This window comes from Frigidibacter sp. SD6-1, assembly GCF_030143255.1.
Classification (GTDB): Bacteria; Pseudomonadota; Alphaproteobacteria; order Rhodobacterales; family Rhodobacteraceae; genus TMP-24.
In genome coordinates, this window is record NZ_JARJNR010000006.1 from 228,046 (window position 1) to 312,653 (window position 84,608).

Below are 84,608 nucleotides of genomic sequence, written 5' to 3' on the forward strand. Positions count from 1 at the left end.
CGCTGGCTTTGGCCCTTGGCGCTGGCGCTTTTCGTCCTTCTGTGCCTTGCCGGCGCCGCGGCCCTGCCCTGGGCCTTCGACTATCCCAAGGGACTGCGCATCCCGGCCCAGCGCTGGATCGGTTCCTTCGTCAAATGGCTGACGAACGAGGCCGCGATCGGCCCGGTCAGGTTTTCCGACGTCACCCGGTTCATCGCCGCCGTGATCGATGTTCCCTACCGCGCGGCGCTCAGCCTTCTGTCCACCGGCTTCCTGAGGGGCGAGGGCAGTCAGGCGATCCAGCTTCTGCCACCGATCCCATGGCCCGCCGTCATCCTGCTTTTCGGCCTGGTCGGCTATTGGGTGCGGGGTCGGGCGACGGCCCTTCTCGCGATGGGGTGCTTTCTTTTCATTGCGATCTTCGGCCAGTGGCAAAGCGCAATGGTCACGCTCGCCTCGATCCTCGTGGCTGTCCCCATCGGCGTGATCGGCGGGTTGCTCATTGGCATCGCGGCCTTCCGCCACCCGTGGCTCGACCGGGCGATGAAACCTGTTCTCGACCTGATGCAGACGATGCCGGTCTTCGCCTATCTGGTGCCGATCCTTATTCTGTTCGGCTTCGGCCCGACCGCCGCCGTGGTCGCGACGCTGATCTACGCCATGCCGCCGATGACGCGGTTGACGACCCTGTCGCTGCGCCGGGTCCCGTCCGAGATCGACGACCTCGGCCGCATGGTCGGCTGCACGAGGCGACAGATGACCTGGCGGGTACTGGTTCCGGCGGCACAGGACGCGCTGATGGTCGGGGTCAACCAGGTGATCATGCTGTCGCTCAACATGGTGATCATCGCCTCGATGATCGGTGCGGGGGGCCTCGGGTTCGATGTGCTTGCCGCACTCCGCCGCCTCGACTTCGGCGCGGGGCTCGAGGCGGGCTTCGCCATCGTCGCCATGGCCGTGGCGCTCGACCGGCTGAGCCAGGCCGCGGCAGTCAGGCAACGCGCCGCCCCCGTCGCCGGCCCCTGGCATCGCCGGCATCCCTGCATCGCCGCTGCGGCCCTGATCATCGTGGCGGGCTATGTTGCGGGTCAGTTCCTGCCAGCGGTCCGGCAATACCCCGAAGCATGGGAGCTTTCGACCTCCGCCTTCTGGGCGGCGGCGGTGCAGTGGCTGAATGTCAATTTCTTCGACTATTTCGAGGCGATCAAGAACGCGATCCTTCTCAACCTTCTCGTCCCGTTCAAGCGGCTGATGGTCGGCCTGCCCTGGGCGGGTGTCACCGCCTTTCTTGCCTTCGCGGGCTGGCGCATGGGCGGCTGGCGGCTGGGGCTTCTGACCGGGGCGCTCGCCTTCCTCATCGCCGCCACGGGACAGTGGGAAAAGGCGATGATCACGCTTTACCTCTGCGGCATCTCGACCGCGATCGCCATGGCCATCGGCGTGCCCGTGGGCATCGCGGTGGCCACGCGCGACCGGCTCTGGCGCGCGGTGCAGCTGATCATCGACACGCTGCAGACCCTGCCCTCGTTCGTTTATCTGATGCCGGTGGTCATGCTCTTCCGCGTCGGTGACTTCACCGCGATGATCGCCGTGGTGGCTTACGCCATCGTGCCCGCGATCCGCTATACGGTCCTCGGCCTCCGGGGCGTCGATCCGCGCCTGATCGAGGCGGGCCGGGCGATGGGCTGCACGCCCTTGCAGATCCTCTTCCGGGTCCGCCTGCGCCTCGCCGCGCCCGAAATTCTCCTCGGTCTCAACCAGACGATCATGTTCGCGCTCTCCATGCTCGTCATCACCGCGCTCGTCGGCACCCGCGACCTCGGGCAGGAGGTCTATATAGCGCTCACCAAGGCCGATCCGGGCCGGGGCCTCGTTGCCGGTCTCGCCGTCGCCTTCATCGCCATCATCACCGACCGCCTCATCAATGCCGCCGCCGCCCGCACCCGCGAGCGGCTGGGCCTGACGACACACTGACACGCCCAAACGCGCCCCCCAGCGGGCAAAGACCAAGGACCAGACATGACGCTTCCCTCCCATGCCCAGATCGTCGTCATCGGCGGCGGCATCATCGGCGCATCGACCGCCTATCACCTCGCGCGCGACCACAAGGCCGATGTGATGCTTCTGGAACAGGGCAAGCTGACCTCAGGCTCGACCTGGCATGCGGCGGGGCTGGTGGGGCAGCTCCGCTCCTCCGCGTCGATCACGCGCGTGCTGAAATATTCGGTCGACCTTTACAAAGGGCTCGCCGCCGAGACGGGGCTTGAGACCGGCTGGAAGATGACCGGCTGCCTGCGCCTTGCGACGAATGCGGATCGCTGGACGGAATACAAGCGTCTGGCAACCACGGCGAAAAGCTTCGGGATGGAAATGCATCTGATCTCGCCCGAAGAGGTGAAGCGCATGTGGCCGCTGATGGACGTCTCCGACCTTGTCGGCGCGAGCTGGCTGCCGACCGACGGGCAGGCATCGCCATCAGACATCACCCAGTCGCTTGCGAAGGGCGCGCGGATGCACGGGGCGAATATCCATGAAGGGGTTAGCGTCACAGGCTTCCGCATGGACGGCGCGCGGATCACCCATGTCGAGACCGACAAGGGCGTGATCGCCTGCGAAAAGGTCGTCAATTGCGCGGGCCAGTGGGCGCGGCAGGTGGGCGCGATGGCGGGGATAAACGTGCCGCTGCAGGCGGTGCGCCACCAGTATATCGTGACTGAAAAAGTGCCCGGGCTGTCAGGGGACGCGCCGACGCTGCGCGACCCCGACCGGCGCACCTATTTCAAGGAAGAGGTCGGCGGCCTCGTCATGGGAGGCTACGAGCCGAACCCCCAGCCGCTCGACACTGGCGATATTCCGAACGACTGGCAGTTCCACCTGTTCGAGGATGATTACGACCATTTCGAACAGCATCTGGTACAGGCCATCGCCCGGGTTCCGGCTCTGGAACAGGTCGGCGTCAAGCAGATGATCAACGGGCCCGAAAGCTTTACACCGGACGGCAATTTCATCCTCGGGCCAGCGCCAGAATGCGTGAACATGTTCGTCGGCGCCGGTTTCAACGCGTTCGGCATCGCATCGGGGGGTGGAGCTGGCTGGGTGCTGGCCGACTGGGTGATGAAGGGCGAGGCGCCGCTCGACCTCTGGGTGGTCGATATACGCCGTTTCTCGGACATGCACCGCGACCGGCAATGGGTTTCCGATCGCACCTGCGAAGCCTACGGCAAGCACTACACGATCGGCTTCCCGCATGAGGAATACACATCCGGCCGCCCCCGCATCACTTCTCCGCTCTACGAACGGCTGAAGGGGCATCGCGCGGTCTTCGGCTCGAAGCTCGGCTGGGAACGGCCGAACTGGTTCGCCCCTGAGGGCGTAGAGGCGAGGGATATCTATTCCATGGGTCGCCAGAACTGGTTTTCCCATGTGGGCGAGGAGCACCGGCACGTTCGCGAGGCGGTGGGCATCTTCGACCAATCCTCCTTCGCCAAGTACGAGGTGACTGGCCGCGATGCCGCCCGCGCGCTCGACTATGTCTGCGCCAACGACGTCACCAAGGCACCGGGGCGGCTGACCTATACCCAGCTTCTGAACTCGCGCGGCGGGATCGAGGCCGATCTGACCGTGGCGCGGCTGGCCGAGGACAGGTTCTACCTCGTCACCGGCACCGGCTTCCGCACCCATGACCTTGCCTGGATTTCCGAGCACCTGCCCGACGCCGATGTGGCCATCCGCGACATCACCGAAGACTGGGGCACGCTTTCGCTGATGGGACCGAAGGCGCGCGGTGTTCTGGCGCGGGTGACCGGGGCGGATGTTTCGAACGCCGCCTTCCCTTTCGGCCATGTGCGCGAAATCGAGATTGCCGGGGCGACGGTCAGGGCGCTTCGCATCACCTATGTGGGCGAACTGGGGTGGGAACTGCACGTCCCCCTCGCGGCTACGGGCGCGGTGTTCGACGCGCTGATGGCTGCCGGGGCGAGCGAGGGCATCCGCCCCGTCGGCTACCGCGCGATTGAATCCCTCAGGCTCGAAAAGGGCTATCGCGCCTGGTCTTCCGACATCACGCCGAACGACACGCCGTTCGAAGCAGGCCTCGGCTGGGCGGTGAAAATGCGTCGCAACGCCGATTTCATCGGGCGAGCGGCACTTGAGGCGGTCGCGGGCCAACCGCTGAAGAAGCGCCTCGCGGCGTTCACGCTCGACGCGCCCGAGGCGGTCCTTGTCGGACGCGAGACGATCCTTCGAAATGGCGAGACGGTAGGATACCTCACGTCCGGCGGCTATGGCTATACGGTCGGCAAGTCCATCGGCTACGGCTATGTGCGCAAGGCGGATGGCGTCAGCGACGGGTACCTGACCTCGGGTCGATATGAGCTTGTCGTCGCGAACGAACGTTTCCCGGCGCAGGTCACGCTCGAGCCGCTTTACGACCCCGGCACCCTGCGTATCCGCGCCTGAGGTCAGTGGCGGCGAAGCGCAAGTGCGATGCTGGGGACCGTGCCGGTTTCGCCGGGCATCGAGACGTAGGGCTCGGTCCGTTCGACGATCGTCACCTTTGGTGCAAGGGCGGTCACATGATCCGCGAACCCGGCGGACCACAGGCTGGTCTTGACCGTCAAGACGATCACGCCGCCGAGGCGGCAGATGCGCACAAGCTCATCGAGCCCTTCCGGCCCGACATGGCCGGTGGTGAAGACGCCGGCCGAGACAATCCCGGCATAGGCCCCGTCCGCGAACGGCAACGGCCCGCCAAGAGCGAGCCGGTGAAGCTGCCGGTAGACGCCCTTGCGCGCCGCGACGGCAAGCATCCCTTCGGACAGGTCGAGCGCGTCCGTCTCGGGAAAGCCCACGATCCGCAGCCATTCGCCCACGAGGCCCGTCCCCGCCCCGGCATCCAGCAGGGGCGCCGCCCCGCGCGGCAGATGGCGCGCCAGAAGCGCAAGGCAGATGCTCGGATGCCGATAGCCCGCCTGCGCCATCTCTGCCTCGTAGGTCTGGGCCCAGCCGTCATAAAGCGCCGCGATCTCGTCCGGCGACCCCGCCTGATAGACAGCGCCCAATTGCCCGCCGTGTCCGTTCTCTGCCATCGCACTCTCCTGCCGTCACGGCCGATGATAGCCAGCGCCGCGAAAATGTGAAATCGTTCCGGCAGAGGACAGACGGGGAATGAACGCAATGACCGACGATCCGGAGCTTCTTTCCACACTGGCCGCGATCCCCGGGGCGTCCGGCACGCCCGAGCGGCTGGGCGGGCTGACGAACCGCGTCTACCGGATCGGCGATACCTGCCTGCGTCTGCCCGGCAAGGGCACCGAGGAATATATCGACCGCCGCAACGAGGCGGTGGCGGCACGCGAGGCGGCGCGGGCGGGCGTCAGTCCGGAAGTCATACACATGGACGACGCGACCGGCGTCATGGCCACGCGCTTCATCGAGGGCGCGGTGACGATGAGCCCGGAAAGCTTCCGCGCGCGGCCCGGATCGCCCGGACGGGCGGGCGCGGCCTTCCGCAAGCTGCACACGTCGGGCGCGGTCTTTCCCTTCCGGTTCGAGCTTTTTGCGATGATCGACGATTATCTCTCGATCCTCGCGACAAAGGATGTGGCATTGCCCGATGGCTATCACGATGTGGTGGCCGAGGCCGGTGCGGTGCGCGAAGCTTTGGCGGCCCATCCCCTGCCGCTCGCCCCATGCCATTGCGACCCCCTGTGCGAGAATTTCCTCGATACGGGCGCGCGGATGTGGATCGTCGATTGGGAATATTCCGGCATGAACGATCCGATGTGGGATCTGGGCGACCTGTCGGTCGAAGGCGGCTTTGACGCGGATCAGGACGAAGAGATGCTCATGGCCTATTTCGGGGGCGCACCCGGTGCCGCCGACAGGGGGCGGATGGTGATCTACAAGGCGATGTGCGACCTTCTCTGGACGCTCTGGGGCCTGATCCAGCTGGCCAACGAGAACCCCGCCGACGATTTTCGCGCCTATGCCGACGGGCGCTTCGCCCGCTGTCGGGCGCTGATGGCGACCGCCGATTTTGGCAGGCATCTCGACGCCGTCCGCCACGGCTGAACGCCCGGCCTCACGACAGGCTTGATTTCCCAACTCCGATACCCCGATCTCCTGTCTGGGTATGCGGCGTTACGCTCAAACATTGTCAGACAAAGATTGAACTATGTCTGACAATGTGTATGATCTGATTCCATGGCGGGAGGGGAAATGGCACTTCAGGCGAAACCGACGACCGAGAAGGCGGGAACGGAGGAACGCTCCGTGCTCGACCGCCTCGTCGCGCTGATCGAGGAAGAAGGGATCGATGTCGGCGACCGGCTGCCGCCGGAGCTTGACCTTGCCCAGCGCCTCGGCGTCGGCCGGTCCACTATCCGGGAAGTGCTGAAAAGCTGGCAAAGCATGGGGATCGTCACCCGCAACAAGGGTGCGGGCACGACGCTTGCCGCCGAAGTCTCGCGCCGCTCGATCCATGTGCCGCTGACGCTGCGCCTCGAAGCCGAAAGCCTGATCCGTACGCACGCCGTCCGCCGCCCCTTGGAGATTGAGGCGGTACGCCTTGCGACCCGCAACGCCAGCGACAAGCAGCGCAAGGTCATCCTCGCGCGCATGGCCGAACTGATGGCGATCTTCGAGGCGGGCGAGGAAGACTGGCGCCCCGCCGACCACCGTTTTCACGCCGCGATCCACGAGGCGACCGGCAACCCCCTGTTCCTGCAGATCATCTGGCAGATCCACCATGCGTTTCACGACGTCTATCAGACACCTTTCGGTCAACCGAAGCTCGGCGAGGCGACCATCCCGATGCACCGACCGCTCGCCGAGGCGATCGCGGCAGGCAACGAGGAGGAAGCCGCCCGCATCACCGCCCGGATTCTCGACCGTGTCGAAACCGAGGTTCGCGAGATCATGGAGCGTGGCGAATGACTGACCTGCCCCATGCCGATCTCGCCACCCTGCTCGCCCAGCCCTACGATGGCGAGGGCGGCGCAATCACCCCGCCGATCGTCCAGACCTCGCTTTTCGCCTTCGCCGATTATCAGGCGTTCGAGGACCGGATGGCGGGCCGCAGCGACGATCCGATCTACACACGGGTGCAGAACCCGACCGTCGCCGCGTTCGAAGCGATGATGGCTCGCGCCGAAGGGGCGGAGGCTGGCGTCGGCTTTGCCTCCGGCATGGCGGCGATTTCCTCGACCCTGCTCGCCTTCCTGAAGCCCGGAGACCGGGTGGCCTGCGTCGAGCATGTCTATCCCGACGCCTACCGGCTGTTCGAGCGGCTCTTGCGGCCTTTCGGCATCGAGATCACCTATCACGCCCCCTCGGCATTCGAGGATGATCCCGACCTGCTGAAAGGCGTCCGGATCGCCTATCTGGAAAGCCCCTCCTCGCTGGTGTTCCAGCCTTTGAACCTCGCAAAGGTTGCGAACCACGCCCGCCGCCACGGCGCGCTGACGGTGGTCGACAATTCCTGGGCCACCCCCGTATTTCAGCGTCCCGCCGAAAGCGGCATCGACATCGTGCTGCATTCGGCCTCGAAATATATCTCGGGCCATTCAGACACGGTGGCGGGCATCGTCACCGGATCATCGGACCATATCGGCCGGATCCGCGACCTGACACTGCCGCTTCTCGGCGCGAAGCTGGCGCCGTTCGAGGCCTTTCTGCTGCTGCGCGGTCTGCGCACGCTCGACGTGCGCATGAAGCGCCATCAGGACACGGCGAGCCTTTTCGTCGACCGGCTGGCGCGGCTGCCGCAGGTCACGCGCATCCATTCGCCGGGAGCAAACAGCGTGCCCGGCCTGACCGGGCGCAGCGGCCTTCTGTCGTTCGAACTTGCGCCCTCGGTCGACATCGCCCGCTTTGCCGATGGTCTTGAGCACTTCCGCCTCGGCGTCAGCTGGGGCGGCTTCGAAAGCCTTGTCCTTCCCACCCAGGTCACGCTTCGGCAGGCGGGCGAACAGAATGCGCCGCAGCGCTTCGGCGTGTCGGACCGTCTTGTCCGGCTGAGCCTCGGGCTCGAAAGCGCGGACGATCTCTGGGCCGACTTCATGCGGGCCCTTACCAAAAGCACCGGCTAACGGTGCGCTGACCAACCGGAGGAAGAAATGAGGATCGCTGGACTTGCAATAACCGCCTTGGCGGGCCTGTTGTCTACTGCCTGCTACGCCGACACGACGCTGAAACTCGTCGAGGTCATCACCAGCCCCGAACGGACCGAAGTGCTGAAGGGCATCGTCTCGGAATACGAGGCCGCCAACCCCGGCGTGACGGTCGAGATCACCTCGCTCCCGTGGGGCGAGGCCTTCGAGAAACTCGCCACGATGGTCTCGGGCGGCGACGTGCCCGACGTGGTCGAGATGCCCGATACCTGGCTCGCGCTCTATGCGGGCGGCGACCAGCTTGTCGACCTCGACAGCCATATCGCCGGATGGGAGCATAGTGGTACCCTGACCGACAAGACGCTTGCCATGGGCCGCCAGTCGGGCGGCAAGGCCTATATGATCCCCTACGGCTTCTACCTGCGCGCCATGTTCTACAACAAGAAACTCTTGGCCGAGGCAGGCGTCGCCGAGCCACCGAAGACCATGGACGAATTCATGGCGGCGTCCGAAGCGGTCTCGAAACTGCCCGGCAAGTACGGCTACTGCCTGCGTGGCGGTCCGGGCGGCGCGAACGGCTGGGTGATGATGGCCGCGACCATGAACGGATCGAACGAGTTCTTCACCGAAGACGGCAAGAGCCGGATCAACGAACCCGGCTCGGTCGCGGGCATCCAGTTCCTGATGGACATGTACCAGAAGGGCTATGCACCGAAGGACTCGGTCAACTGGGGCTTCAACGAGATTGTCGCGGGCTTCTATTCCGGTACCTGCGCCTTCCTCGATCAGGACCCCGACGCGCTGATCGCCATCGCGGAACGCATGCCCGCCGAGGATTTCGCCGTCATGCCGATGCCGGTCGGCCCTGCCGGCAAGGCCTTCCCCACCATCGGTTTCGCCGGCTGGTCGATCTTCAAGACCACGCAGCATGAGGACGACGCCTGGAACCTCGTCGCGGCGCTCTCCTCGCCCGAGGCGAACGCCACCTGGTCCAAGCGCGTCGGCGTGATCCCGATCCACAAGGGCGCCGATCAGGACCCCTATTTCAAGACCGATCAGTTCAAGGGCTGGTTCGAGGAACTCAATGGCGATGCCTGGGTGCCGACGATCATGCCGACCTATCTGGAACAATGGGGTTACTTCACCTCGAACGTCCTGAAGGACTCGGCGCAGGAAGCGCTTCTGGGCACCAAGACCGCCCAGGAAGTGGCCGATGAATGGGCGGTCTTCCTGACCGACGAATATTCCAAGTGGAAAGCCAACCAATGACCACCACTCACGCCAAAGCCACGTCCGGGGAAACCCGGGCGTGGCGCTCTGCCTACTGGCGCTGGCTGGTGGAGCCCTATTTCTACATAGGCCCGGCAGTTCTGACGATCGTCCTTGTCATGCTGGTGCCGCTGACGATCGGCATTTCCTATTCCTTCCAGTCGATCTCTCTGCTGAAGCCCTTCGCGACAAGCTGGGTCGGGTTCGAGAATTACGCCGCCCTGTGGTCGGACGCGAAATTCTGGCGCGCGCTCGGCAACACCTTGCGCTGGACGCTGGGGTCTCTGGTCTTCCAGTTCTCGCTCGGGCTCGGGCTGGCGCTGCTTCTCAACACCACCTTCCCGATGAAGCGGCTCTATCAGGCGCTGGTGTTCCTGCCCTGGGCGGTGCCCACCTTCCTGTCGGCACTGACTTGGGCCTGGCTCTTCAACCCGGTGATCGGCCCGCTGCCGCACTGGATGGCCGCTCTTGGCCTTCTGTCGGAGCCCTACAATATCCTCGGCGATCCTGCGCTTGCCATGTGGGGGCCGATCGCCGCCAATGTCTGGTTCGGCGTGCCCTTCTTCGCGATCACGCTTCTGGCCGCGCTGCAGTCGATTCCGGCCGAACTTTATGAGGCGGCCGAGATCGACGGCGCCTCCGCCTGGCAGCGGTTCACCAAGATCACGCTCCCGTTCCTTGCACCGATGATCGCAATCACCGTGATGCTGCGCACGATCTGGATCGCCAATTTCGCCGACCTGATCTTCGTGATGACCGGCGGCGGCCCGGCGGCCTCGACCGAGATCCTGTCCACCTACGTCTTCAACACCGCCTTCCGCAAACTCGACTTCGGCTATGCCTCGGCGATTGCGGTGGCACTTCTCCTTCTCCTCCTCGCCTATGCCGTCGTCCTTCTGTGGGCGCGGCGGCGGTTCGTGAAACTGTGAAAGGCTGAGCCATGGCCGCGATCCGCCAGACCCATCCGCTACTGAGGGCCGCCAAGGGTGCTGCGCTTTTCTTCTATCTCGCCTTCGCGCTCTTCCCGCTTTACTGGCTATTGAAGATCTCGGTCACGCCCGACCGGCTGATCTATTCCGAGGGCACCGCGCTCTGGCCCAAAACGACAACGCTCGACAATTTCCGCTCCATCCTCTTCCAGTCGGACTTCCTGTCCTACTTCGCCAATTCGGTGACTGTCTCGCTCGGCACCGCCGCCGCGACGACATTGATCGCGGCGGGCGCGGGCTATGCCTTCTCGCGCTTCGATTTCCGGGGCAAGCGCATCGTCATCGCACTCATGCTGGTGACGCAGATGTTCCCGCTTCTGATGATCATCGCGCCGATCTACAAGATCGTGGCGGCTGTCGGGCTTCTGAACTCGCTGACGAGCCTCATCATCACCTACACCGCCTTCAACGTGCCCTTCGCGACCTTCCTGATGCAGTCCTTCTTCGACGGCATCCCGAAGGATCTGGAGGAGGCGGCGATGATGGACGGCTGCACCCGCTTTCAGGCGCTGAGGAAGGTGATCCTGCCGCTGACCCTGCCCGGCCTTGGCGCGACACTGGGCTTTGTCTTCACCGCCGCCTGGTCGGAACTCCTTTTCGCGCTCATGCTCATCTCGAAGAACGATGCGATGACCTTCCCGGTGGGTCTTCTGACCTTCGTTTCGAAATTCTCGGTCGACTGGGGGCAGATGATGGCCGCGGGCGTTCTCGCCCTCATCCCCTCCTGTCTCTTCTTCATCTTCATCCAGCGCTATCTGGTGCAGGGTCTCACCTCCGGCGCGGTCAAGGGTTAGTCAATGGCACGTCTCGAACTGAAGAATATCGCCAAGCGCTATGGTGCCGTCGAGGTTCTGAGCGAGGTCGATCTCGACATCGCGGACGGTGAATTTCTGGTGCTGGTCGGCCCGTCGGGCTGCGGCAAGTCCACTCTTCTGAGGATGATCGCGGGGCTCGAGCCGATCAGCGCGGGCGACTTCCTGATCGACGGGGTACGGATGAACGATGTACCGCCCCGCAACCGCGACATTGCGATGGTCTTCCAGTCCTACGCGCTTTACCCGCATATGGATGTCGCGCGGAACATGGGCTTTTCCATGGAAATACGCGGCGAGGTCCGGGCCGCGCGCGCCGAGAAGGTGGCGGCGGCGGCGAAGACGCTTGGCCTCGCGGCGCTGACCGAGCGTCTGCCGCGCGCCCTGTCGGGCGGCCAGCGCCAGCGGGTCGCCATGGGCCGCGCCATCGTCCGCGACCCGCGCGCTTTCCTCTTCGACGAACCGCTGTCGAACCTCGACGCGGCGCTCCGCGTCGAGATGCGGCTGGAAATCGCGCGCCTGCACCAGCGCCTCGGCGCCACGATGATCTATGTGACCCACGACCAGGTCGAGGCGATGACGCTCGCCGACCGGATCGTCGTTCTGAATGGTGGCAAGGTGCAGCAGGTCGGCACGCCACTTGATCTTTACGAACGCCCCGCCAACCGGTTCGTCGCGCAGTTCATCGGCTCGCCCACGATGAATGTCGTTCCCGTCGATGCCGACGCCGACGGGTTGGTGCTGGGCGGCGGCGCGCGCCTTGCGCTCACCGGCGCCGGTGCGGCGACCACGCTTGGCGTCCGTCCCGAGCATATCGAGGTAGCGGCGCCGGGCGAGGGGCTGATCGACGGCACGGCCGATGTGGTCGAGCGGCTGGGATCGGACACCAATCTTTATGTGAATGCCGGAGACCTCGGCATGCTGACCGTTCGCCGGGCGGGCAACCTCCCTGTGCGGCCCGGCGAACGGATCGGCCTTCACCTTCGCCCCGAAAACCTGCATCTCTTCGACGAGGCGGGCCTCGCGCTGGCCCGCCCCGCCTGAGCCCGAGGACAAGCACATGAAACGTTCCGAGATCAACCAGATCCTCACGGAGGCCGATGCCTTCATCCGCTCGTTCGGCTATGTGATGCCGCCCTTCGCCTACTGGTCCCCCGAGGAGATGCGCGCCGCGATCGCGGGCGGCGCCGATCACGCGGCACGCGGGCTTGGCTGGGACATCACCGATTACGGCCAGGGGCGGTTCGACGCGCTGGGGCTGTTCCTTTTCACCGTAAGGAACGGCCATGCCGCCGACCTGACGCGCGGGCGCGGGATGCTCTATGCCGAGAAGATCATGATCTCGCGCAAGGATCAGCTGAGCCCGATGCACCGCCACAACATCAAGGCCGAGGATATCATCAACCGGGGCGGCGGGACGCTGGTGCTGGAGCTTTTCGCGCCCGACGCCGCGGGCGCGATCGACCCCGACGCGCAGGTCGAGGTGCCGGTCGACGGCATGCTGCGGCGCCTGCCTGCGGGCGGGCATCTGAAGCTCGCGCCCGGGGAAAGCGTGACGCTTCTGCCGGGTGTCTGGCACGCTTTCTGGGCCGAAGGGGCCGATGTGCTGATCGGCGAGGTCTCGACCGTGAACGACGACCGGACCGACAATGTCTTTCGCGAAAAGATCGGCCGGTTCCCGAAGGTCGAGGAGGATGTGGCGCCGCTTCATCTTCTGGTGTCGGACTACTGAGCCGGTCTGATCCGGCGGCGGCGCCTTGCGGCGCCAAGATATCTCTCGCGTCCCGCGCGATGCGCGGGACACTCGGGCGCCTCCGGCGGGAGTATTTCGGGCAAAGAAGAAGATTACTTCGGTGCCATGCGGAGCGCGCCGTCGAGGCGGATCACCTCGCCGTTCAGCATGCGGTTCTCGAGGATATGGCGGACGAGCGCGGCAAATTCCTGCGGATCGCCGAGGCGGGCGGGGAAGGGCACGCTCTGGCCGAGCGAGGCCTGCACGTCGTCAGGCAGGCCCGCCATCATCGGGGTCTGGAAGGTGCCGGGCGCGATGGTCATCACCCTTATGCCGTGACGCGCCAGTTCGCGCGCCATCGGCAGAGTGAGACTCGCCACCCCGCCCTTCGAGGCAGCGTAGGCCGCCTGGCCGATCTGACCATCGAAGGCGGCGATGGAGGCGGTGTTGACGATCACGCCGCGCTCGCCGTCCGGTCCGGGCGCGCGTCTGGCGATCGCCTCGGCGGCAAGGCGGGCCATGTTGAACGTGCCGATGAGGTTGATGGTGATGGCGCGAGCGAAGCTGTCCAACCGGTGCGGGCCTTCACGGCCGAGCACCTTTTCGCCCGGCGCCCAGCCCGCGCAGTTCACAAGGCCGGAGAGGCCGCCGAAGGCCTCTTCGGCGAGCGCGACTGCGGCCTTGCCGTCCGCCTCGCTCGTCACGTCGGTGCGGGCGAAGCGGGCGGCGGGCCCGAGTTCGGCGACCATCGCGCGGCCGGCCTCTTCGTTCAGATCAGCGATGACGATCTTTGCGCCCGCCCGGGCGAGCGCGCACGCGGTGGCGGCGCCAAGGCCCGAGGCGCCGCCGGTGACGAGGATGGTCGAGCCTGAGATCTCCATGGTTCTGCCCTCAGACCAGCGCCCTGTCGGGCGCGGCGCCGGTCAGCATCTCGAAAACCGCCGAGAAATCACGCCCGCCGAGGCCCAGCGCCTCCATCCGTTCGTAGATCGCAGTGGCCGCCTGTCCGAGCGGCGTTTCGGCGCCTGCGTCCCCTGCCGCCGCCTGCGAGAGCCGCAGGTCCTTCAGCATCAGCGCGGCGGCGAAGCCGGGCTTGTAGCCATTGTTGGCGGGCGAGGCGGGCACCGGGCCGGGCACCGGGCAATAGGAGGTGAGCGACCAGCACTGGCCGGAGGATTTCGAGGCGACGTCGAAGAGCGCCTGCCGCGACAGGCCGAGCCGGTCGGCGAGCCCGAAGGCCTCGCTGACGGCGATCATCGAGATGCCGAGGATCATGTTGTTGCATATCTTCGCCGCCTGCCCCGCGCCCGCATCCCCGCAGTGGGTCAGGTTCTTGCCCATTGCGGCGAGGCAGGGCTGCGCGCGGGCGAAGGCCTGCACCGAGCCGCCTGCCATGAAAGTCAGCGTTCCGGCCGTCGCGCCCCCCACCCCGCCCGAGACCGGCGCGTCGAGCGCCATGAGCCCGCGCCCGGCCGCGAGCGCATGGGCGGCACGGCAGCTTTCGATATCGACGGTCGAACAATCGACGATCAGGGCGCCTGGCGGGATCAGCGGCACGATCTCGCGCCACACCGTCATGACGATCGGCCCGGAGGGCAGCATGGTGATGACCGTATCCGCGCCCCTGACCACCTCGGCGGCGCTGTCGGCGAGCGTCACGCCCCCCTCGGCGGCGGCGGCACGGGCGGCGGGCACCATGTCGAAGCCCCGCACGGTGAAGCCCGCCTTGACCAGATTGCGCGCCATCGGGCCGCCCATATTGCCGAGGCCGATGAAGCCCACCACGTCCGTCATGTCACTCTCCTGTCAGTGCGGGGGCGGGAAAGACCCGGTCCCCGGTCGGTTCCAGCCAGCGCGCCACATCGGCCTCGCTGACCTCGGCCAGCGTCGCGGGCCGCCATTTCGGCGTGCGGTCCTTGTCGATGATCGCGGCCCGGATGCCTTCGTAGAAATCCGGCCCTACGACCAGCGCGCGGGCGGCGGCGAAGTCGCGTTCGAGCGCGGCTTCAAGGCCCGGCGCCGTGCGCGCGGCGCGCAGGAGCGCGAGCGCGAGCTTCAGCGCGGTGGGCGACTTTGTGGCGATTTCGGCGGCTGCGTCGCGCGCGAAGGGGGAGCCGTCCTCCTCCAGCGCCGCAAGGATATCTTCAACCCGGTTGGCCGCGAAGGCCCGGTCGATCAGGTCGCGATGCGCGCCGACAGGCGCCGGGCCGGGCGGAACCGCGAGGCTTTGCAGGAGCGCATTCACCTCCGCACCGCCCGCGTCATCGGGCAAGCCGGCCAGCGCCGCCATCAGATCGGGCAGCCGCGCCACCGGCAGGCAAAGGTCGGCCATGCCGACCAATATCGCCTCGGCCGCGTTCATCATCCGGCCGGTCAGGGCGAAATAGGTGCCGATCTCCTCCGGTGCCTGCGTCAGGATCGCGGCGCCGCCGACATCCGGTACGAAGCCGATACCGACCTCGGGCATGGCGATCCGGCTTCTCTCCGTCACCACACGAAAGCGCGCATGCGCCGAGATGCCGACGCCGCCGCCCATCACCAGCCCGTCCATCACCGCGACGAATGGCTTGCCGAACCGGGCGATGCGGGCATCCAGCCGGTATTCGTCGCGCCAGAAATCCATCGACGGGCCGTCGGGCGTGCGCGGCGCGTCGTAAAGGCTGCGGATATCGCCGCCCGCGCAGAGCCCACGTTCACCCTCGCCGGTCAGAAGCACGACCCGAACGCCCGGATCGGCGGCGAACCTGTCGAGCGCGCGGTCGATATCGTGCACCATGGCGTGGGTCAGCGCATTGATCGCCTGCGGCCGGTTCAGCCGGATGCGGCCAAGGGCGCCCGTGGCCTCGATGAGGACATCGCCGGGCATCAGCGTGCCTCGGTCACGGCGCGGGCGATGATCAGCCGCATGATCTCGTTCGTGCCTTCGAGGATCTGGTGGACGCGCAGGTCGCGCACCAGCTTCTCGACCCCATAATCGGCCAGATAGCCGTAGCCGCCGTGCATCTGCAGCGCGCGGTTGGCCACGGCGAAGCCCATGTCGGTGACATGGCGCTTGGCCATGGCGCAGAGCTTCGTCGCCTCGGGGCTCCTGGCGTCAAGTGCCCTCGCCGCACGCCAGAGGAAGGTGCGCCCGACCTCGAGATCGGTCGCCATGTCGGCCAACCGGAACTGCAGCGCCTGAAACTCGTTGATCTTCCTGCCGAAAGCCTTGCGTTCGCCCGTATAGGCCAGCGCCTTGTCGAAGGCCGCCTGCGCGCCGCCGAGCGAGCAGGCCGAGATCGAAAGCCGCCCGCCGTCGAGCGCCGCCATGGCAAACTTGAACCCCTCGCCCTCCCCGCCCAGCCGGTTTTCGGCGCGCACGCGCACCCCGTCCATCTGGACGGTGCGGGTCGGTTGGGCGTTCCATCCCATCTTCCTTTCATTCGCACCGAAGGAAAGCCCCGCCATCCCCTTTTCAAGGATGAAGGCGGTTATGCCCTTGGGTCCCGGACCGCCGGTGCGCGCCATCACCACATAAAGATCGGTCGCCCCGGCGCCCGAGATGAACTGTTTCTGCCCGGTCAGCACATAGCTGTCGCCATCGCGTTCGGCGCGGGTCGATAGCGCGGCGGCGTCGGAGCCAGAGCCGGGCTCGGTCAGGCAGTAGCTCGCGAGCTTCTCCATTGCGCAAAGGCCGGGGAGCAGACGTGCGCGCTGATCGGCGCTGCCGTAACGGTCGATCATGGTCGCGACCATGTTGTGGATCGAGAGATAGGCCGAAACTGCCGGGCAACCGGTGGCCAGCGCCTCGTAGATCAGCACACTTTCCATCCGGCCAAGGCCCGAACCGCCCTGATCCTCGCCCACCATGATCCCGCCGAGGCCAAGGCCCGCGAGGTCCCTCAGGACGTCGACGGGGAAATGCTTGCGCTCATCCCAGTCCGACGCGTTCGGCGCGATCCGCTCTTCCGCAAAGCGCGCCGCCATGTCGCGGATGGTTTGCTGTTCCTCGGTCAGATCAAGGCTCATCCTGTCCCTCAATGCAGAAGTTCCACCGCGACCGCCGTCGCCTCGCCGCCGCCGATGCAGAGGCTCGCCATGCCGCGCCTTTGCCCGTGGGTTTTCAAAGCGGCAAGCAGCGTCACCAGAATGCGCGCGCCCGAGGCCCCGATCGGATGGCCGAGCGCGCAGGCGCCGCCATGGATGTTCACCTTGTCGGCGGGAAGGCCAAGGTCGCGCATAGCCGCCATGGCGACGACCGCGAAGGCTTCGTTGATCTCGTAAAGGTCGGGCGTGCCCGCGTCCCAGCCCAGCCGGTCGATGAGTTTCTGCATCGCACCGATGGGCGCGGTCGGGAAAAGGCTCGGGCGGTCGGCATGGCTTGCATGGCCGAGGATACGGGCAAGGGGCGTGAGCCCCGCCTTTTCGGCATCCGACTGGCGCATCAGCACAAGCGCGGCCGCCCCGTCGGAGATTGACGAAGAATTGGCCGCCGTCACCGTGCCGCCGGGCCGGAAGGCGGGTTTAAGCAAGGGGATCTTGTCGGGCCGCGCCTTGCCGGGCTGTTCGTCGATGACGACCTCGACCGCGCCTGCCTTGCCTCTCACCGCAACCGGCGTGACCTCGGCCGCGAAGCGGCCCTCGGCGATAGCGGCCTGGGCGCGCGCGAGCGAGCGGAGCGCATAGTCATCCTGCGCCTCGCGGGTGAACTGATAGGCCCCGGCGCAATCCTCGGCGAAGGTGCCCATCAGGCGGCCCCCACCCTGCGGACCCCTGTCGTAGGCATCTTCAAGGCCGTCGAGGAACATGTGATCGACGACCCTGCCATGGCCCATGCGGTAGCCGCCGCGCGCCTTTTCAAGCAGGTAGGGTGCGTTCGACATGCTTTCCATCCCGCCCGCAACGACGATGCCCGCCTGTCCGGCCAGAAGCGCGTCATGCGCCATCATCACCGTCTTCATGCCGGAACCGCACATCTTGTTCACGGTCGTCGCAGGGACCGAAACCGGCAGCCCCGCACCCAGCACCGCCTGCCGCGCCGGGGCCTGACCCTGACCGGCAGGCAGGACGCAGCCCATCAGCGCCTCGTCCACCCTGTCACGCGATATCCCGGCCCGGTCGAGCGCCGCGCCGATCGCCGCCGCGCCCAGCTCGGCCGCCGTCAGGGGCGACAGGTCGCCCTGAAAGCCGCCCATCGGTGTGCGGGCCGCGCCCACGATGACGATACTGTCTGCCATTCGATCCTCCCTCGCGCTGCCGCGAAGTATAGGTCATGATTTCTGACCTACAAATGATTCTCCCACCGCCGCGCGAAGCCCCGCCTCACTCGTAGCTGCGCTTGTCCTCGATCACCTTGCCGTCGTTCGGCAGGCTGCCGGGCGGCACCAGTTCGACCCGTCCGCGCATCTTGAGCGTTGCAAGGATGCTGCCCTCGTACAGCGCTGGATTGGTGGCGCGGGTCTCGACCTGTACGGTCATCGCATCCATCTCGCCCTCGCGGGTGGCAATGACGCGGGCGCGGCCGACCTCCTCGTGGCGGGCAACGAAGGCTGCAACCTGTTCGGGGCGGACGAACATGCCCTTGATCTTCGTCGTCTGGTCGGCGCGGCCCATCCAGCCCCTGATGCGCCGCCCGGTCCGTCCGCAGGGGCTTTGCCCGGGCAGGATCGCCGACAGGTCGCCGGTCGCGAAGCGGGTCAGCGGATAGTCGGGGTTGAGCGTTGTCACGACCACTTCCCCCACCTCGCCGTCCGGCGCCGGATCGCCGGTGCCCGGGCGCACGATTTCCACGATCACGCCCTCGTCGAGGATCATCCCCTCCATCGCCGGGCTTTCGTAGGCGACATTTCCGAGGTCGGCGGTCGCGTAACATTGCAGGCAGAGGATGCCGCGATCGCGATATTCCTGCCTGAGGCTCGGGAAGAGCGCCCCGCCCGAGACGGCGGCACGGCTGATCTTCAGCCGCTCGCCCATCTCGTCGGCCTTGTCGAGGATCACCTTCAGATAGTCCGGCGTGCCGGCATAGGCCGTGGTGCCGATATCGGCTGCCGCCCGCACCTGAAGGTCGGTCTGCCCGGTGCCCGCCGGCAGGACCGAGGCACCAACGGCGCGTGCGCCGTTTTCGAAGATCATGCCCGCGGGCGTCAGGTGATAGCCGAAACAGTTCTGGACAATATCACCGGCGCCTATGCCCAGAGCATGCAGAAAGCGCCCCATTCGCCACCAGTCATGGCTGACGCCCCCCGGTTCGTAGATTGGCCCGGGCGATTGAAAATAATGGACCGCACCACCGGACACGAGGCCGCCGAACGGCGGCTTCGCCCGCTGCATCTCGACCAGCGCCGCTTTCCTGAGGACCGGCAGCTGCGCGAGGTCCGCGAGGTCGCCGAGCGGCGTCTCGCCCGTACGGGCGCGCAGCGCATTCAGCGCCTGAAGCTGGGCGCTTGCGCGGGCATCCGCGCTGCGGGTCTCAAGCGCGTCATAGTGGCCCGCCGGCGTTTCTGCCTCGACCGGTCTTGCATGCGGTACGGTCATGACAGCCACCTCTTGCGCCGCCGGTAGGACCTGACATCGCGGAAGGAATTGCGCCCCTTGTCGGACATGCCGAGATAGAATTCCTTCACGTCCGGGTTTTCGCGCAACCCTTCCGCCGGGCCGTCCATCACCACCCGGCCACTTTCCAGGATATAGCCGTAATGGGCGTAGCGCAGCGCCACGTTGGTGTTCTGTTCGGCCAGAAGGAAGGTCACGCCCTCCTTCTCGTTCACGGCTTTCACAATCTCGAAAATCTGTTCGACCAGTTGCGGTGCGAGGCCCATCGAGGGCTCGTCGAGAAGGATCATCTCGGGCCGCGACATCAGCGCGCGGCCGATGGCGCACATCTGCTGCTCGCCGCCCGATGTATAGCCAGCCTGGCTGCGGCGGCGTTCCTTCAGGCGCGGGAAATAGCGGTAGACCATCTCGAGATCGGCAGCGATCGCGCCCTTGCCGTCGGTACGCGTATAGGCGCCGGTCAGGAGGTTTTCCTCGACGGTGAGATGGCCGAAGCAATGGCGGCCCTCCATCACCTGGATGACGCCGCGCTTGACCAGGTCCGCAGGACTGAGGTCCTGCACGCGCTGGCCGCGATAAGTGATCGTGCCCTTGGTGACCTCGCCGCGTTCGGACTGCAGAAGGTTCGAGATCGCCTTCAATGTCGTCGTCTTGCCCGCGCCGTTGCCACCCAGAAGCGCGGTGATCCCGCCTTCGGGCACCTTGAGCGATACGCCTTTCAGGACCAGCACGACGTGATTGTAGATCACCTCGATATTGTTGACCTCGAGAAGCGTCCCGGTATTTCCGGCGTCGAGCATGAGCCTCGCCCTTTCCATCCGCTTTCACCCGCCCCGGACCTGATCCGGGGCCTCGTTGCGGGGTCGGCCCGAAGGCCGAACCCCTTCTTGAAACGTCCGGGAACGCGCCGGGCAGAGATCCCGGATCACGTCCGGGATGACCGGCTGGCGCCGGTCAGTTGCAGCGCTCGGCGATGTTGTTCTCGGCCGCGAAGGCGGCGCTGTCGGCATCGACGAGCGGCTGGATCACCTCGTCATCAGGGGCGATGAAGGGCGTGATCAGGTTCCATTTCTTCGCCGCCGCATCCCATTGCTGGATCATCGCCTGCCCCGGACCGCCGTGATCGGCGCAAGAGGCTGCGAAGGGCTGACCGAAGTTCGGCAGGCCAAGCTCGGCCATCCGCGCCTCGGTGATTTCCAGGGCCTCGAACCCGTCGCGCAGCTCGACCGCCGTGATCGCCGCATGGCCGGTCATCTCCTGCGTCTTGCGGATCGCCTCGGAAATCACCATCGCCGCATACATGCCGCGCGAATAGAGCACGGTTCCGACCTGATCGCCTGCGCCTGAAGCTTTACCCGCTTCGACGACGTACTTCTGCAGGTCGGCATAGACCGGGTAATCGCTGCCCGAGCCGTGCATCGCCAGCGACTTGTAGCCGTTCGCCGCATCGCCAGCGGGCAGCACGTCATTTTCCGAGCCCGACCACCAGACACCGATGAAATTCTCCATCGGATAGTTGATGTTGGCCGCTTCCTGGATCGCCACGGCATTCATCACGCCCCAGCCCCACATCAGCACATAATCGGGCTTGTCGCGGCGGATCTGCAGCCACTGGCTCTTCTGTTCCTGGCCGGGGCTGTCGACGGGAATTTCGATCAGCTCGAACCCGTGCTTTTCCTTCAGCGCGGTCAGGGTCGGGATCGGCTCCTTGCCATAGGCCGAGTTGTGATAGACGAGCGCAATCTTCTTGCCCTTCAGATCACCGCCATTCTCGGTCAGGAGATAGTTCACGATGTCGGAGGCGCCGTCCCAGTAGTTGGCGGGATAGTTGAAGACCCATTCAAATATCTTGCCGTTCGCCGCCGAGGTCCGGCCATAGCCGGGCGTGTAGAGCGGGATCTTGTCGACCGAGACCTTGGGAATGAGCTGGTAGGTGATGCCGGTCGAAAGCGGGTTATAGACCAGCGCGCCATTGCCCTTCGTGGCCTCGTAGCACTCAACCCCCTTCTCGGTGTTGTAGGCCGTCTCGCATTCGGTCACCACGACCTTCTCGCCGCCGATGCCGCCGTCGCGCTCGTTCAGAAGGGTGAAATAGTCGTTGAACCCGTCGGCATAGGGGATGCCGCCCGCCGCGAACGGGCCGGTGCGGTAGCTGAGGTTGGGAATGTTCAGATCGGCAAGGGCCGGTGTCGCGCAGGTCAGCGCGAGCGCGGCGAGGGCTGTCAGTCTTTTCTTCATCGGTTTCCTCCCGGATGGATGTTGGACAGTCGGTTTCGGATCAGGTGCCGGTCTTTTCGCCGGTCTTGTGGTTGGGCGGCCCTCAATGCGGGAAGGGCCAGAGCCGGAGTTTTTCCTTCGCCACGCGCCAGAGTTGGGCGAGCCCGTGCGGCTCGACGATCAGGAAAAGCACGATGAGGCCGCCGACGATCATCAGCTCGATATGGGCAGCAAGGTCGGTGGGCCAGCCGAGCGTGCCCACGAGCAGATTCTTTAGAAGGACCGGCATCAGCACAAGGAAGGCCGCCCCGGCGAACGAACCGAAGATCGAACCCAGACCACCGATGATCACCATGAAGAGAACGAGGAACGACTTCTGGATGCCGAAAGCCTCGCCCACTTCCGCCGCGCCGAGATAGACGGCGAAGAACAGGGCCCCCGCGACCCCGATGTAGAAGGACGAGACCGCGAAGGCCGAAAGCTTGGTCGTCAGCGGATTGACCCCGATGATCTCGGCCGCGATGTCCATGTCGCGGATCGCCATCCACTTGCGCCCGATGGTGCCGCGCGTGAGGTTCCGCGCCAGCCAGGCAAGCGAGAAGAGGATGACGAGGCAGAAGAGATATTTCGCCGCCGGTGTCGTCGCCGCCCCGGTGACCGCCTGGCCAAAGATCGTGCGTTCGGGTGCGTTGATCTGGCCCGAGGCCGAGTAATTGTAAAACCACGGCACCTTGTTGAAGAGCCAGACGAGGAAGAACTGCGCGGCAAGCGTCGCGACCGCGAGGTAGAAGCCCTTGATGCGCAGGGACGGCAGCCCGAAAAGCACGCCGACAAGCGCGGTGATCCCGCCCGCGAGAAGGACATGGATCAGGATCGAAACCTCGGGGAAGGCGGTCATCAGCTTGTAGCAGGCATAGGCGCCCACCGCCATGAACCCCCCGGTGCCAAGCGAGACCTGCCCGCAGTAGCCCGTCAGGATATTCAGCCCGATCGCGGCGATGGCGTAGATGAGGAAGGGCACGAAGACGGCGTTCGCCCAGTAGTCGTTGATCAGGAAAGGAACGACGCCGAAGGCCACCGCCAGCACGGCGTAATAGCGCCAGCGGTCGAACCGGATCGGGAAGGTCTGGCTGTCATCGACATAGCGCGTCTTGAAATCGCCTGCCTCGCGGTAGAACATCAGCCCCTCCTCCCGCTGTCGGTCCCGTTGCCCCGACGCCGGAGGCTGCCTGCCCCCGGACCCCCGGGGATATTTGCACCAGAGTGAAAGGGCGGGAGGACCTTGCCCGAGGCGGTCGGAAGCATGTTCACACCCTCTCGATGATGCGCTCGCCAAAGAGGCCCTGCGGCCTGAAGACGAGGAAGAGAAGCGCCAGCACATAGGCGAACCAGTTCTCAGTCGCGCCGCCGATCATCGGGCCGACGAAGAACTCGAAAAGTTTCTCGCCCATGCCGATGATGAGGCCACCGACGATGGCGCCGGGGATCGAGGTGAAACCGCCCAGCATGAGGACCGGCAGCGCCTTCAAGGCGATCAGCGAGAGCGAGAATTGCACGCCCGATTTCGCCCCCCACATCACGCCCGCGACCAGCGCCACGATCCCCGCGATCGACCAGACCATCACCCAGATGAAGCGAAGCGAGATGCCGACCGAGAGCGCCGCCTGATGGTCGTCGGCCACCGCGCGCAGCGCCCGGCCGTATTTGGTGAATTGCGAGAAGAGGGTGAGCGACAGGACAAGGAGCGCGGCCACCACCGTCGCCACGATATCCAGCCGGTCGATGAAGAAACCGTAGCCGAAGAGACTGTCGGTCACGCTCTCGACCGTATCGGAGATGCCCTGTGGCAGACCGACGTCCAGTTTCTTGATGTCGGCGCCCCACATGATGTCGCCGAACCCTTCGAGGAAATAGGCCAGCCCGATCGTCGCCATGAAGAGGATGATCGGCGCCTGGTTCACCAGATGCTTGAGGATCAGCCGCTCGATCAGGATCGCGAGCAGCACCATCACCGCGCCGGTCAGCAGGATCGCGACCACGGCGGGCAGGTGCCAGCCGAATTCGTGGATCTGGGTGCCGAAGATCGCGTTGATCAGATGGGCAAAGGGCACCTGCCCGTTCTGGAAACCGACGAGCGTCAGCGCCGCAAAAAGCGCCAGCACTCCTTGGGCATAGTTGAAGATTCCGCTCGCCTTGAAGATCAGGACGAACCCCAAGGCCACCAGCGCGTAAAGCACCCCGGCCATCAGCCCGTTGAGCCCCGCCTCGGCCGCATAGAGGATCTCGTCAGGCACCGGTCAGGCCTCCTCATGCAGAAAGCGCCGCGCGCCCCGGACCCCGATCCGGGGCCTCCGGCGGCATGGCGCGAGGTCCCGGGTCAAGCCCGGGACGGGGTTGTTCCGCGTCGCGGTTTCCCGCCCCCGGACGGGTCCGAACGGCTCACTCATGGGCGACCCCCAGATAGGCGTTGATCACATCGGGATTGCGGCGCACCGCGTCGGGCGTGCCGTCGCCGATCTTCTTGCCGTAATCCATCACGACCACCCGGTCGGAGAGGTCCATCACCACGCCCATGTCATGTTCGATAAGCGCGATGGTGGTGCCGAATTCGTCATTCACGTCGAGGATGAAGCGGCACATGTCCTCCTTCTCCTCGACATTCATGCCCGCCATCGGCTCGTCGAGCAGCAGAAGCTTCGGCTCGGCCGCCAGCGCGCGCGCCAGTTCGACGCGCTTCTTCAGGCCGTAGGGCAGTCGCCCGACCGGGGTCTTGCGGATGTTCTGGATCTCGAGGAAGTCGATGATCTTCTCGACCTTCTCGCGATGCGCCGTTTCCTCCTTTTCGGCGCTGCCCCACCAGATCGCCTGCGAAAGCAGGCCCGACCGCATCAGTGTCAGCCGTCCGGTCATGATATTGTCGAGAACCGACATGCCGTCGAAGAGCGCGATGTTCTGGAAGGTGCGGGCGATGCCCTGGCGGGCGACCTGATAGGGTTTCATCTGCGGGCGCCTCGCGCCCCGGAACCAGACCTCGCCCTCTTGCGGGACGTAAAAGCCCGAGATCACGTTCAGCATCGAGGATTTGCCCGCGCCGTTTGGTCCGATGATCGCGCGGATCTCGCCCTCGCGGATGTCGAAGGAAATATCGGTGATCGCCTTCACCCCCCCGAAGCGCAGGGTGATGCTCTTCATCTCCATCAGCACGGGGCCGATCTTGCGGCCGTCGGCGGTGACTTCCGGGCTCATCGCGTTCATTCCGCCGCCATCCTTTCCGCGCCGCCCGCGACCGCCGCATCGGCGATGGTCAGCGTCGCCTTGATCGCGCCCTTGCGGCCGTCCTCGTAGGTCACTTCGGTTTCGGTGTAGATCCGGTCCTTGCCGGCATAGAGCGCCTCGATCAGATCGGCGAATTTCTCGGCGATGATATTGCGGCGCACCTTGCGGGTGCGGGTCAGTTCGCCGTCGTCGGCATCCAGTTCCTTGTGCAGGATCAGGAAGCGGTGGATCTGGCAGCCCGACAGCATCGGGTCTTCGGCGACCGAGCGGTTCACTTCCTCGACATGGCCGCGGATCGTCTCGTAGACCTCAGGGTGGGCGGCCAGTTCCTGATAGGAAGAATAGGCGATGTTATTGCGCTCGGCCCAGTTGCCGACGGCGTTGAGGTCGATGTTGATGAAGGCGGTGCAGAAGGACCGCCCGGCGCCGAAGACGACGGCTTCTAGGATGTTGGGATAGAACTTCAGCTTGTTCTCGACGTACTTCGGCGCGAAAAGCCGCCCGTCGGCCATCCTGCCCACGTCCTTCGCCCGGTCGATGATGCGAAGGTGCCCCGTACCTTCCTCGAAGAAACCGGCATCCCCCGTCGCCACCCAGCCCTCGGCATCCTTGGTCGAGGCGGTCGAGGCCTCGTTCTTGTAGTAGGAAACGAAGGTGCCGGGCGAGCGGTAGAAGACCTCGCCCGTTTCGGCGATCCGGACCTCCACCCCCGGCGAGGGCACGCCGACGGTGTCGGAGCGGACCTGCCCGTCGGGCTGCTGGGTGATGAAGACCGAGGCCTCGGTCTGGCCGTAAAGCTGTTTCAGGTTGATCCCGAGTGCCCGGTAGAAATCGAAGATCTCCGGCCCGATCGCCTCGCCCGCGGTATAGCCCACGCGGATGCGCGAAAAGCCGAGCGTGTTTTTCAGCGGCCCGTAGATCAGCAGGTCGCCCAGCGCATAGGACAGCCGGTCGGCCAGCCCCACGGGCTTGCCGTCAAGGATCGCCGGGCCGACACGGCGGGCCACCGCCATATAGCGGTGAAAGAGCCAGCGCTTGAAACGGCCCGCATCCTCCATCCGGATCATGACTTGGGTCAATTGTCCCTCGAAGACGCGCGGCGGCGCGAAGAAATAGGTCGGCCCGATCTCGCGCAGGTCGGTCATCATCGTGGCCGCACTTTCGGGGCAGTTCACGCAAAAGCCCGTCCACATCGCCTGACCGACGGAAAAGATGAAATCGCCGACCCAGGCCATCGGCAGATAGGCCAGAACCTCTTCGGCGCGGGTCAGATGGTCGAAGGTGGCGGAGTTCTTTGCGGTCTCGATGATATTGCGGTTCGACAGCACCACGCCCTTGGGCTTGCCGGTGGTGCCGGAGGTGTAGAGCATCACGCAGGTGTCGTCGTAACCGATCCGGTCGATGCGCGCCTGAAGCTCCGCCTCGAACCGGTGATGGGCGGCGCGCCCCTCGGCCAGCACGTCCTCAAGCGCGTTCAGCCGGGAATGGTCGTATTTGCGCATGCCGCGCTTGTCGACATAGATGACCTGCTCGATATGCTGGAGGCGCTCCTGCACCTCGATGACCTTGTCGACCTGTTCCTGATCGCCGCAGACGACGAAGCGCGCGCCCGCATGGTCGAGCACATAATCCATCTCCTCGGCGACGGCGTCCTGATAAAGCGGCACCGGCACCGCCCCGCACATCTGCGCCGCGACCATCGACCAGTAAAGCGCGGGGCGGTTCCGACCGACGATGGCGACATGATCGCCCGGGTTCAGGCCAAGCGCGAGGAACCCCATGGCGAGCGAGCGCGTCTCCTCATGCGCCTCGGCCCAGGTCCAGCTTTGCCAGATGCCGAATTCCTTTTCGCGGTAGGCAGGCCGCGACGCGTGACGGCGCGCGTTCAGCGCCATCAGCGCCGGAATAGACCGCCCTTCGGCCACCGCGTCGCTTTCGTTCATCCTTCTCCTCCCCGGCGCGCCCGTGGCCCGGGTGCCGTCTGTCCGCGTCAGGGCCGATTTCGACCGATCTCCTGCCGCGTGGCCCCGTTTGTGGGCGCCAATGCTTTCCCCACTATTTCGCGAATCTTACGAATTGTTACCGGCAGGGTTTAGGGCTTTTCGTCACGCCGCGCCGGGTGCTAGCCAAAGGGCGGAGGATCCAGGAATGAAACCGGGCGACGAGACGCTCGCGCAGCTGACGCGGGCCGGGCTCAATCTGATCCAGCAGGCGCTGTCGATCTTCGACCGCGATCTGAGGCTTGTTCTCTGCAATCGCCGCTACCGGGAAATGTTTGACTTTCCAGAGACTTACGTCACGCCCGGCGCGAGCTTCGAAGAGACGATCCGCTATCTGGTCGGCCGCGGCGAATACGGGCCCGTGGCCGACGCGGAAGAAGCGATCAAGGCGCGGGTCGAGGCGGCGCTGGCCTTCGTGCCGCATTATCTGGAACGCGCCCGCCCCGACGGGCGCTGGATTTCCGTCGAGGGCGCGCCGCTCACCCAGGGCGGCTGGGTCACCGTCTATACCGACATCACCGAGATCAAGCTGCAGGAGCAGATGCTGCGCAGCCGGTCCGAAGAGCTTTCCGACCGGCTTCTGGGCCATTCCGAACGGCTCGCCGCCGCCAACCGGGCACTCTCCGCCGCCAACAGCGCGCTTGAGGAGGCCAAGCGCGACCTGACCGAGATGGAGGCGCGGACCCGCCTCACGACCGAGATGATGCCCGCCCACATCGCCCATGTCGGGCCGGACCTGCGCTATACATTCTCCAACCGCAAGCTCAGCAGCGTGATCCCCGGCCGCCCGTCCGACATCATCGGCCTGACCGGACGCGAGGCACTGGGCGAGCAATCCTTCGCCCGGATCGCGCCCTATCTGCACCGGGCGCTCGACGGCGAGGCGAGCGTCTTCGAATTCACCGATGAAGAGTCCGGTCGCCGCATCCGTGCGGCCTTCACTCCCGACCGCACCGGTGACGGGCCGATCCATGGCGTCTATATCCTGTCGATGGACGTGACCGAGGAAACCCAGGCGCGCGCGGCACTCACGCAGACCCGCAAGCGGGAACTGGCGGCCCAGCTGACCTCGGGCCTTGCCCATGATTTCGCCAATCTCCTGACCATCATCCTCGGCCTGCAATCCCGGCTCGACCGGCTCGACCTGCCGCCCGAGGCGCGCGAGATGGTCGCCTCGACCCGCGCCGCCGCCCGGCGCGGCGGCACGCTTCTGGACCGGATCGCGACCATCTCGGGCCGGAGGGAACCGCGCCCCGTGGCGACCGACCTTGCGGCCTTCATGGCCGACCTCGGGGCGCTCGCCCGTCCGGCGCTGCCCGAAAGGATCGCGCTGGAGATCGGCGGCGACGCTTTCGACGGGCCGGTGATGCTCGACGCGGGCGGGCTGCAGGATTCGCTCCTCAATCTCATCCTGAATGCGAAGGACGCAATCGGCGCCGGGACAGGCCGGGTCCTCGTCACCGCGCGCCCGGTCCGTGACACCTGGATCGAGTTCACCGTCGCCGACACCGGCCCCGGCTTTTCCGAAACCGCGCTCGACCGCGCGCTCGATCCGTTCTTCACCACCAAGGGCGGCGAGGGATCGGGGCTTGGCCTTTCCATGGTCTATGACCAGACCTCGCTGTCGGGCGGCACGGTGAGGCTCGAGAACCTCCCCGAGGGCGGCGCCCGCGTCACCCTCAGGCTGCCCTACAGGAAAGGCGCGAAAAGCCCGCGCACCGGCCTCGTCCTTCTGGTCGAGGATAATGAGGATATCCGCACCAATGTGCGCGAGATGCTGCGCGCGATCGGTCACAGCGTGCTGGAAGCAGCGAGCGCCGACGAAGCCGAAACGCTTGTTGCCTTGCCGGGGCTCGACCTGGTGCTGACCGACATCACCCTGCCCGGCAGGCTGACCGGCGTCGATCTTGCCGAACGGATCGGGGCAAGGGACGGCGGTCCGTCGGTCGGCCTGATGACGTCGCTTCCCCCCGCCAACCCGCTCCGCGCCCGCGCCGCCGCGCGCTTTCCGGTGCTGGCCAAACCCTTCGATGCCACGATGCTTGCCACCTTCCTCACCTCGGTGCGGCCATGACCCAGCCCGCCGCTTCACCACCGCTGGTCGCGATCCTCGACGATGAGCCCGACATCCGCCAGATGCTGACCGAGGCGCTGACCGAGGCAGGTTTCCGCACCCAGGCCTTTGGTCGGGCCTCCGCTTTCGAGGCGGCGCTGAAACGCATGACACCCGACGTCTGCCTCGTCGACCTTGGCCTGCCCGACAAGGACGGGCTGGCGCTCGTCCATGGGCTGGCGCTGGAAAGCGGCGCGGCGATCATCATCATCTCGGGCCGCGCGCAGGTGCAGGACCGGGTGACGGGGCTGGAACTCGGCGCAGACGATTATATCGTGAAACCCTTCGACCCGGCCGAGATCGTCGCCCGCGTCCGCGCGCGGCTGCGCCGCCCGAAGGCGGCAAGCGACCGCGCGTCCCAGATCGCCCGCTTCGCAGGCTGGACGGCGGATTTCAACCGCTTCTCGCTGATGTCGGCGAGCGGCACGGAAGTGCCCTTCTCGAACGCCGAGGGCCAGGTGCTGCGCATGTTCCTTGAAAGCCCGAACCGTCTTGTCACGCGAGCCCATATGCAGGAGGTGCTCGGCGGCAGCGCGGGCGAAAGCTTCGACCGGGCGATGGATGTGCGCATCTCGCGGCTGAGAACCAAGCTTGGCGAGGATCCGAAGAACCCCGCCCTGATCAAGACGATCTACGGCGCGGGCTACATCTTTCTCGGCGAGGTGGCCTGGGCGTGACGCCGGGGACGAAAATCCTTCGCGAAGGATTTTCGGCGGCACCGTGAGAACTGTGCCCGGCGCCCGCAAGGCCGCGCACGGAAGGTTGGCCCTTGCCTTTGCATGGCTTTTCGGCCTATAGCGCCCCCGTCGAACAGGCCGGAAGTGCCTGGGGCTCATGAGGACGCGCAGGGTCGGCCAACACCGGCCCTGATTGTTTTCCGGCCCCCATACTTCCGGCGAGACCCATGAAAGACCGGCGGAGACAACCGCATGGCCCGTAACATTGTTGAAAAGGAACTGAAACCGCATGTGCGCTAAGAACGCTATGGAAGAATTCGAAGCCCTTCTTAAGGAGAGCTTCGAGATCGACACGCCCGAAGAGGGTTCTGTCGTCAAGGGCAAGGTCATCGCCATCGAGGCGGGCCAGGCCATCATCGATGTCGGCTACAAGATGGAAGGCCGCATCGACCTCAAGGAATTCGCGAACCCCGGTGAACAGCCCAACATCTCGGTGGGCGACGAGGTCGAGGTCTATCTCGACCGCGTGGAAAACGCGCGTGGCGAGGCTGTCATCAGCCGCGAGAAAGCCCGCCGCGAAGAAGCCTGGGATCGCCTCGAAAAAGCCTATGCCGCGGAAGAGCGCGTCGATGGCGCCATCTTCGGCCGCGTCAAGGGTGGCTTCACCGTCGATCTGGGCGGCGCTGTCGCCTTCCTTCCCGGCTCGCAGGTTGACGTCCGTCCGGTGCGCGATGCGGGCCCGCTCATGGGCATGAAACAGCCGTTCCAGATCCTCAAGATGGACCGCCGCCGGGGCAATATCGTCGTTTCCCGCCGTGCGATCCTCGAAGAAAGCCGCGCCGAACAGCGCGCCGAGGTCATCGGCAACCTCTACGAAGGCCAGACGGTCGACGGCGTGGTCAAGAACATCACCGAATATGGTGCGTTCGTCGATCTCGGCGGCGTTGACGGCCTCCTCCATGTCACCGACATGGCCTGGCGCCGGGTCAACCACCCGTCGGAAATCCTGTCGATCGGCGAGACCGTGAAGGTTCAGGTCATCAAGATCAACAAGGAAACCCACCGCATCTCGCTCGGCATGAAGCAGCTGCAGTCCGATCCTTGGGATTCGGTCGAAAGCCGCTTCCCGCTGGGCTCGGTCCACCACGGCCGCGTCACGAACATCACCGACTACGGTGCGTTCGTCGAACTGGAAGCGGGCGTCGAGGGCCTCGTTCACGTCTCGGAAATGTCCTGGACCAAGAAGAACGTGCACCCTGGCAAGATCGTCTCGACCTCGCAAGAGGTGGATGTCATGGTTCTGGAAATCGACAGCGCCAAGCGCCGCGTGTCGCTGGGTCTCAAGCAGACCATGCGCAACCCGTGGGAGGTTTTCGCCGAAACGCATCCCGCCGGCACCGTCATCGAGGGCGAAGTCAAGAACATCACCGAATTCGGTCTGTTCGTCGGCCTCGAGAACGACATCGACGGCATGGTCCACCTGTCGGACCTGTCGTGGGACCAGCGTGGCGAGGAAGCCATCCAGTCCTACCGCAAGGGCGATGTGGTCAAGGCCGCCGTCACCGAGGTCGATGTCGAGAAGGAGCGTATCTCGCTCTCGATCAAGTCGCTCGGCGCCGACACTTTCTCGGATGCCGTTGACGGCGTGAAGCGCGGCTCGGTCATCACCGTGACCGTGACCGCGGTCGAGGAGGGCGGGATCGAGGTCGAGTACAACGCGATGAAGTCCTTCATCCGTCGTTCCGACCTCGCCCGCGACCGCGCCGACCAGCGCCCCGAGCGCTTCCAGGTCGGCGACCATGTCGATGTCCGCGTCACCAACGTCGATTCGAAGACCCGCAAGCTCGGCGTCTCGATCAAGGCGCGCGAGATCGCCGAAGAGAAGGAAGCCGTGGAACAGTACGGCTCGTCCGACTCGGGCGCCTCACTCGGCGATATCCTGGGCGCAGCGCTCAAGGGCCAGAAGTAAGTCATAGGTCCCCGGACCGCCGAAAACCCCGCCCTACCCGGGCGGGGTTTTTGTTTATGGCGCCGATTCGTCCACAGGCCGCAAATCGTGCTTTCTGCGCAGCGGCATCGGGATGCTGCGCCGCGTCAGGCATGGTACGGGGCGGCAGGAAGCCGAAGATCGCGAAAATCACGCAAAAATCCCCGCCATTACAAAGGCTTTCCTGTTTGTTGCCGGGCGAAATGGCCCTATAGTTCGCGGGACGAAAAAAGCGAGGGCGGGCCGAGTGAACACCGCCACGAGGGGGGATGATGATCCGGTCCGAACTGATTCAGAAACTGTCTGAAGAGAACCCGCACCTGTTCCAGCGCGATGTGGAGCGGATCGTGAACACGATCTTCGATGAGATCATCGAGGCGATGGCCAAGGGCGACCGGGTCGAGCTGCGCGGCTTCGGCGCCTTTTCGGTGAAGCAGCGCGACGCGCGGGCGGGCCGCAATCCGCGCACCGGCGAATCGGTCGCGGTCGATCAGAAACATGTCCCTTTCTTCAAGACCGGCAAACTGCTGCGCGACCGCCTGAACGGCGGCTGATCCCCCATGGTGAAGACCTTTCGCTATCTCTTCCTCGCGCTTCTTGCGATCGTGCTGCTGACCGTCGCGTCGGCAAACCGCGAGGTCGTTGCCCTGCGGCTGCTTCCGACAGAGGTCGATACATTCCTCGGCATCGGCTGGACGATCGAGCTGCCACTTTTCCTGGTGATCTTCGCGGGCATACTCGCAGGCCTTGCCGTGGGCTTCGTCTGGGAATGGCTGCGCGAGGCCCGCATGCGCACCGAGGCGAGCCAGCACCGCCGCCAGGTCGGCCAGCTCGAGCGCGAGGTCACGAAACTGCGCGCAGAGAAGGGCGACAAACCCGACGAGATCCTCGCCCTGCTCGACGGTCGCTGAAGCGGCGCGGAACGGGCGCCTCTTCGTGCGCTTCGCTTCTCATCGGCCCGGCACAAGGAGCGCATGAAATGCGACGACGAGTGCCGGTTCCGCCCGGCGGCGAAATGCGCTAGAGCCCGCACATGGACACACGCGTGAAAATCTGCGGCCTCAGGGAGCTCGCCCATGTCGCTGCCGCGGCCGAGGCGGGTGCCGCCTACGTCGGTTTCAATTTCTTCGCAAGATCGCCGCGCAGCGTCACGATCGCCGACGCGGCGGCGCTTGCCCTCGCCACTCCCCACGGCATCGCCAAGGTCGCCCTGACGGTGAATGCAACGGACGCCGAGCTGGATGCCATCACCTCCGGTGTCGCGCTCGACATGCTGCAGCTTCACGGTGCCGAAAGCCCGGAGCGGGTCAGCGAGGTAAAGGCGCGCTATGGCTTGCCGGTGATGAAGGTGGTCGGCGTCGCCGAACGCGCGGACCTCGCCGCGCTCGACATCTACCAGACCGTCGCCGACCAGATCCTGATCGACGCCAAACCGCCGAAGGATGCCGTTCTGCCCGGCGGCAATGGCCTGACCTTCGACTGGACGCTGCTTCTGGGCCGGGTCTGGCGGCGGCCCTGGATGCTCGCGGGCGGCCTCACGCCGGACAATGTCGCCCAGGCGATCCGCGCGACGAATGCGCGCCAGGTCGACGTGGCCTCGGGCGTCGAAACCGCGCCCGGCTTGAAGGACGAACGCCTGATCCGCGCCTTCATCGCGGCGGCGCGCGCATGATCCGCTTCCGCCCCGCGACGGAACCGGACGTACCTGCGATCATTGCCCTTTTGTCCGACGACATCCTCGGCCGAGCACGCGAGAGGGCCGAGGACGAAGCCTACCTCACCGCCTTCCGCGCGATGCAGGCCGACGGCAACAACCACCTGATCGTGGGCGAAGAGGATGGCCGGATCCTCGCCACCTACCAGATCACCTACATCTCCGGCCTCTCGCTGAAAGCCGCGCGCCGGGCGCAGGTGGAATCGGTCCGCGTCGCCTCGGACCTGCGCGGCAAGGGGATCGGCGCCGCGCTGATGGCCGACGCCGAAGCCCGCGCGCGCCATGCCGGCTGCACGCTGATGCAGCTCACCACCAACAAAGCCCGCACCGATGCCCATCGTTTCTACGGCCGGCTCGGCTTTACCCCATCGCACATTGGCTATAAACGCGATCTGTCTTGAGTGGAGGCGCCAGATGGCCGAGGACCTGATCAACAGCTTCATGACCGGACCGGACGAGGCAGGCCGTTTCGGCCAGTTCGGCGGGCGGTTCGTCTCCGAAACCCTGATGCCGCTCATTCTTGATCTCGAGCAGCGCTACGAGCACGCCAAGACCGACCCGACCTTCTGGGCCGAGATGGACGATCTGTGGAAGCATTACGTCGGCCGCCCCTCGCCGCTTTACCATGCCGCACGCCTGACCGATCATCTGGGCGGCGCCAAGATCTACATGAAGCGCGACGAGCTGAACCATACCGGCGCCCACAAGATCAACAATGTGCTGGGCCAGATCATCCTGGCCCGCCGCATGGGCAAGAGCCGGATCATCGCCGAAACCGGCGCGGGCCAGCATGGGGTGGCCACCGCCACCGTCTGCGCCAAGTTCGGGCTGAAATGCGTGGTCTACATGGGCGCCCATGACGTCGAGCGCCAGGCGCCGAACGTCTTCCGCATGCGGCTTCTGGGCGCCGAGGTCATCCCCGTCACCTCGGGTCGCGGCACCTTGAAGGACGCGATGAACGACGCGCTGCGCGACTGGGTCACGAACGTGCGCGACACGTTCTACTGCATCGGCACCGTCGCGGGCCCCCATCCCTATCCGGCGATGGTCCGCGACTTCCAGTCGATCATCGGCCGCGAAGTCCGATGGCAGCTGGCCGAACAGGAAGGCGAAGGGCGGCTCCCCGACACGGTCATCGCGGCAATCGGCGGCGGGTCGAACGCGATGGGCCTCTTCTATCCGTTCCTCGACGATCCCTCCGTCCGCATCATCGGGGTTGAAGCTGGCGGCAAGGGCGTGGACGAGCGCATGGAACATTGCGCGTCACTTACCGGCGGGCGCCCGGGCGTGCTGCACGGCAACCGCACCTATCTGCTGCAGGACGACGATGGCCAGATCCTGGAAGGTTTCTCGATCTCGGCGGGTCTCGACTATCCGGGCATCGGCCCCGAACATGCCTGGCTGCATGACAGCGGCCGGGCCCAGTATGTCTCGATCACCGACAAGGAGGCGCTGGAGGCCTTCCAGCTCTCCTGCGCGCAGGAGGGAATCATCCCCGCGCTGGAACCGAGCCACGCCCTGGCCCATGTGATGAAGATCGCGCCCACGCTGCCGAGCGACCATATCATCGTGATGAACATGTGCGGTCGCGGCGACAAGGACATCTTCACAGTGGCCAAGCATCTCGGCTTCGACATGAAGGTCTGAGACCGATCCGTCATCATGCCACAAGGCCGGGCCGATCCGCCCGGCCTTTTCCGTTCGTCCGCGCGGCGGCGGATAAACCACAAGTCCCTGCGCCTAAACTCGGGTTTAGGCCGCTTTCGCCCAGGGTTTACAGACGCCGGTCTAAACTTCGGGCAAATTTCCCTTGATGCCGCCAGGCGCTTTTCTGGTCCTGCGTCGGCCACGGCGCGCAAAACCAAGGGAGACCGCACAATGAAACGGACAGTTCTGATTGCAGGTTGCGCCATTGCGCTGGCCGGGACCGCCACCACCGCTTTCGCGGATCGGGGTGAGCCGCTGGTGATGCCGTATGGTGAGTTCCAGGCCGTCGGCCAGATGGCCGACTGGGTCCTGCCGGGCGACCTTCTCGCCCGTCGCGGCCGTGGCGCCGACGATCCGGCGGGCGATGATCGTCGCGGACGCGGGCGTGGGGCGGATGATGGCCCCGGCCATACGTTCGACATGACGCAGCCGGAGTATCTCCAGCTGGCCAAGAACGGCGCCGACGACGGCCCCGACCATGACAGGGGTGACGATCACGGCGGTCGCGGCGGCGATGACGACGACGATGACGATGACGATGACAACGGCTCGGGCTCCGGCCGCGACAAGCCGCGCATTCCGGGCGGATCGGGTTGCGACGATCCGGGCGATGTCGCCGAACATGCCGCGTGCAGGGGCTGATCGCCCCTCACCCGCTGCCGCGCCCCGCAAATGCACGCCGTAAACGCATCCCGGGGCGCGGCAGACAGAAGGCCGGCGGCAATTCCGCCCCGGCCGACACGAAGGGGGCACCGCGCCCCGCGACGGAGAACAGAATGAACCGCATCGCCCTTCTTGCCGCAGCTTTCGCACTCGGCACCGGCATCGCCCTCGCGCAGGATGCACTGGACGGCGCAGTGGCCGATCTGCAGGCCCAGGGCTACACTAGGATCGAGGCCAGGCATGGCCCGACGCAAACCAAGATCGAAGCGATCAAGGGCGACCTGAAGGTCGAGATCGTGATCGACAACACGACCGGCCAGGTCCTGAAGAGCGAGACCGAAACCGTCCGGCCCGGTGAAAACACCGCCCCCGGCGTCTTCATCCGCGACCGTGACAAGGATTTCGTCGACGGCAGCGACGACGATGACGACGACAATTCCGGGTCGGGCGATGATGACGACGATGATGACAATTCCGGGTCGGGCGATGACGGCGACGATGACACTTCCGGCCATGGCGGCGGGGATGACGATCAGGACAATTCCGGCCATGGCAACGGCGACGACGATTGAGCAGCGAGCTTTCCCTTGCGGGCCTGAGCGTTTATCCGGATAGTCCGGGAAGACCGGCCCGCGACCATGGGGGCAACATCATGAGACAGTCCATCTTCGCGATCCTCTTCTCGCTTGCAAGCCTCTCGGCGGGCATGTCCAGGGCCGCCGATTTTGTCGACGTGCTCATGAGTGAACTGCGCGAGCAGGGGTATTATGAAATCGAGGTCAGCCGGACGCTGCTCGGCCGGACCCGCATCGAGGCCGAGAGTGCCGCCTATCACCGCGAGATCATCGTCAATCCCCGCACCGGAGAGATTCTGCGCGATTACTGGGAACTGACCGGATCGGGAGCAAGTACGGCAAGTAGCGGCCCGTTGCCGGGCCCGGTCTCTCCCGGCGCCACCGGCACGTCGAGCGGAAGCGGAAGCAACAGCGGCACCGGCAGCAGCAATTCGGGCAGCAGCAATTCGGGCAGCGGCAGTTCGGGCAGCGGCTCGGGCAGCAACAGCGGCAGCGGCGGTTCCGGAGGTGGGGATGACGACGATGATGATGACAACTCTGGCCACGGCGGCGGTCACGGCGGCAGTGACGATGACGATGACGATGACTGACTGCTGCGCGACCGCCGCGCCGTCGCGTGTCTGACCCTGTGTCGGGCCGAGCTGTCATAATCCTCGTTCTGGCGGCGCAGGCGCTGTGTACGCTGTTCTTCGTCTCCGACATCCTGTTTTCGGTCTTCGGCATCTATGCCCGTCCGATCGCCTGGCAGACGCGCGAACTCCTGGAACTCGGCGCCGCGCTGGGTCTCGTCCTCGGCGTCATCCTCGGCGCGGTCGCCCTCCACCGCATGGCCCGCGACCGCAGACGCGCCGAGGAGAAGCTGCGCCGCGCCTCCGGCGCCTTCATGGACCTTCTGGAGGAGCGGTTCGTGGAATGGGGCCTGACCGCGTCCGAACGCGATGTAGCCCTATTCGCGATCAAGGGGATGACGACCCAGGAAATCGCCGCGCTCCGCAACACCGCCGAAGGCACGGTCAAGGCCCAGACCAATGCCATCTACCGCAAGGCCGGCGTTTCCGGCCGCCCCCAGCTCCTCAGCCTCTTCATCGAGGATCTGATGGAGGAGCGGCCGAGCGACCCCGCGCCGCTGCGCAAGGTCGGCTGATACTCATCAGGTCGCGTAGAGTTGCAGAACCTCCAGCGGCGCTATCTCGGCGGCACGCGCATGCGTCGCCTCCAGCCGCACCTTGGGGGCGCAGCCCTCGTCATGGGCTTGCATGAAACGGGCTGCACAGAGGCACCAGCGGTCGCCGGGCTTAAGGCCGGGAAAGCGGAACTCGGGTCGCGGGGTCGACAGGTCGTTGCCCACATATTTCGAATAGGCGAGGAACTCCGCCGTCATCACCGCGCAGACAGTGTGGCTGCCACTATCCTCGGCGCAGGTGTTGCAATGCCCGTCGCGGAAGAACCCGGTCAGGGGCGCAATCGAACAGAGCTCAAGCGGGCCGCCCAGGACATTGACCGATGGATCCTTCTTCATCGCCTACTCCGCCGCCGCATCGGCAATTGCCTGCAACATCGCCACATTCGCCTCGTCGACACCCGGCTCCTCGAACCCCCGATGGGCGGAATTGACCGCGATGACCACACCGCGACGGGGCGAGACATAGATATACTGCCCGTAGATGCCATGCGCCATGAAATCTCCCGGCCCGTTCACCGGTATCCACCATTGATAACCGTAAAGCGCCCCGCCCGGCGTCGAAGGTCTGGTCGATGCGGCGATCCAGTCGGCGGGCACCAGGTGATCCGCAAGATGCGCTTCATGTGCCCTCCGGTGTTTGGCCGACAGGAAACCCCGCGCACGCGCCTCAGGCAAGAGTGACGCGGCGGCAGGCAAGTCAGGCGGCAGGCAAGTCAGGCGGCAGGCGCCCAGTCGATCCAGCGCCCGTGAAAATCGACCCGCCCCAGCACCATCCTCTCGCCCCCGGGCCAGAGGTCGAGCGTCAGCCCAGCGCCCGGCCCTTCGCCATCTGCCTCCATAGACAGCCGCGCAAGCGGCGCATCCGCGCTGGCTCTAGCCCCGGCGGAAGCCAGGAGCATCTCTCCCCGGGCCTGCGCCTCGGCGGGGAAATACTGCCAGGCGATCGTGTGATAGACGAGATGCAGCGCGCCCTCGAACCGTTGGGCAAGGCGGCGCTCCAGCCAGGCGACCGCATCGCCCGCCTCGACGAGCCGCGGCCCGGCGGCAACGGCGGCCAGTGCCTTGGCCGTACGTTCCAGCCGGTCCGGCTGATCGGGCCAGAGATAGGCGAGCAGCCGGTCGCGCCCCGCGACCGGATCGACCGGCCTGAGGTCGACGCCCGCCCGGGCGAGGACCGGCGGATGCGGAGCACCAGCCGGGGCGAGCCCCCGCCAGTCGGGCGCAAGCGTCAGAAGCGGTTCCGACGGGCCGAGCCACCGGTCCTGCACCGCCAGCCCATAGCGGTCCCAGATCAGGTTCAGCCCCGCACTCGCGCCAAGCTCCGACAGGACCAGCGGCAGCGGCTGACGGGCCTGCAGCCAGTGCGCGGCGGCGATGATCGCCACCGACCGGCGCAGTTCGTTGGTCTGCGGCGGGCTTTCGATGAAATTCCGAATGAAGGCCTCGTCGCGCGCCAGAACCGCCGCGGCAGTTTCCAGAAGCCGCTCGTCGCTCGTTCGGTCCATCGCACCGTAGCAAGCCGCAAGATCAGGTCCCTGCCCCGCCCGGACCAGTGCATGCAGCGCGCCCGCGATGCGCAGGGGCACCGACTGGCCGGAGCTGGACAGATCGCCCTCCCAGCCCTCCAGCCGCGCGGCCAGCGCACCCTCCGGCTGCCAGCCTGTGCCCAGAAGGCGCATGAGCCGTTCCATCAGGGGCGAGCCCAGCGAAGCGCAGCTGCGCGACTGGCTGGCGAAAGCCTCGGACAGGTCGGCGCGCATCCTCACCCGAACCGGTCAAGAAGCCGCTGAAGGGCGGATTTCGGCGCCTCCGGCGCCTTCGAAGCGTCGGGGACGGGCGCTTCTTCCGGTTTCACCTTCGCCGCGCCGGTCGAAGAGCGCGGCGGCGCGGTTCGAAGGGCCACGGCATTCATGAAACGCGCCTCGTCGCCCTCGGCCAGCGCCACGGCCCCGTCCGACAGGCCGCGCATGAGATCATCAAGCCAGTCCTGATCGGCCTTGGCGAAGTCCGACAGCACATAGGGCGCGACCCGGTCCTTGTGGCCGGGATGGCCGATCCCGAGGCGGACCCGCCGATAGCTGTCACCGATATGGGCATGGAGCGAGCGGAGCCCGTTGTGCCCCGCATGCCCGCCACCGGTTTTCAGCCGCATCTTGGCCGGTGCGAGGTCCAGCTCGTCGTGGAACACCACGACATCGGCCGGCTCGATCTTGTAGAACCGCATCGCCTCGCCGACCGACTGGCCCGAAAGGTTCATAAAGGTCTCGGGCTTGAGAAGCGCCACGCGCTCGGTCCCGAGCCGCCCTTCGCTGACCAGCCCCTGGAATTTTGCGCGGAACGGCGGGAAGCCGTGATCGGCGGCGATCCGGTCCACGGCCATGAAGCCGATATTATGGCGGTTGCCCGCATATTTCGCCCCGGGATTGCCGAGACCGACAAAAAGCTTCATCGCGCGCCTTCCTTGCGTGGCCCGCAGGTTAGTGGCGCGAAGCGCCGGTTGCAACGTATGGGGCGGCTCGGGCCGCTCATCGTCGGACTTCGTCCGCTCTTCGCGGTGACAGCTCTTCCGACGGGCGCATGATCCCTGAACCGCAGCGAAGAGCGGACGAAGTCCGACGATGAGCGGCGCCCGGAAAACGAAACGCGGGGCCTTTCGGCCCCGCGCTCAATGCGTCGATCCGATATGGATCAGGCCTCGGCAGCCGCTTCTTCGCTCTCGGCCGAGACAAAGCCCGACGGCGCGCCGATATTGGCGATGACGAAATTGCGGTTGATCGTGGGCTTGGCGCCCGACGGCAGCACGACATCGTTGATGTGGATGACGTCGCCGATCTCGCGGCCCGAAAGGTCGACCGTGATGTGATCGGGAATGTCGCCCGCCATCACTTCCAGCTCGACTTCCGGCCGCACGATGGTCAGCGCGCCGCCCTTCTTCAGGCCCGGTGCCTTGTCGTGGTTCTCGAAGGTCACGTGGATGAAGAGGTTGATGCGGCTTTCGTCGTGGATGCGCATGAAATCGACATGCGTCGGCAGGTCCTTGACCACGTCACGCTGCACGCCGCGGCAGATGACATGGACATCCTCCTGGCCTTCGACCTTCAGGTTGAAGAGACGCTGCTTGAAGCGGCCAGCCTTGAGGAATTTCAGGAGGTAGTAGAATTTCATGTCGATCGCGAGCGGCTCTTTGCCGTCGCCATAGACGATGCCAGGTACGTTCCCGTCACGACGGGATTGACGGGCGGCCCCCTTGCCTGTCCCCGTCCGTACCGTGGCGATGAGATCGGTGATCTTACCAGCCATGGGTCTCTCCATAAGTTAAGGGCATCCTCCAAGGGTGCATGCCCGAGGCGGGTCCTATAGAGCGGAATCGGCGCGAAGGAAAGCCAAAAAGCACGGGACTGGCGCGCGCGGCGGCGCGCCTCTGGCGCAGGGCCCGCGGCCGTGATAGAGCATTCTGACTTCTCAGTCAAAAAGACCTCCATGACCCTTTTCAGACAGATCCGGGTGGCACGGGCGACCGTGGTGGCCTTTGCGGCGATGGGTGCGCTTTGGGGTGCCTATGCGGCGCTCATCCCCGACACCAAGGCGATGCTCGGCGTCGGCGACGCCGCCTTCGGCTCGCTCCTTCTCGCCACGCCGCTCGCCGCGGCGGCCTCGATGCTCATCGCCCCGCGCCTCGCGCCGCTTCTTGGCCGCCATGTGCTGCCGCTCGCCGTCCTTGGCGTGGCGCTGGCCTTTGCCTTGCCCGGCTGGCTCGCCCTGCCCGCGCTTTTCGCGCTGGCGATGGTCTTTGTCGGCGCGACCAACGGTTTTCTGGATGTCACGATGAACGCCCGCGTCAGCGCGCTCGAGGCCGAACGCGGCCTGCATCTGATGAACCTCAATCATGCCGCCTATTCGTTCAGCTACGCGGGTGCCGCCATCCTCACCGGCTTTGCCCGCGACGCGGGCCTCTCGCCGGGGCCGGTCATGACCATGGTCGCGCTCGCTGTCGGCTTGGCTGCCTTCATCGCCATCGAGGCCGGACCGGACGTGAACGGCTTTTCTGCCGCGAAAGGCCCGCGCGGTCGGCTCGGGTCGCTGCCCTTCTGGGGCGGGCTGATCGTGCTTGTGGCGTTCGTGGCCGAAAATGCGTCAGAGAACTGGTCGGCGCTGCATATCGAGCGGACGCTTGGTGGATCGAAACATCAGGGCAGCTTCGGCCCGGCGGTGCTGGCGCTGACCATGGGCTGCGGGCGGCTTGCCGGGCAGATCGTCGCGGCACGCATCTCCGAAAGCACGCTCATCCGGCTTGGCACCGTGATTGCGGCGGCGGGCACGGCGGTGGTCGGTCTCGCGCCCTCGCCACTGGTTGCCTACGCCGGGCTGATAACCGCCGGGCTTGGCACCTCGGTGATCGCGCCCACTGCCTATTCGCTGATCTCGCGGCTCGCCGCGCCGTCGGCGCGGGCGCACGTGATCGCCCGGGCCACCGCGCTTGGCTATATGGGCTATTTCTTCGGTCCGCCCGCCCTTGGCTTCGCCTCGGAACTCCTCGGGCTCGACCGTGCCCTCGTCGCGATGGCGGGCTTCATCCTGACGGTGCTGGTCCTTTACCCGCGGCTGGTCGCCACGGGCACGAAAGCCGAAGGCATCAGCGCGGCGTGACGCCGCGCAGCCGTTCCGACCGCCGCCTGAGCAGCTCGACCGTCGTCAACAGAAGGATGGACACGATCACCAGGATCGTCGCCACGGAAAGGATCGCCGGGCTGATCTGTTCGCGGATGCCGTTGAACATCTGGCGCGGGATCGTCTGCTGCTGCGGTCCGGCGATGAAGAGCACCGCCACCACCTCGTCGAACGAGGTGACGAAGGCAAAGAGCGCGCCCGAAATGACGCCCGGCAGGATCAGGGGCATGATCACCCTAAAGAAGGTGGTGCGCGGGTTTGCGCCAAGGCTCGCCGAAGCCCGGATCAGCGACTGGTCGAACCCGGTCAGCGTCGCCGTCACAGTTATGATCACGAACGGGATACCCAAGGTGGCATGCGCCATGATCACCCCGAGATCGGAGTTCGCAAGGCAGCCCTTGTTCGACAGAACCGGCCCAAGCAGCGTCCCCATGGCCGAACCCGGGGCCAGACAGGCCTTGGCGTAGAAGAACGACATGCCGACCGCTGTGATGATGATCGGCACGATCATCGGCGAAATGAGAATCGCCATGATCGTGCGGCGGAAGGGCATTTCCGGGCGGCTGAGGCCAAGGGCCGCCAGCGTGCCGAGGAAGGTCGCAAGAATAGTCGCCCAGAAGCCGATCCAGAAGGAATTCTTCGCGGCATTGATCCAGGTCGAGGTTTCCCAGGCGGTCGACCACCAGCTGCCGTCCCTCACCCCGTCCGGCGCGGCATGGCCGAAGGTCAGAAGCATGTCGTACCAGCGCGTCGAATAGCCCGCCGGATCGAAATGCAGCATCTTCTCGGTGAAGGTGAAATAGGGCTCGGCGTTGAACGACAGGGGCAGGATCACCAGGATCGGCGCGATCAGGAAGATGAAGATCGCCGCGCAGATCACCAGATAGGCATAGTGCCAGATCCGTTCGAGGGGCGAGGCATGGGTGGGAAGGGCCATATCTGTCGTCCTCTCAGCCGAGTTTCAGCCGGTCGATGCCGATCAGCCGGTCATAGAGCCAGTAAAGCACGATGACCGCGACCAGCAGCATCGCCGCGAGTGCCGCCGCCAGCGACCAGTTGGCCTTGGCCATGTGGAACTGGATCATGTTGGAGAAAAGCTGCCCGTCGGCGCCGCCGACAAGGGCAGGCGTGATGTAGTAACCGACCGCGAGAATGAAGACGAGAAGCGAGCCCGCCGCGATCCCCGGCAGGGTTTGCGGCAGATAGACCCGGCGGAAGGCGGTCCAGCTTGTCGCGCCCAGCGAGCGCGCCGCGCGGACATAGGACGGCGGGATGGTCCGCATCACCGAAAAGAGCGGCAGGATCATGAAGGGCAGGAGCACATGGGTCATCGCGACGATCGTGCCGGTCATGTTGTTGATCATCACAAGCCGACCGCTGTCATCGATCAGCCCCATCGCCACGAGGATCGAATTGACCACGCCCTGCTGCTGCAAAAGCACGATCCACGAAGTTGTCCGCACCAGAAGCGATGTCCAGAACGGCAGCAGGACGAGGATCATCAGAAGCGAGGATTTCGACATCGGCAGGGTCGCCAGAAGATGCGCGACCGGGAAGGCCAGCAGAAGGCAGATGAAGGTGATGACGCCCGACAGATAGAAGGTCTTGAAGAAGAGGTAGAGATAGATCCTCTCCTTGTCGCTGCCGCGCTGGAACGCTCCGTCGTCGGCACGTTTCTGGTCGGCCGCGACCTGGTAGAAATCGGTCGTATAGGGCGAGGCCGCATCGCGCATGGCGGCCCAGAGCTTCGGCTCGCCCCATTCCTTGTCCTCGGCCAGAAGCGCCTCCTTGAACGGGGGCTGCATGTCCTTGGCCTTGCGCGCCGCGCCCTTGAAGAGGCTGATCGTGCCCGGAACCGTATAGTTGATCCGCGTGCCCGCCTGACCGGGCGTCTTGTCCTTCTGCATCTGGGCAAGGTCGGCGACCAGCGCGGCATAGGCCTCTTCGGTGATCTCCGACCCGTCGGGGTTGGCATCGAACCAGGCGGCAAGGTTCGGCGCCGCCGAGGAAAAACCGTCATGTTCGAACGACCGTTTCAGCATATAGCCGATCGGCACCACGAAAGTGATGAGGACGAAGGCCAGAAGCGGCACGACAAGCAGGAAGGCCCGGCGCCGCGCGCGCGCCTGCGCCGTAGCCAGCGCGGCCTTCAGCGGCCGTCCGTCGGCGGTCAGAAGCGGGCCTGAAACGACCTCGGTCATAGATCATCCTCTCCAATCGGCGCGAGTATCGCCTCGATCTGCGCGCGCTCCTCATTGGCCAGCTGCGGCAGGATCACCCGCGTCGTGTAAGACCCGTGCAGCTTGCCGTCCGCTCCCCAATAGGACCAGTCCGACACCTCTGCCGTCGTGAAAGTAACCGGATCGCCGATGGCACCCTCGAACCCGGCGGGCTCGTTCGCCAGCACGCCCGACAGTCTTTCCCCGTCGATCTGCAGCAACGTGACCCAGATATGTTCCGTGTCGGCGGGACCGCCCGAGACCGGCGCGGCGTATTTTACGGTGTAAGCCCCCGACTGAAGATCCCGCCGGGCGGCGAAGGCAAGAAACGCATCCAACCGGCCGCGTGCCGTCGCGATGGCGGCATTCATCTCTGCATCGTCTGTGGCGAAGTTCACCACCCGATCCTGCGCGAAAGCCGCCGGAAGCGAGAGCGGAAGCGCGCAGAGGAAAAGCGCAAGCAGAAGGGCCGGGCGTCTCATATCGTCCTCGAAAGAGGCCGGGCGCGGCAGGCGCGCCCGGCCGTTTCCTGATCAGTTCGACGCCAGCCAGGCGTTGAAGCGCTCGTTCAGTTCTGCGTCATGGTCGACCCAGAATTCGTAGGACGAGGCAAGCGCGTTGCCGAGGTTGGCTTCGGCCGTCGGCATGTAGGGCGCCATCTCGGTCTTGCCGTCCTGATAGAGGCCGACGAGCGGGCCCGAGGACTTGCGCGCCGGGCCGTAGCTGATCCACTTGGCCTGATCGGCCAGCGCCTGGGTCGAGGTCGAGAACTTCACGAACTCCATTGCCTGCTCGAGGTTCGGCGCGCCCTTCGGCACGACGAACAGGTCATATTCATAGACCTGGCCATCCCAGACGGTCTGGAACGGCTTACCCTCGGCCACCGCCGCCGCGAAGATACGGCCGTTGTAGGCAGTGGTCATCGCAACCTCGCCATCGGCCAGAAGCTGCGGCGGCTGGGCGCCCGCTTCCCACCAGATCGTGTCGGCCTTGATCTTGTCGAGCTCGGCAAAGGCCTTGTCGACGCCTTCCGGCGTGCCCAGAACCTCATAGACTTCGGCCGCCGGAACGCCCGCGCCCATCAGCGCCATTTCGAGGTTGGCCTTCGCGCCCTTGCGCATGCCGCGCTTGCCGGGGAATTTCTCCAGGTCGAAGAAATCGGCGATCGTCGACGGCCCCTCGGGGAACTTCGTCGTGTCATAGGCATAGACGGTCGAGAAGACGATGGTCGACACCGCGCAATCGGTCAGCGCGCCGGGCAGGAAGTCGTCCACGGCGGGGGTGCCGTCGGGCGCGGCGGGCAGGGTCGAGGCGTCGATCTCCTCAAGCATACCGTCGTCGCACAGTCGGATCGCGTCGGCATATTCCACGTCGGCAACGTCGACGGTGACGTTGCCCGCCTCGACCATCGCCTTGACCGCCGGGGCCGGGTTGTCGCTGTCCACCGACACGACATTGATGCCGGTCGCGGCAGTGAAGGGCTTGTGATAGGCCTCGACCTGGCTGGTCGTGTAGGCGCCGCCCCAGGACATCACGGTCACGTCGGCCTGCGCCGTAAAGGCGACCGCCGTCAGCGCGGTGGAAAGGGTCAGAAGTTTCTTCATTTCAGTCTCCCTGGTGTGGTTTCTTGTTTCAGTCTCCCCCGGTCTTTTCTGACCGGGTATTACATCGGATCAAGGGCGCGGGCATCCTGCGGATGCCAGCCGACCTTGAGCTTCTGTCCATTCGCAAGCCGGGTCTGGCCCAGCGTATTGCGCATCTTCATCACGAAATCGTCCGCGCCCGCGACCTTCAGGCGGGCGCGCAGAATGTCGCCCATATAGATGACATCCACGACCTCGGCCTCGATCGTATGGGCGCCGGGCGGCATCATCTCGGGCTTGAACTCGACCCGTTCGGGCCGGATCGACACAAGGGTCTTCTGGCCCTTTTGCGTCACGTTCACCGCCGTCGCGTCGATCAGCTCGCCCGTAGACAGCCGCACCAGCGCCTTGTCGCCCGACAATTCCTCGATCGTGCCCGGCAGCTTGTTGTTCTCGCCGATGAACTGGGCGACGAAGCTGTTTTCCGGCCGTTCGTACAGGTCGGCAGGCGGCGCAAGCTGCTGGATGACGCCGTCATTGAAGACCGCGACGCGGTCCGACATGGTCAGCGCCTCACCCTGGTCATGGGTCACATAGACGACGGTGATCCCCAGCCGTTCGTGCAGCGCCTTGATCTCGAACTGCATGTGCTCGCGCAATTGCTTGTCGAGCGCGCCCAGGGGTTCGTCCATCAGCACAAGCTCGGGGTCGAAGCACAAAGCCCGCGCCAGCGCGATCCTTTGCTGCTGGCCACCCGACAATTGCGCGGGGCGGCGGTTGGCGAACTTGCCCATCTGCACCATGTCAAGCGCGCGGGCGATCTTTGCCTCACGGTCGGCCTTGCCCATGCCGCGCACTTCCAGCGGGAAGGAAAGATTCTCGCCCACCGTCATGTGGGGAAACAGCGCATAGTTCTGGAACACCATGCCGATGCCGCGCTTGTGCGGCGGCACCTGGTTGATGTTGCGCCCGTTCAGGCGGATCTCGCCGTTCGTCGCGGTCTCGAACCCCGCAAGCATCATCAGGCAGGTGGTCTTTCCCGACCCCGACGGCCCGAGCATCGTCAGGAACTCGCCCTTCGGCATCGTCAGGTTCAGGTCTTTGACGACAAGCGTCTGCCCGTCATAGCTCTTCTGGACACGGTCGAATTCGACGAAAGCCGCGTCCGCGGCACTGGTGGCAGAGGTCAACTCTCGCTCCCCGTTAGTTTTTTTGGCTCCCCAAGGCCGAGCTAAGCCCATAGCCCGCAGATTTTCAACCGGTTTCTCGGCCCGCTGTGCGAACGTATAGACGACGGTTTGTGCCGCAAGGGAAGGGAAGAAATCGACATGAACCGCCTGATATGCGACATGCGGCCGAAGGGGCGGGTATATCGGCGCGAACAACCGGCGCGCCCGAAAACCGGACTGCAGGGCAGGTTGACGGCACGGCGCCCATCTGGACTGAATAAGGAAATCAAGGGGTTGGAGTGGTGCGGTTGAGAAGACTCGAACTTCCACGGGGGTTAGCCCACAGCGACCTCAACGCTGCGCGTCTACCAATTCCGCCACAACCGCACTCCAAATCGGGCACGCCCGACTGAGGTGGCGTGCTTCTAGCCGAGCGTTTTGAGAAAGGAAAGGGGGTATTTCGATGCGCGGGTCCAATAATTCCCGCCCCCCGTCAGGGCCAATGGCGCAGGGGTAACCGTCCTCGACGGAGGATTCCTGTCCCCGTGGGGCAGGCCCATGACCGACCGTCATTCGTCATCGGCAAACGCGCCTCCCCGGCCGTGGGCGTGACCCCCGTCGAACGCCGCAATCACTTCTGCCTCACAGGCCGATGTCGCGCCGAATGTGCGTGCCGAGATGACCGAGGTCGATTTCCGCCGGACGCTTGCGCCGCCTTGCCCGTCGCGCTTTCCACAAGCGCGCGACGGTCCGCGGAAGGCGCTGCCAGATGCACCGCCCGGCGCCGCGCCGCCAGCCTGTCGCGATAGATGCCATGCCTGCCCTCTTGCCTTTCGCGATTCGGCTTGTAATTTCTTAAGTGAACTTGAGATCAAGGGCTTTCCATGTCCCGTCAGGGCCTGACCATCGGCGACCTCGCCGCCCGCACCGGCCTCGCCGTCTCGGCGATCCGTTTCTATGAGACCCACGGCATCGTTCGTCCCCTGCGCAACCAGGGCGGCCATCGTCGCTATGGCGGGGCGGACCTTCGGCGGCTGTCGTTCGCGATGATCGCCCAACGCCTTGGCTTCCCGCTGGCCGAAATCGCGGGTCACCTCGCCGCGCTGCCCGCCGACCGCGCGCCGACACGCAAGGACTGGGAGCGGATTTCCAAGGGTTTCCGCGCTGGAATCGACGCCCGGATCGCGCAATTGCAGGCGCTCGGCGATACGCTCGACGGCTGTATCGGCTGCGGCTGCCTGTCGCTCGACCGATGCACGCTCTATAATGCCGAGGACCGGGCTGCCCGAAAGGGCCAGGGCCCGCGTTACCTGATGGGCGACGAACCGGAGGCGTGACGGCAACGATGGTGGAATGGATCACAAGCCCCGGGCTTATTGCCTACGAAGACGCGCTTACCTTCATGGAAAAGCGCGTCGCGGCGATCGCCGAAGGGCGCGCGGGCGAATGTATCTGGCTTCTCGAACATCCGCCGCTTTACACTGCGGGCACGTCCGCGCGCGCCGAGGATCTGACCGACCCCGACCGCTTTCCCGTCTACGAGGCGCGGCGCGGCGGGCAATATACCTATCACGGTCCCGGTCAGCGGGTGGCCTATGTGATGCTCGACCTCAACCGGCGCGAAAGGGACGTCCGGCGTTTCGTCGAACGGCTGGAGAACTGGGTCATCGCCGCCCTCGCCGAATTCAATGTCCGTGGCGAGATCAGACCCGGCCGGGTCGGCGTCTGGGTTACGCGGCCCGACAAGGCGCCGGGCGCCGACGGCGCCCCCCGCGAGGACAAGATCGCCGCCATCGGCATCCGTCTGCGCAAATGGGTGAGCTTTCACGGCATCTCGATCAACGTAGAACCCGACCTCGGCCATTTCGACGGGATCGTGCCCTGCGGCATCCGCGACCACGGGGTCACCAGCCTCGTCGATCTCGGCCTGCCGGTGACGATGAGCGATCTGGACACGGCACTCCGCGCGGCGTTTCTGTCGGCTTTCTCACCGGACGGCTGAAGCGGCAAATGGATGACGCGCACTCAGCCGAGCGGTTTTTCCAGCACTGCCCTGACAGATTGAGGTGCCTCGGCGAGGTCACGCCAGGTCGGCTGTCGGCACGCGGCCATGAGCGGCCGGAAGCCCGGTTCGATCGGTCGCAGATAGGCACGACCAAGGCGCCCCATCCCCGGATACTCTCGTCGGCCGAACGAAATGTAACCCGAGAGCGATCCGTCGTAGCCAACGAAATTCGTCGACATGAACAGGTGTGACACCCATTGCGACGGCGGCGGATAGAACAGCAGGATCGTCGCGCCTTCGATCGAATCCATGACGACGCCGCGATACTCGCGCGCATTATAGTTCGGATATTTCGAACGCAGCGACATGGCCAGATCGGCGGGAAAGTAGGCCCGGGGCACAAACCCCCGCACAAGCCGCTCGCCCGCGGTGCTGCGGACCTTGATGATCGACAGGGCAACCATTCCCGGTTGTGACAGGGAATTCTGCCAAAGCTCGTAATTCCCGTCGGCAAGGACCGATTCCTGCGGAAAATAGTCCTGCCAGGGAGCGGCCCATCCAATGGCATTCGCAAGCGGTTCGCTGTGGGCGTACTGGTGCGGGCCGCGATGCGGACGGGGGCTCTTCGACCGCTGCACGATCAGACGCGCCTCTTCCGCATCAAGCGGCTCGGTCAGGATCCGCGCATCCGCGCCAAAGAAATCGCAGATCGAGGCAAGCAGATTCGGTTTGGGGAAGGAACTGCTGTTCAGGTAGCGCTGAAACTGGACCTTTCCGATATCGAGCTGGTTCGCAACATTTGCCTGCGACGAATGCGCGCGGCAGAGGAGCCGCAGGTTGCTCCCGAATACGCGGAGGACGGACATACCAACAGAGCCCCAGGAAAAGACAGTGGCGACCAGGTCACGTCTATTCCCAGACTGTGAAGCAAATTTGCGCAGGTTGTGTCAAACTCCAAATTTCCGTGACACAATTTTTTAGGTGGCGCAACTGCGCGCGAGGCAGTTGCACCATCGCTGATCGCTGCCGGCGGCATCCGCAAGCCATGCGGCAGTGTCGCCGCGCCCACGCGCAAGGAACATCGATTTCCGCGCGGGCATCAAACAGAACGTACAGGCTGCCGAGGACACGGGAAAGGCTGGCGGCCAGGCCACAATACCATTTGGACGGGTGTGAACCAGAATTTCGGTCCCGTAAATTCGAGACTTTCGATCCTGACAGGGCTCAGCTCCCCCTCCTGACAACATTGCAGCATACGCGCCGCCGCGCGTCGGCCTACATCACACGCCGCTCTTCTCCTACACCGTCCCCGGCAACCTGCATGAAGGGATTAAGGTCCAACTTTCCGTAAGGGAAGATTCACATTTGCGCATCTTGGATACAGAAATGTTACCTCGCCTCGGCAGGGGTTCTTTCGCCGTCCGCTCGTGACAAGGCCGGGCGGTGCAGGGCCTTTCCGGCCGGAGGAGGGCCGCCCTGCCGGGAACCGCGCCCGCGCGAACATGATATTTCCGTGCCCGCCCCCCGTTTCTTTCATTGCCCATCGGCGGATCGCCAATTATTACGGGGCCGGACACCCGGTACGGACGAGATTCCGGCCGGTTCTTAAGGAATGGGAGAACAGCATGGCCGACGCAGCCGTTCATGGCCACGACGCGCACGGACACCCGGGTTTCTTCACCCGCTGGTTCATGTCGACGAACCACAAGGATATCGGGATCCTCTACCTCTTCACCGCCGCGATCGTCGGCTTCATATCCGTCATGTTCACCGGCTACATGCGGCTCGAACTGATGGAGCCGGGCGTCCAGTACATGTGCCAGGAAGGCGCGCGGTTCGTCGCATCGGCCGATGTCTGCACGCCGAACGGGCACCTGTGGAACGTGATGATCACCTATCACGGCGTCCTGATGATGTTCTTCGTCGTCATTCCGGCGCTTTTCGGCGGCTTCGGCAACTATTTCATGCCGCTCCATATCGGCGCGCCCGACATGGCCTTCCCGCGGATGAACAACCTTTCCTACTGGCTCTATGTCGCGGGCACCTCGCTCGGCGTGGCCTCGATGCTCGCCCCGGGCGGCAACGGCTCGCTGACCTCGGGTCTCGGTTCGGGGGCGGGTGTGGGCTGGGTTCTCTACCCGCCGCTGACCACCACGGCCGAAGGCGGCTATGCGATGGACCTCGCGATCTTCGCGGTCCACGTCTCGGGCGCCTCCTCGATCCTCGGCGCGATCAACATGATCACCACGTTCCTGAACATGCGCGCGCCCGGCATGACGCTGCACAAGGTGCCGCTCTTCGCCTGGTCGATCTTCGTCACCGCCTGGCTGATCCTTCTGTCGCTGCCGGTCCTCGCCGGCGCCATCACCATGCTCCTGACCGACCGCAACTTCGGGACGACCTTCTTCACCGCCTCGGGCGGCGGCGACCCGATCCTCTACCAGCACATCCTGTGGTTCTTCGGCCATCCGGAAGTCTACATCATCATCGTCCCGGGCTTCGGCATCATCAGCCATGTCATCGCGACCTTCTCGCGCAAGCCGATCTTCGGCTACCTGCCGATGGTCTATGCGATGGTGGCGATCGGTGTCCTCGGCTTCGTCGTCTGGGCGCACCATATGTACACGGTCGGCATGTCGCTGACCCAGCAGAGCTACTTCATGCTGGCCACGATGGTCATCGCGGTGCCGACGGGCGTGAAGGTCTTCAGCTGGATCGCCACGATGTGGGGCGGCTCGATCGAGTTCAAGACGCCGATGCTCTGGGCCTTCGGCTTCCTCTTCCTCTTCACCGTGGGCGGCGTCACCGGCGTGGTGCTCAGCCAGGCGCCGGTCGACCGTGTCTATCACGACACCTATTATGTCGTGGCGCACTTCCACTATGTGATGTCGCTCGGCGCCGTCTTCGCGATCTTCGCGGGCATCTATTACTGGTTCGGCAAGATGTCGGGCCGCCAGTATCCGGAATGGGCGGGCAAGCTGCATTTCTGGATGATGTTCATCGGCGCGAACCTGACCTTCTTCCCGCAGCATTTCCTCGGCCGCCAGGGCATGCCGCGCCGCTACATCGACTATCCCGAGGCCTTCGCCTACTGGAACAAGATCTCCAGCTACGGCGCGTTCCTCTCGATTGCCTCGCTGGTCTTCTTTTTCGGGATCGTCCTCTACACCCTTCTGTGGGGCCGCCGCGTGACCGAGAAAAACTACTGGAACGAATATGCCGACACGCTGGAATGGACCCTGCCCTCGCCGCCGCCCGAACATACGTTCGAAGAGCTGCCGAAGCAGTCGGACTGGGACAAGGGCCACGCCCACTGATCCCCTGAAATGACCCAAGGCCCCGGAGCGATCCGGGGCCTTGTTCATTGCCATTGCAGGATAGACCGATGTCCCGGCGCGCGATCATCCCACCCGGATCCGAGGAAACCTCCCGCGCCCTCGCCCTGTCGCCCGGCATCATCTCCGGCGACCACCTGTTCCTGACGGGCATGACCGGCAGTGCCGCCGACAGCACCATGCCCGCCGACCCCGAGACGCAGTTCCGCAACGCCTTCGACAAGATCGCTTCGGTTCTGGCAGAGGCGGGGCTTGGCACGGACAGTATTGTCGAGATGACGAGCTATCACATCGCGCTCCGCGCCCATTTCGACCTCTTCAACCAGGTGCGCAGCACCTATGTGCGCGACCCCTTCCCGGCATGGACGGCGGTCGAGGTCGCAGGCCTGCGCCGCGAAGGCGCGCTGGTCGAAATTCGCGTGATCGCCAGCATCAAGGGAGACGCATCATGAGCCTTAAGATCTGGGGCCGCACCGATTCCTCCAACGTCCAGGCGCTCATGTGGTGCGTGGGCGAACTGGGCCTGCCCTACGAGCGTATCGACGCGGGCCACCGGTTCGGCGTGAACGACACGCCCGAGTTTCTGGCCATGAACCCCAACGGCGCGGTCCCCGTGCTGCAGGACGGCGACAACCCGCCCCTGTGGGAAACCGGCGCCATCCTGCGCTATCTCGCCAACCGCTATGGCCACGCGCCCTTCTGGCCCGGGGAACTGATCGCCCGGACCGAGGTCGACCGCTGGGCGGAATGGTCGAAGATCAACGTGGCGCTGGGCTTCACCGCGCCGGTCTTCTGGAAAGTCGTCCGCACACCTGCCGCCCGCCGCGACCCCGCCGCCATCGCCGCCGCGGTCACCGCTCTGGAAACCAAACTCCGCATCGCCGAGGACCGGCTCGCCCGTCACGACTACCTCGTCTCGGACGATTTCACGCTCGCCGACATCCAGTTCGGCCATGTCCTTTACCGCTACTATGACATCGCCATTTCCCGCGCCGACCTGCCCGCGCTCCGCGCCTATCACGACCGCCTCAAGCTGCGCCCGGCCTACCGGACGCATGTGATGGTCTCCTATGACGCGCTCAGGGCCTGACCGACGCCCATGCCCTACATATGGACCTCCGGCCCCGACGAGGGCAGCCGCGCACTCACGCTCCGTCCCCACCGGTCGCTGACGCCCCGGGGGTTCGTTCTGTTCATCGGTGCGACCGCTGCTCTCTTTGCCCTGCCGCTCCTGTCGCTCGTCGGCGGCGCGGCGCTCTGGTTCGTCCTCGCCTTCGCGGGCCTCTGCCTCTGGGCCGTCTGGATCGCCATCGCCCGCAACAGCCGCGCGGCGGGCAGGGGCGAGGTCCTGACCCTCACCCGCGACCGGATCACGCTGATCCATGCGCTTGCCGACCCGCCCCGCACCTGGGAGGCCAATCCCTATTGGGTGACCGTCCAGCTCCGCCCCGAAGGCGGGCCGGTGGCGCATTACCTCACCCTCAAGGGCAACGGCCGCGAGGTCGAGCTGGGCGCCTTCCTCTCCCCCGACGAACGCAAGGCGCTGGCGGACGAACTGCGCGCGGCGCTCGCCGAGGTCAGGTGACGGACGTCATCCGGACAGGAGCGAACCGCAAACCGGCCGCCACCTCCTGCCGCCGGTCTGGACCGGCCCCGACGGCCTTGTGCCCCGGGGCCGCCAGCGCCATTTCAACCAGACGCGCCCGTCCGGACCACCGGCCACCCAGAGTGTCGCCGCCCGCGCATCGCGCCCGGATGCGCCCCTCCTCTCCCCGGGGGGCGTATCCTTGATCGTCCCTCAGGCCCCGGGCCGCAACCGCGCCATGAACAAGGCATCGACGAACGCGCCATCGCGCAGCGCATAAGCCCGGCCCAGCCCCTCCCGCTGAAAGCCCTGCCGCTCGTACAGCCGGATCGCCGGGCTGTTGTCGGCCCAGACGGTCAGTTCCAGCCTTGTCAGCGTCAGCCAGCGGTCGGCATGGTCGACGACCGCCGACAAGAGCGCCGTGCCGCAGCCCCGCCCCTGAAAATCGTCATGCACCGCCATGCCGATCGAACCGACATGCGCCCGCCGATTGGCCTCGCGTACCAGGCTGATCGTGCCCACGACCCGCTCGCCCGCCAGCGCGACAAGCTGCAGCTCGGGATGAAAGCCCTCGGCCCGCTTCCGCCGTTCCGCAAGCGAGGTGAAGGGCCGCTGCATCGTGCCCCAGACGACACGCGGCTGGTTAAGAAGATCGGTCAGCGCGGGCATGTCCTCGGGCTCGAAAGCGCGCAGGGTGAAGTCGGTGGGTGCCATGTCTCTCTCCGGTCTTTGGCCCGGGCCCCTGCACGGCTTCCGCCCCCGGGGTCCGTGCCCTGGGCGGGTGGTCGGTCTGTCGCGTGATCTCAGTCCGCCAAGATCCGACCGCCCCCGCCCGACGGGCTGGTCTTTAGGACGGTCACAGGGATCATCGCGAAGCGCATGCACGGACGATGTGGCAAATCGGCCGTTCCGTCAATCCGGCGAAAACGCGGCCAACGCTCAGCCCTGCGCGGCAAGTTCGCTCAGCACACGCCCCAGAACCCTGGCGAACGTTTCCTCATCCGACCGGTTCATGTGCAGCACGACCACCGTATCCAGGTCCGGCACATAGAAACCGGCACTCAGATAACCGTCGAGCCCGCCGGTATGACCCACCACCTTCAGGCCGCTGCGCGACAGCTGGATTTCGGTGCCGAGCCCCTGCAGCTTGCGTTCCCGCACCTCGACCGGCGCCGCCACCATCTCGGCCCCGATGTCGGAGAACCGTCCACCCGGGGCATAGAGTGCACGCAGCCAGCTGACCAGATCGCCCGCGCTCATGAACATGCCGCCATCCGGGCCGGAATTTTCGCGCATCGCGAAGGTATCCTCCCACGGGTCGAAGGGCGAGCCATAGCCATGGATCTGATCGCCCGGCGGCAGGGCGATGTCGTAATAGGTCTGGGTGAGCGCGAGCGGCGCGAGCAGGCGTTCGCGCAGAAGGTCGGCCAGCGGGCGCCCCTCGACCTTCTCCAAAATCAGCGCGATCAGATGGTAGTTGGTGTTCGAATAGGCGAAGGCCGCTCCCGGTGCATTCGTCTCGGGCAGGCCGCGGATCGCATGCAGGACGAGTTCCGTCGTCAAGGGCTGCGACCTGTCCCAATCCTCGGCGTAGAACCGCTCGCTGTAATAGTCCGGAACGCCCGAAGTGTGGTTCAGAAGCTGCCTGACCGTCGGATCGAGCCCTTCGGGCAGCTTCATCAGCGTGGCAGCCCCCAGATAGCGGCTGATCGGCACGTCAAGATCGACCTGCCCCTCGCGCGCCGCCATCACCGCAAGGGCGGCCACATAGGTCTTGCAGATGCTGCCCGCGCGCAGCGTCTGGTCGATGCGGATCGGCGCGCCTGTCTCCCGGTCGGCGACCCCGCGCGCCAGTTCGATCCGCTCGCCGGGCCTGTCAACCAGAAGCAGGATGCCCGGCACGTCCTCGACCGCCACCTCCTCGATCGTCGCGCGCAACCGGTCCTGCAGGCTGGCGCCCGCCATGCGGTCGCTTGTGTCGCGGGTTATGACAAACGCCACAAGCAGCGCCGCCGCGAGGGCCGCGCCCAGGAACGTCAGGTAGAAAGGTCTCATCTGTGCCGTTCTGTCAGTTTGGGTGAATTGCGCCCCGTCCTAGCAAGGCGATGTAACGGAAATGCGCGCCGGGACCGCTCGCCTCTCCTGGCATGGGTTGTGCCATAGGTCGAGGCGGCCCTCCCGCAGGGCCTTACCCCAGCCGCGCCTTGATCAGCGCACCCACGGCGCCGAAATCCATCTGGCCGGTGTAATTGCCCTTCAGGACGCCCATCACCCGGCCCATGTCCTTGATCGACGCCGCGCCCGTTTCGGCGATGGCCGCCGCCACCGCGGCCTCGACCTCCGCCTCTGACAGGGCCTTGGGCAGAAAGTCCTCGATCACCCGGATCTCGGCCAGTTCCTTCTCGGCCAGCTCCGGCCGTCCACCCTCCTGATAGACCTTGGCGCTTTCCTGACGCTGCTTGACCATCTTGCCCATGAGCGCCAGCACATCGCCTTCGCCCAGTTCCGCCCCGGCGGTCCGTTGCGCGATCTCGCGGTCCTTGACGGCCGCCAGGATCATCCGGACCGTCGACAGACGGCCCATGTCCTTCGCCTTCATCGCCTCTTTCTGCGCGCTCTGGATGCGGGTGATCAGGTCCATCTTCGGTCTCCGTTCTTGCGAGCCCGAACCTAACCCGTCAGCCTTTCCGCCGCAACTGGCAGTCCACCCGATTAACCTGTTGAAAAGATATGAATTTCAATTTCCCTCTCCCCCTTGACCGCGCGCCCCCGCCCCCTTAGGTTCCGCCAAATTCTGCACATCGGGAGTCGCGCCATGACCGGGCAAGCCCAGCCAAAGCCCACCGCATGCCTTGCGCTGGCCGATGGAACCGTCTTCTACGGGCAGGGCTTCGGCGCCACGGGCCAGACGGTGGCGGAACTGGTGTTCAACACCGCGATGACCGGCTATCAGGAAATCATGACAGACCCTTCCTACGCGGGCCAGGTCGTGACCTTCACCTTCCCCCATGTCGGCAACGTGGGCGTGACGCCCGAGGATGACGAAAGCGCCGAGCCTGTCGCCGCCGGCATGGTGGTGAAATGGGACCCGACCGAACCCTCGAACTGGCGCGCAGCCGAGGAGCTGACCGGCTGGCTTGCGAAGAAGGGCCGGATCGGCATCGGCGGCATCGACACCCGGCGGCTCACCCGCGCCATCCGCCAGCAGGGCGCGCCGCATGTGGCGCTCGCCCATGATCCCGAAGGCAAGTTCGACCTCGCGGCCCTTGTGAAGAAGGCCCGCGACTGGTCGGGCCTCGTCGGCCTCGACCTGGCGAAGGATGTGACCTGCGCGCAAAGCTATCGCTGGAACGAAACCCGCTGGTCCTGGCCCGAGGGGTACGGCGCGCGCACCGGCGCGGGCTTCAAGGTCGTGGCGATCGACTATGGCGCCAAGCGCAACATCCTGCGCTGCCTTGCCTCGGTCGGCTGCGACGTGACTGTTCTGCCCGCGACGGCGACGGCAGAGGACGTCATGGCGCACAAGCCCGACGGCGTGTTCCTCTCGAACGGCCCCGGCGACCCGGCAGCGACCGGCGCCTATGCGGTGCCGATGATCCGGGGTGTGCTGCAGCACGACGTGCCCTTGTTCGGCATCTGCCTCGGCCACCAGATGCTGGCGCTGGCGCTCGGCGCGAAGACCATCAAGATGAACCACGGCCACCATGGCGCCAACCATCCGGTGAAGGATGTCGAAAGCGGCAAGGTCGAGATCACCTCGATGAACCACGGCTTCGCGGTCGACAGCCAGACCCTGCCCGAAGGCGTCGTGGAAACCCATGTCAGCCTGTTCGACGGGTCGAACTGCGGCATCCGCATGAAGGACCGCCCGGTCTTTTCCGTGCAGTACCACCCCGAGGCCAGCCCCGGGCCGCAGGACAGTTTCTACCTGTTCGAGCGCTTCGCCGCCGCGATGCGCGACCGCCGCGCCGCCTGAGCGATTATTTTCCGCAGAAGACGGGGCCGGATTAACGGCCCGTTAACCATGCGCACGGAAGGCTGGCGGGGCCTTTCGTGAGTGCTGCCGCCATGTCACCCCCACCCGCCGTGTCGCATCTGCGCCTGGTCACCGCCGATTTCGTGCCGGTCGCTGGCCTGCCCGGGCGCGAGCCGCGCCCCGCCGGGCGGCGCGAGAGGCCGCGGCGCAAGCCGCTCGGCCAGATACTGATGGACATGAAGGCGGTCGAACCCGGCGACATGCTGAAGGCGCTCGCCCTGCGCGACCGGCAGGAGGTGCGGCTGGGCGACATCCTGCTTGCGCATGGCTGGGTCAGTGAGCCTGCCCTGATGGCGGCACTTGCGAACCAGTGGGGCGCACGTGTGCTCGACCTTGCGGCGGAACCGCCCGACGCAAGGCTGATCGACGCGCTCGGCCCCGATTTCTGCCTGAAGGAGGGGGTTCTTCCCTGGCGGCGGATCGGCGCGGCAACGGTCATCGCCACCGCGCGGCCCGACGAATTCGCCCGCCTGCGCACCCGCCTGCCCGACGGTTACGGGCCGGTGGTGATGGCGCTGGCGTCCGAGCGCGAGATCCATGCGGCGATGATCGCCTCGCGCCAGACCCGTCTCATACGCCGCGCCGAGACACGGACTGCGGCCGAGGAAAGCTGCCGCACGCTCGACATGGCGCGCGCCGGGGGCTTTGCGGCAATGGGCCTTGCCGTGCTGGCGGGCCTGACTGCTCTGGCACCCGCTGCCGGTTTCCTGACCCTCCTCGGCTGGGCCTGCCTGACGCTCCTCCTCTGCATGAGTCTGAAGGCGGCGGCCTTCCTGTCGGAGCTGACGGCACTTGTTCATGCCCCGCCACGGGCCGAACCGCCCGCCATCGCCCGCCTGCCGACCGTCTCCCTCATGGTGCCGCTCTTCGACGAGGATGACATCGCGCCGCGCCTCATCGAAAGGCTCGGGCGGCTCGACTACCCGAAGGAACTGCTCGACATCCTGCTCGTGGTCGAGGAGGAGGACCGCCGCACGCTGACGGCGCTGGCCCGCCGCCGCCTGCCGCGCTGGATGCGGGTCGTCACCGTGCCGTCAGGCCCGATCCGCACCAAGCCCCGCGCGCTGAACTATGCGCTCGATTTCTGCAAGGGCACGATCGTCGGCGTCTATGACGCCGAGGACGCGCCCGAGCCTGGCCAGATCCGCACCGTCGTCCGCCGCTTTCACGAACGCGGGCCCGAGGTCGCCTGCCTGCAGGGCGTGCTCGATTTCTGCAACTCCCGCCACAACTGGCTGACGCGCTGCTTCACCATCGAATATGCCGCCTGGTTCCGGGTGATGCTGCCCGGCATCGCGCGGCTGGGCTTCGTCGTGCCCCTTGGCGGCACCACGCTATTCTTCCGCCGCGCGGCGCTCGAGGCGCTCGGCGGCTGGGACGCGCATAACGTGACCGAGGATGCCGACCTCGGCGTCCGCCTCGCCCGCCACGGCTACCGGACCGAACTGATCCCGACCGTGACCGAGGAAGAGCCGAACGGCCGGGCGCTGCCCTGGATCAGGCAGCGCTCGCGCTGGCTGAAGGGCTACGCGATGACCTGGGCCGTCCATATGCGCGATCCGGCGCGGCTCTGGCGGCAGCTCGGGCCGAAACGATTCGCGGGTTTCCAGATCATGTTCCTCGGCACGTTGTCGCAATTCGTGCTGGCGCCGGTCCTGTGGTCCTTCTGGGGCCTCGCCTTCGGCCTCGGCCATCCGCTCGCCGCGCAGATGCCGGTCTGGGGCCTTGCCGCGCTCGGCGGTCTCTTCGTCCTTTCCGAAAGCCTCAATATCGCGGTCGGCATGTGGGCGGTGCGGGACCGCACGCACCGCCATCTGATGCCCTGGGTGCCGACGCTCTGCCTCTATTTCCCGCTCGGCGCGCTCGCCTCCTACAAGGCGCTGTGGGAAATAGTGCGCGCACCCTTCTTCTGGGACAAGACCCGCCATGGCGTGCTCGATACGGTCGCGCCGGTGCGCCGCGACCAGGCCCTGCCCGTGCTGGTATTGACCGATCCGCTCACGCCCGAAAGCGTAACCGTCCTGCCGCTTCGCCGCCGCAGGCTCATCTGGTCGCACCCGGCGCCGCGATTCTATGAACCACCCCCCGCACCGCCCGAAGACGCCGCGGCCCTAGCCTTCGCGCTCTCGCCGGGTGGCACCGGCATCGAGTTTCAGCCGCGTTTCGAAGGCTTTTGAAATATGCGCCTTGAGCGCTGCAGCCGCGCCCTCGCCGTCGCCCGAAGCGATCGCGGCAACGATGGCCGCATGTTCGTCCAGCGCGGCCGTTCCCCGGCCCTCGGCCGCAAGCGAGGTCGTCGCCAGAAGCGCCATCGACCGGTGGACGAGGTCGAGCTGGCTGACCAGATGGCGGTTGTGCGAGGCCAGGTGGATCTGCTTGTGGAACCTCTTGTTGGCCCGCGACAGCGCCTCGGGATTGCCAAGGTGCGCGCGGTCCTCCTCGACCATCTCGGTCAGCACCCGCACTTCCTCGGGGCTTGCATGCTTGGCCGCGAGCCGCGCGGCAAGGCCTTCCAGTTCGGCGCGCACCACATAAAGCTCGGCCAGCTGGTTGTGATCAAGCGAGGCGACGATCAGCGAGCGGCCATCGCGCGCCAGCATCGACTGGGTCTCCAGCCGCTGCAAAGCCTCGCGCACCGGCGTCCGCGACACGCCGAACCGTTCGGCCAGGTCGGATTCCACCAGACGGTCGCCGGGCCGGTAATCGCCCTGTTCGATCGCCTCCAGTATCAGCGTGTACGCGTCTTTCTGCATCCATCCCTCCCGCCGGAGCGCGAGCCTAAGGCGCCATCCCTGTCCTTGGCAAGCGGCTCCGTCTTGCGCAGACCCACACCTACGGAACGGAGCCGCTCTTCGGCACTGCCAGGCCTCATCGCTCTGTCCAGCGAAGAGCCCGCGCACGGGGGCGATGAGCGGCCCGGCCCGCAGGCGAGGGACCGCAGGCGAGGGTCTGCACCGCGTTGCCGATGCGCGCTGAGCGCGATAGGGTCCGCCCCATGCCGCGCGCCCATTTCCAGCATGTCACCACCTGGGTCTTCGACCTCGACAATACGCTTTATCCGCCCGAAGTACGGCTCTTCGACCAGATCGAGGTCCGGATGACCGATTATGTGATGCGCACCATCGGCGTCGACCGGGCAGAGGCTGACCGGCTGCGAGGCCATTACTGGGCGACCTATGGCACCACACTCGCCGGGCTGATGCGCGAACATGGCGCCGATCCCGGCCCCTACCTGACCGAGGTGCACGAGATCGACTTCTCCGTTCTGTCGCCGGATGCCGGGCTGGCCCGCGGCATCGCCCGCCTGCCCGGGCGCAAGATCGTCTATACCAACGGCTCTGCGCCCTATGCCGAACGGGTGATCGCGGCGCGCGGGCTCGCGGGCCTCTTCGACGCCATCTACGGGATCGAACATGCGGGCTTCCGCCCCAAGCCCGAACAGGCGGCTTTCGAGGCGGTGTTCGCCCTTGATGGCACCGACCCCGCCCGCGCCGCGATGTTCGAGGACGACACCCGCAACCTCGCCGCGCCCCATGCGATGGGCATGCGCACCGTCCATGTCGCCCCCGCCCCCGCACCGGCCGGCCATATCCACTTCCACACCACCGACCTCGCCGCCTTCCTCGCCCGCCTCGCCTGATCCCGCGCCGCCCGATCCGCGCCATAGTGCCGCAGGCACATCCGGTCGCATGGCCCGTGCCTCCTCCGCAGCTTATGCACGCATCCGCGAACAGGAAAGGTTTTCCCATGACCGACATGACAAGCGCGGCCGCTCCGCGCCACTGGTTCTATGCGATCCCGCTTCTGGGCTGGATCGCCCGCGACATCGCCCATGGCGACGAGGACACTATCTACTACGCGCTGGTGATCGTCCTCACCGCGCTCGTGCTGATCTTCAAGACCTGGGGTCTTGCGGGCATCACCATGGTCTGCCTCGCGGCCGTGCCGCTGGTCTTCCTAACACTGATCCTGATCACGCTCGGCAAATAGGCTGAGTAAGGCCGGGGCAGAATGCCGCTTGGACGCCGCCTGCCCGCTGCAGTAAGTTGGGCTCCGAACAAGGGGGCCCGATGCCACGCGAAACGGTCGACATCCTGATTTCCGGCGGCGGGGTCGCCGGCCTGACGGCGGCGGCGGCCTTCGGTGCCGCGGGCTTTTCGGTCCTCTGCGTCGATCCCGCGCCGCCGGTGACCGACGGCGAGGATCAGGGCGCCGACCTGCGCACCACCGCCTTCCTGCAACCCGCGCGCCAGTTGCTTGAGGAGGCCGGCCTCTGGCCGCGCCTGGCGCCCCATGCGGCCGCCCTTCAGGTGATGCGGATCGTCGATGCGGGCGGTGAGGCGCCAGACCCGCGCATCGTGAAGGATTTCGTCGCCTCTGAAATCTCGGACCAGCCTTTCGGCTGGAACCTGCCCAACTGGCTGCTCAGGCGCGAGATGGTGGCGCGCCTCGCCGAGATCCCGAACGTCAGCTTCCGCCCCGGCACCGCGACGAAATCGGTCCTGACCCGCGAAAGCGCGGCAATCGTGACCCTGTCGGACGGCGCGACCATCGCCGCGCGGCTGCTGATCGCCGCCGACGGCCGCGACAGCCCGGTGCGGCAGGCGCTCGGGATCGGCGTCCACACGACGCGCTACGGGCAAAAGGCGCTTGCCTTCGCCGTCACCCATGAGCGCCCGCACGAGAATATCTCGACCGAGGTCCACCGTTCCGGCGGCCCCTTCACGCTGGTGCCGCTGCCCGACCGCGACGGCAGGCCGTCCTCCGCCGTGGTCTGGATGGAAACCGGGCCGGAGGTGGCGCGGCTCGCCGCCCTGCCGGTCCCGGACTTCGAAGCCGAGATGACCGCGCGCAGCGCCGGGCTCTACGGGCCGCTCACCCTCGTCACCCGCCGGTCGGTCTGGCCGATCATCAGCCAGACAGCCGCACGGATGGCGGGCGAGCGAACGGCCCTGATGGCAGAGGCGGCGCATGTGGTGCCGCCCATTGGCGCGCAGGGGCTGAACATGTCCCTGGGCGACCTGCGCTGCCTACTCGACCTCGCCCGCGACCGCCCCGACGGGCTCGGCGACCGCGCGATGCTTGCCGCCTACGAACGCCGCCGCTGGCCCGAGGTCAAGGCCCGCGCGGCCGGGATCGACCTTCTCAACCGGGCCTCGATGATCGAGACACGCGCGCTCCGCGACCTGCGCGCGGGCACGCTGAACGCCCTCTATTCGCTGGCACCGGTCCGCAAGACACTGATGAAAGCCGGGCTCGGCATGAACCCGGCACGCCCGAAAGGTTGAGAGCGCTCGCACGCCTCGCCCGGGCCCGATCTCAGTTCTTGACGATATCCGGGATAATTGGTCGGAGCGAGAGGATTCGAACCTCCGACCCCCTGCTCCCGAAGCAGGTGCGCTACCAGGCTGCGCTACGCTCCGACCGATGGCGGGGAGTTACCGGGTCGCGGCGGCTTTTGCAAGCAGATAGCGGCGGGGCTGGCGCACCGGTTTGATAGGACCTCCTCGAGCACTGCGTGCACTCGTCGGGACGCGGGCGCGAGGAGTGCACGAAGTGCTCGACGAGCCTCCCGTCCGGGAAGCTGGCCGCCGCACGACCGGCCTCAGCGCCCGCCGCGGCCGGGGTTCAGCATGCGGCCAAGAAGGCCCGAGCGCGGGGTGGTGACCGTCTCGTTCCGGCCGCGCGCCTCCAGCACCGGCTGGTTCTGCGAGGCGCCCGATCGGGTCTCGCGCAGCACGATATAGATGCCGGACAGGATGATCACGGCCGAGCCGATCAGCGTCCAGCGGTCGGGGCGTTCGTCGAACAGCATATAGCCATAGGCCACCGCCCAGATCATCTGGCTGTATTGCATGGGCGCCGCGATCACCGCCTCGGCCATGCGGTAGGAGAGGATCGACAGCAGCGTCCCCGCCATGCCCATTGCCGCGATCACGCCCATCAGCCCCAGATGCCCGACCGGCATCGGCTTGTAGACGAAGGCCAGAAGCGCTCCTGTGACGAGGAAGTTGCCGAGGATCGGGTAGATCAGCAGCACGGCGGGCCGTTCGTCATTGCCGAGCTTGCGCACGATGATCGAGGTCGTCGCACCGGAGAAGGCCGCCACAAGCGCCGCCAGATGGCCAAGCGACAGTTCGGCCTGCCCGGGCCTGAGCACGATCATGACGCCGATCAGCCCGACAAGAACCGCCATCCAGCGGCGAAGCCGCACGGTTTCGCCGAGGATCGGCACCGACAGGACGGTGATGATCAGCGGTATCGCGAACAGCATCGCATAGGTCTGCGCCAAGGGCAGATGGCCAAAGGCATAGAAGGCCGAAATGCCGGTGATGACCGCCGTGAGGCTACGGAAGGCGACCCAGCCGGGATGCGCAGGCACGAGGCTGCCGCCCGAGCGGTCCTGCAGGATGAAGATCGAGAAGAGCGGAAACGACAGGAGCGCGGCGAAGAAGATGATCTGGATCGCCGAATAATCGGCGCCTAATGTCTTGACCACAACGTCATGGGTCGCGAACACGCCCATCGCCGCCAAGGCCGTCATGGCACCTTTCAGATTCTGTCCGCCGGGTTCCGACATGGGGGCTCCGTTACCGCTAGCGCTCCTTTGCGCCAACGGCGGGCGGAAGGCAAGTCAGCCCCGCCGCACCTTCTCCAGAAGCGGCATCAGCTCGGCCATTTCCGGCCCGCTCTTCTCGCCGGTCAGCGCCAGGCGCAGCGGCATGAACAGGCCCTTGCCCTTGCGCCCCGTCGCTGTCTTGACCGCATCGGTCCACTCGGCCCAGGTCGTTTCAGTAAAGGGCGGCTCGGGCAGCAATGCCAGCGCCTCCGCCACAAAGGCGCGATCCTCGTCGGCGATCATCGGTTCCGCCCCGTCGCGGCAGAGCGCCCACCAATGGGCGAGGTCGTCGAGCTTGACGATATTCTTCGACGCGACCGCCCAGAAGCGCTCTGCCTTGGCCGCAGGCACGCCAAGCGCCGCGATCCGGTCCTTCACTTCGGCGAAGGGCAGGCGCTGGTTGCGTTCGCGCGTGAGCGGCCAGAGGTCCTCGGCGTCGAATTTCGTCGGCGCCGCCCCGAACTGCGACAGGTCGAACCCGTCGGCGATCTCGTCAAGGCTCATGCGCAGTTCGACCGGCTGCGACGATCCAAGCCGCGCCATCAGGCTCAGAAGCGCCTCTTTCGCAACGCCCGCCGCGCGCAGGTCGCGCAGGGAAAGCGTGCCAAGGCGTTTCGAGAGCCCCTCGCCCTGCGCGCCGGTCAAAAGCGAATGGTGCGCGAAGGCAGGCGGCGTGCCACCCAGCGCATGCATGATCTGCACCTGCGTCGCGGTATTGGTCACATGGTCGGCGCCGCGCACGATATGGGTGACGCCCATGTCGACATCGTCAACCGACGAGGCGAAGGTGTAAAGGATCTGCCCGTCCGCCCGGATCAGGACCGGGTCCGATACGCTCGCCGTGTCGATCGACACCGGCCCGAGAATCCCGTCATTCCATTCCGTCCGCTTCTGGTCGAGGAGGAAGCGCCAGTACCCCGGCCTCTCCGCGCGCAGCGCGTCCTTCTCGGCGTCCGACAATTTCAGCCCCGCGCGGTCATAGACCGGCGGCTTGCCCATGTTGAGAAGCTTCTTGCGCTTGAGGTCCAGGTCCGTCGGGCTTTCGAACACCTCGTAAAGATGCCCACCCACGCGCAGCCCCTCCGCCGCCTCGCGGTAGCGGTCGAGCCTCAGCGACTGCTTCTCGATCCGGTCCCAGGTCAGGCCCAGCCACTCAAGATCCTCCATGATCCCGTCGGCATATTCCTGTTTCGAGCGTTCCTGATCGGTATCGTCCAGCCGCAGAATGAAGGTGCCGCCGGTCTTCCTCGCGATCAGATAGTTCATCAGCGCGGTGCGCAGGTTGCCCACATGGATATATCCGGTGGGCGAGGGGGCGAAACGGCAGACGGTCATGGCATGGCTCCTGTTGGCCTTTCCTCTTTCACAGGCAGGGGTTTTTGTCCAGTTGGGCCGCTTTCCCTCAGCGCCGGCCCAGGGTCCACAGCCGCCCGCGCAGCAGAAGGTAGACAACGAACAGAAGAACAGCACCGGAGTTCAGAAGAACCGCCGCGCTGAGACCGACCGCCTCCACCAGCCAGCCGAGCGCCGCCGTCCCGAGCGTCGCGAGCCCCCAGATCGCCGTCTGATCGACCCCGATCAGGAAGGCGCGGTCGGCGGCAGGGGCGTCGCTCAGATACTGGCCGTAGATCAGCGCCTTTCCCACGGAATTGCCGCCGAGCAGGAAGAGGATGACGAGGAAGGCCCAGAAGCTGCCGACGAGAACGGTTGCCGAGAAGAGCGCCGCGGCCAGCGCCCAGACCAGAAGCGCCCAGCGCCCCGGATGGCCAATGCGCGGCGCAAGACGCACGGCCACCCCTGACGCGAGGATGGCGCCCACCCAGCCAACCGCCCCGGTCACGCCGAAAAGGGCGGCACGGTCGGGGAAATGCTCGCGCATGATCATCGGCTGGAAAATGTAGTAGGCGGGAATGACGAAGGCGCCCAGCATCACGCTGCCCAGAAAGATGTCGAAGCTTTCGGGGAAAGCGCGGAAATGCGCGGCCACGCGCCGCGGGCTTGGCGGCTGCCACAGCGGCCGCGCCACGATTGTGGGCGCCTCGGCATGGGCACGCAGACGCAGGACGCTGAGCGCCATCAGTAGGCCGTTCACCACAAAGCCGCCAAGCGCCGACAGGACCGGCAGAAAGAGCGTGGCGAGATTGCCCGACAGTTTCGCCAGATTATGCGCGGTGGCGGCAAGCAGCGCATTTTCCGTGGCCGGGCGCGGCGTCGCCTCGGGGATGAACGTGTCGATCGCCGGATTCGAAATGGCGCTGAAGATGCCGCTGAACAGGCAGTAGGCACCGAAGGCCCAGGGACTGAAGCCGACCGCAGCCTCGGTCAGCCCGTAAAGCCCGAGCGTCAGCGCGAAAAGCCCAGTCGAGGCGCTGTAGGACAGCCGCGCGCCCAGCCGGTCGGTCATGCTGCCGCCAAGCGCCGTCAGGATCAGAAAGGGCAGAAGCTGCAGCGACTGGTAGAACCCGATCTCGGCGGCGGTCAGACGGGCATGGAAGGCCATGTACCACATCATCAGGATGGTCTGGAAACCCTCGCCCGCGTGCCAGAAGCCATAGGCCTGGAAATACCGGCTGGAAAACACACGCCCCTCCTGCCCGGCACTGCGGATCGGGCTACCCCTTCCATAGCGCACCGCTTTTGTCCATATGAAGCGCTTGAACCGGAGAATGCGATGAACGACTGGCTGGGCCGCGCGGCCCCCGACCTCGAAGCGATCGAAAGCATGGCGCGGGCGACGCTCGCCGACCTGCCGCCGGAATTCGCCGGCCCGGCGCAGGGCGTGCTGCTGCGCGTCAGCGATTTCGCCCCCGAGGACCTGCTCGAGGACATGGGGATCGAGGACCCGTTCGAACTGACCGGGCTTTACGACGGCATCCCGATGATCGAGAAATCGGTGATGGATGTCGTCGACCGCCCCGACATGATCTGGCTCTTCCGCCGCCCGATCCTCGACGAATGGGCCGAACGCGGCGACGTGACATTGGGCCAGCTCGTCGCCCATGTGACGATCCACGAGCTTGCCCATCATTTCGGCTGGTCCGACGAGGAGATCGCCGAGATCGACCGCTGGTGGGAGTGAGGCAAACCTCATGGGTCGGAGCGCCAAGATCATCGCCAGAGTAAGGGATCATTGGCAGCTCGTCGCCCTTACCTTTCTCGTCGCCGCACACTGGCACACCTCGGTTGTGCTGCCCGTCAAGATCCTCGTGGTGTTCTTCCACGAGCTTTCGCACGCGCTCGCGGCGTGGGGCACGGGCGGCAGCGTCGAGCGCATCACGCTTAGCGCCCAGCAAGGCGGCCTTACTATGAGCCGGGGCGGAAATGCCTTCCTGATCGCAACGGCGGGTTATCTCGGGTCGCTTCTGATCGGCATGGTCATTTTCCTGGCCGCCGTCCGCACGAACGCCGACCGCGTGATCATGGCAAGCCTTGGCCTGGTGCTCGCCCTGGTGACCGCAGTCTATTTCCGCGAACCTTTCCCCCTGACCTATGGCGGCCTCGGCGCGGCAACGATGCTCGCGAGCGCGATCAAGCTTGGGCATCACGCGAACGATCTGATCCTCCGGGTCATCGGACTGACCAGCCTGATCTACGTTCCCTTCGATATCTTCGACGATACGATTGCCCGCTCTGCGCAGATGTCGGACGCCCGTATCCTCGCAGAGACGTTCGGCGGCTCGACGCATCTCTGGGGTGGTCTCTGGGTAGCTGCAAGTGTCGCCGCGATCGCGCTTTGCCTGCGCTTCGGTCTCGGCGGCAGCAGCAATATCCCTGTCGGCTTTCCGTCTGCCAGCGACGCGGCCGCGCCGCGCGCGCCAAGGCGGTCAGCCCCGCCGGGCTGATGTAACCCGCAAAGGCCGCTCTTCGCGCCCGGGCGGGCGCTCATCGCTGACGCGAAGAGGCCTGGAAGGGCCGATGAGCGGCCCGGCCGCTTTCGCCCGCACGGGATCGTGATCGGCTGAGGGCCCTGCGCGGAGTATCATGGTCCCTCAACCTCAGGGGAGTTCCGCCATGAAAGACCTCACCCGCCGCCAGAGCCTCGCCCTGTCGCTCGCGGCGCCCGCGCTTGCCCTCGCGCCCAGACCCGCCGCCGCCAAGGCCCCGATCCAGGGGCCGGGGGCCGCGCTCTACCAGCGCTTCATGCTTGGCGAGATGGAAGTGACGGCGCTTCTGTCGAACAACCGCACCGTCGAGAAACCGCATGAGATCTTCGGCCTGAACGCCTCGGACGACGACTTCGCTTCCGTCTCGGCCGAGGCTTTCCTGCCCACCGACAAGGCGCAGTTCTTCTTCACGCCGACGCTCGTCAACACCGGGTCGGAACTCGTGCTCTTCGACACCAGCACCGACCCCGGCAGCATCACCGCAGCCCTCGCGGCGGCGGGTTATGCGCCCGATCAGGTCGACAAGGTCGTGCTGACCCATATGCACCCCGACCATATCGGCGGGCTGATGACCGACGGCGCGCCGACCTTTGCCAACGCGACCTATGTGACCGGCGCCGCCGAGCACAATTTCTGGTCTGCCAACCCGAGCGATCAGTTCACGGCGAATGTCGTGCCGCTGAACGACAGGATATCTTTCCTCGACGATGGCGGCACTGCCGCGCCGGGCATCGTGGCGATGGAGGCGTTCGGCCATACGCCGGGCCATATGGCCTTCGTCCTCGACAGTGGCGGCAAGGTCATGGCCATCACCGGCGATACGGCGAACCATTATGTATGGTCGCTCGCCCACCCGGACTGGGAGGTGAAGTTCGATGCCGACAAGGCCGCCGCCGCCGCGACCCGCCGCCGGGTCTTTGGCAAGATCGCCACCGACCGCATCCCCTTCATCGGCTATCACATGCCTTTCCCCTCGGTGGGCTATGTCGAGGCGCAGGGCGACGGCTTCCGCTATGTGCCCGCGAGCTACCAGCTGATGCTCTGAGGGGAAGGCTCGTCGTCGGCCTCCGGCCGCTCCTCGCGAGGAGCGGCCGGAGGCATCGACGAGCCTCCGTTTGCGCGGCGCTCGCGCCCTCAGTAGCTGATTTCGGCCAGTGTCGCCCGGTGGTCCGACGGCCAGGGATCGACGGCAAGGTCGGTGCGCAGGCCCGTCTCGCCCACGATCCAGCCACCCAGCACTTTCAGACCGTCCGCCTTCGCAAAGGCAAAGTCGATCCGGTCGTGATGATCTTCCGGGTCTTTCTCGTCACCCTGTGGTGTCCAGGTGTAGGCCGGCTTGGCCACCGGGTCAGGATTGGCCGCGCGGTAGGTATCGACGAACCCGGCCTCTGACAGGCGGTGCGTCGTCGGCCAATCCACCTTCACCGGCTGCTGGCCCGCCGCGACGGCGGCGTCCGTCCAGTCATGTTCCGACGGTTCGTTGAAATCGCCGAAGACAAGGACCGCCGCCGCGCCTTCCGCCGCCTGCATATCCGCGAACAGCAGGTCCATCGCCGGGCCGCGCGTCCGGTTCGCCCAGTCCTGCGCCTCCGCCTCGGTCTTGATGAAGGGCGCAGGCCCATATTCGATCCCCAGAAGCTGGTAGGGCTGATAGGGTTCGTCATCGAGATGGATGTTGAAGGCCCAGACCGTCTGGCCCTCGACATCGATCGGCACGCCCAGGTCGTGCGCCGAGGCGGCGCCGATCGGGTAGCGCGACAGGATCGCATTGGCCCAGAGCGCGACATTCTCCTGCGTCTGGTCGTAATAATAGTACCCCATCGCCTCGGCGATTTCCCTGGCGACCGACGGTCCGCCCGCCGGGCAGCTTTCGGCCGTGCATTCGTCGCCTTCGACCCGGGTTTCCTGCAGGCCGACGATATCCGGGTTGGCGGCCTTCAGGACCGCGACCGTCTCCTCGACGCTCTTGCCGTCGTTCGCGCCGCCGCCATAGATGTTGAAGCTCATGATCCTGAGCGTTGTCTCGGCCCCGGCTGTCGTTGCCAGAAGCCCCGCCGCCAGCGCCGCGAAAAGTTGTTTCTGCATGTGTGCCTCCCTGTTTCGGGCAGGAGTAGGCTAGCTTTGAAACAGATTCGCAGGAAGTTTATTTTGACTGACCATTCAATATAATATGGCCCGTTCACCCCCCGTCGCGCCAGCGGTTCACGATCGGATAGCGGCGGTCGAGCCAGAAGGCCTTGCGCGTCAACCGGATGCCGGGCGCGGATTGATAGCGCTTCCATTCGGCACCGTAGAGAAGCGCCTCGACCTTCTTGACCGTGGCCCGCTCGAACCCCGCCGCGACCACTTCCTCGACCGACTGGTCGCCCTCGACCAGCCTCTCAAGGATCGCATCCAGCACCGGATAGGGCGGCAGACTGTCCTCGTCCTTCTGGTCGGGCCTGAGTTCCGCCGAGGGCGCCTTCTCGATCACCCGCTCGGGGATCACCGCGCCCTTCGGTCCCTGCATCCACGCCCTGTGATGAAGGTTCCGCCAGCGGCAGGTCTCGAACACCCGTGTCTTGTAGAGGTCCTTCAAGGGGTTATAGCCGCCCGCCATGTCGCCGTAGATCGTCGCATAGCCCACGGCCATTTCCGACTTGTTGCCGGTCGTCAGCAGCATCTCGCCGAACTTGTTCGAGAGCGCCATCAGCATGAGGCCGCGCAGCCGCGACTGGATATTTTCTTCCGGGATGCCGGGCTTCGTGCCTTCGAACAGCGGCGCCAGCGCCGCACCGACCGCGCCGCGCGCCCCCTCGATGGAAATCGTATCCAACCGGCAGCCGAGCGCCCCCGCCACCGACGCGGCATCCTGCAGCGAATGGGCCGAGGTAAATTCCGACGGCAACATCACGCAGCGCACGTTCTGCGGCCCGATCGCATCGGCCGCAATCGTCGCCACCAAAGCCGAATCGATGCCGCCCGACAGGCCAAGCAGAACCTTCGAAATCCCGCTCTTGCCCAGATAATCGCGCAAGGCCTCGACCATGGCGCGGTAATCCTGCTCCCATTCGTCGGGCAAGGGCTCGATCTCCTGCCGGATCGCGCGCCAGCCCTGCGCGCCGCGCTCGAAATCCAGATGCCGGATGCATTCGTCGAAGGGTGGCATCTGCAAGGCAAGTTCCACCCCGGGGTTCAGGACGAAACTGCCGCCATCGAAGATCTGGTCATCCTGCGCGCCGACCATGTTGAGATAGATCAGCGGCAGCTTCGTCTCGATCACACGGGCAACCATCAGCGCCACGCGCCGGTCGTACTTGTTGCGGTAGTAGGGCGAGCCGTTCGGGACCAGCAGCACCTCCGCCCCGGTCTCGGCCAAAGTCTCCGTCACATCGTCATGCCAGGCATCCTCGCAGATCGGCGTGCCGATCCGGATCGGCCCGATCCGGTAGGGGCCAGAGACCTCTCCGGACGTGAAAAGTCGCGCCTCGTCGAAGACCGTGTCATTCGGCAGATGATGCTTCAGCACCCGCGCCACGACCTTGCCGCCCTCCATCACCCAATAGGCATTGTAGAGCCGCTCGCCCACCACCCAGGGCCCGCCGATGCCAAGTGCGGGGCCATCGGCGCAATCAAGCGCCAGCTGTTCCAAGGCCGCGATCGCGTCGCGGTGAAAGGCGGGCTTCAGGATAAGGTCGCGTGTCTGATAGCCGGTGATGAACATCTCGGTCAGCGCAACCATCCGGGCACCGGCGCGCCTGCCTTCCTCCCAGGCGGCACGCGCCTTGGCGGCATTGGCGGCAATGGCGCCGACCGTGGGGTTCAGCTGGGCAAGCGTCAGGCGGAAGCTCTCGGTCATCTCATCCTCGGTGATCCTCGGGGTTTCTTATGCCACTTGTCCGGCCAAGGGAAAGGCTTGCAATCGCCGACCCGGGGCCACCGGGTCGCGCGGCGCTTGTCTCGACCCCTCCCTGCCTTTAAGTTCGCTCCGGTCCCCGAGCGCGCGTGCCGGGGTTTGGGTGAGGCATATTCGATGAAAGCACTTTCCAACGGGTTGGCGGCGGCGCTGGCCGCAGGCGTCGCGCTGACGGCGCCCGGTCTCGCCACGGCGCAGGACGTGGTGACCAAGCAGTATGAGGACGGCGGCGTCTACGAAGGCACCTTCAGGGACGGCAAGCAGCACGGGCGCGGCAGCTACCGGCTGCCCAACGGCTATGTCTACGAAGGCGACTGGGTCGAGGGCGAGATCCTTGGCCAGGGCAAGGCCACCTACCCCAACGGTTCCGTCTACGAAGGCCAGTTCCGGAAGGGTCGCCCCGACGGCAAGGGCAAGATCACCTATGCCGACGGCTCGACCTACGAGGGCGATTGGGTGGCGGGCGAGATCGAGGGTGAGGGCACCGCGACCTATGCCAACGGCTCGGTCTATACCGGCCATTTCACCAAGGCTTTGCATGACGGCAAGGGCATGATGACCGGTCCCGACGGCTACCGCTATGAAGGCGACTGGGTCAAGGGCGTGAAGGAAGGCCAGGGCAAGATCACCTATCCCGACGGCGCGACCTACGAAGGCCAGATGATCGGCGGCCAGCGCGGCGGCACCGGCACGCTGAGGCTCGCAAACGGGCTGACCTATGAGGGCACCTGGGCTGATGGCCAGATGAACGGTACGGGTAAACTCGTCCAGCCGAACGGCGATATCTACGAAGGCCCGCTGAAGGCCGGAAAGCGCCATGGCAAGGGCCGCGTGACCTATGCCAACGGCGATGTCTATGACGGCGGTTTCGTCGACGACAAGCGCTCGGGCCCGGGCAGCTTCCGCGGCAAGGACGGCTATGCCTATGAAGGCGAATGGAAAGAGGGCCAGATCAGCGGCTTGGGCAAGGTCACCTACCCCGACGGATCGGTCTATGAAGGCCAGTTCCTGAACGATGCGGCCGACGGCATGGGCAAGATCACCTACAAGGACGGCTCGACCTATGAAGGCGGCTGGAAGGCGGGGGTGATCGAGGGCGAGGGCAAGGCCAGCTACGCCAACGGCCTCGTCTACGAAGGCGGTTTCCTCAAGGGCAAGAACCACGGCAAGGGCAAGATGACCTATCCCGACGGTTACACCTATGAAGGTGACTGGAAGGACGGCAACCGCGACGGTCAGGGCGTGGCCAGCTATGCCGACGGCACCACCTATACCGGCGGCTTCGTCAAGGGCCAGCGCGAGGGCCAGGGCGAGATCGTGATGACGGACGGCTTCCGCTATACCGGCGGCTGGAAGGGCGGCGAGATGGACGGCGTGGGCACCGCCACCTACCCCAACGGCGATGTCTATGAGGGCGAGTTCCGCAATGGCCGCCGGCAGGGCAAGGGCACGATGCGCTACAAGTCGGGCGAGACGGCGACCGGCACCTGGGCCGAAGGCACGCTGACCGAGGAGGCGCCCGCACCCGCCGAAGGCGAGGCCGCGCCTGCCGAAGGCAGCGGCAACTGAGGGCACCGATGGCAGACAAGCCTCGCAAGGGCGCGGCGCGCATCGCCGATGTGCCGCCCGACGTGCTCGCCGACCTCAATGCCGGTCGGATCGAGGCGGCGACCTTGTCGGAAAATCTCGCGACCGATTTCGGGCTCCTCCTGTCGCATGTCCTGCCTGAACTCGCGCCGCGCGCAAATGAGATCGACCCGAAGGCAGGCGTCACCCGGCGGATGGCCACCGTCGCCGATCTGATACTGGAAAGCGACGCCGACGACCGGATCGCCCGCCTCGCCCGCCACCCGTCCGATCTGGCGCGCGGCTGGGGCGCCTTCGCGCTCGCGGGCTTGCCGGGCCTGTCGCTCGCCGACCGGCTCCTGCGAATGCGGCCTTTCGCCGACGACCCGCATTTCGGCGTGCGCGAATGGGCCTGGCTCGCGCTTCGCCCCCATGTCGTCGAAGCGCCGGGCGAGGCGATCGACCTTCTGAAGCCCTGGGCCTCGGACCCGTCCGCCAACATCCGGCGCTTCGCCATCGAAGCCACCCGCCCGCGCGGCGTCTGGTGCGCCCATATCGCCGCGCTGAAGTCTGACCCGGAGCCCGGCCGCGCCCTTCTGAGCCAAGTCCGCGCCGACCCTGCGCGCTATGTGCAGGATTCGACCGCGAACTGGCTGAACGACGCCTGGAAAAGCCGCCCCGACTGGGTCGAGGCGCTGTGCGCTGAGTGGGCCGCCGAAAGCCCCGGACCCGCCACCGCCTACATTGTCCGCCGCGCGCTGCGGAACCGGGCCCCGGCCTGACCCGGACCATCGCGTTTGCGCAACTTGCGGATCACCACGATCTTCACCCTGAACAACCTTGCGGCCTTCACCGCATGGACACTCGCCGGCGACCGCATCGCCTCCCGTTTCCGCGACAGGCACAGCGCGCAGTGGCTGAACCTGAGCTTTGGCCTGATGCTTGCCGCTTTGGCCATCTGGATGGTGGTGCGCTGACGGCGCGTCGCATTTCTCCGCCGTCCCCCGGATTTTTCGCTTTTCCTTTCCGTCGAGGCACGTATAGTCCGGCGCCATGAAGCGAAGCTTGATCCAGATTCATGCGATTTCGGGTGCCTCCTGCGCCCTGCCGCTTCGCGGGCTCCTTCTTCTTACTGGCCTCTGAGCGTGCCATCCGGCGCGACCGCTCAGATGTGTCAGCGCCGGGATGAAGAAGCCAGAGACCCTAGACAGAGACAGACCATGACCGACAAGACCCAAAGCCGCGCCGATCAGGACCGCGTGGTGATCTTCGACACCACGCTGCGCGACGGCGAACAATCGCCCGGCGCCACCATGACCCATGACGAAAAGCTCGAGATCGCAGAGATGCTCGACGAGATGGGGGTGGATATCATCGAGGCGGGCTTCCCCATCGCTTCCGAGGGCGATTTCGCCGCCGTGTCCGAGATCGCGAAACGCGCGAAAGGCTCGACGATCTGCGGCCTCGCGCGGGCGAACTTCAAGGATATCGACCGCTGCTGGGAGGCGGTGAAACACGCCCGCTCCCCCCGCATCCACACATTCATCGGCACTTCGCCCCTCCACCGCGCCATCCCGAACCTGACCCAGGACCAGATGGCCGAGCGCATCCATGAAACCGTGACCCACGCCCGCAACCTTTGCGACAATGTGCAATGGTCGCCGATGGATGCGACACGGACGGAACATGATTACCTCTGCCGGGTCGTGGAAATCGCCATCAAGGCGGGCGCCACCACGATCAACATCCCCGATACGGTGGGCTATACCGCGCCTGCCGAAAGCGCCGATCTGATCCGCATGCTTCTGGAACGGGTGCCCGGGGCGGACAAGATCATCTTCGCCACCCACTGCCACAACGACCTCGGCATGGCGACGGCGAACGCGCTGGCGGCTGTGGTTGCCGGCGCCCGCCAGATCGAATGCACCATCAACGGCCTCGGTGAACGGGCGGGCAATACCGCGCTGGAAGAGGTGGTCATGGCGCTGAAGGTCCGCAATGACATCATGCCCTACCGGACCGGCATCGACACGACGAAGATCATGAACATCTCGCGCCGGGTCGCGACCGTCTCTGGCTTCCCGGTCCAGTTCAACAAGGCGATCGTCGGCAAGAATGCCTTCGCGCATGAAAGCGGCATCCATCAGGACGGCATGCTGAAGAACGCCGAAACCTTTGAAATCATGCGCCCGTCCGACATCGGGCTGGCCGCGTCGAGCCTGCCCTTGGGCAAGCATTCGGGGCGCCATGCGCTCCGCACCAAGATGGCCGACCTGGGCTTCGACCTCGCCGACAATCAGCTGAACGATGTTTTCGTCCGCTTCAAGGCGCTCGCCGACCGCAAGAAGGAGGTCTTTGACGACGACCTTCTGGCGCTGATGAAAGAGCATGAGGCCAATACCACCAGCGACCATCTCCAGCTGAAGCGCCTGCGCGTGGTCTGCGGCACCGACGGCCCGCAGGAAGCCGAGCTGACCCTGTCGGTCGACGGCGTGGATCATGAGATCGACGCGACCGGCGACGGGCCGGTCGATGCGGCCTTCAACGCGGTGAAGATGCTTTACCCGCACAAGGCGCGGCTGCAGCTTTACCAGGTGCATGCGGTGACCGAAGGCACGGACGCGCAGGCAACCGTCTCGGTCCGGGTCGAGGAGGATGGCCGCATCGCCACCGGCCAGTCGGCCGATACCGACACGGTCGTGGCCAGCGTGAAGGCCTATATCAACGCGCTCAACCGCCTGATCGTGCGCCGCACCAAATCGGCGCCGGGCGATGATGTGAAGACCGTCTCGATGCGCGACGCCTGATGGCAGGCGGGGCGGAAAAACGTTCCCGAACGTTTTTCCGCTGTCGGAGACGCAAAATCCTTCAGGAAGGATTTTGCCGCGCGGCGGCGGGGGGCAAAATCCTTCGCAAAGGATTTTGCCGCGTCACCCGCGCGTCAGCCTTCGGTTCGGCGCGCGGGCTTGAAGGGCTTCATCCCCGCCCGCGCCAGTTCGTCGGCGCGTTCGTTCTCGGGGTGGCCTGCATGGCCCTTGATCCATTCCCAGCGCACCTGATGGCGGGCCTGCGCCTCATCGAGCCTTTGCCACAGATCGATGTTCTTCACCGGCTTCCTGTCGGCCGTGCGCCAGCCGTTCCGCTTCCAGCCGAAGATCCATTGGGTGACGCCATTCTTCACATAGGCGCTGTCGGTCACCAAGGTGATCGCCGTCGCCCTGCCCAGTGCCTCCAAGGCCGAGATCGCGGCCAGAAGCTCCATCCGGTTGTTCGTCGTCTCCGCCTCGCCGCCGGAAAGGGTGCGTTCCTTAACCACCCTGTCGCCCGCCTTCGCCTGCAACAGCACCCCCCAGCCCCCCGGCCCCGGGTTGCCCGAACAGGCGCCATCGGTGAAGGCGAAATAGTCAGGCATGGTCCGCTTTCACCGCCCGAGGTTCCCGCAGAACCCGCGGCACCTTGAACTCGACCCGCTCCTCTGCCGTCTCGACCAGTTCGACCGTCAGGTCGAACCGGGCGCGGAACGCCTCAATCACCTCGTTGACCAGCACCTCGGGCGCGCTCGCCCCGGCCGTCACACCCACCGCCTCCGCACCTTCAAGCGCCCGCCAGTCGATGTCGGTCGCGCGCTGGACAAGCTGCGCATAGACACAGCCCGCCGCCCGGCCCACTTCCACCAGACGCCTGGAGTTCGACGAATTCGGCGCCCCGATCACCAGAAGGGCGTCGATCTTCGGCGCGATCGCCTTCACCGCCTCCTGCCGGTTGGTCGTGGCATAGCAGATATCTTCCTTGTGCGGCCCGATGATCGCCGGAAACCGCGCCTTCAGCGCCGCGACGACCGCCGCCGTATCATCGACCGACAGGGTCGTCTGGGTGATGAAGGCCAGCTTGCCCTCGTCGCGCGGCTTCACTTGCGCCACATCGGTGACGGTTTCCACGAGGATCACCTCGCCCTCGGGCAATTGCCCCATCGTGCCCAGCACCTCCGGATGCCCGGCATGGCCGATCATCACCATCTGCAATCCGTTCTGATGGTGCCGCTCGGCCTCGATATGGACCTTCGACACCAAGGGGCAGGTCGCATCGACATAGACCATCCGCCGCCGCTCGGCCTCGGCCGGAACCGCCTTCGGCACGCCATGGGCCGAAAAGATCACCGGACGGTCCACCGGGCATTCGTCCAGTTCCTCGACGAAGACCGCGCCCTTCTCCCTCAGCCCGTCCACCACAAATTTGTTATGGACGATCTCATGGCGCACATAGACCGGCGCCCCCCATTTCTCGATCGCCATCTCGACGATCTTGATCGCGCGGTCGACGCCCGCGCAGAAGCCGCGCGGCGCGGCGAGATAGAGGTGAAGCTTTGCGTTCGACATGAAAGTTCCAGCCGGGCGTTTCCACGCCCGGTTAGGCCCGCGCGCGGGACCGGTGTCAAGCGGATTGGCCGGGGCCCTTGGGCCCGGGATCAGTCTTCGACAGCGGCCACTGCGACCGATTCCCCGCGCGGTTCGCGCGGCGGACGACCGATGACATCGCGCAGCGCATCGAGCTCGATGAAGTTGTCGGCCTGGCGGCGCAGTTCGTCGGCGATCATCGGCGGCTGCGAGCGGATGGTCGAGACGACCGAAACCCGCACCCCCTGGCGCTGCAGATTCTCGACCAGCGCGCGGTAGTCGCCATCCCCGGAGAAGAGCACGACATGATCCACACGCGGCGCAAGCTGCATCGCGTCGACCGTCAGCTCGACCTCCATATTGCCCTTCACCTTCCGGCGGCCCTGGCTGTCGGTATATTCCCGCGCGGGCTTCGTCACCATGGTGAAGCCGTTGTAGTTCAGCCAGTCGACCAGAGGCCGGATCGGGGAATAGTCGTCGTTCTCCAGAAGGGCCGTGTAGTAGAACGCCCGCAACAGTTTCGACCGCCGTTCGAATTCCTGTCGCAGGAGCTTGTAGTCGATGTCGAAGCCCAACGCTTTCGCCGCCGCGTAAAGGTTGGAACCATCGATGAACAGCGCAAGCCGTTCGTCTTTGTAGAACATTAATGTCCCTTTCAAAAAACTCGGACAGAGTGGCTTCCGTAAGTGTGGTTTACAGACTAGTTACGACAAACACCAACGGGCTCTGGCGGACACGGCCAAAGCATACGCGATTAAGCGGAATTCTAGCGTAAATGGAATCTGTCCAAAAGAATAGGTGCTGCATCTTGGCACTTGGCGGCAACGAACCGTCAGGGTTCGGGCCGCCGGCGCGGACGATCACCCTTTCGCTCGCCCGTCTCGCCACCTCCCTCGGGCCGCTTCTTGCCGTCAGCCGGTTCTATCTGACACCGGCCTTTCCGGCGGGCTCGGGTCCGGAATATGTGAACGCAGTCGCGGCCTTAGCAACCGACAAGGCACCGGAAGCGATCCTTCCCTGCCTTCATCAGATCGAGGCCGAGGCCGGACGGACGAGGGAACGTCGCTGGGGCGCGCGGACGCTGGACCTCGACCTCCTGCTTGTCGGCGATCTGATCCTGCCGGACCAGAAAACTGTTGCAGAATGGATATGCCTCGATGCCGAAATGCAACAATCCGCGACACCGGACCGGCTGATTCTCCCCCATCCCCGCCTGCAGGACCGCGCCTTCGTCCTCGTGCCCCTGGCCGAGGTCGCGCCGGGCCACCGCCACCCCTTGACAGGTCGGACGGTGACCGAAATGCTCGCCGCACTCCCGACGGAGGATCGCCGCGCGGTGCGCCCGTTCTGAGCGGTCCTGCGCGCGGCGCGGTTTTTCTGCGCGGCGGCGATAGGTGCTTGTCTTTCCCGGGTCTTGGTCCTAAATAGCGGTTTCCAGCTTTTCCGAAGGAATTGGAGTCTGCTCATGGCCCGCGTTACGGTCGAAGATTGCGTTGACAAGGTCCCGAACCGGTTCGAGCTCGTGATGCTCGCCGCGCACCGGGCGCGCGAGATCGCTGCGGGCTCCGGCCTGACCATCGACCGCGACAACGACAAGAACCCGGTCGTGGCGCTGCGCGAGATCGCTGACGAAACCCAGACCGCCGACGACCTGCGCGAACGGATGATCGAAAGCCACCAGACCCAGATCGAGGTCGACGAGGCAGAGGATGACGACATGGCGCTGCTGATGAGCGCCGAGATGGATCGCCCGGCGCATGACGACATGTCGGAAGAAAAACTCCTCCGCGCCCTGATGGAAGCACAGGGCGAGGCCTGATCGGCCTGAAGGCGGACCCGCGATGATCGACGTCGAAGACCTGATCGCGCTGGTCCGCAACTACAACCCCAAGACCAACGCCGACCTGATCCGCCGTGCCTATGAGTACGGCCGCAAGATGCACGAGGGGCAGAAGCGCCATTCGGGCGAGGACTATTTCACCCATCCCGTCGCCGTCGCCGCGATCCTGACCGAACAGCGGCTCGACGATGCGACGATCGTCACAGCCCTTCTGCACGACACGATCGAGGATACGAAATCCACCTGGGGCGAGATCGCCGGGATGTTCGGCGAGGAGGTCGCCGAACTGGTGGACGGCGTCACCAAGCTCACGAACCTGCAGCTCTCCTCGACCGAATCGAAGCAGTCGGAAAATTTCCGCAAGCTCTTCATGGCCATGTCGAAGGATCTGCGCGTGATCCTCGTCAAGCTGGCCGACCGTCTGCACAACATGCGCACGATCAAGTCCCTGAAGGCGGAAAAACAGGCCCGCAAGGCGCGCGAGACGATGGATGTCTTCGCGCCGCTCGCCGGTCGCATGGGCATGCAGTACATGCGCGAGGAACTGGAGGATCTGTCCTTCAAGGTCCTCAACCCCGAGGCGCGCTCCTCGATCATCCGCCGCTTCATCACGCTCCAGCGCGAAACCGGCGACGTGATCCACAAGATCACCGCCGACATACGGCTGGAGCTGGAAAAGGAAAAGATCGAGGCCGACGTCTATGGCCGCGCCAAGAAGCCCTATTCGATCTGGCGCAAGATGCAGGAAAAGCAGCTCGCCTTCTCGCGCCTCTCAGACATCTACGGCTTCCGCGTCATCTGCCGGAGCGAGGGCGACTGCTACCGCATCCTCGGCGCCATCCACCGCCGCTGGCGCGCGGTGCCGGGCCGTTTCAAGGACTATATCAGCCAGCCCAAGTCGAACGGCTACCGCTCGATCCATACCACCGTCTCGGGCCGCGACGGCAAGCAGGTCGAGGTGCAGATCCGCACCCGCCAGATGCACGAAGTGGCCGAGGCCGGGGTCGCCGCCCACTGGTCCTACCGCGACGGCGAGCGCGCCCAGAACCCGTTCGCCGTCGATCCCGCCCGCTGGATCGCCACGCTGACCGAACGGTTCGACAATGGCGACGACCATGACGAGTTCCTCGAGAACGTGAAGCTCGAGATGTATTCCGACCAGGTCTTCTGCTTCACGCCCAAGGGCGACGTGGTGCAGCTGCCGAAGGGCGCCACCCCCATCGATTTCGCCTATGCGATCCATACCCGCATCGGCAATGCCTGCGTCGGCGCCAAGGTCGACGGCATCCGCGTGCCCTTGTGGACGCGGCTGAAGAACGGCCAGTCGGTCGAGGTCATCACCGCGGCGGGCCAGCGCCCGCAGGCCACCTGGATCGACATCGTCGCCACCGGCCGCGCCAAATCCGCGATCCGCCGGTCCCTGCGCGAGGAAAACCGCGAGAGGTTCGTCAAGCTCGGCCACGAACTGGCCCGCGTCGCCTTCGAACATGTGGGCAAGAAGGCCACCGACAAGGCCCTGCGCACCGCGGCCAAGACCCTCGGCCTGCCTGATGAGACCGAAGTGCTCGCCCGCCTCGGCAGCGCCGAACTGACCGCGCGCGAGGTGATCGAAGCGATCTATCCCGAACTGGCCGCCCAGACCGCAGACGAGGTCGACAGCCGCCGCCCGGTCGTGGGCCTTGCCGCCGACCAGTCCTTCCGCCGGGCAAACTGCTGCCAGCCGGTGCCGGGCGAACGGATCGTCGGCATCACCTATCGCGGCCAGGGCGTCGTGGTGCATGCGATCGACTGCCCCGCACTCGCCGAATTCGAGGAACAGCCCGAACGCTGGGTCGATCTTCACTGGCATGCGGGGCGCCACGCCGCTGCCTTCCCTGTCAGCCTCAACCTGACAATCGCCAATGGCGCGGGCGTCCTTGGCCGCATCTGCACGCTGATCGGCGAACAGATGGCCAATATTTCCGACCTGACTTTCGTCGATCGCAAACCGGATTTTTACCGTCTCATTCTTGAAGTTGACCTGCGTGATGCCGAACATCTGCATATGGTGCTGAAAGCGCTTGAAGCGGAAAGCGACGTGGCGCAGGTGGAACGTATCAGGGACCTGTCGCGCAAGCCCTGAGTGATTCAAGCCCTGAGTGATTGCGGCCCCGAGGGGAAGACTATGGTATTCAGACGGCGCGACCGGCGCCCGTTCACGACGATACTGACCGAGCTCGTTTATCCGCGCGGCGGCTGGTGGCGCGCCCTCCAGTATGTCGTCCACCGCCTGCGCCGCCTGCCCGACCCGCCCCACCGCATCGCGCGCGGGGTCTTCGCCGGGGTCTTCATTTCCTGCACACCGCTTTTCGGGCTGCATTTCATCGGCGCAGGCGTGATCGCCTGGGCGATCCGCGGCAATATCCTCGCCGCCCTCATCGCCACCTTCTTCGGCAATCCCGTCACGCTGCCCTTCATCGCCTATGGCTCGGTCGAACTGGGCCACTGGATGCTGGGCGATCCCTCCGCCTTCGGCTTCGAGGAGATCCTGCAAAGCTTCTCGGGCGTCTGGACAAGCCTCTATCACAATGTCCGCGCGCTCTTCACCCCTGCGGTCGCCGACTGGGCCGGGCTGAGGCATTTCTTCGACGAGATATTCCTGCCCTATCTGATCGGCGGGCTGATCCCCGGCATCGTGCTTGGAATGATCTGCTATTACGCCACGCTCCCCGGCGTCGCCGCCTATCAGAAGCTCCGCGACCGCCAGCGGCGCGAACGGATCGAACGCGCCATTGAAAAGCGCCAGAAAGCGGCCGACAAGGAACGGCGGCGGGCCGAGAAGGCTGCGGCGAAGGCGGGCAAGGCCGAAGCGGAGGACGAGACATGACCGGCAACAGATTGCGCCTGGGCGTCAACATCGACCATGTGGCAACGGTCCGCAACGCCCGCGGCTCGGCCTACCCCGATCCGGTGCGCGCCGCCCTGATGGCCGAGGCGGCGGGCGCCGACGGCATCACCGCGCATCTGCGCGAAGACCGCCGCCATATCCTCGACGCCGATATCGAGGCGCTGATGGCCGCCCTCTCGCGCCCCCTGAACTTCGAATGCGCCGCCACGGCCGAGATGCAGGCCATCGCGCTCCGCCACCGCCCGCACGCCGTCTGCCTCGTCCCCGAAAAGCGCGAGGAGCGCACGACCGAGGGCGGTCTCGACGTCGCCTCCGACCAGAACCGCCTGACCGACTTCATCGCGCCCTTGCGCGAGGCGGGTTGCCGCGTTTCCATGTTCATCGGCCACGATCCCCGCCAGATCGAGGCCTCCGCCCGCATCGGCGCGGCGGTGGTGGAGCTTCACACCGGCCATTACTGCGACCTTCACGCCGAGGGGCGCTTTGACGAACGCGACGCCGAACTGGCCGCGCTGATCGAAGGCGCGCGCCTCGCCCATTCGCTCGGGCTCGAAGTGCACGCAGGCCATGGCCTGACCTTCGACACGGTCGCCCCCATCGCCGCCATCCCCGAGGTCCGCGAACTCAACATCGGCCATTTCCTGATCGCCGAAGCGATCTTTACCGGCCTCGGCCCGGCGATCGCCGAGATGCGCCGCCTGATGGACGCGGCCCGCGGCTGACGCCGAAAAATCTTCGCGAAGATTTTTCGGCCCCCAAATGCCTTCGCGAAGGCATTTGCGCCGCGCGCGTGAGCCTGCATCATTATCGTTGCCAAAGCCTGTCCAGATGTCGGGACGGATGCCATACGCTTGCGGGACGGCTGCGGGACGGATACCAGACGGCAGATTTCGGGCGAGAACCATGATCCTTGGCATCGGCACTGACCTTGCGAACATCGAACGGATCGAGGCGGTGCTCGCGCGCTTTGGTAAACGCTTCCTTGACCGCGTGTTCACGGAACGCGAACAATCCAAGGCCCAAAGCCGCCCCCGCGCCGTGGCCGCGACCTATGCCAAACGCTGGGCCGCGAAAGAGGCCTGCTCGAAGGCGCTCGGCACCGGCTTGCGCATGGGGATCAGCTGGAAGGACATGGCCGTCTCCAACCTCCGCTCCGGCCAGCCGGTGATGCATCTGACCGGCTGGGCCGCGGAACGGCTGGCCGCCATGACCCCGCCGGGGCACGAGGCCATCGTCCATGTCACGCTGACCGACGACCACCCCTGGGCCCAGGCCTTCGTGGTGATCGAGGCGCGGCCGCTTTCGGCCGCCCCCGCGCCAAAGGGCAGGGGAATCGCATTTGAGAAATATCTCTGGCGGTGAGGGGTGATATGGATTCTTTGGAGGGC

83 protein-coding genes and 2 tRNA genes (1 of these 85 running past the window's edge) are annotated in these 84,608 nt (G+C 65.8%); 47 read left to right on the forward strand and 38 right to left on the reverse strand.

Annotated features, from left to right (window positions below):
* Both P0645_RS13040 and P0645_RS13045 read left to right on the forward strand, forming a co-directional pair.
* Positions 1–1,953, forward strand: the 3' portion of a protein-coding gene (locus tag P0645_RS13040; protein WP_284165022.1) for an ABC transporter permease. 51 nt of this gene lie to the left of the window's left edge; only the last 1,953 of its 2,004 coding nucleotides appear in the window; the start codon falls outside the window, past its left edge; its stop codon occupies positions 1,951–1,953.
* Between the two features lie 45 nt (positions 1,954–1,998).
* The gene (locus tag P0645_RS13045) at positions 1,999–4,437 is read left to right on the forward strand and encodes a GcvT family protein (RefSeq protein WP_284165023.1); all 2,439 of its coding nucleotides are present in this window, start codon (positions 1,999–2,001) and stop codon (positions 4,435–4,437) included.
* A 2-nt stretch (positions 4,438–4,439) separates the two neighbouring features.
* Here P0645_RS13045 and P0645_RS13050 read toward each other — a convergent pair whose 3' ends face one another.
* Entirely contained in the window at positions 4,440–5,066 is a 627-nt protein-coding gene (locus P0645_RS13050; protein WP_284165024.1) for a class I SAM-dependent DNA methyltransferase, read from the reverse strand.
* A gap of 79 nt (positions 5,067–5,145) precedes the next feature.
* On the opposite strand from P0645_RS13050, the gene P0645_RS13055 reads away from it, so the two are divergent.
* The 8 genes from P0645_RS13055 (at position 5,146) to P0645_RS13090 (ending at position 12,892) form a co-directional block, all read left to right on the forward strand.
* Entirely contained in the window at positions 5,146–6,051 is a 906-nt protein-coding gene (locus tag P0645_RS13055) for a phosphotransferase family protein (protein ID WP_284165025.1), read from the forward strand.
* Positions 6,052–6,198: 147 nt separating this feature from the next.
* Entirely contained in the window at positions 6,199–6,915 is a 717-nt protein-coding gene (locus P0645_RS13060; RefSeq protein WP_284165026.1) for a FadR/GntR family transcriptional regulator, read from the forward strand.
* Positions 6,912–8,069, forward strand: a complete 1,158-nt coding sequence (locus P0645_RS13065) for an aminotransferase class I/II-fold pyridoxal phosphate-dependent enzyme (protein ID WP_284165027.1) — start codon at positions 6,912–6,914, stop codon at positions 8,067–8,069. Before P0645_RS13060 ends, P0645_RS13065 begins: the two co-directional genes overlap by 4 nt.
* 27 nt (positions 8,070–8,096) lie before the next feature.
* Positions 8,097–9,359 carry an ABC transporter substrate-binding protein gene (locus P0645_RS13070; RefSeq protein WP_284165028.1) on the forward strand — a complete coding sequence of 421 codons (1,263 nt, stop codon included), beginning with the start codon at positions 8,097–8,099 and terminating at the stop codon, positions 9,357–9,359.
* Positions 9,356–10,288, forward strand: a complete 933-nt coding sequence (locus P0645_RS13075; RefSeq protein ID WP_284165029.1) for a carbohydrate ABC transporter permease — start codon at positions 9,356–9,358, stop codon at positions 10,286–10,288. Before P0645_RS13070 ends, P0645_RS13075 begins: the two co-directional genes overlap by 4 nt.
* 11 nt (positions 10,289–10,299) lie before the next feature.
* Positions 10,300–11,142: a carbohydrate ABC transporter permease gene (locus P0645_RS13080; protein ID WP_284165030.1), complete on the forward strand. Its 843-nt coding sequence runs from the start codon at positions 10,300–10,302 to the stop codon at positions 11,140–11,142.
* Between the two features lie 3 nt (positions 11,143–11,145).
* Positions 11,146–12,204, forward strand: coding sequence for an ABC transporter ATP-binding protein (locus P0645_RS13085; protein WP_284165031.1), 1,059 nt, complete (start codon positions 11,146–11,148; stop codon positions 12,202–12,204).
* A gap of 16 nt (positions 12,205–12,220) precedes the next feature.
* Entirely contained in the window at positions 12,221–12,892 is a 672-nt protein-coding gene (locus tag P0645_RS13090) for a D-lyxose/D-mannose family sugar isomerase (RefSeq protein WP_284165032.1), read from the forward strand.
* A gap of 113 nt (positions 12,893–13,005) precedes the next feature.
* On the opposite strand, the gene P0645_RS13095 is transcribed toward P0645_RS13090, so the two are convergent.
* From P0645_RS13095 to P0645_RS13150, 12 genes are all read right to left on the reverse strand, one after another.
* The gene (locus P0645_RS13095; RefSeq protein ID WP_284165033.1) at positions 13,006–13,773 is read right to left on the reverse strand and encodes a 3-hydroxyacyl-CoA dehydrogenase; all 768 of its coding nucleotides are present in this window, start codon (positions 13,771–13,773) and stop codon (positions 13,006–13,008) included.
* 10 nt (positions 13,774–13,783) lie between these two features.
* The gene (mmsB, locus tag P0645_RS13100) at positions 13,784–14,686 is read right to left on the reverse strand and encodes a 3-hydroxyisobutyrate dehydrogenase (protein ID WP_284165034.1); all 903 of its coding nucleotides are present in this window, start codon (positions 14,684–14,686) and stop codon (positions 13,784–13,786) included.
* A gap of 1 nt (position 14,687) precedes the next feature.
* Positions 14,688–15,758, reverse strand: a complete 1,071-nt coding sequence (locus P0645_RS13105) for an enoyl-CoA hydratase/isomerase family protein (RefSeq protein ID WP_284165035.1) — start codon at positions 15,756–15,758, stop codon at positions 14,688–14,690.
* Positions 15,758–16,900, reverse strand: a complete 1,143-nt coding sequence (locus P0645_RS13110; RefSeq protein ID WP_284165036.1) for an acyl-CoA dehydrogenase family protein — start codon at positions 16,898–16,900, stop codon at positions 15,758–15,760. The genes P0645_RS13105 and P0645_RS13110 overlap by 1 nt, the downstream gene beginning before the upstream one ends.
* Before the next feature lie 8 nt (positions 16,901–16,908).
* On the reverse strand, positions 16,909–18,108 hold the full coding sequence (locus P0645_RS13115) for an acetyl-CoA C-acyltransferase (protein ID WP_284165037.1): 1,200 nt from the start codon (positions 18,106–18,108) through the stop codon (positions 16,909–16,911).
* Between the two features lie 85 nt (positions 18,109–18,193).
* Entirely contained in the window at positions 18,194–19,405 is a 1,212-nt protein-coding gene (locus P0645_RS13120; protein ID WP_284165038.1) for a phenylacetate--CoA ligase family protein, read from the reverse strand.
* Positions 19,402–20,223: an ABC transporter ATP-binding protein gene (locus P0645_RS13125; RefSeq protein WP_284165039.1), complete on the reverse strand. Its 822-nt coding sequence runs from the start codon at positions 20,221–20,223 to the stop codon at positions 19,402–19,404. The genes P0645_RS13120 and P0645_RS13125 overlap by 4 nt, the downstream gene beginning before the upstream one ends.
* A 154-nt stretch (positions 20,224–20,377) precedes the next feature.
* A complete protein-coding gene (locus tag P0645_RS13130) occupies positions 20,378–21,661 on the reverse strand; it encodes an ABC transporter substrate-binding protein (protein ID WP_284165040.1) in 1,284 nt (427 codons plus the stop codon).
* A gap of 82 nt (positions 21,662–21,743) precedes the next feature.
* Complete coding sequence (locus P0645_RS13135) at positions 21,744–22,820, reverse strand: branched-chain amino acid ABC transporter permease (RefSeq protein ID WP_284165041.1); 1,077 nt, start codon at positions 22,818–22,820, stop codon at positions 21,744–21,746.
* 127 nt (positions 22,821–22,947) lie between these two features.
* Positions 22,948–23,886, reverse strand: a complete 939-nt coding sequence (locus P0645_RS13140) for a branched-chain amino acid ABC transporter permease (protein ID WP_284165110.1) — start codon at positions 23,884–23,886, stop codon at positions 22,948–22,950.
* A 193-nt stretch (positions 23,887–24,079) separates the two neighbouring features.
* Positions 24,080–24,895, reverse strand: coding sequence for an ABC transporter ATP-binding protein (locus tag P0645_RS13145; protein ID WP_284165042.1), 816 nt, complete (start codon positions 24,893–24,895; stop codon positions 24,080–24,082).
* Entirely contained in the window at positions 24,892–26,859 is a 1,968-nt protein-coding gene (locus P0645_RS13150) for a long-chain fatty acid--CoA ligase (RefSeq protein ID WP_284165043.1), read from the reverse strand. Before P0645_RS13150 ends, P0645_RS13145 begins: the two co-directional genes overlap by 4 nt.
* A gap of 205 nt (positions 26,860–27,064) precedes the next feature.
* Between P0645_RS13150 and P0645_RS13155 the strand changes: the two genes are divergently transcribed.
* The 12 genes from P0645_RS13155 (at position 27,065) to P0645_RS13210 (ending at position 37,496) form a co-directional block, all read left to right on the forward strand.
* The gene (locus P0645_RS13155; RefSeq protein WP_284165044.1) at positions 27,065–28,990 is read left to right on the forward strand and encodes a hybrid sensor histidine kinase/response regulator; all 1,926 of its coding nucleotides are present in this window, start codon (positions 27,065–27,067) and stop codon (positions 28,988–28,990) included.
* The gene (locus P0645_RS13160) at positions 28,987–29,706 is read left to right on the forward strand and encodes a response regulator transcription factor (RefSeq protein ID WP_284165045.1); all 720 of its coding nucleotides are present in this window, start codon (positions 28,987–28,989) and stop codon (positions 29,704–29,706) included. Before P0645_RS13155 ends, P0645_RS13160 begins: the two co-directional genes overlap by 4 nt.
* 289 nt (positions 29,707–29,995) lie before the next feature.
* On the forward strand, positions 29,996–31,675 hold the full coding sequence (rpsA, locus tag P0645_RS13165) for a 30S ribosomal protein S1 (RefSeq protein WP_284165046.1): 1,680 nt from the start codon (positions 29,996–29,998) through the stop codon (positions 31,673–31,675).
* A gap of 290 nt (positions 31,676–31,965) precedes the next feature.
* Positions 31,966–32,247, forward strand: a complete 282-nt coding sequence (gene ihfB / locus P0645_RS13170) for an integration host factor subunit beta (RefSeq protein ID WP_284165047.1) — start codon at positions 31,966–31,968, stop codon at positions 32,245–32,247.
* Between the two features lie 6 nt (positions 32,248–32,253).
* Positions 32,254–32,604, forward strand: a complete 351-nt coding sequence (locus tag P0645_RS13175; protein ID WP_349775082.1) for a lipopolysaccharide assembly protein LapA domain-containing protein — start codon at positions 32,254–32,256, stop codon at positions 32,602–32,604.
* 122 nt (positions 32,605–32,726) lie between these two features.
* Positions 32,727–33,365 (forward strand): phosphoribosylanthranilate isomerase, encoded by a 639-nt coding sequence (locus P0645_RS13180; protein WP_284165048.1) that lies wholly within the window; start codon positions 32,727–32,729, stop codon positions 33,363–33,365.
* Positions 33,362–33,808: a GNAT family N-acetyltransferase gene (locus tag P0645_RS13185; protein ID WP_284165049.1), complete on the forward strand. Its 447-nt coding sequence runs from the start codon at positions 33,362–33,364 to the stop codon at positions 33,806–33,808. Before P0645_RS13180 ends, P0645_RS13185 begins: the two co-directional genes overlap by 4 nt.
* Before the next feature lie 13 nt (positions 33,809–33,821).
* The gene (gene trpB, locus P0645_RS13190; RefSeq protein WP_284165050.1) at positions 33,822–35,054 is read left to right on the forward strand and encodes a tryptophan synthase subunit beta; all 1,233 of its coding nucleotides are present in this window, start codon (positions 33,822–33,824) and stop codon (positions 35,052–35,054) included.
* A 231-nt stretch (positions 35,055–35,285) separates the two neighbouring features.
* Complete coding sequence (locus P0645_RS13195) at positions 35,286–35,756, forward strand: hypothetical protein (RefSeq protein WP_284165051.1); 471 nt, start codon at positions 35,286–35,288, stop codon at positions 35,754–35,756.
* A gap of 134 nt (positions 35,757–35,890) precedes the next feature.
* A complete protein-coding gene (locus P0645_RS13200) occupies positions 35,891–36,349 on the forward strand; it encodes a PepSY domain-containing protein (RefSeq protein ID WP_284165052.1) in 459 nt (152 codons plus the stop codon).
* Positions 36,350–36,429: 80 nt separating this feature from the next.
* On the forward strand, positions 36,430–36,942 hold the full coding sequence (locus P0645_RS13205) for a hypothetical protein (RefSeq protein WP_284165053.1): 513 nt from the start codon (positions 36,430–36,432) through the stop codon (positions 36,940–36,942).
* A gap of 26 nt (positions 36,943–36,968) precedes the next feature.
* On the forward strand, positions 36,969–37,496 hold the full coding sequence (locus P0645_RS13210; protein WP_284165054.1) for a helix-turn-helix transcriptional regulator: 528 nt from the start codon (positions 36,969–36,971) through the stop codon (positions 37,494–37,496).
* A gap of 6 nt (positions 37,497–37,502) precedes the next feature.
* Here the strand turns inward: P0645_RS13210 and P0645_RS13215 are convergent, their stop codons facing one another.
* From P0645_RS13215 to P0645_RS13235, 5 genes are all read right to left on the reverse strand, one after another.
* Positions 37,503–37,871 carry a DUF2237 family protein gene (locus tag P0645_RS13215; RefSeq protein ID WP_284165055.1) on the reverse strand — a complete coding sequence of 123 codons (369 nt, stop codon included), beginning with the start codon at positions 37,869–37,871 and terminating at the stop codon, positions 37,503–37,505.
* Between the two features lie 3 nt (positions 37,872–37,874).
* Positions 37,875–38,132: a serine hydrolase domain-containing protein gene (locus P0645_RS13220; protein WP_284165056.1), complete on the reverse strand. Its 258-nt coding sequence runs from the start codon at positions 38,130–38,132 to the stop codon at positions 37,875–37,877.
* A 116-nt stretch (positions 38,133–38,248) separates the two neighbouring features.
* Complete coding sequence (locus tag P0645_RS13225; protein ID WP_284165057.1) at positions 38,249–39,295, reverse strand: DUF2332 domain-containing protein; 1,047 nt, start codon at positions 39,293–39,295, stop codon at positions 38,249–38,251.
* Positions 39,296–39,297: 2 nt separating this feature from the next.
* Complete coding sequence (gene pth / locus P0645_RS13230) at positions 39,298–39,984, reverse strand: aminoacyl-tRNA hydrolase (protein WP_284165058.1); 687 nt, start codon at positions 39,982–39,984, stop codon at positions 39,298–39,300.
* A gap of 239 nt (positions 39,985–40,223) precedes the next feature.
* Positions 40,224–40,835 carry a 50S ribosomal protein L25/general stress protein Ctc gene (locus P0645_RS13235; RefSeq protein WP_284165059.1) on the reverse strand — a complete coding sequence of 204 codons (612 nt, stop codon included), beginning with the start codon at positions 40,833–40,835 and terminating at the stop codon, positions 40,224–40,226.
* Between the two features lie 180 nt (positions 40,836–41,015).
* Between P0645_RS13235 and P0645_RS13240 the strand changes: the two genes are divergently transcribed.
* Complete coding sequence (locus P0645_RS13240; RefSeq protein WP_284165060.1) at positions 41,016–42,182, forward strand: MFS transporter; 1,167 nt, start codon at positions 41,016–41,018, stop codon at positions 42,180–42,182.
* On the opposite strand, the gene P0645_RS13245 is transcribed toward P0645_RS13240, so the two are convergent.
* The 6 genes from P0645_RS13245 to P0645_RS13270 all read right to left on the reverse strand — a co-directional run bounded on the left by P0645_RS13245 (position 42,169) and on the right by P0645_RS13270 (position 47,561).
* Positions 42,169–43,140 (reverse strand): ABC transporter permease, encoded by a 972-nt coding sequence (locus P0645_RS13245; RefSeq protein WP_284165061.1) that lies wholly within the window; start codon positions 43,138–43,140, stop codon positions 42,169–42,171. The genes P0645_RS13240 and P0645_RS13245 overlap by 14 nt on opposite strands.
* 13 nt (positions 43,141–43,153) lie before the next feature.
* On the reverse strand, positions 43,154–44,404 hold the full coding sequence (locus P0645_RS13250) for an ABC transporter permease (protein WP_284165062.1): 1,251 nt from the start codon (positions 44,402–44,404) through the stop codon (positions 43,154–43,156).
* Positions 44,401–44,904: a YegJ family protein gene (locus tag P0645_RS13255; protein WP_284165063.1), complete on the reverse strand. Its 504-nt coding sequence runs from the start codon at positions 44,902–44,904 to the stop codon at positions 44,401–44,403. The genes P0645_RS13250 and P0645_RS13255 overlap by 4 nt, the downstream gene beginning before the upstream one ends.
* 51 nt (positions 44,905–44,955) lie before the next feature.
* Positions 44,956–46,026 (reverse strand): ABC transporter substrate-binding protein, encoded by a 1,071-nt coding sequence (locus tag P0645_RS13260; RefSeq protein ID WP_284165064.1) that lies wholly within the window; start codon positions 46,024–46,026, stop codon positions 44,956–44,958.
* Between the two features lie 59 nt (positions 46,027–46,085).
* Positions 46,086–47,246, reverse strand: coding sequence for an ABC transporter ATP-binding protein (locus tag P0645_RS13265; protein WP_502854982.1), 1,161 nt, complete (start codon positions 47,244–47,246; stop codon positions 46,086–46,088).
* Positions 47,247–47,474: 228 nt separating this feature from the next.
* Positions 47,475–47,561, reverse strand: a tRNA-Leu gene (locus P0645_RS13270).
* A 497-nt stretch (positions 47,562–48,058) separates the two neighbouring features.
* Here P0645_RS13270 and soxR point away from each other — a divergent pair.
* The gene (gene soxR, locus P0645_RS13275; RefSeq protein WP_284165066.1) at positions 48,059–48,511 is read left to right on the forward strand and encodes a redox-sensitive transcriptional activator SoxR; all 453 of its coding nucleotides are present in this window, start codon (positions 48,059–48,061) and stop codon (positions 48,509–48,511) included.
* An 8-nt stretch (positions 48,512–48,519) separates the two neighbouring features.
* Positions 48,520–49,176, forward strand: a complete 657-nt coding sequence (gene lipB, locus P0645_RS13280) for a lipoyl(octanoyl) transferase LipB (protein WP_284165067.1) — start codon at positions 48,520–48,522, stop codon at positions 49,174–49,176.
* A gap of 23 nt (positions 49,177–49,199) precedes the next feature.
* Here the strand turns inward: lipB and P0645_RS13285 are convergent, their stop codons facing one another.
* Complete coding sequence (locus P0645_RS13285) at positions 49,200–50,045, reverse strand: hypothetical protein (RefSeq protein WP_284165068.1); 846 nt, start codon at positions 50,043–50,045, stop codon at positions 49,200–49,202.
* A 759-nt stretch (positions 50,046–50,804) separates the two neighbouring features.
* Between P0645_RS13285 and P0645_RS13290 the strand changes: the two genes are divergently transcribed.
* The 4 genes from P0645_RS13290 (at position 50,805) to P0645_RS13305 (ending at position 54,099) form a co-directional block, all read left to right on the forward strand.
* A complete protein-coding gene (locus P0645_RS13290) occupies positions 50,805–52,496 on the forward strand; it encodes a cytochrome c oxidase subunit I (protein ID WP_284165069.1) in 1,692 nt (563 codons plus the stop codon).
* Positions 52,497–52,564: 68 nt separating this feature from the next.
* Entirely contained in the window at positions 52,565–52,966 is a 402-nt protein-coding gene (locus tag P0645_RS13295) for a RidA family protein (protein WP_284165070.1), read from the forward strand.
* Positions 52,963–53,604, forward strand: coding sequence for a glutathione S-transferase family protein (locus tag P0645_RS13300; protein WP_284165071.1), 642 nt, complete (start codon positions 52,963–52,965; stop codon positions 53,602–53,604). The genes P0645_RS13295 and P0645_RS13300 overlap by 4 nt, the downstream gene beginning before the upstream one ends.
* A 9-nt stretch (positions 53,605–53,613) precedes the next feature.
* Positions 53,614–54,099, forward strand: coding sequence for a DUF2244 domain-containing protein (locus P0645_RS13305; protein ID WP_284165072.1), 486 nt, complete (start codon positions 53,614–53,616; stop codon positions 54,097–54,099).
* 213 nt (positions 54,100–54,312) lie between these two features.
* Here P0645_RS13305 and P0645_RS13310 read toward each other — a convergent pair whose 3' ends face one another.
* From P0645_RS13310 to P0645_RS13320, 3 genes are all read right to left on the reverse strand, one after another.
* On the reverse strand, positions 54,313–54,813 hold the full coding sequence (locus P0645_RS13310) for a GNAT family N-acetyltransferase (RefSeq protein WP_284165073.1): 501 nt from the start codon (positions 54,811–54,813) through the stop codon (positions 54,313–54,315).
* A gap of 225 nt (positions 54,814–55,038) precedes the next feature.
* Positions 55,039–56,154: a serine hydrolase domain-containing protein gene (locus tag P0645_RS13315; RefSeq protein WP_284165074.1), complete on the reverse strand. Its 1,116-nt coding sequence runs from the start codon at positions 56,152–56,154 to the stop codon at positions 55,039–55,041.
* Between the two features lie 133 nt (positions 56,155–56,287).
* A complete protein-coding gene (locus P0645_RS13320) occupies positions 56,288–56,740 on the reverse strand; it encodes a GatB/YqeY domain-containing protein (protein ID WP_284165075.1) in 453 nt (150 codons plus the stop codon).
* A 174-nt stretch (positions 56,741–56,914) separates the two neighbouring features.
* On the opposite strand from P0645_RS13320, the gene carA reads away from it, so the two are divergent.
* Both carA and P0645_RS13330 read left to right on the forward strand, forming a co-directional pair.
* The gene (carA, locus tag P0645_RS13325) at positions 56,915–58,075 is read left to right on the forward strand and encodes a glutamine-hydrolyzing carbamoyl-phosphate synthase small subunit (protein WP_284165076.1); all 1,161 of its coding nucleotides are present in this window, start codon (positions 56,915–56,917) and stop codon (positions 58,073–58,075) included.
* Between the two features lie 92 nt (positions 58,076–58,167).
* The gene (locus P0645_RS13330) at positions 58,168–60,312 is read left to right on the forward strand and encodes a glycosyltransferase (RefSeq protein WP_284165077.1); all 2,145 of its coding nucleotides are present in this window, start codon (positions 58,168–58,170) and stop codon (positions 60,310–60,312) included.
* Here the strand turns inward: P0645_RS13330 and P0645_RS13335 are convergent.
* On the reverse strand, positions 60,247–60,888 hold the full coding sequence (locus P0645_RS13335; RefSeq protein WP_284165078.1) for a GntR family transcriptional regulator: 642 nt from the start codon (positions 60,886–60,888) through the stop codon (positions 60,247–60,249). The genes P0645_RS13330 and P0645_RS13335 overlap by 66 nt on opposite strands.
* Positions 60,889–61,130: 242 nt before the next feature.
* Here P0645_RS13335 and P0645_RS13340 point away from each other — a divergent pair, with 242 nt between their 5' ends.
* The 3 genes from P0645_RS13340 to P0645_RS13350 all read left to right on the forward strand — a co-directional run bounded on the left by P0645_RS13340 (position 61,131) and on the right by P0645_RS13350 (position 63,423).
* Positions 61,131–61,775: a pyrimidine 5'-nucleotidase gene (locus tag P0645_RS13340; RefSeq protein WP_284165079.1), complete on the forward strand. Its 645-nt coding sequence runs from the start codon at positions 61,131–61,133 to the stop codon at positions 61,773–61,775.
* A gap of 107 nt (positions 61,776–61,882) precedes the next feature.
* Positions 61,883–62,125 carry a hypothetical protein gene (locus P0645_RS13345; protein ID WP_284165080.1) on the forward strand — a complete coding sequence of 81 codons (243 nt, stop codon included), beginning with the start codon at positions 61,883–61,885 and terminating at the stop codon, positions 62,123–62,125.
* 80 nt (positions 62,126–62,205) lie between these two features.
* Positions 62,206–63,423 (forward strand): UbiH/UbiF family hydroxylase, encoded by a 1,218-nt coding sequence (locus tag P0645_RS13350; RefSeq protein ID WP_284165081.1) that lies wholly within the window; start codon positions 62,206–62,208, stop codon positions 63,421–63,423.
* A 58-nt stretch (positions 63,424–63,481) separates the two neighbouring features.
* On the opposite strand, the gene P0645_RS13355 is transcribed toward P0645_RS13350, so the two are convergent.
* From P0645_RS13355 to P0645_RS13370, 4 genes are all read right to left on the reverse strand, one after another.
* Positions 63,482–63,558: transfer RNA gene (locus P0645_RS13355), tRNA-Pro, on the reverse strand.
* A gap of 182 nt (positions 63,559–63,740) precedes the next feature.
* Positions 63,741–64,715, reverse strand: coding sequence for a DMT family transporter (locus tag P0645_RS13360; RefSeq protein ID WP_284165082.1), 975 nt, complete (start codon positions 64,713–64,715; stop codon positions 63,741–63,743).
* A 54-nt stretch (positions 64,716–64,769) separates the two neighbouring features.
* Positions 64,770–66,089 (reverse strand): glutamate--tRNA ligase, encoded by a 1,320-nt coding sequence (gene gltX, locus P0645_RS13365; protein WP_284165083.1) that lies wholly within the window; start codon positions 66,087–66,089, stop codon positions 64,770–64,772.
* Positions 66,090–66,156: 67 nt separating this feature from the next.
* Positions 66,157–67,335, reverse strand: coding sequence for an MFS transporter (locus P0645_RS13370; RefSeq protein WP_284165084.1), 1,179 nt, complete (start codon positions 67,333–67,335; stop codon positions 66,157–66,159).
* A gap of 90 nt (positions 67,336–67,425) precedes the next feature.
* Between P0645_RS13370 and P0645_RS13375 the strand changes: the two genes are divergently transcribed.
* The 3 genes from P0645_RS13375 to P0645_RS13385 all read left to right on the forward strand — a co-directional run bounded on the left by P0645_RS13375 (position 67,426) and on the right by P0645_RS13385 (position 69,683).
* Positions 67,426–67,833: a metallopeptidase family protein gene (locus tag P0645_RS13375; protein ID WP_284165085.1), complete on the forward strand. Its 408-nt coding sequence runs from the start codon at positions 67,426–67,428 to the stop codon at positions 67,831–67,833.
* A 10-nt stretch (positions 67,834–67,843) separates the two neighbouring features.
* Positions 67,844–68,596: a M50 family metallopeptidase gene (locus tag P0645_RS13380; protein ID WP_284165086.1), complete on the forward strand. Its 753-nt coding sequence runs from the start codon at positions 67,844–67,846 to the stop codon at positions 68,594–68,596.
* A gap of 169 nt (positions 68,597–68,765) precedes the next feature.
* Entirely contained in the window at positions 68,766–69,683 is a 918-nt protein-coding gene (locus tag P0645_RS13385; protein WP_284165087.1) for an MBL fold metallo-hydrolase, read from the forward strand.
* Between the two features lie 89 nt (positions 69,684–69,772).
* On the opposite strand, the gene P0645_RS13390 is transcribed toward P0645_RS13385, so the two are convergent.
* Together P0645_RS13390 and P0645_RS13395 are read right to left on the reverse strand one after the other, a co-directional pair.
* Positions 69,773–70,723: an endonuclease/exonuclease/phosphatase family protein gene (locus tag P0645_RS13390; protein ID WP_284165088.1), complete on the reverse strand. Its 951-nt coding sequence runs from the start codon at positions 70,721–70,723 to the stop codon at positions 69,773–69,775.
* Positions 70,724–70,817: 94 nt separating this feature from the next.
* A complete protein-coding gene (locus P0645_RS13395; RefSeq protein WP_284165089.1) occupies positions 70,818–72,476 on the reverse strand; it encodes an NAD+ synthase in 1,659 nt (552 codons plus the stop codon).
* 174 nt (positions 72,477–72,650) lie between these two features.
* Between P0645_RS13395 and P0645_RS13400 the strand changes: the two genes are divergently transcribed.
* The 4 genes from P0645_RS13400 to P0645_RS13415 all read left to right on the forward strand — a co-directional run bounded on the left by P0645_RS13400 (position 72,651) and on the right by P0645_RS13415 (position 76,906).
* Positions 72,651–74,102, forward strand: a complete 1,452-nt coding sequence (locus P0645_RS13400; RefSeq protein WP_284165090.1) for an MORN repeat-containing protein — start codon at positions 72,651–72,653, stop codon at positions 74,100–74,102.
* A gap of 8 nt (positions 74,103–74,110) precedes the next feature.
* Positions 74,111–74,881 (forward strand): DNA alkylation repair protein, encoded by a 771-nt coding sequence (locus P0645_RS13405; RefSeq protein WP_284165091.1) that lies wholly within the window; start codon positions 74,111–74,113, stop codon positions 74,879–74,881.
* Between the two features lie 15 nt (positions 74,882–74,896).
* A complete protein-coding gene (locus P0645_RS13410; RefSeq protein ID WP_284165092.1) occupies positions 74,897–75,076 on the forward strand; it encodes a hypothetical protein in 180 nt (59 codons plus the stop codon).
* Between the two features lie 243 nt (positions 75,077–75,319).
* The gene (locus P0645_RS13415) at positions 75,320–76,906 is read left to right on the forward strand and encodes a 2-isopropylmalate synthase (protein WP_284165093.1); all 1,587 of its coding nucleotides are present in this window, start codon (positions 75,320–75,322) and stop codon (positions 76,904–76,906) included.
* 134 nt (positions 76,907–77,040) lie between these two features.
* Here P0645_RS13415 and rnhA read toward each other — a convergent pair whose 3' ends face one another.
* From rnhA to P0645_RS13430, 3 genes are all read right to left on the reverse strand, one after another.
* The gene (gene rnhA, locus P0645_RS13420) at positions 77,041–77,511 is read right to left on the reverse strand and encodes a ribonuclease HI (RefSeq protein ID WP_284165094.1); all 471 of its coding nucleotides are present in this window, start codon (positions 77,509–77,511) and stop codon (positions 77,041–77,043) included.
* Positions 77,504–78,475: a 4-hydroxy-3-methylbut-2-enyl diphosphate reductase gene (gene ispH / locus P0645_RS13425; protein ID WP_284165095.1), complete on the reverse strand. Its 972-nt coding sequence runs from the start codon at positions 78,473–78,475 to the stop codon at positions 77,504–77,506. The genes rnhA and ispH overlap by 8 nt, the downstream gene beginning before the upstream one ends.
* An 89-nt stretch (positions 78,476–78,564) precedes the next feature.
* Positions 78,565–79,137 carry a LabA-like NYN domain-containing protein gene (locus tag P0645_RS13430; RefSeq protein ID WP_284165096.1) on the reverse strand — a complete coding sequence of 191 codons (573 nt, stop codon included), beginning with the start codon at positions 79,135–79,137 and terminating at the stop codon, positions 78,565–78,567.
* A gap of 164 nt (positions 79,138–79,301) precedes the next feature.
* Here P0645_RS13430 and folK point away from each other — a divergent pair, with 164 nt between their 5' ends.
* The 6 genes from folK to acpS all read left to right on the forward strand — a co-directional run bounded on the left by folK (position 79,302) and on the right by acpS (position 84,582).
* Positions 79,302–79,844, forward strand: coding sequence for a 2-amino-4-hydroxy-6-hydroxymethyldihydropteridine diphosphokinase (gene folK, locus P0645_RS13435; RefSeq protein ID WP_284165097.1), 543 nt, complete (start codon positions 79,302–79,304; stop codon positions 79,842–79,844).
* A 114-nt stretch (positions 79,845–79,958) separates the two neighbouring features.
* The gene (gene rpoZ / locus P0645_RS13440; RefSeq protein ID WP_284165098.1) at positions 79,959–80,312 is read left to right on the forward strand and encodes a DNA-directed RNA polymerase subunit omega; all 354 of its coding nucleotides are present in this window, start codon (positions 79,959–79,961) and stop codon (positions 80,310–80,312) included.
* 22 nt (positions 80,313–80,334) lie between these two features.
* A complete protein-coding gene (locus tag P0645_RS13445; RefSeq protein WP_284165099.1) occupies positions 80,335–82,455 on the forward strand; it encodes a RelA/SpoT family protein in 2,121 nt (706 codons plus the stop codon).
* A gap of 42 nt (positions 82,456–82,497) precedes the next feature.
* Positions 82,498–83,199, forward strand: a complete 702-nt coding sequence (locus P0645_RS13450; RefSeq protein WP_284165100.1) for a DUF2062 domain-containing protein — start codon at positions 82,498–82,500, stop codon at positions 83,197–83,199.
* Positions 83,196–83,942, forward strand: a complete 747-nt coding sequence (locus tag P0645_RS13455; RefSeq protein ID WP_284165101.1) for a pyridoxine 5'-phosphate synthase — start codon at positions 83,196–83,198, stop codon at positions 83,940–83,942. Before P0645_RS13450 ends, P0645_RS13455 begins: the two co-directional genes overlap by 4 nt.
* 181 nt (positions 83,943–84,123) lie before the next feature.
* Complete coding sequence (acpS, locus tag P0645_RS13460) at positions 84,124–84,582, forward strand: holo-ACP synthase (RefSeq protein WP_284165102.1); 459 nt, start codon at positions 84,124–84,126, stop codon at positions 84,580–84,582.
* Positions 84,583–84,608: the final 26 nt, after the last annotated feature.

Bases quoted from the DNA above. Each gene is read 5' to 3' on its own strand.
- P0645_RS13295 (WP_284165070.1), top strand. From the start codon at position 52,565: ATGTCCCGGCGCGCGATCATCCCACCCGGATCCGAGGAAACCTCCCGC.
- P0645_RS13455 (WP_284165101.1), top strand. From the start codon at position 83,196: ATGACCGGCAACAGATTGCGCCTGGGCGTCAACATCGACCATGTGGCA.
- P0645_RS13205 (WP_284165053.1), top strand. From the start codon at position 36,430: ATGAGACAGTCCATCTTCGCGATCCTCTTCTCGCTTGCAAGCCTCTCG.
- P0645_RS13215 (WP_284165055.1), bottom strand. From the start codon at position 37,871: ATGAAGAAGGATCCATCGGTCAATGTCCTGGGCGGCCCGCTTGAGCTC.
- P0645_RS13390 (WP_284165088.1), bottom strand. From the start codon at position 70,723: ATGCAGAAACAACTTTTCGCGGCGCTGGCGGCGGGGCTTCTGGCAACG.
- P0645_RS13105 (WP_284165035.1), bottom strand. From the start codon at position 15,758: ATGCCCGGCGATGTCCTCATCGAGGCCACGGGCGCCCTTGGCCGCATC.
- P0645_RS13150 (WP_284165043.1), bottom strand. From the start codon at position 26,859: ATGAACGAAAGCGACGCGGTGGCCGAAGGGCGGTCTATTCCGGCGCTG.
- P0645_RS13335 (WP_284165078.1), bottom strand. From the start codon at position 60,888: ATGCAGAAAGACGCGTACACGCTGATACTGGAGGCGATCGAACAGGGC.
- carA (WP_284165076.1), top strand. From the start codon at position 56,915: ATGACCGGGCAAGCCCAGCCAAAGCCCACCGCATGCCTTGCGCTGGCC.
- P0645_RS13380 (WP_284165086.1), top strand. From the start codon at position 67,844: ATGGGTCGGAGCGCCAAGATCATCGCCAGAGTAAGGGATCATTGGCAG.
- gltX (WP_284165083.1), bottom strand. From the start codon at position 66,089: ATGACCGTCTGCCGTTTCGCCCCCTCGCCCACCGGATATATCCATGTG.
- rpsA (WP_284165046.1), top strand. From the start codon at position 29,996: ATGTGCGCTAAGAACGCTATGGAAGAATTCGAAGCCCTTCTTAAGGAG.
- P0645_RS13135 (WP_284165041.1), bottom strand. From the start codon at position 22,820: ATGTTCTACCGCGAGGCAGGCGATTTCAAGACGCGCTATGTCGATGAC.
- rnhA (WP_284165094.1), bottom strand. From the start codon at position 77,511: ATGCCTGACTATTTCGCCTTCACCGATGGCGCCTGTTCGGGCAACCCG.
- P0645_RS13445 (WP_284165099.1), top strand. From the start codon at position 80,335: ATGATCGACGTCGAAGACCTGATCGCGCTGGTCCGCAACTACAACCCC.
- P0645_RS13290 (WP_284165069.1), top strand. From the start codon at position 50,805: ATGGCCGACGCAGCCGTTCATGGCCACGACGCGCACGGACACCCGGGT.
- trpB (WP_284165050.1), top strand. From the start codon at position 33,822: ATGGCCGAGGACCTGATCAACAGCTTCATGACCGGACCGGACGAGGCA.
- P0645_RS13050 (WP_284165024.1), bottom strand. From the start codon at position 5,066: ATGGCAGAGAACGGACACGGCGGGCAATTGGGCGCTGTCTATCAGGCG.
- P0645_RS13200 (WP_284165052.1), top strand. From the start codon at position 35,891: ATGAACCGCATCGCCCTTCTTGCCGCAGCTTTCGCACTCGGCACCGGC.
- P0645_RS13450 (WP_284165100.1), top strand. From the start codon at position 82,498: ATGGTATTCAGACGGCGCGACCGGCGCCCGTTCACGACGATACTGACC.
- P0645_RS13075 (WP_284165029.1), top strand. From the start codon at position 9,356: ATGACCACCACTCACGCCAAAGCCACGTCCGGGGAAACCCGGGCGTGG.
- P0645_RS13345 (WP_284165080.1), top strand. From the start codon at position 61,883: ATGACCGACATGACAAGCGCGGCCGCTCCGCGCCACTGGTTCTATGCG.
- P0645_RS13140 (WP_284165110.1), bottom strand. From the start codon at position 23,886: ATGGCCGGGGTGCTTTACGCGCTGGTGGCCTTGGGGTTCGTCCTGATC.
- P0645_RS13315 (WP_284165074.1), bottom strand. From the start codon at position 56,154: ATGAGACCTTTCTACCTGACGTTCCTGGGCGCGGCCCTCGCGGCGGCG.
- P0645_RS13340 (WP_284165079.1), top strand. From the start codon at position 61,131: ATGCCGCGCGCCCATTTCCAGCATGTCACCACCTGGGTCTTCGACCTC.
- P0645_RS13060 (WP_284165026.1), top strand. From the start codon at position 6,199: ATGGCACTTCAGGCGAAACCGACGACCGAGAAGGCGGGAACGGAGGAA.
- P0645_RS13395 (WP_284165089.1), bottom strand. From the start codon at position 72,476: ATGACCGAGAGCTTCCGCCTGACGCTTGCCCAGCTGAACCCCACGGTC.
- P0645_RS13160 (WP_284165045.1), top strand. From the start codon at position 28,987: ATGACCCAGCCCGCCGCTTCACCACCGCTGGTCGCGATCCTCGACGAT.
- P0645_RS13305 (WP_284165072.1), top strand. From the start codon at position 53,614: ATGCCCTACATATGGACCTCCGGCCCCGACGAGGGCAGCCGCGCACTC.
- P0645_RS13260 (WP_284165064.1), bottom strand. From the start codon at position 46,026: ATGAAGAAACTTCTGACCCTTTCCACCGCGCTGACGGCGGTCGCCTTT.
- rpoZ (WP_284165098.1), top strand. From the start codon at position 79,959: ATGGCCCGCGTTACGGTCGAAGATTGCGTTGACAAGGTCCCGAACCGG.
- mmsB (WP_284165034.1), bottom strand. From the start codon at position 14,686: ATGACGGACGTGGTGGGCTTCATCGGCCTCGGCAATATGGGCGGCCCG.
- P0645_RS13330 (WP_284165077.1), top strand. From the start codon at position 58,168: ATGTCACCCCCACCCGCCGTGTCGCATCTGCGCCTGGTCACCGCCGAT.
- P0645_RS13225 (WP_284165057.1), bottom strand. From the start codon at position 39,295: ATGCGCGCCGACCTGTCCGAGGCTTTCGCCAGCCAGTCGCGCAGCTGC.
- P0645_RS13235 (WP_284165059.1), bottom strand. From the start codon at position 40,835: ATGGCTGGTAAGATCACCGATCTCATCGCCACGGTACGGACGGGGACA.
- P0645_RS13265 (WP_502854982.1), bottom strand. From the start codon at position 47,246: ATGGGCTTAGCTCGGCCTTGGGGAGCCAAAAAAACTAACGGGGAGCGA.
- P0645_RS13085 (WP_284165031.1), top strand. From the start codon at position 11,146: ATGGCACGTCTCGAACTGAAGAATATCGCCAAGCGCTATGGTGCCGTC.
- P0645_RS13430 (WP_284165096.1), bottom strand. From the start codon at position 79,137: ATGTTCTACAAAGACGAACGGCTTGCGCTGTTCATCGATGGTTCCAAC.
- P0645_RS13415 (WP_284165093.1), top strand. From the start codon at position 75,320: ATGACCGACAAGACCCAAAGCCGCGCCGATCAGGACCGCGTGGTGATC.
- P0645_RS13240 (WP_284165060.1), top strand. From the start codon at position 41,016: ATGACCCTTTTCAGACAGATCCGGGTGGCACGGGCGACCGTGGTGGCC.
- P0645_RS13285 (WP_284165068.1), bottom strand. From the start codon at position 50,045: ATGTCCGTCCTCCGCGTATTCGGGAGCAACCTGCGGCTCCTCTGCCGC.
- P0645_RS13045 (WP_284165023.1), top strand. From the start codon at position 1,999: ATGACGCTTCCCTCCCATGCCCAGATCGTCGTCATCGGCGGCGGCATC.
- P0645_RS13090 (WP_284165032.1), top strand. From the start codon at position 12,221: ATGAAACGTTCCGAGATCAACCAGATCCTCACGGAGGCCGATGCCTTC.
- acpS (WP_284165102.1), top strand. From the start codon at position 84,124: ATGATCCTTGGCATCGGCACTGACCTTGCGAACATCGAACGGATCGAG.
- P0645_RS13130 (WP_284165040.1), bottom strand. From the start codon at position 21,661: ATGAAGAAAAGACTGACAGCCCTCGCCGCGCTCGCGCTGACCTGCGCG.
- P0645_RS13255 (WP_284165063.1), bottom strand. From the start codon at position 44,904: ATGAGACGCCCGGCCCTTCTGCTTGCGCTTTTCCTCTGCGCGCTTCCG.
- P0645_RS13155 (WP_284165044.1), top strand. From the start codon at position 27,065: ATGAAACCGGGCGACGAGACGCTCGCGCAGCTGACGCGGGCCGGGCTC.
- ihfB (WP_284165047.1), top strand. From the start codon at position 31,966: ATGATCCGGTCCGAACTGATTCAGAAACTGTCTGAAGAGAACCCGCAC.
- P0645_RS13195 (WP_284165051.1), top strand. From the start codon at position 35,286: ATGAAACGGACAGTTCTGATTGCAGGTTGCGCCATTGCGCTGGCCGGG.
- P0645_RS13350 (WP_284165081.1), top strand. From the start codon at position 62,206: ATGCCACGCGAAACGGTCGACATCCTGATTTCCGGCGGCGGGGTCGCC.
- lipB (WP_284165067.1), top strand. From the start codon at position 48,520: ATGGTGGAATGGATCACAAGCCCCGGGCTTATTGCCTACGAAGACGCG.
- P0645_RS13125 (WP_284165039.1), bottom strand. From the start codon at position 20,223: ATGCTCGACGCCGGAAATACCGGGACGCTTCTCGAGGTCAACAATATC.
- P0645_RS13385 (WP_284165087.1), top strand. From the start codon at position 68,766: ATGAAAGACCTCACCCGCCGCCAGAGCCTCGCCCTGTCGCTCGCGGCG.
- P0645_RS13180 (WP_284165048.1), top strand. From the start codon at position 32,727: ATGGACACACGCGTGAAAATCTGCGGCCTCAGGGAGCTCGCCCATGTC.
- P0645_RS13080 (WP_284165030.1), top strand. From the start codon at position 10,300: ATGGCCGCGATCCGCCAGACCCATCCGCTACTGAGGGCCGCCAAGGGT.
- P0645_RS13360 (WP_284165082.1), bottom strand. From the start codon at position 64,715: ATGTCGGAACCCGGCGGACAGAATCTGAAAGGTGCCATGACGGCCTTG.
- P0645_RS13120 (WP_284165038.1), bottom strand. From the start codon at position 19,405: ATGACCGTACCGCATGCAAGACCGGTCGAGGCAGAAACGCCGGCGGGC.
- P0645_RS13175 (WP_349775082.1), top strand. From the start codon at position 32,254: ATGGTGAAGACCTTTCGCTATCTCTTCCTCGCGCTTCTTGCGATCGTG.
- P0645_RS13185 (WP_284165049.1), top strand. From the start codon at position 33,362: ATGATCCGCTTCCGCCCCGCGACGGAACCGGACGTACCTGCGATCATT.
- P0645_RS13320 (WP_284165075.1), bottom strand. From the start codon at position 56,740: ATGGACCTGATCACCCGCATCCAGAGCGCGCAGAAAGAGGCGATGAAG.
- P0645_RS13400 (WP_284165090.1), top strand. From the start codon at position 72,651: ATGAAAGCACTTTCCAACGGGTTGGCGGCGGCGCTGGCCGCAGGCGTC.
- P0645_RS13115 (WP_284165037.1), bottom strand. From the start codon at position 18,108: ATGGCAGACAGTATCGTCATCGTGGGCGCGGCCCGCACACCGATGGGC.
- P0645_RS13055 (WP_284165025.1), top strand. From the start codon at position 5,146: ATGAACGCAATGACCGACGATCCGGAGCTTCTTTCCACACTGGCCGCG.
- P0645_RS13095 (WP_284165033.1), bottom strand. From the start codon at position 13,773: ATGGAGATCTCAGGCTCGACCATCCTCGTCACCGGCGGCGCCTCGGGC.
- P0645_RS13245 (WP_284165061.1), bottom strand. From the start codon at position 43,140: ATGGCCCTTCCCACCCATGCCTCGCCCCTCGAACGGATCTGGCACTAT.
- ispH (WP_284165095.1), bottom strand. From the start codon at position 78,475: ATGTCGAACGCAAAGCTTCACCTCTATCTCGCCGCGCCGCGCGGCTTC.
- P0645_RS13250 (WP_284165062.1), bottom strand. From the start codon at position 44,404: ATGACCGAGGTCGTTTCAGGCCCGCTTCTGACCGCCGACGGACGGCCG.
- P0645_RS13145 (WP_284165042.1), bottom strand. From the start codon at position 24,895: ATGAACGCGATGAGCCCGGAAGTCACCGCCGACGGCCGCAAGATCGGC.
- soxR (WP_284165066.1), top strand. From the start codon at position 48,059: ATGTCCCGTCAGGGCCTGACCATCGGCGACCTCGCCGCCCGCACCGGC.
- P0645_RS13065 (WP_284165027.1), top strand. From the start codon at position 6,912: ATGACTGACCTGCCCCATGCCGATCTCGCCACCCTGCTCGCCCAGCCC.
- P0645_RS13405 (WP_284165091.1), top strand. From the start codon at position 74,111: ATGGCAGACAAGCCTCGCAAGGGCGCGGCGCGCATCGCCGATGTGCCG.
- P0645_RS13070 (WP_284165028.1), top strand. From the start codon at position 8,097: ATGAGGATCGCTGGACTTGCAATAACCGCCTTGGCGGGCCTGTTGTCT.
- P0645_RS13110 (WP_284165036.1), bottom strand. From the start codon at position 16,900: ATGAGCCTTGATCTGACCGAGGAACAGCAAACCATCCGCGACATGGCG.
- P0645_RS13375 (WP_284165085.1), top strand. From the start codon at position 67,426: ATGAACGACTGGCTGGGCCGCGCGGCCCCCGACCTCGAAGCGATCGAA.
- P0645_RS13300 (WP_284165071.1), top strand. From the start codon at position 52,963: ATGAGCCTTAAGATCTGGGGCCGCACCGATTCCTCCAACGTCCAGGCG.
- P0645_RS13310 (WP_284165073.1), bottom strand. From the start codon at position 54,813: ATGGCACCCACCGACTTCACCCTGCGCGCTTTCGAGCCCGAGGACATG.
- pth (WP_284165058.1), bottom strand. From the start codon at position 39,984: ATGAAGCTTTTTGTCGGTCTCGGCAATCCCGGGGCGAAATATGCGGGC.